This window comes from Leptotrichia shahii (genome assembly GCF_008327825.1).
Classification (GTDB): Bacteria; Fusobacteriota; Fusobacteriia; order Fusobacteriales; family Leptotrichiaceae; genus Leptotrichia; species Leptotrichia shahii.
Genome location: NZ_AP019827.1, coordinates 1268772 through 1384114, shown reverse-complemented (window position 1 = coordinate 1384114; position 115343 = coordinate 1268772). Strand labels below are relative to the sequence as shown.

General features: G+C 29.9%; 104 protein-coding genes, 1 tRNA gene and 2 pseudogenes (2 of these 107 cut by a window edge). 87 read left to right on the top strand and 20 right to left on the bottom strand.

Annotated elements, in window-relative coordinates:
* From purH to F1564_RS06390, 8 genes are all read left to right on the top strand, one after another.
* Positions 1-1093, top strand: the 3' portion of a protein-coding gene (gene purH / locus F1564_RS06420; RefSeq protein ID WP_018449726.1) for a bifunctional phosphoribosylaminoimidazolecarboxamide formyltransferase/IMP cyclohydrolase. Its footprint begins 431 nt before the window's first position; 1093 of the gene's 1524 nt are visible here — the last part of the coding sequence; its start codon lies beyond the left edge, outside the window; its stop codon occupies positions 1091-1093.
* Between the two features lie 279 nt (positions 1094-1372).
* Positions 1373-1449, top strand: a tRNA-Lys gene (locus F1564_RS06415).
* A 146-nt stretch (positions 1450-1595) separates the two neighbouring features.
* Positions 1596-3245, top strand: coding sequence for a DKNYY domain-containing protein (locus F1564_RS06410; RefSeq protein ID WP_018449727.1), 1650 nt, complete (start codon positions 1596-1598; stop codon positions 3243-3245).
* Positions 3246-3334: 89 nt separating this feature from the next.
* On the top strand, positions 3335-4519 hold the full coding sequence (locus tag F1564_RS06405; RefSeq protein ID WP_026231175.1) for a YARHG domain-containing protein: 1185 nt from the start codon (positions 3335-3337) through the stop codon (positions 4517-4519).
* 95 nt (positions 4520-4614) lie between these two features.
* Complete coding sequence (locus F1564_RS06400) at positions 4615-5775, top strand: tetratricopeptide repeat protein (protein WP_149201921.1); 1161 nt, start codon at positions 4615-4617, stop codon at positions 5773-5775.
* Between the two features lie 5 nt (positions 5776-5780).
* A complete protein-coding gene (locus F1564_RS10330) occupies positions 5781-6377 on the top strand; it encodes a hypothetical protein (RefSeq protein ID WP_232053356.1) in 597 nt (198 codons plus the stop codon).
* On the top strand, positions 6347-6856 hold the full coding sequence (locus tag F1564_RS10325) for a hypothetical protein (protein ID WP_232053355.1): 510 nt from the start codon (positions 6347-6349) through the stop codon (positions 6854-6856). Before F1564_RS10330 ends, F1564_RS10325 begins: the two co-directional genes overlap by 31 nt.
* 8 nt (positions 6857-6864) lie before the next feature.
* Entirely contained in the window at positions 6865-7986 is a 1122-nt protein-coding gene (locus F1564_RS06390; protein WP_018449731.1) for a tetratricopeptide repeat protein, read from the top strand.
* Positions 7987-8100: 114 nt separating this feature from the next.
* On the opposite strand, the gene sfsA is transcribed toward F1564_RS06390, so the two are convergent.
* Positions 8101-8838 (bottom strand): DNA/RNA nuclease SfsA, encoded by a 738-nt coding sequence (sfsA, locus tag F1564_RS06385; RefSeq protein ID WP_018449732.1) that lies wholly within the window; start codon positions 8836-8838, stop codon positions 8101-8103.
* Positions 8839-9048: 210 nt separating this feature from the next.
* On the opposite strand from sfsA, the gene purD reads away from it, so the two are divergent.
* From purD to F1564_RS06220, 34 genes are all read left to right on the top strand, one after another.
* Positions 9049-10311 carry a phosphoribosylamine--glycine ligase gene (gene purD / locus F1564_RS06380; RefSeq protein WP_018449733.1) on the top strand — a complete coding sequence of 421 codons (1263 nt, stop codon included), beginning with the start codon at positions 9049-9051 and terminating at the stop codon, positions 10309-10311.
* A gap of 327 nt (positions 10312-10638) precedes the next feature.
* Entirely contained in the window at positions 10639-11706 is a 1068-nt protein-coding gene (locus F1564_RS06375; protein ID WP_018449734.1) for a hypothetical protein, read from the top strand.
* A gap of 108 nt (positions 11707-11814) precedes the next feature.
* Complete coding sequence (gene mltG / locus F1564_RS06370) at positions 11815-12765, top strand: endolytic transglycosylase MltG (RefSeq protein WP_018449735.1); 951 nt, start codon at positions 11815-11817, stop codon at positions 12763-12765.
* A gap of 144 nt (positions 12766-12909) precedes the next feature.
* Positions 12910-14454, top strand: coding sequence for a tRNA lysidine(34) synthetase TilS (gene tilS / locus F1564_RS06365; RefSeq protein WP_018449736.1), 1545 nt, complete (start codon positions 12910-12912; stop codon positions 14452-14454).
* A complete protein-coding gene (ftsH, locus tag F1564_RS06360) occupies positions 14438-16837 on the top strand; it encodes an ATP-dependent zinc metalloprotease FtsH (RefSeq protein WP_018449737.1) in 2400 nt (799 codons plus the stop codon). Before tilS ends, ftsH begins: the two co-directional genes overlap by 17 nt.
* Before the next feature lie 305 nt (positions 16838-17142).
* Entirely contained in the window at positions 17143-17559 is a 417-nt protein-coding gene (locus F1564_RS06355) for a lysozyme inhibitor LprI family protein (protein ID WP_018449738.1), read from the top strand.
* Between the two features lie 102 nt (positions 17560-17661).
* Positions 17662-18138: a hypothetical protein gene (locus tag F1564_RS06350; protein WP_018449740.1), complete on the top strand. Its 477-nt coding sequence runs from the start codon at positions 17662-17664 to the stop codon at positions 18136-18138.
* 60 nt (positions 18139-18198) lie between these two features.
* Positions 18199-18627 carry a lysozyme inhibitor LprI family protein gene (locus F1564_RS06345; RefSeq protein ID WP_018449741.1) on the top strand — a complete coding sequence of 143 codons (429 nt, stop codon included), beginning with the start codon at positions 18199-18201 and terminating at the stop codon, positions 18625-18627.
* Positions 18628-19186: 559 nt separating this feature from the next.
* Entirely contained in the window at positions 19187-26095 is a 6909-nt protein-coding gene (locus F1564_RS06340; protein ID WP_018449742.1) for an autotransporter-associated N-terminal domain-containing protein, read from the top strand.
* A gap of 230 nt (positions 26096-26325) precedes the next feature.
* On the top strand, positions 26326-26571 hold the full coding sequence (locus F1564_RS10510) for a PD-(D/E)XK nuclease domain-containing protein (RefSeq protein WP_018449743.1): 246 nt from the start codon (positions 26326-26328) through the stop codon (positions 26569-26571).
* Complete coding sequence (locus tag F1564_RS10505) at positions 26552-26725, top strand: PD-(D/E)XK nuclease domain-containing protein (RefSeq protein ID WP_018449744.1); 174 nt, start codon at positions 26552-26554, stop codon at positions 26723-26725. Before F1564_RS10510 ends, F1564_RS10505 begins: the two co-directional genes overlap by 20 nt.
* An 88-nt stretch (positions 26726-26813) precedes the next feature.
* On the top strand, positions 26814-27068 hold the full coding sequence (locus tag F1564_RS06330) for a hypothetical protein (protein ID WP_018449745.1): 255 nt from the start codon (positions 26814-26816) through the stop codon (positions 27066-27068).
* A 113-nt stretch (positions 27069-27181) separates the two neighbouring features.
* Positions 27182-28522 carry an exodeoxyribonuclease VII large subunit gene (xseA, locus tag F1564_RS06325; RefSeq protein ID WP_018449746.1) on the top strand — a complete coding sequence of 447 codons (1341 nt, stop codon included), beginning with the start codon at positions 27182-27184 and terminating at the stop codon, positions 28520-28522.
* 40 nt (positions 28523-28562) lie between these two features.
* Positions 28563-29048 carry a deoxycytidylate deaminase gene (locus F1564_RS06320; protein WP_026231177.1) on the top strand — a complete coding sequence of 162 codons (486 nt, stop codon included), beginning with the start codon at positions 28563-28565 and terminating at the stop codon, positions 29046-29048.
* 111 nt (positions 29049-29159) lie between these two features.
* Positions 29160-29702: an ECF-type riboflavin transporter substrate-binding protein gene (locus F1564_RS06315; protein WP_018449748.1), complete on the top strand. Its 543-nt coding sequence runs from the start codon at positions 29160-29162 to the stop codon at positions 29700-29702.
* A gap of 152 nt (positions 29703-29854) precedes the next feature.
* Positions 29855-31567, top strand: a complete 1713-nt coding sequence (locus F1564_RS06310; protein WP_018449749.1) for an ABC transporter ATP-binding protein — start codon at positions 29855-29857, stop codon at positions 31565-31567.
* The gene (locus F1564_RS06305; protein WP_018449750.1) at positions 31568-32404 is read left to right on the top strand and encodes an energy-coupling factor transporter transmembrane component T family protein; all 837 of its coding nucleotides are present in this window, start codon (positions 31568-31570) and stop codon (positions 32402-32404) included.
* Positions 32405-32458: 54 nt separating this feature from the next.
* Positions 32459-33130, top strand: a complete 672-nt coding sequence (locus F1564_RS06300; RefSeq protein ID WP_018449751.1) for a uracil-DNA glycosylase — start codon at positions 32459-32461, stop codon at positions 33128-33130.
* A 143-nt stretch (positions 33131-33273) separates the two neighbouring features.
* Positions 33274-33843, top strand: coding sequence for a GNAT family N-acetyltransferase (locus F1564_RS06295; RefSeq protein ID WP_018449752.1), 570 nt, complete (start codon positions 33274-33276; stop codon positions 33841-33843).
* A 49-nt stretch (positions 33844-33892) separates the two neighbouring features.
* Entirely contained in the window at positions 33893-35026 is a 1134-nt protein-coding gene (locus F1564_RS06290) for a trans-sulfuration enzyme family protein (RefSeq protein ID WP_018449753.1), read from the top strand.
* Positions 35027-35044: 18 nt separating this feature from the next.
* A complete protein-coding gene (locus F1564_RS06285; protein ID WP_018449754.1) occupies positions 35045-35719 on the top strand; it encodes a thermonuclease family protein in 675 nt (224 codons plus the stop codon).
* Between the two features lie 69 nt (positions 35720-35788).
* Positions 35789-37072, top strand: coding sequence for a GTPase ObgE (gene obgE / locus F1564_RS06280; RefSeq protein WP_018449755.1), 1284 nt, complete (start codon positions 35789-35791; stop codon positions 37070-37072).
* 70 nt (positions 37073-37142) lie between these two features.
* The gene (gene miaA, locus F1564_RS06275) at positions 37143-38054 is read left to right on the top strand and encodes a tRNA (adenosine(37)-N6)-dimethylallyltransferase MiaA (RefSeq protein WP_018449756.1); all 912 of its coding nucleotides are present in this window, start codon (positions 37143-37145) and stop codon (positions 38052-38054) included.
* 61 nt (positions 38055-38115) lie between these two features.
* Positions 38116-38571, top strand: coding sequence for a PTS sugar transporter subunit IIA (locus F1564_RS06270; RefSeq protein ID WP_018449757.1), 456 nt, complete (start codon positions 38116-38118; stop codon positions 38569-38571).
* Between the two features lie 365 nt (positions 38572-38936).
* Positions 38937-39323, top strand: a complete 387-nt coding sequence (locus tag F1564_RS06265; RefSeq protein WP_018449758.1) for an adhesion protein FadA — start codon at positions 38937-38939, stop codon at positions 39321-39323.
* Between the two features lie 22 nt (positions 39324-39345).
* A complete protein-coding gene (locus F1564_RS06260) occupies positions 39346-39729 on the top strand; it encodes a hypothetical protein (protein ID WP_018449759.1) in 384 nt (127 codons plus the stop codon).
* Between the two features lie 61 nt (positions 39730-39790).
* Positions 39791-40279: a hypothetical protein gene (locus tag F1564_RS06255; RefSeq protein ID WP_018449760.1), complete on the top strand. Its 489-nt coding sequence runs from the start codon at positions 39791-39793 to the stop codon at positions 40277-40279.
* Positions 40280-40357: 78 nt separating this feature from the next.
* Positions 40358-40558, top strand: a complete 201-nt coding sequence (locus F1564_RS06250; RefSeq protein ID WP_018449761.1) for a hypothetical protein — start codon at positions 40358-40360, stop codon at positions 40556-40558.
* Positions 40528-41055, top strand: coding sequence for an OmpA family protein (locus F1564_RS06245; protein ID WP_018449762.1), 528 nt, complete (start codon positions 40528-40530; stop codon positions 41053-41055). Before F1564_RS06250 ends, F1564_RS06245 begins: the two co-directional genes overlap by 31 nt.
* Positions 41056-41202: 147 nt before the next feature.
* Positions 41203-43878, top strand: a complete 2676-nt coding sequence (locus F1564_RS06240; RefSeq protein ID WP_018449763.1) for a cation-translocating P-type ATPase — start codon at positions 41203-41205, stop codon at positions 43876-43878.
* Positions 43879-43980: 102 nt separating this feature from the next.
* Positions 43981-44262, top strand: a complete 282-nt coding sequence (locus F1564_RS06235) for an HU family DNA-binding protein (RefSeq protein ID WP_018449764.1) — start codon at positions 43981-43983, stop codon at positions 44260-44262.
* Between the two features lie 166 nt (positions 44263-44428).
* Positions 44429-45520, top strand: a complete 1092-nt coding sequence (gene dinB / locus F1564_RS06230) for a DNA polymerase IV (protein WP_018449765.1) — start codon at positions 44429-44431, stop codon at positions 45518-45520.
* 38 nt (positions 45521-45558) lie between these two features.
* On the top strand, positions 45559-45981 hold the full coding sequence (cdd, locus tag F1564_RS06225; RefSeq protein ID WP_018449766.1) for a cytidine deaminase: 423 nt from the start codon (positions 45559-45561) through the stop codon (positions 45979-45981).
* A gap of 180 nt (positions 45982-46161) precedes the next feature.
* Positions 46162-46629, top strand: coding sequence for an SH3 domain-containing protein (locus F1564_RS06220; RefSeq protein ID WP_018449767.1), 468 nt, complete (start codon positions 46162-46164; stop codon positions 46627-46629).
* Positions 46630-46913: 284 nt separating this feature from the next.
* On the opposite strand, the gene F1564_RS06215 is transcribed toward F1564_RS06220, so the two are convergent.
* Positions 46914-48533, bottom strand: a complete 1620-nt coding sequence (locus F1564_RS06215) for an ABC-F family ATP-binding cassette domain-containing protein (protein WP_018449768.1) — start codon at positions 48531-48533, stop codon at positions 46914-46916.
* A 155-nt stretch (positions 48534-48688) separates the two neighbouring features.
* Between F1564_RS06215 and F1564_RS06210 the strand changes: the two genes are divergently transcribed.
* The 7 genes from F1564_RS06210 to recR all read left to right on the top strand — a co-directional run bounded on the left by F1564_RS06210 (position 48689) and on the right by recR (position 55933).
* Positions 48689-49465 carry a histidinol-phosphatase gene (locus tag F1564_RS06210; RefSeq protein ID WP_018449769.1) on the top strand — a complete coding sequence of 259 codons (777 nt, stop codon included), beginning with the start codon at positions 48689-48691 and terminating at the stop codon, positions 49463-49465.
* A gap of 190 nt (positions 49466-49655) precedes the next feature.
* A complete protein-coding gene (locus tag F1564_RS06205; protein ID WP_018449771.1) occupies positions 49656-50156 on the top strand; it encodes an NUDIX hydrolase in 501 nt (166 codons plus the stop codon).
* A 55-nt stretch (positions 50157-50211) separates the two neighbouring features.
* Complete coding sequence (gene mgtE / locus F1564_RS06200) at positions 50212-51726, top strand: magnesium transporter (RefSeq protein ID WP_018449772.1); 1515 nt, start codon at positions 50212-50214, stop codon at positions 51724-51726.
* A 124-nt stretch (positions 51727-51850) separates the two neighbouring features.
* Positions 51851-52285 carry a hypothetical protein gene (locus F1564_RS06195; protein ID WP_018449773.1) on the top strand — a complete coding sequence of 145 codons (435 nt, stop codon included), beginning with the start codon at positions 51851-51853 and terminating at the stop codon, positions 52283-52285.
* 423 nt (positions 52286-52708) lie between these two features.
* Entirely contained in the window at positions 52709-53671 is a 963-nt protein-coding gene (pfkA, locus tag F1564_RS06190; RefSeq protein ID WP_018449775.1) for a 6-phosphofructokinase, read from the top strand.
* A gap of 133 nt (positions 53672-53804) precedes the next feature.
* Entirely contained in the window at positions 53805-55232 is a 1428-nt protein-coding gene (gene pykF, locus F1564_RS06185) for a pyruvate kinase PykF (protein WP_018449776.1), read from the top strand.
* Between the two features lie 104 nt (positions 55233-55336).
* Entirely contained in the window at positions 55337-55933 is a 597-nt protein-coding gene (recR, locus tag F1564_RS06180; protein ID WP_018449778.1) for a recombination mediator RecR, read from the top strand.
* Positions 55934-56105: 172 nt separating this feature from the next.
* On the opposite strand, the gene F1564_RS06175 is transcribed toward recR, so the two are convergent.
* The 9 genes from F1564_RS06175 to F1564_RS06135 form a co-directional block, all read right to left on the bottom strand.
* Entirely contained in the window at positions 56106-57134 is a 1029-nt protein-coding gene (locus tag F1564_RS06175) for a UbiA family prenyltransferase (RefSeq protein ID WP_018449779.1), read from the bottom strand.
* A 27-nt stretch (positions 57135-57161) separates the two neighbouring features.
* Positions 57162-58724, bottom strand: coding sequence for an AMP-binding protein (locus tag F1564_RS06170; RefSeq protein WP_018449780.1), 1563 nt, complete (start codon positions 58722-58724; stop codon positions 57162-57164).
* An 18-nt stretch (positions 58725-58742) separates the two neighbouring features.
* Positions 58743-59777 carry a GNAT family N-acetyltransferase gene (locus tag F1564_RS06165; RefSeq protein WP_018449781.1) on the bottom strand — a complete coding sequence of 345 codons (1035 nt, stop codon included), beginning with the start codon at positions 59775-59777 and terminating at the stop codon, positions 58743-58745.
* A 25-nt stretch (positions 59778-59802) separates the two neighbouring features.
* Positions 59803-61134 (bottom strand): diacylglycerol/polyprenol kinase family protein, encoded by a 1332-nt coding sequence (locus F1564_RS06160; protein WP_018449782.1) that lies wholly within the window; start codon positions 61132-61134, stop codon positions 59803-59805.
* Positions 61121-62287 carry a DUF3419 family protein gene (locus tag F1564_RS06155; protein ID WP_018449783.1) on the bottom strand — a complete coding sequence of 389 codons (1167 nt, stop codon included), beginning with the start codon at positions 62285-62287 and terminating at the stop codon, positions 61121-61123. Before F1564_RS06155 ends, F1564_RS06160 begins: the two co-directional genes overlap by 14 nt.
* Positions 62288-62333: 46 nt before the next feature.
* Positions 62334-65051 carry a PEP/pyruvate-binding domain-containing protein gene (locus tag F1564_RS06150; protein ID WP_018449784.1) on the bottom strand — a complete coding sequence of 906 codons (2718 nt, stop codon included), beginning with the start codon at positions 65049-65051 and terminating at the stop codon, positions 62334-62336.
* A 206-nt stretch (positions 65052-65257) separates the two neighbouring features.
* Positions 65258-66052 carry a MetQ/NlpA family ABC transporter substrate-binding protein gene (locus tag F1564_RS06145; protein ID WP_018449785.1) on the bottom strand — a complete coding sequence of 265 codons (795 nt, stop codon included), beginning with the start codon at positions 66050-66052 and terminating at the stop codon, positions 65258-65260.
* A complete protein-coding gene (locus tag F1564_RS06140; protein ID WP_018449786.1) occupies positions 66052-66708 on the bottom strand; it encodes a methionine ABC transporter permease in 657 nt (218 codons plus the stop codon). Before F1564_RS06140 ends, F1564_RS06145 begins: the two co-directional genes overlap by 1 nt.
* Positions 66705-67376: an ATP-binding cassette domain-containing protein gene (locus tag F1564_RS06135; RefSeq protein ID WP_018449787.1), complete on the bottom strand. Its 672-nt coding sequence runs from the start codon at positions 67374-67376 to the stop codon at positions 66705-66707. The genes F1564_RS06140 and F1564_RS06135 overlap by 4 nt, the downstream gene beginning before the upstream one ends.
* Before the next feature lie 327 nt (positions 67377-67703).
* Between F1564_RS06135 and F1564_RS06130 the strand changes: the two are divergent.
* The 14 genes and pseudogenes from F1564_RS06130 (at position 67704) to F1564_RS06065 (ending at position 82593) form a co-directional block, all read left to right on the top strand.
* Positions 67704-68550 (top strand): annotated as a pseudogene (locus tag F1564_RS06130) (WYL domain-containing protein).
* The gene (locus F1564_RS06125) at positions 68543-70279 is read left to right on the top strand and encodes a hypothetical protein (RefSeq protein ID WP_018449788.1); all 1737 of its coding nucleotides are present in this window, start codon (positions 68543-68545) and stop codon (positions 70277-70279) included. The pseudogene F1564_RS06130 and the gene F1564_RS06125 overlap by 8 nt, the downstream one beginning before the upstream one ends.
* A gap of 147 nt (positions 70280-70426) precedes the next feature.
* Positions 70427-72766 (top strand): AAA family ATPase, encoded by a 2340-nt coding sequence (locus F1564_RS06120; protein ID WP_018449789.1) that lies wholly within the window; start codon positions 70427-70429, stop codon positions 72764-72766.
* Between the two features lie 279 nt (positions 72767-73045).
* Positions 73046-73417 (top strand): type II toxin-antitoxin system PemK/MazF family toxin, encoded by a 372-nt coding sequence (locus F1564_RS06115; RefSeq protein WP_018449790.1) that lies wholly within the window; start codon positions 73046-73048, stop codon positions 73415-73417.
* 441 nt (positions 73418-73858) lie between these two features.
* Positions 73859-74392 (top strand): translation initiation factor IF-3, encoded by a 534-nt coding sequence (gene infC / locus F1564_RS06110; RefSeq protein ID WP_018449791.1) that lies wholly within the window; start codon positions 73859-73861, stop codon positions 74390-74392.
* Positions 74393-74436: 44 nt separating this feature from the next.
* Positions 74437-74643: a 50S ribosomal protein L35 gene (gene rpmI, locus F1564_RS06105; protein WP_018449792.1), complete on the top strand. Its 207-nt coding sequence runs from the start codon at positions 74437-74439 to the stop codon at positions 74641-74643.
* Between the two features lie 200 nt (positions 74644-74843).
* Positions 74844-75188 (top strand): 50S ribosomal protein L20, encoded by a 345-nt coding sequence (rplT, locus tag F1564_RS06100; RefSeq protein WP_015769536.1) that lies wholly within the window; start codon positions 74844-74846, stop codon positions 75186-75188.
* A 636-nt stretch (positions 75189-75824) separates the two neighbouring features.
* Positions 75825-76379, top strand: coding sequence for a hypoxanthine phosphoribosyltransferase (hpt, locus tag F1564_RS06095; protein ID WP_018449793.1), 555 nt, complete (start codon positions 75825-75827; stop codon positions 76377-76379).
* Between the two features lie 225 nt (positions 76380-76604).
* The gene (gene rsmA, locus F1564_RS06090; RefSeq protein ID WP_018449794.1) at positions 76605-77453 is read left to right on the top strand and encodes a 16S rRNA (adenine(1518)-N(6)/adenine(1519)-N(6))-dimethyltransferase RsmA; all 849 of its coding nucleotides are present in this window, start codon (positions 76605-76607) and stop codon (positions 77451-77453) included.
* A gap of 171 nt (positions 77454-77624) precedes the next feature.
* A complete protein-coding gene (gene efeO, locus F1564_RS06085; RefSeq protein WP_018449795.1) occupies positions 77625-78506 on the top strand; it encodes an iron uptake system protein EfeO in 882 nt (293 codons plus the stop codon).
* Between the two features lie 207 nt (positions 78507-78713).
* Positions 78714-79952, top strand: a complete 1239-nt coding sequence (gene efeB, locus F1564_RS06080; RefSeq protein ID WP_018449796.1) for an iron uptake transporter deferrochelatase/peroxidase subunit — start codon at positions 78714-78716, stop codon at positions 79950-79952.
* Positions 79930-81630, top strand: coding sequence for an FTR1 family iron permease (locus F1564_RS06075; RefSeq protein WP_018449797.1), 1701 nt, complete (start codon positions 79930-79932; stop codon positions 81628-81630). The genes efeB and F1564_RS06075 overlap by 23 nt, the downstream gene beginning before the upstream one ends.
* A gap of 43 nt (positions 81631-81673) precedes the next feature.
* Entirely contained in the window at positions 81674-82387 is a 714-nt protein-coding gene (tatC, locus tag F1564_RS06070) for a twin-arginine translocase subunit TatC (protein WP_018449798.1), read from the top strand.
* A 2-nt stretch (positions 82388-82389) separates the two neighbouring features.
* Entirely contained in the window at positions 82390-82593 is a 204-nt protein-coding gene (locus F1564_RS06065; RefSeq protein ID WP_018449799.1) for a twin-arginine translocase TatA/TatE family subunit, read from the top strand.
* Between the two features lie 61 nt (positions 82594-82654).
* On the opposite strand, the gene F1564_RS06060 is transcribed toward F1564_RS06065, so the two are convergent.
* Positions 82655-82915, bottom strand: coding sequence for a DUF4911 domain-containing protein (locus tag F1564_RS06060; RefSeq protein ID WP_018449800.1), 261 nt, complete (start codon positions 82913-82915; stop codon positions 82655-82657).
* A gap of 18 nt (positions 82916-82933) precedes the next feature.
* Complete coding sequence (locus F1564_RS06055; protein ID WP_018449801.1) at positions 82934-83857, bottom strand: tRNA 2-thiocytidine biosynthesis protein TtcA; 924 nt, start codon at positions 83855-83857, stop codon at positions 82934-82936.
* Positions 83858-84346: 489 nt separating this feature from the next.
* Between F1564_RS06055 and F1564_RS06050 the strand changes: the two genes are divergently transcribed.
* The 11 genes from F1564_RS06050 to F1564_RS06000 all read left to right on the top strand — a co-directional run bounded on the left by F1564_RS06050 (position 84347) and on the right by F1564_RS06000 (position 94826).
* Entirely contained in the window at positions 84347-84589 is a 243-nt protein-coding gene (locus F1564_RS06050) for a KH domain-containing protein (protein WP_018449802.1), read from the top strand.
* A gap of 55 nt (positions 84590-84644) precedes the next feature.
* Complete coding sequence (locus F1564_RS06045) at positions 84645-85052, top strand: acyl-CoA thioesterase (protein ID WP_018449803.1); 408 nt, start codon at positions 84645-84647, stop codon at positions 85050-85052.
* 445 nt (positions 85053-85497) lie between these two features.
* Positions 85498-85926, top strand: a complete 429-nt coding sequence (rpiB, locus tag F1564_RS06040) for a ribose 5-phosphate isomerase B (protein ID WP_018449804.1) — start codon at positions 85498-85500, stop codon at positions 85924-85926.
* Positions 85927-86120: 194 nt separating this feature from the next.
* Positions 86121-86462 carry a histidine triad nucleotide-binding protein gene (locus F1564_RS06035; RefSeq protein WP_018449805.1) on the top strand — a complete coding sequence of 114 codons (342 nt, stop codon included), beginning with the start codon at positions 86121-86123 and terminating at the stop codon, positions 86460-86462.
* A gap of 32 nt (positions 86463-86494) precedes the next feature.
* Positions 86495-88690, top strand: coding sequence for a DKNYY domain-containing protein (locus F1564_RS06030; protein ID WP_018449806.1), 2196 nt, complete (start codon positions 86495-86497; stop codon positions 88688-88690).
* Positions 88691-88969: 279 nt separating this feature from the next.
* On the top strand, positions 88970-90910 hold the full coding sequence (locus F1564_RS06025; RefSeq protein ID WP_018449808.1) for a DKNYY domain-containing protein: 1941 nt from the start codon (positions 88970-88972) through the stop codon (positions 90908-90910).
* Positions 90911-91146: 236 nt separating this feature from the next.
* A complete protein-coding gene (locus tag F1564_RS06020; RefSeq protein WP_018449809.1) occupies positions 91147-91917 on the top strand; it encodes a TrmH family RNA methyltransferase in 771 nt (256 codons plus the stop codon).
* 1 nt (position 91918) lies between these two features.
* Complete coding sequence (locus F1564_RS06015; RefSeq protein ID WP_026231180.1) at positions 91919-92554, top strand: hypothetical protein; 636 nt, start codon at positions 91919-91921, stop codon at positions 92552-92554.
* A 52-nt stretch (positions 92555-92606) separates the two neighbouring features.
* On the top strand, positions 92607-93530 hold the full coding sequence (locus F1564_RS06010; RefSeq protein ID WP_018449811.1) for a deoxyribonuclease IV: 924 nt from the start codon (positions 92607-92609) through the stop codon (positions 93528-93530).
* A 37-nt stretch (positions 93531-93567) separates the two neighbouring features.
* The gene (locus tag F1564_RS06005; protein WP_018449812.1) at positions 93568-94068 is read left to right on the top strand and encodes a hypothetical protein; all 501 of its coding nucleotides are present in this window, start codon (positions 93568-93570) and stop codon (positions 94066-94068) included.
* An 83-nt stretch (positions 94069-94151) separates the two neighbouring features.
* Positions 94152-94826: an NAD(P)H-dependent oxidoreductase gene (locus tag F1564_RS06000; protein ID WP_018449813.1), complete on the top strand. Its 675-nt coding sequence runs from the start codon at positions 94152-94154 to the stop codon at positions 94824-94826.
* A gap of 524 nt (positions 94827-95350) precedes the next feature.
* Here the strand turns inward: F1564_RS06000 and F1564_RS10500 are convergent.
* The gene (locus F1564_RS10500; RefSeq protein WP_018449814.1) at positions 95351-95476 is read right to left on the bottom strand and encodes a hypothetical protein; all 126 of its coding nucleotides are present in this window, start codon (positions 95474-95476) and stop codon (positions 95351-95353) included.
* Positions 95477-95846: 370 nt separating this feature from the next.
* On the opposite strand from F1564_RS10500, the gene carA reads away from it, so the two are divergent.
* Together carA and carB are read left to right on the top strand one after the other, a co-directional pair.
* Complete coding sequence (carA, locus tag F1564_RS05990; protein WP_018449815.1) at positions 95847-96929, top strand: glutamine-hydrolyzing carbamoyl-phosphate synthase small subunit; 1083 nt, start codon at positions 95847-95849, stop codon at positions 96927-96929.
* Between the two features lie 76 nt (positions 96930-97005).
* A complete protein-coding gene (gene carB / locus F1564_RS05985) occupies positions 97006-100191 on the top strand; it encodes a carbamoyl-phosphate synthase large subunit (RefSeq protein WP_018449816.1) in 3186 nt (1061 codons plus the stop codon).
* A gap of 200 nt (positions 100192-100391) precedes the next feature.
* On the opposite strand, the gene F1564_RS05980 is transcribed toward carB, so the two are convergent.
* Both F1564_RS05980 and argH read right to left on the bottom strand, forming a co-directional pair.
* Positions 100392-100865: a GNAT family N-acetyltransferase gene (locus F1564_RS05980; RefSeq protein ID WP_018449817.1), complete on the bottom strand. Its 474-nt coding sequence runs from the start codon at positions 100863-100865 to the stop codon at positions 100392-100394.
* 205 nt (positions 100866-101070) lie between these two features.
* A complete protein-coding gene (gene argH, locus F1564_RS05975; protein WP_018449818.1) occupies positions 101071-102450 on the bottom strand; it encodes an argininosuccinate lyase in 1380 nt (459 codons plus the stop codon).
* Between the two features lie 168 nt (positions 102451-102618).
* On the opposite strand from argH, the pseudogene F1564_RS05970 reads away from it, so the two are divergent.
* From F1564_RS05970 to F1564_RS05930, 9 genes and pseudogenes are all read left to right on the top strand, one after another.
* Positions 102619-102714 (top strand): annotated as a pseudogene (locus F1564_RS05970) (AAA family ATPase); the annotation flags it as partial.
* Between the two features lie 206 nt (positions 102715-102920).
* Positions 102921-104750 (top strand): oligoendopeptidase F, encoded by a 1830-nt coding sequence (pepF, locus tag F1564_RS05965; protein ID WP_018449821.1) that lies wholly within the window; start codon positions 102921-102923, stop codon positions 104748-104750.
* A gap of 179 nt (positions 104751-104929) precedes the next feature.
* Complete coding sequence (locus F1564_RS05960) at positions 104930-105325, top strand: YbgA family protein (RefSeq protein WP_018449822.1); 396 nt, start codon at positions 104930-104932, stop codon at positions 105323-105325.
* Entirely contained in the window at positions 105309-105677 is a 369-nt protein-coding gene (locus tag F1564_RS05955; RefSeq protein ID WP_018449823.1) for a TIGR02328 family protein, read from the top strand. Before F1564_RS05960 ends, F1564_RS05955 begins: the two co-directional genes overlap by 17 nt.
* A complete protein-coding gene (locus F1564_RS05950) occupies positions 105665-106078 on the top strand; it encodes an ISAs1 family transposase (RefSeq protein ID WP_149201917.1) in 414 nt (137 codons plus the stop codon). Before F1564_RS05955 ends, F1564_RS05950 begins: the two co-directional genes overlap by 13 nt.
* Positions 106075-106263, top strand: coding sequence for a hypothetical protein (locus tag F1564_RS05945; RefSeq protein ID WP_026231185.1), 189 nt, complete (start codon positions 106075-106077; stop codon positions 106261-106263). The genes F1564_RS05950 and F1564_RS05945 overlap by 4 nt, the downstream gene beginning before the upstream one ends.
* Before the next feature lie 876 nt (positions 106264-107139).
* Positions 107140-107415 (top strand): type II toxin-antitoxin system RelB/DinJ family antitoxin, encoded by a 276-nt coding sequence (locus F1564_RS05940; RefSeq protein WP_018449825.1) that lies wholly within the window; start codon positions 107140-107142, stop codon positions 107413-107415.
* Positions 107416-107472: 57 nt separating this feature from the next.
* The gene (locus F1564_RS05935) at positions 107473-108204 is read left to right on the top strand and encodes an OmpA family protein (RefSeq protein WP_018449826.1); all 732 of its coding nucleotides are present in this window, start codon (positions 107473-107475) and stop codon (positions 108202-108204) included.
* A 79-nt stretch (positions 108205-108283) separates the two neighbouring features.
* Positions 108284-108652: a hypothetical protein gene (locus F1564_RS05930; protein WP_018449827.1), complete on the top strand. Its 369-nt coding sequence runs from the start codon at positions 108284-108286 to the stop codon at positions 108650-108652.
* A gap of 235 nt (positions 108653-108887) precedes the next feature.
* Here F1564_RS05930 and F1564_RS05925 read toward each other — a convergent pair whose 3' ends face one another.
* The 4 genes from F1564_RS05925 to F1564_RS05910 are packed head-to-tail and all read right to left on the bottom strand — an operon-like array spanning position 108888 to position 113102.
* Positions 108888-109715, bottom strand: coding sequence for a phospholipase D-like domain-containing protein (locus F1564_RS05925; RefSeq protein ID WP_018449828.1), 828 nt, complete (start codon positions 109713-109715; stop codon positions 108888-108890).
* Positions 109715-110596, bottom strand: coding sequence for an esterase/lipase family protein (locus F1564_RS05920; protein WP_018449829.1), 882 nt, complete (start codon positions 110594-110596; stop codon positions 109715-109717). The genes F1564_RS05925 and F1564_RS05920 overlap by 1 nt, the downstream gene beginning before the upstream one ends.
* A gap of 22 nt (positions 110597-110618) precedes the next feature.
* Positions 110619-111419, bottom strand: coding sequence for a type III pantothenate kinase (locus F1564_RS05915; RefSeq protein ID WP_018449830.1), 801 nt, complete (start codon positions 111417-111419; stop codon positions 110619-110621).
* Positions 111420-111449: 30 nt separating this feature from the next.
* On the bottom strand, positions 111450-113102 hold the full coding sequence (locus F1564_RS05910; RefSeq protein ID WP_018449831.1) for an OPT/YSL family transporter: 1653 nt from the start codon (positions 113100-113102) through the stop codon (positions 111450-111452).
* Positions 113103-113484: 382 nt separating this feature from the next.
* On the opposite strand from F1564_RS05910, the gene asnS reads away from it, so the two are divergent.
* Together asnS and F1564_RS05900 are read left to right on the top strand one after the other, a co-directional pair.
* Positions 113485-114873: an asparagine--tRNA ligase gene (gene asnS, locus F1564_RS05905; protein WP_018449832.1), complete on the top strand. Its 1389-nt coding sequence runs from the start codon at positions 113485-113487 to the stop codon at positions 114871-114873.
* 18 nt (positions 114874-114891) lie between these two features.
* Positions 114892-115343: the 5' portion of a tetratricopeptide repeat protein gene (locus F1564_RS05900; RefSeq protein WP_018449833.1), read on the top strand. Its footprint extends 229 nt past the window's final position; 452 of the gene's 681 nt are visible here — the first part of the coding sequence; the start codon lies at positions 114892-114894; the stop codon falls past the right edge of the window.

Sequence of the window (115343 nt, the reverse complement as noted above, 5' to 3'; positions counted from 1 at the left end):
TGAAACTGAAGATTATTCAGTAGTTATGGAAGAAATGGAAAAAGATGGAAAAGTTTCTTATGAAACTAAGAAAAGATTGGCTGGGAAAGTATTTAACTTGACATCGGCTTATGATGCGGCAATTTCTGCATTCTTGTTAGAAGAAGATTATCCAAAATATTTGAATGTTTCTTATGAGAAAAAATTTGACTTGAGATATGGGGAAAATCCTCATCAATCTTCAGCTTATTATGTTTCAACTACTGAAAATGGAAGCATGAAAGATATTGAGCAATTGAACGGAAAAGAATTATCATTTAACAATATTAGAGATATGGATATTGCTTGGAAAGTGGTTGGAGAATTTGACGGTCCAGCAGCTTGTGCAATAAAACACTCAACTCCTTGTGGTGTGGCTGTTGCAGATGATATTTTCACAGCATATAAAAAAGCTCACGATTGCGACCCAGTATCAATTTTTGGTGGAATTGTTGCACTAAACAGAGAAGTTAATAAAGAAACTGCTGAAGAATTGAAAAAAATCTTCTTGGAAATCGTAATTGCACCTTCATTTACAGATGAAGCGTTGGAAATCTTGAAAACAAAGAAAAACTTGAGAGTTATCGAATGTAAAACTCCAAAACCTCAAGACAAATTCGACTATGTAAAAGTTGACGGCGGAATTTTGGTTCAAGGAACAAACAGCAAAATGATTGATGAAATGAATGTTGTTACTGAAAAGAAGCCTACTGAAAAAGAAAAAGCTGATATGGAATTAGGAATGAAAGTTGTAAAATATGTAAAATCAAATGCGATTGTAGTTGTTAAAGATGGAATGGCAGTCGGTGTAGGAACTGGTCAAACTAACAGAATTTGGTCAACAGAACACGCATTGCAACATGCTCAAGAAAAAGTTGGAAAAGACTTGACAGGAGCAGTATTAGCATCAGACGCCTTCTTCCCATTCAGAGATTGCGTAGATACAGCTGCAAAAATAGGAATTAAAGCGATTGTACAACCTGGTGGATCAATGAGAGATAAAGAATCAATTGAGGCTTGTAATGAACATGGGATTACAATGGTATTTACTGGGATTAGACACTTTAAACATTAATTTTAAGAGAGAATTGTGAAAAACAGGGCAGGATTAATAGTAGTCCTGCTTATGTTTTTAATATTTTCCATTTGAATCTTTGAATTTTTAATAAAAGTTAGTAAATAAATAAGATATTTAAAGAAAGATGCAAAATAGTTCCAATTTTAAAGTGAGATTTACTGCAGTTGTTGTTTAGCTAACAATATTTCCTTTAAAAATTTATGAAATTAAAGTCTTGACAAATATATAAGATTATGATATTATAATTGTGTTGTTTAAAAGAGTTATAAATGATTTGGGACCGTAGCTCAACTGGTCAGAGCAACCGACTCTTAATCGGTAGGTTGTGGGTTCGATCCCCACTGGTCCCACCATAAAGGACTTATAATAAATGTATTTACCTAGGTTGTGTAAACCCTGAAAGGTAATTATTATAATACAAATATATGATTAAAATTGAGGCTGTTTTTTCAGTCTTTTTTTATTTATTAAATGATTTTCAATGAAGGAGAATGGATTTATGAAAAAATTTTTTAGAATGTTAGGATTAATTATTTTAATTGGAAATATTGGATTTGCAGAATATACGATTAAAGATGGCAAAGTTTATTGGGATGATGAACTTGTCGTGAAATATGTAAATGGGGTAGTCGGTCAGTACAATAAATTTTTACCTGATGTGGAAAGTTTTAAAATATTAAAAGATGGGTATGCAAGAGATAAAGGAACTATTTATTATGATGGAGAAACAGTGAAAAAACAAAATGGGGATAATGAAGTAGATATAAAAACATTTGAAATTTTGGAAAAGAATGTGGCAAGAGATAAAAATACGGTTTATATTAATGGAATTGATTATCCCAATGTGGATGTAAATACAGTAAAAATTGTAAAATCTAAATATGATTTTATTAATTATGTGAAGGATAAAAACGGTATATATTGGATTGGAAGTCCTGATGTAGAAGTAAATCGGCACTATGATAAGGAAACTTTTGAAGATTTAGGAGATTTTTTTGCAAGAGATAAGAATTATATTTATTATTTTGAAAAGCCTTTAAAGTTTATTGATAAAGCAAGTTTTAAAAAATTGTCAGATAGCTACATATCTGATAAAAATGGGATTTATTATCTTGATAAGATAATTAAAGGAGCTGATAAAAATAGTTTTGAAATAATGGAATGGGATTATGCGAAAGATAGAAATAATGTTTATTATGAGGATAAAAAAGTGTCAGGGGCAGATATTAGCACATTTGAGGTAAAAGTGGATATTGTGAAAGATAAAAATAGCATTTATTCTAATGGGAAAAAGTTAGAGGGAGCAGATATCCAAACTTTTAGAAAGTTAAATGAATATTATGATATTGATAAAAATAATATATATTATAATTTAAATTCAAATTCGGATATAAAAAGAATAAAAAATACTGATGGAAATTTTAAAATAATTGAAGAAAAACTTGTAAAAAATAAAGATGGCATGTATTATTTAGGTGAAAAAATAGAAGAAATTGATCCAAATAGTTTTAAAATTATAAGAAAAAATAATTTAAAAAAAGATAATTCGTATTATGCAAAAGATAGTAAAAATGTGTATTATATTCAATTAGATCCATCATATATTTTAGATACAGATAATACTTTAAAAAATGTTGTTAAAGTTTTGAAAGGTGCAAATCCTAATACATTTGAAGTAATAAATGATTATTACAGTAAAGATGATAAAAATATATTTTATATAAGTTGGATTGTTGAAAAAGATCCTTTGATAAAAGGGGCTGATATAAAAACATTTGAAGTGTTGAATAATGATTTTTCAAAAGATAAGGATAATGTATATTTTGGAACTGATAGAGAAGAAGATTTAGATTCTAAAAGTTTTAAAATTTTGAATTTAAATAGTCAAAATAGGAATGGTTATTATGTAGAAGATAAAAATGGAATTTATTTTCTAAAAATAAATGATTTTGGTAATTATTTCAATAAAATTACTGATAAGGGTAAATTTTTGAATGATTTCTATATCAAGGATAATGATTATGTATATTGTAATGAAGATGTATTGAATGATGCGGATCCAAATACATTTAAAGTGGTGGACGAGCATAGTTCACGAGCTGGGGATAAAAATCATAAATATGAGTATTGTAAGACTATGAAACAATGAAAAATAAAATTGAATTATATTGAAAAAAAATAAAAATAAGGTATAATTCTAATGAGAAATAAAAAATAAAAGAAAGTGAGATGATAGTTATGAAAAAAGTCAAAATACTGCTATTATTTGCTCTAGTTATTATTTTTGGTGTAAATTTGTTGGCGAATGACTGGGAATTTGGATCGGAAGGTGGGCATATTGTGCCTATGAATGTTTCAAATATTTCAATAAAGAGTGAAAGACTTCATTTTAAATTGGAAAAATTTAAGTCAGAGTATGGGACGCTAGATAATGAAATGGTAGTAACTGTTAGATTTGTGTTTGATAGTCCTGAAGCTGGGGAGAAATATATTGGATTTATCACGCCTGAAGGTGGAAATGAAGAATGGGATGAAGTTAATCATTTTAAAAATTTTAGAACTGTTGTAAATGGGAAAAGTGTAAATACAGTTTCTTATAGATTGACTGATTTTGTTCCAAAGGACGTAAAGAAACTTGAAGAAGTGAAAAAATATTTTAAGGAATATGACGAAGAAAAGGCAAAAGAGGAAGCCGACTATTATAAAAGAAGCTATGTTTATTATTTTAAAGCAAACTTTAAAAAGGGAGAAAATGTAATTGAGCATAGCTATCGTTACGATGGAAGTGGCGGTGTTGGAATTGTTGATTTTAACTATGTCTGGTCGACTATTTCAAAATGGAAAAATCAGAAAGTGGATGATTTTGAAGTGATTGTTGAGCCAGGAGATGCTCTTATTGCGATGCCTGTGATAAAAACAAAAGATGGGAAAGAGATAAAATGGCAATTGGCTGGAGAAGGAAATGTTGATTATGCTTACAAAGAAAATTATGAAACAAATGAGCCATATAAAATTCTTTATGCCAGATTGAAAAAAGGTTATTTATATTTTAAAACAAATAATTTTAAACCTGAAGAAGAATTTGAATTGAGAGAAATAAAAGGTTTGAGAGTTAATTATGTATTTCCTGATAAAACGGAAAAAGGTTTTAAATTTAAAGATGATTTAACAGATAATGCCTATTCGATAAAATATTTAGATAAAGATGAAATAAAAAATATTTCAGATGAAGAATTGCAAATAATGAGAAATTATCCTTATGCTTTGGCAGGTTATGATTTTTCAGACAAAAAATTAAAAGACTATTTTTCAAAATTTTTGTGGTATGTGCCGACTGGAAAAGATGTGAAATTGGGAGAATATGATTATGAGTCTGTTAAAGATGTGGATAAAGTTATAAATGATAGGAAGAATGGGAAATAGATAATTTGAAGATAGAAAAAGGTTACGGAATTTTATTGTAGCCTTTTTTGTTTTGGGAAAAGATGTTATAATAAGTGTAAAATAAAAATTGGGAGATGAAATTGGATATTGAAGTTAAATTGAATGAAGGTATGAAAAAATATATTTATAAAATATGGGAAAAATTGGAAAATGAAGACAGAACAGAATATGATGTTGCACTTGAAAATTATAGGAAATACTTGTTAAAGGAAACTGTAAAAAATCCTGAGGATGTTTCAGTCGTTTGTCAGTTGGCGGGAGTTTACTATTTGAGCAGGAAATGCGACGGTATAGAAATTTTAGAAACATTTTTGAAAAGGAATTTTGATATTTTAACAGAAGATGAAAAGTTTAGAATGTATGCTGATTTGGCTTATTTGTGTGAAGATAGGGGATGTATGGAAGAAAAGGCTATTGATTATCTTGAAAAAGCAATAAAAATTAATTCAAATAATGCAGACATTTATTACAGACTTGCAGGTATTTGTTTTCATGTTAAAATGTATCAAAAATCTCTTGAAAATATAGAAATTGCCTGCAAAATGAGTGATGAAGCGAAATATAGTTATGGATATGCACTGATTTTAATTCAAAATAAAGAATATAAAAAAGCTGAAAAAATTTTAGATAATTTGTTAATGGGAGACTCAAACAACATTAAATATCATTTTTATAGGGTTCTTTGTAAAATTTATTTAGGAAATAAAGATACTGAAAATATAGAAAAACTTTTGGAAAAAATAAAAGAGTTTGAAATGCTGGAGAAAACAGATTATGAAAAATATTTGAATTGGTTGACGTATGAAGGTTTTCACACGTTTGATGAAGATGTAATAAAAGATTTATTTTATTTATGCGATAATTATGAAAAATATTGTAAATATGCAGAGAATGTTAATTTTAATTTAGAAGCAAATTATATGGCACCGTATCTTTATTCTTTGAAACAATTGAATAAATTTGAGAAAATAGATAGAATATTGAAAGAAGCTGAAAAAGAGATTTTTCAAAACATTGAAGAAATAAAGACTGACGAAGAATATCAGAAAGATACAACAGAAGAAGAACTTTTGGAAATGATAGAAGATGAAAAGCAGAAATTGAAAAACATTAATTTAGTGCTGGAAAAAATATTGAATACGGATTTTAAGCCTAAGATGGAAATATTCCTGTATTTAAAATATGAATGTTGGTTACTGGATTGTCCACAACATTTGATAATTGATGAGAATTGAAAAATATGAAAGGAATAAAATTATGGAACGAACACAAAAAGAATGGGCAAGATATATTCAAGATGAAATCAAAAAAAAATGATAATTACGATAATTATAGGTATGCATTTGTTGAATATAAGGATTATTTGGAGGAATGTCTTTTGGAAAACCCACGAGATGTGGAAAAGGTTTGTCAATTAGCGATAGCCTATTTTACGGTATATCAAGATGGAAAAAAGAGTGTGAATGTATTAGAGGAGTTTTTGAAAAAATATTCAAAAGATTTAAATGATGATGAGAAGGCTATTATTTATCAGGATTTGGCTGATTTATATGAAAAAGATGCTTATGATGATAAAATGTGTAAGTATTATTTGACAAAATTAATTAAAATGGGGAAACAATCAGTGGTTGTATGGGAAGTATTGGGAGAATATTATTTAAAAAGAAAAAAATACAAAAAGGCACTTGAATGTTTTCAGGAAATGGAAAAATTTTCAGATGAGAAGGAAATAGAAGATGATTATAATTATGGGATAACGTTGTTTTATTGTGGTTACTGTGCTTACATTATACCAATGATAAAAAATTGGCTGAGCCAATTCTGGATAAATTGTTAGAGAAAGTGTCGTTAGAGAAATATTATTATGATGAGCAAATTTTATTTGAAGAACTTATAGACTTATATTATTTATTTGAAGAATACGATAGGTGTGTCTTGGTTTTTGAAAAAGAGATAGATGAACTTGACTGGGAAGAACGTTTTTATTATAATATGGGTTTTTCATTTTATTTTTACAGTTTAAAAAAATTAGGAAATTTTAAGAAAGCAGAAAACAAATTGTCAGAATTGATTCAAAAACATAATAAGTATATTGAAAAAATTGAAGTTGGAGAAATTTATGACAAAAAATACTGGAATGAAGAAGAGATTGATGAATTTATTGAAGAAGAAAAGAATGAAATAAAAAAGATTTTGGAGATATATAAAAAGATAATGAATAGTAATTATAAGCCTCAAAATACAAAAATAAATTTAGAAAAAATGTATAAAACTTGCTATTTAGTTGATTGTCCAATGCATCAGAAATTAGATTAGGAGGAAAATTGGAAAAACAAAAAAATTTAGAAAGAAAAACGATAAAAGAATGGATAAAATATATTCAAGAAAAAATTAGAAATAATAGTGATTATGATTCTGTTTATGAAGAGTATAAAATATTTTTGGAAAATAAATTGAAAGAAAAGCCCAAAAATGTGGAAGTTGTTTGTCAACTAGCGGCAGTTTACAATGAATTAACTTATCAATGGGATGATATTTATAAATTATTGAATGAATTTATTAAAAAATATGAAAATGAATTGACTGATGAGGAAAAATCACGGATTTATACAAATTTAGGATATTATTATGATGATCAGAGAGATGGCAGTAAAAGAGCGATTAGAACTTTGAGAAAGGCTGTGATGTTTAATCCGAATAATTCAAAGGCTTATTATGGACTTGGGGCGAATTATTATGGTGCTGGGAAATATGATAAGTCGGAAGAAATGTATAAAAGAGCTTGTGAATTGGAGAATAATCCAATTTATAAGTTTGAATATGCGAATTTGCTGATGATTAATGGAAAATATAAAGAGGCGAAAATAATTTTGGAAGAATTAATAAAAAAAGATTTTGAATTTGAAAAAGAAGATTTTGCTAAGATAAAATATAGTTATATTGCAAATAAAATTCAATTAAGGAAATTTGAAAATATTGAGGATGAAATTAATGAATTAATGCTAGAAACGGTTAATAAAGATGATTTTTTTGAGGAAGAGTTTGCAGAGCTATATTATTTGGCAGGAAGTTATGAGAAAAGCCGAAAAATTTATTCAAAGTTTAAAATACAAGATTATCAATTTCCAGCTTGGTGGCTGAGATTCTATTTTTATTCTCTAAAGCAGTTAAATGAAATAGAAAAATTACAAGAAAATTTTAAAATAGTTTTGAAGATTAAAGATGAAGAAATAGAGAGCATTAAAAATGGAGAATTTTTAACAGAATGTACGAAATCGTATAAAAAAGAAGAAATTAGGGAGATAAAAAGGCAAATAAAGAATTTGAAGGCAGAATATGAAAAAATATTGAAAACAGATTATAAACCAGAAGTAAAAATTTATCCTAAATTTTTATATGACTGTTTTTTGATAGATTGTCCACGACATCAAAAATTAGATAAATAAAGTTTATAATTTTTGTAAATTAAGTTAAAGTAATATTAAATTTCTTTATAATTAAACAAAAAATTAAATATTTCAGATTAAGAAATAAGAGGGAAAAGAGATTCTAGAAAATTACTAAAATCTCTTCTTCATTATCCCAATTTTCTTAACAAAATAAACATTCTCATCTTCCCTATATTCCAAAAGCATCGGATAAATTTCAACACCATTTTCCATCGCTTCATAAAAAGTTTCAGAAAACTCTCTGTCGATAATATGTTCGGGTGCGAAAATTTCAGATTTTCTGAATATCAAAATAAAAACTGCTGTCCTAAAGCCTTCTTTTTTAAGTTCCATAAGTTCTTTCAAATGTTTTAAGGCACGAATTGAAGGAGAACCAGGAAATTGAGCAATTTTTCTGTTTACCAAAGTGCAACCTTTTACTTCAATGTAAATTTTTTCTTTTTCAGTTTCTAAATAAAAATCAAGTTTGCTATTATTATGCTTAATTTCAGGTTTTATATACGAAGGTTTTCCAAATGGAGAAATTTCATTATCGTGAAATATGGTTTCTGTAATATAGCGATGAAAAGCCGTATTTATAAGAATAACTTCCCCATGAACTTTCACTGCAATAATATCCCATTTAGTTTTACGATTTTTATTATTTGCCTTTTTTATCAACAATTCTGCACCATCAATCAATAATTCCGTCAATCTTCCAGTATCATGCAAATGAGCAAAGTCTTCTCCTGAATATTCTTCATTTTCAGAATCTTTAAATTCAAATCTAACAGTAAAACGAGTTACTCTTTCTTTAAAATTCACAATTTTGTCATAGTTTATCGTATAAAGAATTTTGTTTTTTTTCATATATTTTTCCTTTTTTTAGTGTTTTTAATTTTAGGATAACATATTTGAAGTTAAGGAGCAAGAAAATTTTATAAAATTGTAAATATTGATTCAAAAATAGGAAAAAATTATTTTTTAGATTTAATATTGCAAGAAAATATGATAGAATATATTTATAAGAAAGATATAAAGTAAATCAGAAATATAAATATTCAAGGAGGAGATAAGAAAATGAGAGTGTTAATAGTAGGAGCAGGTGGAAGAGAACATGCAATTGCTTGGAAAATATCTCAAAATGAAAAGGTAGAGAAAATATTTATAGCACCAGGAAATGCAGGAGCTGAGTTGTTGCCAAAAGTTGAAAATGTAAATTTATCGAATAATATAGACGAGTATGTTAAATTTGCGAAGGAAAATAATATTGATTTGACATTTGTTGGAAGTGAAGAATTATTGGTAGCTGGGATTGTTGATGAATTTCATAAAAATGGGTTGAAAATTTTTGGGCCTAATAAACAAGCGGCGATTCTTGAAGGAAGCAAGGCTTATTCTAAAGATTTTATGAAAAAATATGGGATAAAAACTGCTGTTTATGAAATTTTTGATAATGCTGAAAAAGCAAAAGAATTTTTGAATAATTGGAAAGATTTCCCTGTAGTTGTAAAAGCTAGTGGTCTTGCGGCTGGGAAAGGTGTAATTATTGCTCAAAATCTTGATGAGGCGATAAAAGCGATTGATGATATAATGATTGACGAGAAATTTGGAAACGCTGGAAGCCAAGTTGTAATTGAAGAATTTCTGGATGGTGTAGAAGCGTCGATACTTTCATTTACAGATAGTAAAATTATTGTACCATTATTGTCAGCAAAAGATCACAAAAAAATTGGAGAAAATGAAACTGGACTAAATACAGGTGGAATGGGAGTTATAAGTCCTAATCCTTATGTTACAGATGAAGTTTTTGAAAGTTTTAAAAATGATATTATGAATCCAACTTTAAAAGGAATAAAAGCTGAAGGAATGGACTTTGAAGGTGTAATCTTCTTTGGGTTAATGATTACAGAAAAAGGTGTTTACTTGCTTGAATACAATATGAGATTGGGAGATCCTGAAACTCAAGCAGTTTTACCGTTGTTGGAAAATGATTTGTTAGAATTGGTAGAATATTCGTTTGACAAAAAATTATCGGAATTAAATGTTATATGGAAACCACTTCATGCTTGTTGTGTTGTAGGAGCTGCAAAAGGATATCCAGAAACTTACAGAAAAGGCGATATTATAACTGGAATTGAAAATGCTTCAGATAATGAATTAGTATTTATTGCAGGAGCTAAATTTGAAAATGGAAAATTCAAGACTAATGGCGGAAGGGTGTTGAATGCTGTTGCATTTGGAGAAACTTTGGATGAAGCTAAGAAAAATGCTTATAAATTGTTGGATAAAATTAAATTTGATGGAATGTACTTTAGAAAAGATATAGGTAGAATTAAGTAAAATAATTGGGAAGAAAAAACTGTTTTAATTTTAGGACAGTTTTTTTGTTTTATAAAATTTTCTATTTAATACTAAACCTCGTTTTAAAAATAGAAATATATAATATAAAATATTTGATTTGAAATTTGAAAAATGTGTGATATAATTAGAAAAAACTGGAATAATAAAACTAAAGTTTGAAAAAATTATTGTAATTTTAGGGTTTGGAATTTACGCTTTTTCTATCTGAATTTTAGTAAAGGATTTCAATGACCTAATGTAAAGATATTTGTTTCAAACAGGATTTAGTATAAAGAGGTTTTATTATAATAAAAAAATGAAAAAAAGGTGAATACTTTGGATAAGCAGAAATTTAATCAATATGGGAAAATAAAATTTTACATTGCAGTCTGTTTCTGGATATTTTCATTGTCAATGTTTGCTAGTGGGGGTAAAAAATCTGTTAAGGAAAATAAAAGTAGTGAAAAGAAAATTAATGGAAATAGAGTTGAGGATGAGGCAGTAAAAATTGATATTATTATCAATAAAAATAGTAATACTGATTTTGAAAATGAAGATAGAGATTTAGGCAAAACCGATGAGGAAGATGGAGATTTGATTTATTTGGATCGGATTCAAGATGAGGAAGAGGAAAAAAGGCAGAAAAAATTGGAAAAAACTAATAGGATTGAGCGTTTCATAAAAAAAATAGATGAAAAGGTTAATCCAGTTAAAAAATTTCAGACGTCGAAAAGTTATGGAACTTGGTATTTGATAAAGACAGATGATAATTTAGAAAAAAATTTGAAAAATGTAAGATATGATTTTTTGCAAGAAGAAAATGGGTATCATATTATTAAAAGTTATTTTGATCCACAGACTGATAAATGGAATGAAGAAATGCAGAGAGGATGGATTGAGGAGAGAAAGGGGAATGTGTATCTAGATATTGAGAAGAAATATTTTAAAAATAATAGGAATGAAATTATATTTTTTGATAAAAATTATCGTTATATGATTATAAGGTATTATAATGGAGTTACAAGAGTTCTTTCACGTTATCCGAATAATAATAAAATTTCCCTTGAAGATGAGGAATTGGATGAATTTGAAAAAATTGCAGATAATAAATCTAATCTTAAAAATCTTGATTATGATATAAATATGAAAAGTATTAGGGAAATTGAAAATGAAAGGAAAAAAGCTGAATTAAAGAGTAAAACTGATGATTTGGAAAGAAGACTGAGTGAAAATCCTGAAAGCGTGTTTCAAATTGATACAATTGGTGCAAGAAAAGAATTTATGAGAAGAAAGAGAAAAGAAGGAATGACAAGGTTTGAAACGAAGAATGGAGTTCAAAATGTAGAGGTAATTGAGCTTAATGATAAGGATTTAAAAAATGAAAATAAAAAATAATGGTAAAGATATGAAACACTAAAAAAATTAATTGAAAGAGATCGCATTACATTAATTCAAATTTGTTGACTTTTACAAATAAAAATACTAAATATTTGGGAGAAAAAAATGAAAAATACACTAAAAATTGTTTATGTTACAATATTTTTAATATTGTTTATATGTTTATCACTTTTTTTTAACTTCTTTTTTACAAAAAGAGAGTACAAGAATGTTAATATAAATGTAAAAAAAGGGACAAATTTTATACAGATTTATAAGGATTTAAAATTAAATTATGGAATTATGGATAGAATATATCTAAAATTAAATGGTGGAAATATAAAGTTAAAAGTGGGAACTTATAAATTTAATGGAAAATTTTCAAAATATGAAATTATAAAAAAAATTAAGAATAGCGAAACTAATGGAATAAGACTTACAATTCCTGAAGGCTTTACGTCGAAGCAAGTGTTTGCTCGTATGGAGGCGCTTGAATTGGGAAATGCGGAAGAAATAAATAAAGTTTTGAGTGAAGTTGACTTTCCGTATCCGCACGAAAATAATAATTTCGAAGGATATTTTTATCCCGAAACTTACATTTTTTCTGAAAATGTTACAACAAAGCAAGTCATTAGAACTATTCTTGATGAATTTTTGAAGAAATTTCCGCCTGAAAAGTATCCAGATAAGCAAAAATTTTATGATAATTTGAAATTGGCTTCTATTGTGGAAGCAGAGGTGCCTGATGCGGAGGATAAACCTAAAGTTGCTGGAATATTTTTGAAAAGATTGGAAGTTGGGATGAAGCTGGAATCAGATGCTACGTTAAAATATGAATTGGGGAGACAGGCTACGAGAAATGATTTAAAATCTCAAAATACAGCGTATAATTCGTATAAAGTCAAAGGATTGCCTCCGACACCAATTGGAAATCCTCCAATTGAAACTTTTAAGGCTGTGTTAAATGCTGAGAAAACAGATGATTTATTTTTCTTTACGTATAAGGGAAAAACATATTATTCAAAGACACATGAAGAACATTTGAAAAAACGTCGTGAAAGTGGGCAATTAAAGTAAATAAAATTTTTAACTATATTTAAAATTATAATAAAATAAGTATTATGAAACAAGGAGGATGGACTCCTTTTGAAGTAAAAATTATTTTAATTTATTGAGCATATAAATTAATAAAAAGAAATAAAAAATTGGGAATTAAATTTAATGGAAAAATTAAAAAAAATAGAAAAAAAAATATTGAAGAGATCAATCGAAATTATTGAAAAAAAATTGATTTCTGAAGGAGATAAAATTCTTATTGCATTTTCTGGAGGGCCTGATTCGGTTTTTCTTTATAATTTTTTAAAGTTTTTAAAAAGTCGAATTTTGATAGAAATTTCACTTGTTTATGTTAATCATAATTTGCGGGTTGATGTTGGGAATGACTTGGAATTTGTAAAAAAGTTTGCAGATGAAAATAATGTTGATTATTATATCCAAAGCGTAGATGTGAAAAAATATGCAATAGAAAATAAGAAATCCGTGGAACTGGCGGCTAGGGAATTACGATATAAAGCGATTGAAGATATTAGAAAAAAAATTGGGTATAATAAAATTGCAACGGGACACAATATGGATGATAATGTGGAAACTTTTATTTTTCGGATTTTGCGTGGAACGTCGATGACTGGATTAAAGGGTATTCCAGAAATGCGAAAGAATATATTAAGACCAATCTTAGGATTTGAAAAACGTGAAATTTTGTATTTTTTGAAAAATAAAAATCAAGAATATTTGGTTGATTATACAAATAATGAAAATAACTATACAAGGAATTTTATTAGAAATGAAATTTTCCCCTATTTTGAAAAGATTAATCCAGATTTTAGAAAAAAAGTGGAATCTTTGATTATGGAAATTAATGAAAGAAATTTTGCTGAGGTAGAAAAATTTGAAAATGAGAAAAATTTAGAAAAGGAAAATTTTAAAATTTTAAAGGAAAATAGTATTAATAAAAAGGATAAATTGAGTTTTCTTTTAAAAAAAAATAATGTGCAAATTTCAAGGGAAAAAATTAATCAAATTTTTGAGAGTTTCTTTACTAAGAATGGAAAATTGAAAAGTTCAGGGACAAAGGAATTTTATCTGGGAGAAAATAAAATTTTACAAAATATGTATGGTGAATTGAAAATTGTAGAGATTACAAATAAAAATGAGATAAGAAATTTAAAAAGTGATAAAAATGGAATATTACATGATAAAGCTACAATTTTAAAGGAAAATCAAAGTATCAAATGGTATAATTATAAAATAACTCTATATAAAAATATTAAAGATTTTAAAAAGAATTTTGTGAATGATGAAAATATAAGTTATACTTTTTTTAAGATTGATGATAGAGTGGAAAATGGGGAATTTTTTGTCAGAAGCAGAAAAGATGGAGATAGGATTTCTCTCAAAAATTTGGGACATAAAAAGGTAAAAAAAGTTTTAATTGATGAAAAAGTTCCAAAAGGGGAAAGAGATTTTGTTCCAATTGTGGGAGTTAAGGTTTTTAGAGTTCAAAATGATTTGGAGTCTTCAGATAACGGAGTAAAATTGGGAAATGATAATGGAAATAATAGTGAAATAACAGAAATTTTAGCAATTTCAAATATAAAATTTTCAAAATTTTTGGAAAAAATTCGAAAAAAAGAAATAAAAAAATTAAGAAATGAGAGTAAAAGTAAATTATTAATAATTGGGAGGAAAAATGGAAGAGAAAGATAAAAATGACATTAGAAAGCGATTGGAAGAATTACGGAAGGATAACAACAGAAAAAATAATAGACAGGATAATAAGAATAAATCTCCATTTTCAGGTTTTCTGTTCTTTATTTTTGTAGTGTTGCTATTCACTTTTACAGCAATATTTCATCAAGATATACAAACTTATTTTCAAGCTAAAAAGGAAATTTCTTATACAGAATTTGTTAATAGAACACAAGCTGGAGAATTTGCAGAAATAAATGAAAAAGATGATAAATTAATTGCGCAGTCTCGTGAAAATGGAAAAGATACTCTTTATTTCACGAAGAAAATAACAGACAGAGTCGGAAATGAGCCGATTATCATCAATGCAATTGAGCGTAAGAAAGTAAAATTAAATTCATTGCAACCATCAGGAGGAAGTTTCTTTTTGTTACTTCTAGGACAATTTTTACCAATGATTATAATGATTGCACTTATGGTTTATTTGGCTAAGAAAATGGTTGGAGGTTCGCAAGGTGGAGGACCTGGAAATATTTTTGGGTTTGGAAAATCGAGAGTTAATAAAATTGATAAAAAGCCTGATGTAAAATTTGATGATGTTGCAGGGGTTGACGGAGCGAAAGAGGAATTACGGGAAGTTGTTGACTTTTTGAAAAATCCTGAAAAATATACAAAAGCTGGAGCAAGAGTGCCTAAAGGTGTACTTCTATTAGGAAGACCTGGAACTGGGAAGACATTACTTGCAAAAGCTGTAGCTGGTGAATCAGGAGCTTCATTCTTCAGCATTTCAGGTTCGGAATTTGTGGAAATGTTTGTTGGGGTTGGTGCTTCACGTGTAAGGGATTTGTTTGAAAAAGCTAAGGAATCTAGTCCGTCAATTATATTTATTGATGAAATTGATGCTATTGGTAGAAGAAGAAGTGTTGGCAAAAATAGTGGAAGTAATGATGAAAGGGAACAAACATTAAATCAATTACTTGTTGAAATGGATGGATTTGAAACTGATACAAAAGTTATTGTACTTGCAGCAACAAATAGAGAAGATGTACTTGATCCTGCATTGCTGCGTGCTGGACGTTTTGACAGACGTGTGACAGTTGATGCACCTGATTTGCAAGGGCGTATTGCTATATTGGAAGTTCATTCAAGAAATAAAAAACTTGCTAAAGATGTAAGGCTTGAGGATATTGCTAAAATAACTCCAGGGTTTGTTGGGGCTGATTTAGCTAACTTGTTAAATGAAGCGGCTATTTTGGCGGCAAGAAGAGCTAGTGATACAATAAAAATGGCTGATTTAGATGAGGCTGTAGATAAAATTGGAATGGGACTTGGACAAAAAGGTAAAATTATTAAACCTGAAGAGAAAAAATTGTTGGCTTATCACGAAGCTGGACATGCTATTATGACTGAATTAACGCCAGGAGCTGATCCAGTTCATAAGGTTACAATAATTCCTAGGGGTGAAGCTGGAGGATTTATGATGCCGCTTCCTGAAGAAAAATTAGTGACTACAAGTAAGCAGATGTTAGCTGAAATAAAAGTGCTGTTTGGTGGTCGTGCCGCTGAAGAAATTGGATTGGAAGATATAAGTACAGGAGCTTATTCTGATATAAAACGTGCTACAAAAGTTGCAAGAGCTTATGTTGAAAGTGTTGGAATGAGTAAAAAATTAGGACCAATTAACTTTGAGAATTCAGACGATGAATATTCATTTGCTCCGAATAAAAGTGATGAAACAGTCAGGGAAATTGATCTTGAAATAAGAAAAATATTAACTGAAGAATATTTTAATACTTTGAATACTTTGCAGGATAATTGGGATAAGCTGGAAGAAGTAGTGGCGTTATTGCTGAGAAAAGAAACTATTACTGGAGATGAAGTTAGACGAATTATTAAAGGTGAAACAGCTGAACAAATTTTAAAAGAATCTGAAAATTCTGATAAAAAAGATGAAAAACCTCAAAGCTTTGAAGCAGAAGAATCTAAAAATAAAGATTTTGAAAAAAAAGATAAAGAAAGTGAAAAAGCGTCAGAAAATGTTAAGCAGAAATTAGAACTTGAAAATGAAATAGAAAATCAAGTGGAAGAAGATGCTAAAAAGCTGGAAGAAAAGAATAAAACTAAAAAATTAGCTGAAGTTGTAAGAGAAATTACTGGAAAATCAGACTGGACATTGGAAGAAGATTTTGATTCAGAAGAAACAGAAAAAAATAAAAATGATAATGAAAATAAAGACAAAGATAAAAAAAATAAAGATGATAACAATTCTGATGATTCTTCTAATAATAATGGCGGTTCTGAAAATGACGAAAATAAAGATGAAAATAACGATTCTTCAAATCAAGCGGGTAATAATAAAAAGAAAAAAAATAATTTTAAATTGCCTAGTTTTATGGAGTAAAATATAAAAATTTAGAATATTGAGAAATAACATTGATAAACGTTGTTGTTTCTCTTTTTTTTATTAGAAATATATAGTATAATAGGATAGACTTGTTCAAAAACTTTCTGGATTTATGCTAGTACCTAACTAAAAAATATAATAGTAAAACAATGAGGCTGTCATAATTCCATTTAGCAAGAGGTCAAGGCCTCTTGTCAGAGAGTGGAGAAAAATAAAAAATTAAGCTAAAAAACTGAATTTATTGGATTTTTAGACTTTTATAAATGACTAAAGTTAGATAATTATATAAGGAGGTAGATTAAATGAAAAAAATAATTGTAATGATAGTAATTTTGGCAGTGGGAATTATGAGCTGTTCAAAAACTGGAAAAGTAAATAAAAAAAGTAAAAAGCGAAATATAGAAGCAGTTTCAAAAAAGCCAGATATTTTAAAGATTAGCTATGAGGATTACATGAAGCAGAGAATGGAAGATGCAAAAAAAGATGTTTTGCCAGAGGATGTTACTGGTCAAATGCTGGAAGTTTGGAAATCAGAGATTGCAAAACTTTATAATTTGCTTTTAGTGGAGTTATCTGATAAAGAGAGAGAGAAATTGCGAGTGGAGCAAAAGGAATGGGAAAAAAAAGTAAATACTGAGCCTAAAGAAAAAAAGCTAGAAAAAACAGAGAAGAAAGCAATAGAAATGGCAAAAAGGTATGATAAGATACGTAAAAAATAGAAATAAAAAAATTGTAAAAATTAAGATATTCTCATTTTTCTTTAATAAAAATATGATAAATTATTGTCAGGGAATAAAAAATAGAAAGTGGAGGAAACAAAAATGAAAAAAATTATTATGGCATTATTGCTGCTAATTGGAGCTATTGGATTTTCAGAAGAGGAATTCGGCTATAAAGGTTATGACTTGCCTTTTACAAGTGATGGGAAATTGCATGAGGAAGCGTTATTGAAAAGAGCGATAAATGCTGATGATGTCTCGATAGAAATCAAGAAATTAAAAGATGGGAAGTATCAATTTTGGGATTATGCCTCAGATAGTGGAGATGAAAATGAATCACCACAAATTACAAATGCAACTGTAGAAAAAAATGTGCTTTGTGATGAATATATCTGTGTGGGATATGACACAAAATTAAATACACCAGTAATTTTAAACAGAAAAACCAAAAGAATAATTGTTACTGTACGTCCAGAAGGTTATGATAAAATAGATGATCCTGAACATTTAGCAAAATTTCCAGAAGATAATCCTGAAATGTATAAATTATATAGAGATTATTATAAATTGTATAAATAAATTTTATAATTGACTAAAAAATCAGATGAATAAAAAATATAAAAAGAGGAGCTGAGAAAAATGAAAAAATTGTTGTTAATAGCAGGATTACTGCTTTTAGGAGTTAGTGCATTTGCAGGGAAATATGAAGATGAATTGACAGAAAGAATGAAAGTGGAGGAAGAAAAAGCTCAGTCTGCTTGGGATAGCGGAGTAAGAGCGGATATGATTAATGCTTCAGTCAATTTAGATGATGAATGGGAAAAGGAATTAAATAAAGTTTACGACTTGATTTTGAAAAAACTGCCAGCAAAAGAAAAAACAAAATTTAAAGCTGAACAGCAAAAATGGAAACAAGATACAAAAATTAAATTGAAAAAAGCATACGATAAATATGTTGTGGAAGAAGGAGAAAGAATGGCAGGGGAATTGGCTGCTAGTGACAGTTTGGAAGAAACAAAGGATAGAGCTTTGAAATTAGCAAAGATGTATGATAAACTTTCAAAATAATTTATGTGATTGCTTTACAGTCAATTTATAATTAAAAAAAAATTTTACAAAATCTTAAAAATATGATACTATAATTATACAGAATAGAAATACACAAACATTAGTTTGTGGTTTGTAGGAAGTTCTTGCTTTTATAAGCAAGAGTAAATTTACAAGAAATATGATGAATGTTTGGAAAATCATATTCGATTTCTTTTTTTAAAGATATATTCAAATAAGGATATATCTTTATTTATTGCTATTGAGAATACAATTATCAGTATTCTTTTAACAGCTATCTGAAAAATTTACTGCTTCTATAAATGAAAGCAGTTCATTATTCATAGGAAGAATTAAATAGACTGAAAGAGCAGGATTCATAAAAATTAAAATTAGGCAGTTGTAAAAGTAAAAGATATAAAGATTGAATAACAGCAGTATTTGTAATCACAAGAGAAGAAGACTCCTTGTCAGTGAATAGAGAAAATAAGGAAATTAAACATTAAAAAAATACAGTATTTATTGCAATTTTTAGACTTTTACAAATGACTAAAAAACTAAAATTAAAAGGAGAAATTTAATGACAAATAATCTTAGAAAGATTTCACAGGATCTGCGTACATTTGCGAAAAGAACAAAAGGATTTAAGTATACAGATTCTTCACTGATTACATTTTTAATGACTGGTCTAGTCTTTATTACAGGTAATGGTCTAGCTGCAAGTGAAGATTCAGGTATTAAGAATCAGGTGAGCGAGATAAACACTTCAATTGCTCAAATTCGTACAAATTTTAAAAGGGCTAGAAAGGAAAACAATAAATTAATTAAAGATACGAATTTAGAACTGACTCAGTTAATGGAACAAGGAGATCATGTAACAAAATCACCTTGGAGCAGCTGGCAATATGGAATGAATTATTTTTATAATGACTGGCATGGAACTTTCAAAGGTAAAGGAAATAAAATTGACAACATCATTTACAAAAGAGATCAGACTTTAAACAAATATATCGCAAAACCAATAAACGAAAAAAATGCGAATAACACAACAACATTAGGATTTGCCTACGAGCCAAATGCAGCAATTCCTATAAGTGCTTCAATCACACCAAAATCAATAACAAAAACTAATCCAAATATTCAAAAAAATGTGGCGATTGCAAGTTTACCGTCGTTTGAGCCTAGAACGGTGAATGATCCATTAGCTCCGAGTGCTCCAAAAGCTCCAAGTATTGGTTCATTTAGTTTCAATTTAACAGGAGAATCAAATGGAAATAGTTCTTCACGTACAGCTTTTCAAAAAAATAGAAGTAACGGTGCAATTGAAAGTGTTGCTTCAGGAAAGGGTAATTTTAATATTATTAGAAAATCTAATGGTACAATGGACTATGAGTACAATCAATACAGTGGGACATCGCCATGGGGATCTCTTAGTAGTGGTGGTGATATAACATCAGCACCTTGGAATGGAGAAACAGGAAATGGCACAACAGGAAGTTATTTGGGATTTCAAAAACTTGTTTCTGGAACAGGTTTGACAAATACAAAAAACCTTCTTACAAATACTAATAGTTTTACATATTCAGGAAATCCAGCTGTTAGAGAATTTGTACATATGGATCACCATGTACATACTGCAAACGGAACAGCTGCAGTGGCAGGTTTAACTTCAGCAACTTCAGATGCAACTTGGGATTCAACAGTAACTAACGGTTCAACTCAAGCGGCAGTTTTAGGTGCTTATAATGATGTGGTGAATAATGTAAATGGAACAGTTATTCAAAATAATAAACAAACTACTTCTGGTTCAGGATTATTTGCTTGGATAAATAGTGGTAGAATAGTTATGGAAGGAAGAAATAATGCGGTTACTAATAATTATGATCATAATAATGCAGAAGATTCAAAATCAGTTGCAATAAATACTGGTGAAATATTAATCCAACCACATTTTGATGGGACAAACTATACGGAAACTCAAAATGCTGTTTTTAGTTTATCAAATGATAGTAACGACAGAGATAAAGAAAGACATCATGCTATTTCTTATAACGGAAGTACAGGAAAAATAGATGTATGGACTAATAAATCTGCATATTTTTTAAATGCCGCAGGAAATGGTGGAACTTGGATAATGAACGGTGATAGAGTTGGAAATAATCTGCCTGTTAGTTTAGTCAATAGAGGATCTATTAATTTATATGCTGAAGGTAGTGTAGGAACATTTTTCCTATATCCTACAAGAACAGATTTACAATTTGTAGAAGAAGGATTTACTTTTAATGTAGCAGATAATAAGCCAAATGATAAAACGCCGGGAACTCCATATCAATATAAACCATTAACTATTTATGGTGATTCAAGTGTTGGTTATTATGAAAGCAGTGCAAGTGGACAAAATCAATATTCAAAAACAGAAGGAAATCTTGCAATTAATATAGGAGCAGCAGGGGTAGGAAATCAAAATTTTGTAACAAATAAAACAACTACTATACCTACAGCAACTGGTGCAGAAACGAACGGTGTAGTGATTACTGCTGCTATGAATCATGATGTAAACCCTACAGATTCATTACTTAATCCTTATAATTCAGATCCTGAGTTAAATAAACATCCTGAATATATTAGAAATAGTTTTGGTATTCTTTCAAATTCTGCAATTAATTTGACAAGCCATCAAATCGAAATCTTTGATAAAACAGAATCTAATGTTGGGGTAATGCCAAATGCAAATGTTTTACTTGATTTAGGTGGAGGAAATATAGAACTTAAAGGTGGAAATAGCAATATAGGAATTTATGTTGTAGACAAATATACGACATCTGGTGGAGTGACAGTTAATCCAGCGGGAGCTGTAAAATCAACAGGGGATGTTAAGTTAGAGGGTGGAAAAGGAAACTTGGCAATTTATGCTAAAGGTTCAACTCGTCCTTCAGGAGTTAATGAAACTGTAATAGTAAGAAAAATAGAATCAAATAATACTCAAAATTCGGTTGCTATTTATGCAGCGGATGACGGGGTTTCAGGAAATTCAGTGGTAGGTTCTGTAGTAAAAGTAACAGATGGTATTACTATTAAAGGAGCAACAGTTTCAGCAAATCCAACAATAGCAGGTGGAGAAAGTGCAGGAGCTGTTTATGCAACTGGAGAACAAACATCAGTAAATATTGATATGCCGACCATTGCACCAGCGACAACACCTGTCACTCCAGCAAATCCTAATATTACAATAACAGGAACAGAAATTGTAACTATTGATCCTACAACAAAAGCAGCAACTGGAACGGGTAGTTATACAGGATTTGGATTATATGCTGGAAAAGGAGCACAAATTAGTGCTAAAAATAACAATATTAAAGTTGTAAATGGTGGGACTGCGATTGCCTCAGTAGGAAAATCTGGAGCAACACCTGCTGTAAATTCTAGAATTGATTTATCAGGAACTGCTACTAATGCAGGAGGTACAGTAGAATACGATGGTAAAGGATACGCATTATTTTCATCTGAAGGTGGAGAAATTGATTTATCTTACGGAACTTTAACATTAAGAGGAAGTTCAACTGGATATTCAAGAGATGTAACAGCAGCAACACAGCCAATTACTTTGACAGACACAAAAATTAATGTATTTTCAAATGATGTAATTGTAGCAAATTTAACAGGAGTAACTAAATTTAATACAAATGGTTCATACATTAATGGTAATGCAGCTAATACAATAGGAACATATATACCAATAACAAAAATTACTAATGTAGAAGGTACAACAACTTATGATGGATATAAATATACTGTATTTGATGGAATAACAGTAGATGTTGACAGTAATATTGATAAAGGAGATACTACAGGAGGAGCTACACCATCAGATAGTTATATTTTCACAAGAAGAATTCAATTGCAAAATTCAAATATAAACGTACTTTCAGGAAATACTGTAAAAGCTCATTTAAATACAACAGAACTTAATTCAATAAATCCTGACTTAAACGTGCCAGTTGGGCTTGATATAAGTGCGAGTGGAAAATCTACAAGCAGAGCTACAACAGGAGTAAATGTTGCAAATGGTGCTACAATTACTGTAGATAGAACAGATAGCGGAAATGGTGGAGTAGGTGCGTATGTAAACTATGGAACTATTTCTAATGATGGAAAAATTGAAGTTGAAAAGACAACACCAAATGATTTTGCAGTAGGACTTTATGCTACAAATGGAACACAAGTGGATAATAAAACTAATGGAACTATTGAAGTTGGTGGTAAAGACAGTATTGGTATTCTTGGGCTTTCTTATAGAATAGACAGTGCTGGTAATGTTGTCTATGAGAAGTTTGGAACAGCAGGTCCAGCAGTGTTTGCAACTAAACTTGGTTATGTAGATGTTACAAATAATGGTAAAATTACACTTGATGGAGAAAATGCTTTAGGAATTTATACTAAAAATAATAGTTTGAATGCCACTGGAACAAATACAGATTATGCTAGAATAGGGAATGGTTACACTCTATCTTCAAATAAAGGTGAAATTACAATGTCAGGTAAAAATGCTATTGGTATGATTACCGAAGGTGGAGAAATTACAAATGACACAACAGGTAAAATTACAATAAGCGGGCAAGAAGGTGTGGCAATGTATGGAACTTATGCCACAGGTGCGGCAATGACAGCGCCGACAGATAGATTAAGTTCCACTCTTATAAATAAAGGAACACTTGAACTTGCTGATACAACAGGAGTTACACCAATAATTGGTATGTTTACAAATGATGCTGATACAACAATAGAAACATCTGGAACTTTAAATATTGGTAAGAAATCTTATGGTATTTATGGAGCCTCAAATGATGTAACTATGTCAAATGGAACGATTAATGTTGGAGAAGATGGGGTAGGTATTTTTGCAACTGGTTCATCTGATAATAGAACAATTACAGCTTCAACAGTAGATTTACGAGGTGGAACAATTAATGTTGGTAATAACCAGGCAGTAGGGGTATTTATTGCAGATGATGCTACAAATCCTTTGAAAACAACAGTTAAAAATACAGGAACTAATATGACTGTTGGAACAAATGCGTTTGGTTATGTTGTAGATTCTACGACAGGAACTGATTTATTGCTTGGTACAGCAACAAATAAATTAACAGCTTCACTTGGACCAGATTCAGTTTATGCTTATTCAAATGATAAAAACGGATATGTTTACAGTAATACTGATATTACAACTACTGGTGGAAAATCATACGGACTGTATACTGCTGGAAAAACAGAAAATTATGGAAATATTGATTTAACTGGTGGAAATGGGAATGTTGGTATTTATTCGACAGGAAGAAGCTTAGCTGGATTAGGTGCAACTAACTATGGAACAATAACAGTTGGTGGAACTGACTTGGTTGCTAAAGAATATGGTATTGGTATGGCAACAGGATACTACAATGAAACAACTGGAGCGATTTCAAACGAAGGGCTTATTGAAAATAGAGGAACTATTAATGTAGGTAAAGATAATTCAATAGGTATGTACGCTGTAGGAGCAGGTTCAAAAGCTATCAATCACGGTACAATTGATATTTCTGGTAAAAATGCAACTGGTATGTATATTGACCAAGGAGCTGAAGGGGTAAACTATGGAACTATTAAATCTACTGGAACAGCTTCAGGAATTAAAGGAGTTGCGACAGTAAATGGTGGATATATTAAGAACTACGGTACTATCTCGATTACTTCTCCTGGAGGAATAGGAATATACCAAGATGCATTGTCAGCATTAAGTCAAAAGAATGAGCCAACAGCTGGTACAGGAACAGTAAGTGGAACAAAAGCGGCTGTGTATTCTGCGACTTCTACCGATCAGAAGTATATTGTAACGCCAAAAGGGAAACTATTAATTCAAAATCCTCCAAAAGCACCAAGATTAACAATTAATGATAGAGAAGTAACACTTACAGGAGTAGATACAAATATAGCAAGTCCAACACCTGCATATGTAACAGCAGGTTCGACAACACTTGATTTATCATTGCCATTGTATGCAAATACAGTTTCAAACGCTCAAGTAACGGAAGTTGGAATGTATGTTGATACTTCAGGAGTAAACTATACAAATCCTATTCAAGGATTAAGTAACTTAGTTGGACTTGAAAATATTAATCTTATTATTGGTACAGAAGCAGCTAAATATACTGACGCAAAAGCAATTGAAATTGGTGAAAATATTTTGAAACCATATAATGATGCTATATCTTCATTGACTACAACAGGAACAACATTAAATATTAATTCAGCAGGACTTACTTGGCTTGCACAGCCTTTACAAGGAACAAGTAAACCAATTGAAACATTGTATATGATAAAGATACCTTATACATTCTTTGCAAGTGTAAAAGATGAAAATACATACAATTTCCTTGATGGATTGGAACAAAGATACGGTGTTGAACCTCTAGGATCAAGAGAAAGATTAATCTTTGACAAACTTAATGGACTTGGTAAAGGTGAAACTCATATCTTCACACAGGCTGTGGATGAAATGAAAGGACACCAATATGCAAATACTCAGCAAAGAATCAATGCAACTGGAAATACATTGGATAAAGAATTTAGATATTTAAGAGACGAATGGAGAAATCCTTCTAAACAAAATAACAAGATTAAAGCATTTGGTACGAGAGATGAGTACAGCACTGATACAGCAGGAATTATTGATTATAGAAGCAATGCCTACGGTGTAGCTTATGTTCATGAAGATGAAAAAGTTAGAATGGGTAATTCAATTGGATGGTATGCAGGAGCTGTAACAAATAGATTCAAGTTTAAAGATATTGGACATTCAACAGAAGATCAAACAATGGTAAAACTTGGAGTATTTAAAACATTGTCACCTAAAGGGGATTATAATGGTGCATTGCAATGGACAATTTCAGGAGATGTATTTGCTGGAGTTAATAATATGAAACGTAGATTCTGGGTAGTTGACGATACTTTTGAGGCTAAATCAACTTACCATTCTTATGGAGCGGCTATTAAAAATGAGATAGGCTATGACATAAGAATGAGTGAAAGAACACATTTACGTCCATACGGAGCATTAAAAATGGAATATGGCAAATTTAATGAGATAAAAGAGAAAACAGGACAAATGAGATTAGAAGTTAAAGGAAACGACTACTTCTCAGTAAAACCTGAAGTTGGAATGGAATTTAAATACGTTCAGCCACTTGCAGTAAAAACAAACTTGACAGTAGGGTTAACAGCAGCTTACGAAAACGAAATTGGAAAACTTCAAGAAGGAAATCAAGCAAGAGTAGGATATACAACTGCTGGATGGTATAACTTGGAGAAAGAAAAAGAAGACAGACGTGGAAACGGTAAGTTTGATTTAAATATCGGAGTAGATAACACAAGATTTGGTGTTACGGTAAATGCTGGATACGATACTAAAGGTAACAATGTAAGAGGTGGAATTGGATTTAGAGCTATTTACTAATATTCTTCTAGTTTAAGAAAGAAAAATTTGAAAAAAGAGAGCAGTAATGAAATTTTACTGTTCTTTTTTATTCTTTTAATTTTTTTCATTTGAACTCCGTTGATAAAAAAGTAGTTAAAAATGTGTATGATTTAAAAATTCCAAATGAGGAACTGTTTGATTTTTTCAGAATCAGATTTTTGTATAGGACTTATCGGGGACATTAGAAATTTTATGGACTTTGAGAGTATTTGATTAATGGAAATTATGAAAAATTTAGATTGGAAATAAGGGAACTTTTAAAAAATACGATAAGTTTTAGGAACTTGAAGGAGGAAAATTCTTATCATCTGTTTGTAATTGGGCTAGTTTCGATAATATCAGAAAATTATTTTGTAAGATCAAATGTAGAAAGTGGAGATGGAATCCCTGATTTGGTATTGAAGCCAAAAGATAAAAATAAAAAAGCATTTATATTTGAATTTAAGAAAAGATAGAAAAAATTTGAAAAGAACTGCAAAAAGCGCCTTGAAGCAAATAGATGACAGGAATTATTTTGAAGGGTTAAAATATGAAGGTTATAAAGAAATTGTGAAAATTGGGATGGGATTTAGGAAAAAGGATGTGGAGGTTGTAGTAGAGGAAGAATGACATTAAACTATTTAAAAACGGAACTCAAAAGCTATGACTATTTTACTCAAACACTGAGCTTATATAATTTTTAATAGTTTAATTTTAAATGAGTTCAGGTATATATAGAAAAACAAGGATAAAAATAATTTTATATCCAAATGCTGCTGCTGCTGTATTATTCTGGTATAAACAGATATGGGAATATAAAAATTCAAATATGAAGGAATTTGAAAACTTTATGATGGATAGAGCTGGAGTAGAAAGCTTTAAAGCTCAAATAAGATTGTTTGTAGGAGATGTAAAAGGAGAACCTACACCAGGTGAATTGGGATTATATCCTGAAAAACCATTATCTAAATAAATTGTTAATAATAAAAATTGTCTTTGAAAATAAGGCAATTTTTTTGTAGTTGAGAAAAGAGATGAAATATGTTATTATTAAAGAACAAAAAAATGTAAGAAATGGGTGAAATTATGGAACAGACAGTATTTTCCGTAAGTGATATAAATAGGGAAGTTAAAATGTTTTTGGAGGGGACAAATACTTTTAAGAACATTTTTATTGAAGGGGAACTTTCTAATATTACATATTATCGTTCGGGACATTTGTATTTTACGTTAAAAGATGCAAGTGCAAGTGTAAAATGTGCTATTTTTCGTTATAAATATAGAGGAGTGCCTGAGGACTTAAAAGAAGGGGATTTAGTAAAAATTCGGGGTAGCGTCACGCTTTATGAAGCAAATGGAAGTTATCAGATTGTAGCGGATTTTCTTGAAAAAAGTAATTCTCTTGGGCTGCTTTATGAGAAAATGGAAATGCTTAAAAAGTTGTACTTTGAAAAGGGATATTTTTCTGATGAAATAAAAAAACAGTTACCCAAATTACCTATAAATATTGGTGTTGTAACGGCTGATACAGGAGCAGCAATCAGAGATATTATAAATACGACACACAAAAGATTTCCAAATGTAAATATTTACCTTTATCCAGCAAAAGTTCAAGGAGAGGGGGCAGCACGTGAAGTTTCAGCAGGGATTGAGTTTTTTAATAGAATGAATGGAGAGAAACAGCTTGAAATAGACACGCTTATTGTTGGACGTGGTGGAGGAAGCATTGAGGATTTGTGGGCATTTAATGAGGAAGCTGTGATAGAAGCCATTTATAAGTCTGAGATTCCTGTAATTTCAGCGGTAGGACATGAAATAGACAATCTTCTTTCGGACTTAGTCGCTGATAAACGGGCGGCTACACCAACTCAGGCAGCAGAAATCTTGATTCCTGAAAAAGAAAAATTGACAGATAAACTGGAAAGTAAAAAGAATCTTTTGAGCAAATTACTTTTAAATAGAGTCACAATGATGAAAAAAGAGCTGGAATACAGAAAAAATAACTATTATATAAAGAATTTTGGAAATATTCTGGATAATAAAAAATTTGACTTGATGGAAAAAGAACAGAAATTATCAAGAGAACTTAGAAGGATTGTACAAAAATCAAGAGAACAGCTGGATTACCGAAAACAGAGATTTGATAGAATTAATTTACAAAAAATAATTTTAAGTGAAAAAGAAAATTTGAAGAAAAAATCCGCTGAATTAAATCAGATAATGCTGGAATTTTTTGAGAATCGAAAAAATGAACTGAAATACAAAAAAGCTCGACTTTCAAAATATTCAGTAAGTGATATTTTGAAACAGGGATATACAATAACTAGAAAAAATGGGAAGATTGTTAAGAGAGGGATTGAACTTAGTAAGGAAGATAAGCTGGAGATAGAGTTTTTGGATGTTAAGAAGAAAGTGGTTGTTAAGTAATTGAGAAACATTGCATATTTTAGAAAGTGAGGTATGAAGAATGTCTAAAAGAGATAACTATTTATCATGGGATGAATATTTTATGGGAATTGCATTTTTGTCTGGAATGAGAAGCAAAGACCCGTCTACACAAGTTGGAGCTTGTATTACTGATGAGGATAAAAAGATTATTGGAATTGGTTATAACGGATTTCCGCACGGGAGTTCAGATGATGAGATGCCTTGGGAACGGGAAGGGGATTTTTTGGAAACGAAGTATCCTTATGTTGTCCATGCTGAGTTAAATGCAATTTTAAATAGTATAAAATCTCTTAAAAACTGCACTATTTACGTGACACATTTTCCTTGCAATGAATGTGCAAAGGCGATTGTTCAGGCGGGGATAAAGAAGGTGATATATTTTTCAGATAAACACAAGTCGCTTGATTCGACAAAAGCTTCAAAAAGGATTTTTGAAAATGCACGGGTAGAAACGAAACATCTTGAAATTGAGAAAGAAGCGATAAATATCCAGTTTAGAGATTAGATATAATTTAATAAAATTTATGAAAAAGTATTGTTATTTTTAGTTGAGAAAAAAGTGATATTAGTATATAATGTATTTAAACTTTTGAAAATTTTAAAAGAGGTGAGACTAATGGAAGCAACAACAATTAAAAAAGTGGTAGCAATGGGAATCGGTGCAGCGATTTATATTGTATTATCAAGATTTGTAGCAATTCCGACACCAATTCCTAATACGACACTGCAAGTGACATTTGCTTTTGTAGCGTTGATGGCATTTATATATGGCCCTGCAGTTGGTCTGGGGATTGGATTTATTGGGCATACGCTTAATGATATTTCGGGATATGGAAGTGTGTGGTTCAGTTGGGTTGCAGCAGCGGCATTTTTTGGACTGGCAACTGGATTTTTAGGAAAAATTGTTAAAATCGAGAATTTTAATGGAGCAAAAATTGTAAAATTTATAGTGGGAGAAGTAATTATAAGTTTGATAAGCTGGGTAGTTCTAGCTCCAATTATTGATATTGCAATATATAAGGAACCCCAAGCAAAAGCATTTGCACAAGGAGTTACAGCGGCACTTGGAAATATGATAGTTGTAGCAATTTTAGGTACAATTTTAATATTCGCATTTTCAAAAACAATAGTAAGCAAAGGAAGCTTGAAACAGGAATAATTCAAATAACCCGCATTTTTCAAGTAGCTTTAGGTAGCTATGAGAAGATTAGGCGGGTATTTTGTTTAATCTTTATAAAATAAAGAATTTACAATTTAGATTACTGAATAAATTTAAATAAAAATATATTCTTAACTCGAAAGGAGGAGAATTTGGACGAAAATAGAAAAGTTGCTATAAATTTTGAAAATTTTACATTTAGGTATGAAAGTCAGTCGGAACCGACATTACATAATATAAATTTGAAAATTTACGAAGGGGAGAAAGTCGTTATAATAGGTCCGTCAGGCTCGGGGAAAAGTACTTTGGGACATTGTATAAATGGACTTGTTCCTTATTTTTACAAGGGAGAAATAACAGGAAAGTTTGAGATTTATGGGAAAAAGTGTAAGGAAGTGTTTGAACATTCTAAATATGTGGGAACTGTTCTTCAGGATTCGGATGCACAGTTTGTGGGACTTACTGTTGCAGAGGATATAGCGTTTGCTCTGGAAAATGATGAAGTTGAAACGCAAGTTATGAAAGAGAAGGTAAAGGAAATTGCAAAATTTGTAAAAATTGAAACATTGCTTGACTTGAAGCCACATGATTTATCTGGTGGACAAAAGCAGAAAGTTTCACTCGCTGGAATAATGGTGGACAATACCAACATTGTTCTTTATGATGAACCGCTTGCAAATCTTGATCCTTTGAGCGGAAAATACGCTATTGAACTGATAGATGAACTTCATAATAATAAAAAACTAACTACAATAATTATAGAGCATAGGCTTGAAGATGTACTGCATAGGAGAATTGACAGGATTATTGTTGTGAATGAAGGCAGAATTGTTGCTGATGATATGCCAGACAATATTTTAACTGGAAATTTGCTAAGCAGTATGAACATAAGAGAGCCTTTGTATATTTCCTTGCTAAAATACAGTAATGCCAACCTTGAGAAATATAGCAGTATTTCTAATATTGAGAAGATTGATTTTTCTGAAACAAGAGACAGTATTTTAAACTGGATAAAATATAATTCCCCGAAAGCAAGGGAAAAATCTGAAGAAATATTATTAAAATTGGAAAATATTTCATTTTCATACAATGAGAAAAGAAAAATATTAAAAAACATAGATATAGATGTAAAAAAAGGTGAAATGATAAGCATAGTTGGTTCAAATGGAGCGGGAAAATCTACGCTGTCAAAGGTTATTGCAGGATTTGAAAAGCAGGACGAAGGAAAGATTTATTATAAAAATTTGGATATAAGTGATGAAAATATAACAAAAAGAGCTGAGAAAATAGGTTTTGTACTGCAAAATCCGAATGCAATGATTTCAAAAGTTACAGTTTTTGATGAAGTTGCATTAGGACTAAAAACTAGAGGAGTTTCAGAAGATGAAATAGAAAAAAGAGTTATTGAGATTTTAGAAATATGTAAATTAAAGCCGTTTAGGAAATGGCCTATAAAAGCACTTAGCTATGGACAGAAAAAAAGGGTTACAATAGCGTCTGTCCTTGTGTTACAGCCTGAGATGATAATAGTAGATGAGCCGACAGCAGGGCAGGATTTATTTCATTACAGGGAAATAATGGAATTTTTGAAACAGCTGAATGAATTAGGGATTACAATTTTATTTATAACGCATGATATGCATTTGATGCTAGAGTATACTGACAAGGCATACGTTTTTAATGAAGGAAAAATTATAAAATCAGGAAATCCAGCACAGATTTTGGCAGATAGGAATGTGTTGGAACAGGCAAATTTGAAGGAAACTTCACTTCATTATGTGGCAGAAAAGGCTGGGATAAATTCCGAAGAGCTTATAAAAACATTTGTGCATTATGAAAAAGAGCAAAAAAGGGCAGGTGATTAGATGGCAGGTACATTTTTACTGGAGTATATTGAAAAGGATTCTGTGATTCATAGACTAAATGGAGCGGCAAAACTGATTTGTTTTATACTATGGACTGTTGCAATTATGTTTACTTATGATACGAGGCTTCTTTTAGCTTTGACATTTTTAGGATTTGTACTTTTCAGAATTTCCAAAATAAAGTTTAATGAAATAAAAATTGTATTTTATCTAATTACTATTTTTCTTATGTTAAATTTAATTATGATTTTTTTATTCTCTCCTCTTGAAGGAACGAAAATTTATGGAACAAGGCATGATATTTTCAAAATTTTTGGAAATTATGTAATAACGAAGGAACAGCTGTTTTATGAATTTAATATATTTATCAAGTATTTTTCAGTTATTCCTGTCGCTTTGCTGTTTATAATTACAACAAATCCAAGCGAGTTTGCATCTTCATTAAACAGGATAGGCGTACCGTATAAATTTTCTTATGCAGTTTCGATTGCACTTAGATATATTCCAACGGTGCAGGAGGATTTTATTACCATTAGCAAGGCACAGCAGGCAAAAGGAATAGATATTTCCAAAAATGTAAAATTAATAACAAGAATAAAAAACATATCCTATACATTAATGCCTTTAATATTTTCAAGCATTGAAAAAATAGATATCATAAGCAATGCAATGATTTTAAGAGGATTTGGAAAAGGAAAAAAGCGAACATGGTATCAGGCAAGAAAAATGAAAATGCCAGATGTTATAGCAATTTTTGTAACAGCAATATTCGTAATTGCTTCAATTGTACTTATAAAAATAAATAATGGAAGATTTTATAATCCTTTTGTAAATTAAAAAAGTTCGATTATGAAATAGAATTTAAATTTCAAGGAAAGGAATAATTGGAAAATGGTTAATATTGGAAATGACTGGGATGAAATTTTTGAAAAAGAAAAGGAATTTGAAAAGGATTATTATTTAAACTTGAGAAAATTTTTGATAAAAGAATACAAGACAAAAACAATTTATCCAGATAAATATGAAATTTTTTCTGCATTCAAACTGACAAGCTATAAGGACTGCAAAGTTGTAATTTTGGGGCAGGATCCATATCATGGCGAAAATCAGGCACATGGACTGGCATTTTCTGTAAAGCAGGGAGTTTCCTTGCCACCTTCCCTAAAAAATATTTATAAGGAAATTGAAAATGAATTTGGCTATAAAATGAGTAAAAATGGATTTCTTGAAAAATGGGCAGAACAGGGAGTCCTGCTTTTAAATACAGCACTTACTGTAGTTGCTGGAAATGCCAACTCACATTCAAAAATAGGATGGGAAATTTTTACAGATAATGTAATAAAATATTTGAATGAACGTGAAGAGCCAATAATTTTCATACTTTGGGGAAATAATGCCAAAAGTAAGAAAGCCTTTATTGACACAAATAGACACTATATTCTGGAAAGTGTTCATCCAAGCCCATTATCTGCAAACCGTGGATTTTTTGGCTGTGGACACTTTAAGAAAGCTAATGGTATTTTGAAAGAACTAGGGAAAGAGGAAATTGACTGGCAAATATAAGAATAAAAAATTATAAAATTTGAGTACCATTGCTATCTAGGGGTTAAGTTCTCTTGCCCCAAAATAGAAGGTTACTGTGTTAATAAAATTCTAAAGAATTTTTTTAAATGATTATTTAAATTTTATGAAAGGGAGGAATTTTTGTGAATTTTAGAAAATCAACTTTTGATGATGTAGACAGAATTTTAGAAATCATCGAAAAAGCAAAAGTCGAACTAAGGAAACTTGGGTTAGATCAATGGCAAAAAGGATATCCTGATAGAAAATCTATTGAAAGTGATGTAAAATTGGGAATTAGTTATGTCCTTGAAGATATTGAAGGAAATAGAAATGATTTAAAATCAGAAAACTTTACAAAAATTTTAGGAACGGTTGTTTTATCACCTGAAAAGGAAGAGCCGTATTCTAAGATTGAAGGAAAATGGATAACAGATGATGATTATATGGTAATTCATAGGCTGGCAGTTGATTTTGATATGAAAAATAAGGGGATTGCAACAAAAATACTGGAATTTTCTGAAGAAGTTTGTGTTGAGAATAGGATACTTAGTCTGAAGGCGGATACACATGAAAATAATGAGCCAATGAAAAGGCTTCTTGAAAAAAATGGATTTAGTTTTTGTGGATTAATTTATTTGGATAGAGAGCCTGATTTAGGGGCAAAGCGTGTTGCTTATGAGAAGATAATAAAAATTCCGCATGAACTATTGTAAAATTTAAAGTTTAAAAAATAAATAAAAAAAGAAAGTGAGCTGATAAATTATGAAATTTGAAACAAAAACAATACATGGGGTAAGAAAAGGGAAAAAGAAGGAATTATGGGGAACAAATGTTAATTTTGCTTCTACTTTTCCTGTTGCAGAATTTGGAGTGATACAGGAATTTGAATATTCTAGAGTTTCAGCACCTACAAGAAATGAACTGGAGGAAATTCTTGCGGCTCTTGAAAACGGAAAATATGCCTATGCCTTTTCATCTGGAATGGCAACTACAACATCTGTATTTACAATGTTTTCGGCTGGAGATCACATTATTTTGGGACAAGATATTTATGGCGGGACTTATAGAATTTTACATGACATTTACTCAAGATTTGGAATAGAATCTACATTTGTTGATACAACTGATTTAGAAAATATAAGAAAAGCTTTAAAACCTAATACAAAAGCAATTTTTATTGAAACACCGTCAAATCCGCTACTTGATGTAACTGACATAAAAGGAGTTGTAAAACTGGCGAAGGAGCATAATCTTATAACTATTGCAGATAATACGTTTATGACACCATATTTGCAAAAGCCGCTTGATTTTGGAATTGACATTGTAGTTCATAGTGCGACTAAGTTTTTATCTGGACATCATGACTTACTGGCTGGAGTTGCTATTACGAATAATGAGGAGCTTGCAGAAAAGATTAAATTTTCGCAAGTTGCGGCTGGTGCTTTGATTTCGCCGTTTGACAGCTGGCTTCTGATGAGAAGTTTGAAAACATTAAAATTAAGGGTGGAAGCGGCACAGGAAAATGCAAAAAAACTTATAGAATTTTTCCAAAAGCACGATGCAGTTGATAAAATTTACTATCCGACTTTAGATACAAATAAAGGTAAAAAAATTCATGAAAGTCAGGCAACAGGTGGAGGTTCAGTATTTTCATTTACTTTAAAAGATGATTCAAAAGTAAAAACATTTTTTGAAAGTTTAAATGTGGCATTATTTGCGGCAAGCCTTGGCGGAGCTGAAACATTGGTAACCCATCCAAGTACAATAACTCACGCTGAAATGCCTGAAGAAGAAAAGGAAGCTAGAGGATTTACACATTCATTGATTAGAGTTGCAGCTGGATTTGAAAATATTGATGACTTGATTGAAGATTTTAAACAAGCACTTGAAAAATAGTAAAAAAGTAGGAGAAAAATGGCAAAAAAAATTGATGAAGGGAAATCTCAAATAGTTTTAATTGTTGCAATAATTATAATTGCTGCGGTTATGCTTTTTGGAATGTTTAACAAAGGCAGAAAAGATGCTGAAAAAATTACTAAAAAATCCAAGAATGTAAAAACTTCCCAAAATAGTGACAAAAAAAGTTCTAAAACTAGAAAATCTAAAGAAAAAAGAGAGGTTGAACCCGAAATTTTAGATGGCTATCAAGTGTTGAAAGTTAGTGATGGAGATACGATTAATATTCAAAAGGTTGAGAACGGGAAATTTGTTGGAGAAATATTGAGAATTAGGATGTATGGAATGGATGCACCTGAAAAGACTCAGGATTATGGATCTGAAAGTAGACAGGCACTTGAAAAATTAGTGACTGGAAAAAATTTGAGCGTGGAAGTGAAGAATAAGGATAGATATGGCAGAACAGTTGCTATTATTTATGCGGATGGTAAAAATGTCAATGAAGAAATGGTAAAAACGGGAAATGCCTGGTGGTATCAAGAATATGCCAAAAAAGATGCACAATTTGAAGAATATCAAGAAAATGCGAAACAGAAAAAATTGGGACTTTTTTCTAGAAAAGGATATACAGAACCTTGGAATTATAGGAAAGAGAAGAAGGCGGCAGCATCAAGCAGAACTAAAAGTAAATAGCTTGTTTTGAGTTAATGTTTAGCATTAAACAAATAAAAAAAGAAGTTTAAAAAAGAAAAGGATGATGAGATGTTTATAGATGAAAGTGTAATTACAGTAATTTCTGGAAAAGGTGGAGATGGAGCTGCTACATTCAGGAGAGAAAAATTTGTCCAGTTTGGAGGGCCTGACGGTGGAGATGGCGGAAAAGGTGGAGATATTGTGTTTATCGCCGATCCAAATATTAATACGCTTGTGGATTTTAAAAGCAGTAAAAAATTTAAGGCACAGGATGGGACAAAAGGTGCTGCGGCACGTTCTACTGGGAAATCTGGAGAAGATTTAATTATAAAAGTTCCAGTTGGGACAATGGTTAGGGATTTTGAAACAAATAAACTGTTACTTGATTTGGATAATCCAAATGAAAAAGTTATATTTTTAAAGGGAGGAGATGGCGGACGTGGAAACATCCATTTTAAGTCATCTGTAAAAAAAGCTCCAAGAATAGCAGAAAGTGGACGTGAAGGTGCAGAATTAAAAATAAAGTTAGAATTAAAACTGCTTGCTGATGTGGCACTTGTTGGTTATCCAAGTGTTGGAAAATCCAGTTTTATTAATAAAGTTTCAGCTGCCAGATCAAAAGTCGCAAGTTATCATTTTACAACATTAAAGCCTAAATTGGGAGTTGTCAGAATGGGAGATGAGGAAAGTTTTGTGATTGCAGATGTACCTGGACTTATTGAAGGAGCTCACGAAGGAGTGGGACTTGGAGATAGATTTTTAAAACATATTGAAAGATGTAAATTAATTGTTCATATTGTAGATATTTCAGGGCTTGATGGACGTGATCCTAAGGAAGATTTTCTGAAAATAAATCATGAATTAAAGAATTATAGTGAAAAATTGTCTAAAAAACGTCAAATTGTAGTGGCAAATAAAATTGATATGCTCTATGAAGATGAAAAATATGATGAATTTGAAAAATTTGTGAAGGAAAATGGAGCAGAATTTGTTTATCCAGTTTCTGTAATTGCAAATGATGGATTGAAGCCTGTTTTATCAAAGGCTTGGGAACTAATTCAGGAAATACCTAGGGAAGAATTAGAAGAAGTTCATTCTGTTGAAGAACTAATTCGAGAAAATAATAAAAAGGAAGACTGGATTATAAAAAAAGTTTCAGACAATGTATTTGAAGTTGATGGAAGAATTGTGGATGATGTATTGAGAAAATATGTATTTATTGGAGAAGAGGGAATTATAAATTTCTTGCAAAAAATGAGAAGCCTTGGTATGGAAACAGAACTTGAAAATGCTGGTGTTGAGCAAGGGGATGTAATAATCATTGCAGGTTATGAATTTGAATATATAATTTAAATTTTAATATTGAAAAAATTAAAAAAATGTGGTCTACTTATAGCAGGAGGTAAATAAAATAGCAGGAAAAGTGAAAGGAATTGTAATTGCGGGTGCTACTGGAGTTGGGAAAACTGATTTGTCAATAAAAATTGCAAAAAAAATTGATGCGGAAATTATCTCGGCGGATGCATCTCAAATTTATAAAGAATTGAATATTGGAACTGCAAAAATAACTGATGAAGAAATGCAGGGTGTAAAGCATTATATGATTGATGTTGTAGATCCTGGTGAAGATTATTCTGTGGGAGATTTTGAGAGAGATGTAAATAATATTCTGAATGAAAATTCTCAAAAAAGTGAAAACAGGAAGAATATCATTATTACAGGAGGAACGGGACTTTATATAAGGTCGATTACAAATGGATTTGCAAAATTGCCTTCAAAAGATGAAAAAATTAGAAAAAATTTGGAAGACAAAAACCTTGATGAATTACAGGAAATTTTGAAAAAATTAGATAAAGAATCCTATGAGGAAATTGATTTATCCAATAAGTTGCGGCTAGTTCGGGCTATTGAAGTGTGCATTTTAACTGGTGGTAAATTTAGCGAGCTAAGGACTAGAAATATAAAAAATAATGATTATGAATTTTTGAAGGTATTTTTGACACGAAATAGAGAAGAACTTTATGATAGGATTAATAGGCGAGTTGAAATTATGATTGCAAAAGGACTTGTCGCAGAGGCAAAAAAAGTATATAATAAATACAAAGAAAAACTTTATAAGATATCCTCGATTGGATATAAGGAATTGTTTATGTACTTTGATGGTAAAATTAAATTGGATGAGGCAATTGAAGAAATAAAAAAAGAAAGTAGAAGATATGCAAAAAGACAGATGACATGGTTTAGAAAAGAAAAAGACTATATTATTTGTAATCTATCAGAGATGTCTGAAAATGAAGTTTTGGATGAGATTTTGAAAAGATGGGAAAATTTTTAGGAAAAAATAAATTAAAGAAAAAATTTTGAAAGGAGATTGCGGGATTATCCTGCATAAGAATATGAAAATACTAGAATATTTAGTGTCTGAAAGAGTAAATTTGGATTTAAAGGGAACAACAAAAGCCGAAACTATTAAGGAAATGGCACAATTGTTTGTGAAAAGTGGAATTATTGATTCAGAAGATCTTGAAGAATTTGTGAGAGAAATAAATGAAAGGGAAAAATTGACACCAACAGGAATGCAAGATGGGATCGCAATTCCACATGCAAGAACTCCGCTAGTAAAGTCTCTTTCACTTGCAATGGGGATTTCTAGCAAAGGAGTTGACTTTGAAAGTATGGATGGAGAACTTTCAAAATTAATTTTTATGATTGCTGCTCCAGAAGGAACTAAAAAAGAACATTTAGATCTGTTAGCTGAAATTTCAAAATTGTCATTTGAAGAAGAATTAGTTGAACAGCTTGAAAAAGTTAAAACAGTTGAAGAAATTTTTGAAAAGTTAAAAAATCTTTAAATTTATTGGAATAAAAAATAATTTTTTTGTTAAATTTAAATAATTTTTTATATAGAGTTATAATTTTTATATTTTATTTAAAAATTTAATTGTATTTTTTTATATAATTTGGTATAATAAAAGCAAGTGATGATTAAGTAAGTGATTTGATAGTAGTTCCATATTGGTTTGATAACTAAAAATTACATTTATACATTTAGAGTTTTATATGTATACATAATACATTTTTAAGTATATACAAACCTAAGGAACTACTGGGAAAACTGGTAAGTTCAATTAGCTAATAAAAATAGCTATTGCTCAGTAACCCTGTAACTTTTATATTACGGGAGTTTTACGCAAATAAAAAATAGGAGGAAAATAAAATGAAAAAAACAATATTCTTATTAGTTGGAATAATGATGGTTTCATCAATAGGTTTCTCTGCTGAAAAAAAGAGTTTAGAAGGCAGTTTAAATTCAATTGAAAGCCAATTCAATGAATTGATGAAAAAAGAAGAAGCGCAAAAGCAAAGTTACATTCAGCAAAAAGCTCAATTAGAAGCTGAATTGGAAGATTTGAAAGAAAAACAAACAAGTAGGGAAAAATTAGCAGAAAAATTAAAAGTAGATTCAGAAGTAAGATGGCACAGAGATAAATATAAAAAAATACTAAAAAATTCTGAAACTATCTATAAAAATATAAATAAAAGCATAGCACAAAAAGAGAAAAAAATTGCTGAATTGGATGCATTATTATCAGTAATGAATTAATGAAAGGAATGGTAATTAAAGGATGAAAGCAAAAAAAATATTATTGTGTGGGATAGTAGCTGCATTATCTGTTCCAATGATGGCAGATTCTGCACAGCAAGCGTTAAAACAAGCTAGAGAAGATTACTATAAAAGTTTAAAAGCTCCAAAAGAGCGTGAAATGACAACAGAAAAATTAGTAACAATAGATGAAGATGGAGTAGTTGAAGAAAAAGAAAGAGTTAAGCCAAAATCATCAATTGAAAAACTTGAATACAATGCAGCTAAAGCAGCAGCTAGAGTGGATTTTTACGAAAGAGTAGTAAGAAGTGTGCAGAGAGAAGAAAAAGAATTAGGAGAATTTGATAGTGTTCTTGGAAGAGACGGTGTTAAAAATAGTCCTAAAAAAACAAGAAAAGTTAAATAATTAAGCCAATTCAATTATTTAAACCAAAATAACATTTAATGATATTTAGAAAGGAAAATCAATGAAAAAAATATTAGGATTAGCAGCGGTAATGGTTTTGGCAATAAGTCAATTATCATTCTCAGCTCAAAAAGATACTGATGCCGCAGTGCAAAGACTAGTCAAAGTGGCTAAGCAAAGACAAGCTCAACAAGCTAAAGAAGCAGCAAAAGGCGTTGTAGAAGAAGAAGTTATAGTAGTTCCAGTTGAAGAAACTGTAACACCAGCTACAAGTGAAGATGCACGTCAAAAGGCTGAAGCTGCTAGGGCACAGGCACAAGAAAGAGCAGAAAAAGCTAAAGAAGCAGCTCAACAAAGAAAAACAAAAACAAGAGAAATAAGAGCTCAAAGAAAAAATATGTCTGAAAGTAAAATGATGGATGTAGAAATTCAAAGAATTAGAAAAAGAGTAGATCAAATTAATAGCAATATTGAAAAATTCCATAAAACAAATGAAATGTTGGATCAAATGGAACAAAGATTGGATGCTATCCAAGAGAAAATGAACTAGAAAGTTATACTGTAATATAGTAATTGATTAAAAAATTTCAAAAATAAATTTGGATGAATTAGAAAGGAAATTAGAAATATGAAAAAGTTAGCATTAATATTAGTAGGATTAGGAGCTTTGTCTTGTACAAATGCAAAATTAGTAGATTATAATACAACTAGATTGAATCATATTGAAGATTATTTAGATGAAAATAAACCAAATCCAGGTAGCCAAAAATATAGATCATTAGAAAGAGAGGCTGAAAAATGGGTAGACGATCAACAACAACAACAATAATTGCATTAGGGTTGTTAGTTGCTTCACCATTGATGGCAAGAAGGCTGACAACTACTCAAATGAGAGAGAATACAATTAGAATTAATGCTCTTGAGTTAGAAGAACCAGCTCCAGAACCGATTCCAGAGCCAGTTCCAGAACCTAAGAAAGATGATGTTTGGGTATTTGATTCTGGAAGATTGAACTTTGATTTTGATAAATCAGTAGTTAAACCTCAATACTTTGAATTATTAAGAAATGTTAAAGACTATGCTGAACAAAATGATTTCAAATTAACAATTATAGGACATACAGATTCTAAAGGTTCTGATGCATATAATATGGCTTTAGGTATGAGAAGGGCAATAGCAGTTAGAGATAAATTGTTAGAATTTGGATTAGACCCTGCAAGAATTTTAGGTGTAGAATCAAGAGGGGAATCTGAACCAATCGCTCCGAATGATACTGAACAAGGAAGATTTGAAAACAGAAGAATTGAATTTAAAGCTACAAAATAGTAATAATTATAAATTGTCTAGTTATTTCTTTGCTGAAACGATTAGACAATTTTTTTTATGGAAAAATTTTAAAATTATAGTGAAATAAATCGAATTTTAGTGTATAATATTTACAAAGATTTTAAGAAAGAAGAGGTAGGATAAAATATGTGGTTTACTAAATCATCAAAAGATGTTTTGAAAGAGTTGAATGTTTCTTCAGAAACGGGACTTTCAACGGAAGAAGTAAAAAATCGCCTGGACAAATATGGACCTAATAAATTAAAAGGAAAGCCGAAAAAAAGTTTGCTGCAATTGTTTTTAGCACAGCTTCAGGATATGCTTATTTATGTGCTAATTGGTGCGGCTGTGATTAATATTGTTGCACATGGAAAGGATGGGATAGCTGATGCTTTGATAATTTTAGCAGTAGTCCTTATAAACGCGATAGTTGGAGTTGTGCAGGAATCTAAAGCGGAAAAGGCGCTGGAAGCGTTACAGCAAATGACTACACCTAAGAGCTTGGTTAGAAGAAATGGGGAAGTTATTGAAGTTAATTCCGAAGAACTGGTACCGGGAGATATTTTAATAATTGATGCGGGGAGATTTATTCCAGCAGATGTTAGACTTATTGAAAGTGCCAATTTACAAATTGAAGAGTCGGCACTTACTGGAGAATCTGTTCCAAGTGAAAAAGATGCCAACTTTATAACAGCTGATGCAAAAATACCTATTGGAGATAAGGAAAATATGGCTTTTATGTCAACTATGGCAACTTATGGAAGAGGAGAAGGCGTTGTAGTTGAAACTGGAATGAATACAGAAATTGGTAAAATTGCACAAATTTTGGATGAAGATAACAATACATTGACTCCACTTCAGATAAAACTGGAAGAATTAGGAAAAATTCTAGGTTATGGAGCAATGGTAATTTGCGGAATCATTTTTGTTATAGGATTGATTCAAGGAAGAGGAGTGGTCGATATGTTTATGACGGCGATAAGTTTGGCTGTGGCGGCAATTCCTGAAGGGCTTGTTGCGATTGTTGCAATCGTACTCTCACTTGGAGTAAAGACTATGTCGAAAAAAAATGCAATTGTGAGAAAATTACCTGCTGTTGAAACGTTAGGAGCAGTAAATATCGTTTGTTCTGATAAAACTGGGACACTTACTCAAAATAAGATGACAGTTTTGAAAACATATACTCTGGATAATTTAAGGGATATTTCCAGTCAGAATGGACAAAAGGCGAATGCTGATGAAACTGAGTTAATCCGTTCGTTTGTGCTTTGCTCGGATGCATCTGTTGAAAATGGACAGGATATTGGAGATCCAACAGAAGTGGCTCTGATTGTATTGGGAAATAAATTTGATCTGGAAAAAAATGCGTTGAATGCTAAATATAAAAGGGTTTCTGAAAATCCATTTGATTCAGACAGAAAATTGATGTCGACACTTAATGAAGAAGGTGGGAAATATAGAGTTCATACAAAAGGTGCGATTGACAACATTCTTACAAGAGCAAATAAAATTCTTGTAAATGGAGAAATTTTACCATTGACTGAAGAAGAAAAAAATAAAATATTGAAAGTTGCTGAAGAAATGTCTGATGACGCTTTAAGAGTGCTTGGAGTGGCATTTAAAGATGTTGACAGCCAAATTTCGCCTGAAGAGATGGAAAAAGATCTGGTTGTAGTTGGAATTGTTGGAATGATTGATCCGCCTAGAACTGAAGTGAAAGATTCGATTGTAGAAGCTAAAAAGGCTGGAATTACTCCGATTATGATAACTGGGGATCATAAGAATACGGCGGTTGCAATTGCAAAAGAGTTAGGAATTGCGACAGATATTAGTCAAAGTTTGACTGGAGCTGAAATTGATGAGATTCCAGATGATAAATTTGCTAAGGAAGTGAATAAATATAGGGTGTTTGCAAGAGTTTCGCCTGAGCATAAAGTTAAGATTGTAAAAGCGTTTAAAGAGCAAGGAAATATCGTTTCGATGACTGGAGATGGAGTAAATGATGCACCGTCGCTTAAATTTGCCGATATAGGAGTGGCAATGGGAATTACAGGGACTGATGTTTCTAAAGGTGCTAGTGACATGATTTTGACTGATGACAATTTTACTACGATAATTCATGCGATTGAAGAAGGAAGAAATATTTTTAATAATATTAAAAAAACAATTATATTTTTACTTTCTTGTAATTTGGGAGAAGTTTTGTGTGTATTTATTGCAACATTATTCGGCTGGGCAATACCATTAGTTGCAACTCAGCTTTTATGGGTAAACTTGATAACTGACACATTGCCTGCGATTTCACTTGGAATGGATCCTGGAGATAAGGAAGTTATGGCTAGAAAACCTAGAAATCCGAAGGAAAGTTTCTTTTCTGAAGGTGCAGGAATGAGATCAATTGTCGGTGGAGTGTTGATTGGAATACTTACACTTGTCGCATTTTATTTGGGAATTATTCATAGCGGAAATATATCTATTTCGCTTGTAAAAGAAAATAATTCAGCAACACGAGAGATTCTGACTTATGGAAGAACAATGGCATTTATCGTTCTTACATTCTCACAATTGTTTTATTCATTGTCAATGAGAAATAGTAAAAAAACTATTTTTGAAGTGGGATTTTTTGGGAATAAATTTTTAATTGGGTCAATTGTTATTGGAATAGTTTTACAAATTGGCTTGACTTCGATTCCAAGTATTGCACAAATGTTTAAAGTGACTGCGATTGATTCAAGTCATTGGGGAATGGTAATCGGCTTGTCATTAGTTCCGTTTGTTGTTAATGAAATTATAAAAGTGATTTCAAGAAGAAGAAATGATTAAAAAAACATAAAAAGATATTTTTTTTATTTTAAGAAATCCTTGACAAATACTGAAAATGTGATAACATATAATAAACAATGAAAAAAGTTTGGAGGAGATAAAATGTCAAAAAAAGAATTTGTAGATGCTTATGCAAAAGCAACTGGAGAAACTAAAAAAAGAGCTGAAGAATTGGTAAATGCTTTTTTAGAAACAACAGAAGAATCTTTAGTAAAAGGTGAAAATATCCAATTTGTAGGTTGGGGAACTTTTGAAGTAAAAGAAAGAGCAGCTAGAGAAGGAAGAAATCCATCAACTGGTGCTCCAATCAAAATTGAAGCTAAAAAAGTAGTTAAATTCAAAGTTGGGAAAAAATTAGCTGATAAAATTGCAGAAGCTAAATAATATAACTTTTTGTAATAGCTATCCTGAAGATTTTTCATTCTCAGGATAGTTTTTTATTTATTTTGTAAAATTGTTTGCTGCTAAAAATTTTATATAGAAGGATAAACTAGGAGTTAGTATTAAAGTCAGACGTGAAAATAAATTAAAAAAATAGGAAATTTAAATTATGAAAAAAGAAAAGATTTATTTGCATTATGATATGGATGCCTTTTTTGCCTCAATAGAGCAACGGGATAATAGTGAACTTCGAGGAAGACCTATCGCAATAGGATATGGAGTTGTTACGACTGCCAGTTATGAAGCTAGAAAATACGGTATAAGATCTGCTATGCCTACAATTCAGGCTAAACGGTTATGTCCAAATCTTATTGTTGTGAATCTTAGAAAAGGTGTTTATTTTGAAGAAGGCAGAAGAATACAGAAATTAATAAAAAAAGTTCTAAAAAAAAGTGAGTTTACTTCAGTTGATGAGGGATATATTGATATTACAGAATTTATAAGAAATAAAGATGTAGAACTTAGTAAGAAGGAAGAGATTTTAAAAATTGAAAGATTTATAAAAAGATTTAAAAGGTATATTTATGATAATTCTCGTTTAACTTGTTCAGTTGGGATTGGTTTTAGCAAGATAAGTGCCAAAATTGCAAGTGATATTGATAAACCTGATGGTTATTTTATTTTTAAAAATCGTGATCATTTTTTGGATTATATTTATGACAAGGATTTGGGAATAATTCCAGGGATTGGAAAAAAAACTAGAGAAATGTTAGAATTGTTTAATATAACAAAAGTTTTTCAATTATATGAAATTGAAAGAAATGAATTAATTAGAAGATTTGGGGAAAGTAAGGGAGATTACTTGTATAATTCTGTTCGTGGACTGCATATTTCTGAGATAAACATAGATAGGAAAAGACAGTCTTATGGTCATGAAATTACTTTTCATCGTGAAGAAAATGATATTTTGGTACTACACGCTGAATTAAAGAGACAGTCTAAAAGACTAAGTGATAAACTTATTGAGAAAAATGAATTTGCCAAAACAGTCACAATAAAAATTAGATATTCTAATTTTTCAACACATACCCGCTCAAAAACTTTGAAAAGTGCGACAAATAATGTAAATACAATATATGAGGCAACTCTTGAAAATTTAGAATTTTTTGAAAAAAAGGACGAAGTACGGCTTATTGGAGTTCAGCTGAGTTCGATTCTAAAAAGTAATGTGGTTCAACTTTCGTTCAATGATCTAAAATAAAAATATATAAAAAATTTATACAATAGGAAGTGAAATAGATGAATTTAATAAATTTTGATGAAGAGAAAAAAGAAATATTAAATTATATTGATGAAGCGAATCTCTTATTGGAAAGAGCATACGTTCCTTATTCTAAATTTCCTGTCGCAGCATTGCTAATTGACAATAATGGGAAAAAATATAAGGGGATTAACGTTGAAAATGCCTCTTATGGATTGACGCTTTGTGCAGAGCGTAATGCGATTACAACAGCAGTTACAGAAGGTATGAAAAAAATAAAACTGCTTGTCGTAACAGGAAATACTCCTGAGCCAATTAGCCCTTGCGGAGCGTGCAGGCAAGTAATGAAAGAGTTTTCGGATAAAGATACAGTTATCATTTTAGCAAATAAAGATGGAAAATATAAAATAACTTCATTGGAGAAATTGTTGCCGTATTCTTTTGCTTTAGAAAATTTTTAAAAAACAAAATTTATAGTTATTTGTAAATTTTATATTATATTATTTTTTGAAATTAATTTAAAAAATATTATATTTTTTATAGTTTTTATTTGCAAAATCAAAAAAATAGGTTATAATATTATTGAGAACAACAAGTATTATATATAAATAAAAATTTTAACCTTTAAGGAGTGATTTTTTATGAAAAAGATATTTTTAGTTTCAATTTTATCTGTAATTTTTAGTGCTATTTCAATGGGTGCGACTTTCATAACATCATCAAAAGACAATGCAATTAATATACGACAAGCCGCAGGTACTGATTCAAAAGTTATTGAAACTATTAAAAATGGAAATATACTAGAAAGTAATGAAAAATCAGGTGAATGGCATAAAGTGACATATTACAACAGTGATATAAAAAAAACATTTACTGGTTATATTCATAATAGTCAGTTAAAGGAAATAGTTGGAAAACTTATTATAACTTCAAGCGAAGGTTACAGCAACATAAGAGAAAAGCCAACAACAAAATCTACAATAAAATCTAGATTAAAAACTGGACAAATAGTTTATGCAATAAGCAAGACAGATGATGACTGGTATTACATAAAATATAATGGAAATGAATACGGTTATATTTATAGCAATCAAGTAGCTAAAAAGTAAGATATTTTTGATTAACTATCAAAAGTTGATAAATGGAAAAAAATTTAATTCTTAGAGTTATATAATTTATCAAAGCAAGTAAAAAATTAAGAAAGAAATAAGAGAATAAAAAAATGGCAGGAAAAATTAAAAATCCTGCTATTTTTAGATATTTGCTTTTTTATTAAATTAAAGAGAAGTTATATTTTATATTATTTAACAGCAAGGGTTCTTACCCTTTGCAAAGAAATTTATAACCAGTCTGCTGTTTAAATGGGAAATAATATAGGTACAATAAAAAGTTACTAACTATACAATTCTTTAAGTCTTGCTTCAACAGTTTCATCGTTCAAATAATCATCATATTCCATTTCTTTTTCCAAAATTCCTTTTGGTGTAATTTCAATGATTTTATTTGCAATTGTCTGAATAAATTCGTGGTCGTGTGTTGTAAATAAAATTGTTCCGTCAAATCTTTCCAGCGATTTATTAAGCGATGTAATTGCTTCAAGATCCAAGTGATCTGTTGGGTTGTCTAATAATAGGACATTTGCATTGGATAGCATCATTTTTGAAAGCATACAACGGACTTTTTCCCCTCCAGAAAGCACTTTTGCCTTTTTTCTTGCCTCTTCTCCTGAGAATAACATTCTTCCTAAAAATCCACGTACATATTCTTCATGTTGATCTTCTGAAAATTGTCTTAGCCAGTCAATTAGTGACAAGTCGACATTCTCAAAATATTCTGAGTTATCTTTTGGAAAATAGCTTTGTGAAGTTGTAACTCCCCATTCAACCTTTCCAGAATCAGGTTCTAGCTCGTCAGCTAAAATTTGGAAAAGAGTAGTTTTGGCTATATCGTTTTTTGACAAAATTACAACTTTATCTCCAGTATTTATCGTAAATGAAATATTGTCAAGGATTTTTTCGCCATCAACAGTTTTTGTTAAGTTCTCAACTTTTAACATATTGTTTCCAGCTTCCCTCTCAGGCTTGAACTCAATATATGGATATTTTCTGTTGGAAACCTGCATATCTTCAAATTGTAATTTTTCCAGTTGCTTTTTACGGCTAGTAGCCTGTTTTGATTTTGAGGCGTTGGCAGAGAAACGTGCAATAAAGTCTTGCAGTTCCTTTTTCTTTTGCTCCATTTTTTTATTTTGGTTTCTAATTAATTCTTGCATTAATTGATTTGATTCATACCAGAAATCATAGTTCCCAACGAACATTTTAATTTTTCCGTAATCAATGTCGGCAATGTGAGTACAAACTTTGTTTAAAAAATGTCTATCGTGTGAAACGACAAGTACAGTAGTATTTTCCAGTTCCATTAGAAAATCTTCTAACCATTTTACTGCATGCAAGTCAAGTCCGTTTGTAGGCTCATCTAGCAACAGAATATCAGGATTTCCAAAAATAGCCTGTGCAAGCAGCACTTTTACCTTTTCAGGCTCTGTTAATTCTTTCATCAGCTTGTGGTGCATTTCAGCGGGAATTCCTAATCCAATTAGAAATTTTTCAGCATTTGTTTCAGCTTCCCAGCCGTCCAGCTCTGCAAATTCTCCTTCAAGTTCAGCCGCCAAATTTCCATCTTCTTCTGTAAATTCAGTTTTTGCGTATAAAGCATTTTTTTGCAGCATAATATCATATAATTTTGCGTGTCCCATCATTACTACATTTAGCACTTCCTCATCTTCATAGGCAAAGTGGTCCTGTTTTAAAAATGACAGTCTTTTATTTTTTTCTACAATAACTTCTCCCGAAGTAGAGTCAAGTTCTCCAGTTAGAACTTTTAAAAATGTGGATTTTCCAGCTCCGTTCGGTCCAATAATACCGTAACAGTTCCCCTCTGTAAATTTAATATTCACTTCATCAAAAAGTTTTCGTCCACCAAACTGGACAGATAAATTACTTGTTGAAATCAAAAAATTTCCTCCTTAAATATTTATAATTTATTTATATTATATCAAAAATTTTCACTAAAAACAAAATAAATTTATTTAAAACCTTTATTTTTTCCCAAATAATTGGTAAAATATATGAAAGGAAAAATTTTGAAAATACAGAATGGGGAAAACGTATGAATAAGACAAATTTTCACACTCACAATTATCGATGTGAACATGCCGTTGGAAATGTGGAAGATTATGTAAAGGTGGCAATTAGGGAAGGCTACACCGAGCTTGGAATATCAGATCACGCTCCAATGCCTGAATATTATGAAGATAACCGAATGAAAGAAGAGGACTTTAGTGGATATTTAAAGGAAATTGAAGATGCGCAGAAAAAATATGGAGATAAAATTAAAATTTATAAATCACTGGAAATAGAATATTTTCCAGAGCTTCTTGAAAAATATGATAAATATAGGGAAAAACTGGATTATCTTGTTTTAGGACTGCATATTTTTAGAAAATCTGGAGATAATAAAAATTATAGTTCCTGGAAAATAAAAACAGGTGAAGATGTCATAAGTTATGCCAAATATATGATAGAAGCAATAGAAAGCCGAAAATTTGACTATATTGCACATCCAGACTTGTACATGGTAAATTATCGAACTTGGGATGAAAGTTGTGAAAAAGCTGCACACATTATTTCTAAAGCCGCAGAAAAAATAGATGTACCGCTTGAAGTAAATGCAAATGGGATAAGAAAATCGTTTGAAAGACATCCTGACTGGGACAGATATATGTATCCGTACAAGGAATTTTGGGAAATTGTGAAACAGTATAATGTTAGAACGATAATTGGATCGGATACGCACAATTTTAACAGGATGGAAGATAGGGAAATGGAAATTGCAAGAAAATTTGCAAAGGAAATTGGATTAAATGTGATTGAGAGTATTTTTTGAAATTAAACTTGTTCTAAAATTTATGTATTTAGAATCTAATAAAATAAATGTTCTAAAGCAAGGGGCCTTGCCCCTTATAAGAATAAAAAGATTTAAGTTATCGAACAGGTCTATTATGAATTTTAAAAGTAAGGAAAATAAAAAATTGCAGGAAAGGAGTGTATGATATTTTATCATACAATAAATAAAAATGGATAATAGTTTTAAATTTTTAAAAGGGGCAAAAATGATACACCCAACAACTGGGATAACTTTGGAATATCTAGATAAGTCTAATGCGGTTTGTTTTGTTTTATTTAATGAAACTAGAGAAAAAGCAATATTGGTAAAACAATTCCGTCCAGGTCCGAAAGATTATACTTTGGAAGTTTGTGCTGGGCTGATTGACGGGGATGAAGATCCTAAGACAGCAGCTTTTAGGGAATTACGGGAAGAAACTGGATATTTGGAAAGGGATATTGTGGATGTAAAAGAATTGCCGCAAGGGCTTTATGTGTCGCCTGGGTATACTACTGAAAATCTATATTTTTTTAGTGGGAGATTGAGATCGGATGATATTAAGCCGCTTGAGCAGTCGCTAGATAATGGGGAAGATGTGAAAGTGGTTTGGATTGATGTGAAGGATATTGTAAAACTTTCAAATGATATGAAAACAATACTTGCAGTAACTTATTTTTCAGGGAAAAATTAAGAAATAACTGATTATATTTAAATAAAAATATAAAAATGATGGAAAGGGGGAATTAATGAATCAAAATAATAAAGTAAATTTAGACAAACAAGATATTGACATTAATAATAACACTAACATAAAAGAATCAGTTCAAGAGGAAGTAACTCAGCAGGATGTGGAGAAATTAAAGGATGAAATTAGAAACCGTATGTCTGAAGAGGATGTTAAGGATTTTGAAGAAAATGAAGAAGTATCGCCTGAAGAAATGGCTGAGGAAATTCAAAAAATTGAAACAGAGAAAGAGCTGAAAGAATACTTTGAAGATAATCATTCGATTGATATTGCAGAAAGTTTTGAAGAGTTGGATGATGATGAACTTTTAAGAGTGTTTGAGCTTATGAGCAATGAGAATAAGGCTAGTGTTTTAGAGCAGGCAGATGAAGAATTGCAAACGAGAATTATAGATTTGCTTTCAGATGAAGAAGACATAGATATTTTGGGATATATGTCGCCAGATGACGTAGTCGATATTTTAGGATATATTGACATTCAAAAGAGTAAATCAATTCTTGATAAGATGAAACGTTCACAGGCGAATAAATTTCGAGAATTACTAGGCTATGAGGAAGACACGGCTGGAGGAATAATGACAACCCAGTATATTGCATTTAAGCAAAATCTGGAAATAAAAGATGTAATGGCTAAGTTGAAAATTATTGCTCCAAAGACAGAAGTGATTGAAACTATTTTTGTTACAAATGAAAAAAAAGAACTGGTTGGAGAGGCAGACTTACGGGATATATTAATTTCTTCAGAAGATACAAAACTTGAGAATATAATGGATGAAAATGTAAAATATGTCTATGTTGAGGAAGATCAGGAAGAAGTGGCTAGAATTGTGTCAAAATACGATTTACGTGTAGTGCCTGTTATTAATCATAAAAAGAATATATTGGGAATTATAACAGTAGATGACATTATTGATGTAATTCAGGAGGAAAATACTGAGGATATTTTAAAATTAGGGGGAGTTTCAGAAGAAGAAGAGATTGATTCACCATTTTTATTTTCTGTTAAGCAAAGATTACCTTGGTTAGTTATAAATCTCGCAACAGCTTTTCTGGCTTCATTTGTAATTGGGCTATTTTCCAATACAGTTGAAAAAGTAGTCATTTTATCTTCAATAATGACAATAATCAGCGGAATGGGAGGAAATGCAGGGACTCAAGCCTTATCTGTAACAATTCGTGCATTAGCGTTAGGAGAAGTTGATTTAAAGGATACAATTGGAATAATTGGAAAGACACTTTTAGTTGGAGCAATAAATGGAGCGATCTTAGGATTGCTGTGCGGAGGAATCTTATGGGTACTTTACGGAAATTTTTATATGGGATTAATTGTATTTTTGGCAATGATCGGAAATCTTGTGATTGCCTGTATGATCGGATTTTTGATACCAATAACATTAAAAGCGTTAAAAATTGATCCTGCGATGGCTTCGGCTGTGGTACTGACAACAGCGACAGATTGTTTTGGATTTTTAATATTTTTAAGTTTGGCAACAGTATTTTTAAATAAATTAACTTAATATTTGATAGAATAAATTTAGGCAATTTTAAAAGTAAAAGCTATAAAAATTTAAAAATGCTGTAGTTATTGAAGTTTTTAGACTTTTATAAATGACTGAAGTGTAAGTTTGAAAGGAGGAAATTATGCAAATCAATTTGCCGTTACCTACAATAATACTGATTTTATATATAGTTTATGTGATTTTTTCCCTAATTATGAAAAAGATTAAATTTAATGCAGAAAATTTGGAAGAACTGGATGGAGAATTTATATTTACTTTTATACCAAAAATAAAAAAACAGGAAATATATTTTAATATTAATGAAGTAAAACTTTGTGTTTTAACAAGAATTTTTATTCGTCAGGGAACTTTTAAGACAATAAATTTTAATATTCTTTTAAATGATGGATACAGCTTGAGATTAAAGAAAAAGAGGGATTGCCTGCTATTTTTAAAAGTATGTCGTGAAAAAAAAGCAGAACTGTACCAAAAAATTTTGAGTATGATACCTGCAGATATGACAGTTATTTTAATTTTAGAAAAGGAATTGGATAATTTTGAACAGAAAAAAATATAAAGGAAAACAAACTGATGGACTGGAGCGTGATAATTTAAAGTCCTTTGCTATAAAATGTGAAATTTATTTACAAAATAAGATTTTAGATTAAACTGGACAAACGTTGAAGATAGAATTATAAACAAAAGTATTTTGTATTTTACCTGGCTTGTATTGGAATGGGTTGTTCAATATGGAAAAAGTATTGAAGAAATTATTGTTCGTACATAAAGTATATATTAAAAATTAAATAAAATAAATCAAAATTCATTTAAAAAATAATTTTACTGTGAAAAAATCTAAAAAATAGTGAAAAATAAGGCTTTAATTAAAATAATTTCAAAAATTAATTGACAATGGATTTCAAAAATGCTAATATAAAAATGTAAAGATTGAAATTAAATTTTTAAATATTATAAATGTCATAGAAGGAGAAAAAGTACGATGAAAAAAATCGCAATTTTAACAAGTGGAGGAGATTCACAAGGTATGAATACAGCGATAAGAGCTGTGACGAAAGCTGCCATTAACAAAGGAATGGAAGTTTATGGCATAAAAAGAGGATACAAAGGGATGCTTGAGGATCAAATTGCTCCATTAACATTACTAGATGTAAGTGGAATTGCTGACAAAGGAGGAACAATTTTATTATCAGCAAGATTACCTGAATTTAAAGATCCTGAAGTTAGGGCAAAAGCGGCGGCTAATCTGAAAAAATATGGAATTGACGGATTAGTTGTAATCGGTGGAGATGGATCGTTCCATGGGGCACATTACTTATATGAAGAACACGGAATCAAAACAATTGGAATTCCAGGAACTATTGATAATGATGTAGCTGGAACTGACTATACAGTCGGTTATGATACAGCATTAAATATTATATTAGATGCAATCTCAAAATTAAAAGATACTGCTACTTCACACGAAAGAACATATTTAGTTGAAGTAATGGGAAGAAACTGTGGAGATTTAGCTCTTTATTCTGCAATAGCAGGAGGAGCAAGCGGAGTTATGATTCCAGAAACTGAAAGCTCAATTGATGACTTGGCAGAAGTAATAAAAAAAAGACGTGCAGATGGTAAATTGTACGATATAATTGTTGTTGCTGAAGGCGTTGGAAATGTTGTTCAACTTAAAGAAGAGCTGTCAACAAGAGTTAACACAAGTATAAGAGTTACTATTTTAGGGCATATTCAAAGAGGTGGAGCACCTACTGCATTTGATAGAATTTTAGCAACAAGATTGGCTGTTAAGGCAGTTGAATTAATTGCTGAAGGAAAAGGTGGATTAATGGTTGGAATCCAAAGTGAAGAAGTTACAACTCATAAATTATCTTATGCTTGGGAAAATTATTCAAAAGCATCTGCAGCTGATTATGCAATTGCAAATATGTTATCATTATAATTTAATAAAAAGTTATGTTAGTTTAGTAATTTTTTAATTTTGATAAACTGTAAATGAACTTTCTTGCTCTTTAGCAAGAATTCATTGATAATTTAAGGCAATGAAAATTTTAAATTAAATTTTAGGAGGAAAAATGAAAATTAAAATGACTAAAGTTGTTTGTACCATCGGTCCAAAAACTGAAAGTGTTGAAATGTTGACAAAATTAGTAGAAAGTGGAATGAACGTAATGAGATTGAACTTTTCTCATGGTGATTTTGAAGAACATGGACAAAGAATTAAAAATATTAGAGAAGTAATGAAAAAAACAGGTAAAGAAATAGGGATTTTATTAGATACTAAAGGGCCTGAAATTAGAACTGGAAAATTAGAAGGCGGGAAAGATGTATTGTTAGAAACAGGTAAGAAGGTAACAATTACTACTGATTACTCTTTCGTTGGAAATGCTGACAAATTTGCAGTTTCTTATCCTGGAATTGTTGATGACTTATATGAAGGAACAACAGTTTTATTAGATGATGGTTTAGTTGGATTAAAAGTTGAGAGCGTAGACAAAGCAGCTGGAGAAGTTCACTGTGTTATCACAAATACTGGAGAATTAGGAGAAACTAAAGGTGTAAACTTGCCAGATGTTTCAGTTGGATTGCCTGCATTAGCTGAAAAAGATATTGCTGACTTGAAATTTGGTTGCAAACAAGGTGTTGACTTTGTAGCAGCTTCATTCATAAGAAAAGCATCTGACGTTGCTGAAGTAAGAAAAGTACTAGATGATAATGGTGGAAAAAATATTCAAATTATTCCTAAAATTGAAAGCCAAGAAGGTGTTGACAACTTCGATGAAATCTTGGAATTAAGTGATGGAATCATGGTAGCAAGAGGAGATTTAGGAGTAGAAGTTCCTGCTGAAGAAGTTCCTTTCATGCAAAAAATGATGATTAGAAAATGTAACAAAGCTGGAAAACCAGTTATTACAGCTACACAAATGTTAGATTCAATGATTAGAAACCCAAGACCTACAAGAGCAGAAGCAGGAGACGTTGCTAATGCTATTTTAGATGGAACAGATGCAGTTATGTTATCAGGAGAATCAGCAAAAGGTAAATATCCAGTAGAAGCTGTTAAGATGATGGCTACTATTTCAAAAAGAACAGATGAATTTAAAAAATTCAAAACAGTTGAAACTCCAGGAGGATCAGATATTTCTGTTACAGAAGCAATTTCAAGCGGTGCAGTAAGTACTACACAATCATTGGATGCTAAATTAATCGTATGTTGGACAAAAACAGGAAGATCTCCTAAAATGATTAGAAAATATGGACCAACTGTACCTATAATTGCATTAACTGATAATGAACAAACTGCTAGACAATTGGCATTAGTAAGAGGAGTTAGAGCTTACGTAGAAAAAGGATTAGATAAAACTGATGACTTTTTTGCAAAAGCAAGAGAAATTGCAGCTAATCACGAAGAAGCTAAAAAAGGTGACTTAGTAGTATTAGTAACTGGAATTTCTAAAGAAGGAACAACTAATACATTTAGAGTGGAAAGAGTTGGAGAATAGTTAAATTTAATTGTTTGACATTTTAATCATAAATATTTTTATAAGGGAAACGGTTTTTATGCCTTTCCCTTTTTTAAAATTAAAAAGGAGAGAAAATAAAAAATATGAAGAAATTAGATGATTTAATTGATGTTTTTGCAAAATTGCCTGGAATTGGGAGAAAAAGTGCGGCAAGAATTGCATTTGATGTACTAGACAGGAGTGAAGCAGAAGTTGATAGAATGTTAGAAATAATAAAAGATTCACATACAAATATTAAACATTGTAAAATTTGTGGAAATTTATCGGAAAATGAAATTTGTGAAATTTGTGAGAATGAAAAAAGAGATAAGGGAGTAATTTGTGTTGTAGAAGGTGTAAGAGATGTGATTGCCTTTGAGAAGTCAGAAACATATAATGGGCTTTATCATGTTTTAGGCGGCAAAATTGATCCGTTAAATGGAATTACTATTGAAGATTTGAATTTGAAAAAGTTGCTGGATAGGATAGATGGAAGTGTTAGGGAAGTTATTTTAGCTTTAAATCCTGATTTGGAAGGAGAAACTACAAGTCTTTACTTAACAAAATTTTTAAAGGTAAGAGATGTAAAAATCTCTAAAATTGCTAGTGGTATTCCAATGGGTGGAAATATTGAATACACTGATATGGCAACTCTTGGAAGATCATTGGAAGGTAGAGTTAATGTAGATGATGAAAATTAGATTTATTTTAACAGATTTCAGGAGTTAATATAAATACTCAAGCAATAATATAGTAAAACTGAACTTAAAAACTATGACTATTTTATTCAAATTCTAAGTTTTATATAGTTTTTAATAGTCTAATTTTAAATGGTTTCGAGTATTTAAATAAAATATTGCCTGAGTATATTTTTTATCTTATTAAACTAAATATAAAATAAGGAAGAAGCCCCATCCCCATACTAGAAAAAATAATCCAAAGTCCCGACACACTTTCCACAATTTTTCCTGATAAATCCTTTTTCAAAAATTTTATCATAAAATATATTGAAACTACTAATATTACAAGCAATGTTAATCCACCAAAGAAAAAATATTTTTCGTAAGTATGGGCAAGCCCAAGAATGACAAGAAAATATTCAATAACAAAAAGTAAACTTAAAATTACTACAGCCTTTTTCTTTCCCCAAAGTTTGCTATACGTCTGCACTCCATGTTCTTCTTCGTCAGCTCTTCTCGTTTTTCTTCCAATTTCTAGAACAATTCCGTTTAGATAATTTAATGCAAAAAGAGGAATTAGGGCAATATCAATATTATGTTTATACCGTTGTAATATAAAAACGTCAAAAATATTTTTTGGTACAATGTATCGTGTAGATTCTACAATAACGAGAGTAATGAATACCATTATTACAACGTGGGAGAGAGCATAAATCAAAATTCTTTTTGTAAGCCATTTTTTTATAAAAAATTCCTTTGCCATTAAGAACATATAAATCCATACAAATATCATAAAATAGATAATTTCAGGATCTATAACGTGTGCAAGTATTATTTGTGTTATAACAGTAGCAATTCCTATTTTTCCTAATGTTTTTAATGAAATTATACCTCTCTGAACAGGACGGTAAGCCCTGTATTTTAAGTCTTCCTCATAATCCTTAAATTCGTCTGTTATTCTTAATTGCAGGAAAAACATAAAAATTATTATGAATAGTGGAACTATTCTATAAAAGGACATAGGTACTCTAATTCCTTTTACATAAAATGGATGCATAATTTTTGAATTGTATAATAAACTTGTATAAATGTATCCTGACAAAGTAAAAATTAGTACAAAAAAAGAGTTTTTTCCTAATGGAAACCGTTCATTCAAATATATTTTGAAGTTTTTTATATTTTGAATCATTGATTTTTTTGAATTTGTATCATTTCTATTCATTTTATTTTTCCCTTCGTATATCTATTTCTAAAGTTCTTTTTTCAATTCTTCCAGCCTTTTATAATCCGTTTTGCTGTTATGCCTCTTATCCATTGGAATTTCAGTTTCAATTATTTTAAATATTCCAAATTTTTCTTTTAGTCTTTTAATTTCACTATCTTTAGATAAGTCTTCTTTAAATCCAGAATTTCTTTCAGCAAAGAGGTATAATTTATCATTTTTTGAAGTAAGGACTGATTTTTTCAAGTTTTTACAAAATGAAAAGGCTGTTTCCACAGTAAAAGGATAATAAACATTTTCATCAATCTGTATTCTCCCTTTAACTCTTCCAAGCAGTACAAGTTGCCCTTTTTTGTTAATATATCCCATATCTCCTGTCCTATGCCATTTTTCATTGGGGTTTTTCTCAACATTTAAATATTCGTTTACTACATTTTCACCTTTTACAAGTATTTCACCTTTTAATGCTGAAAAATCTTCAGCATTGTTATCTTTTAGGATTTTATTTCTTTCAGGAGTTTTTTCTAATTCTTCTATTTTAAGTTCTATTTCATTAACTATTTTTCCAGCCAACAGCCCTTCTCCATTTTTCATATTTTCAATATCTTCTTTTGTTATATCTTCAAAATTTAATACTGATATTGGCTCAGCTTCTGATGCTCCATACAAAGCTGTAATTTTTGCATTTGTAAAAACTTCTTTAATTTTTTTCATAAGGCTGTAAAAAACAGGAGCACCACCTGTATATACCTTTTGAACATTTTCAAGCGTTATTTTTTCATCTTTGCAAAATTTTACGATATTTTCAAATATTACAGGAGGGAGGATGACGTTTTGAATATTATTTTCTATTATCTGTTTAACAATATTTTTAAAATTTGATTCTGCAGGTTTTTTCCAGTTTAAATCAGGAATAAAAGTAGTTGTTCCTGTGGCAATGTGCGAAAAAAGAAATATTGGGAATGAAGAATAAACCGATGTTTCCTTTTCAAATTTTATATTTTTCTCAAGTACATTATGCTGCCCTAGCAAAAATTTATGAGTTCTCATAATAATTTTAGGAAATCCAGTACTTCCACTTGTAAAACTGATAAGAGCTGGTGTATCTTCTTCAATTTTTTCATAATTTTCAATTTTTTTATTTTCTTTCACTTGACAATTTTCATTTATTGAAAATTTTTCAGAGTATTCCATCACTTTAATATAATTAATTTTTTTCCCAATTTTTCTGATTCCTTTTAGAAAAAATCCCTTCAAAAGTGTTTTTCTGCTTCCAATTATCCCATCAGGTGAAATCATCTCACAGCATTTATTAATATGCTCAATCCCAGCATAAGGATCAATAAATACAGCCTGTATTCCCATTTTGAATATTGCTGTCAAAATCAAGTAAAATTCCACTCCAATTGGAATAAAAACTACAATTTTATCTCCTTTTTTAAAATTTTTTTTCCTTAAATAATCACATACATAATTTGATTTTTCATCTATTTGGGTAAAAGTAGCTTTTTTGCCTGTATTTAAGTCAAATAAAGCTGTCTTATCTGGATACAGACTTCTTAATTCTTTTATTTTGTCAACTATTGTCATTTTTATACCACCTTTTATTTAAAGTTCCTTTATAAACAAAGTATATCTTCTCAATTCATCTCCCAATAGCGATCCTATATTTTTAGATATATTTTTTTCATACATCAAAGCATAAATCACATTTTTATAACCTGATTTTTCCGCTTCCTTTACAAGTTCATCAATTAAGATATATCCCATTCCTTTTCCGTTATATTTTGGAGAAATTGCAATCGTCTTAAGTATCATTGTTTCTATTTTTCCTTTATATTCAAGCTCCGCATAATCAGGTACTCCAAACACATAGCCAATTAATTCATCCTTGAGATAAAGCGTTTTAAAGAATTTTTTTACAATTTTATCCTCATATTTCATATACATTTTTATAAAAATTTCTCTTTCCAGTTCAGAATATAAAAAATTATTTTTAAATGCCTGAATTGTCAAGTCATAGACTTTATTTAACATTGTTATTATATCTTCATTTTCTGAAGATTTTACTTTTACATCCTTATAGTAATTCAATTTTTTTATTTTTTCAATTTTCTTAGATAGATTTTCCCTTTTAACAGGATTCATATTTTCCATTATTGTAGAAATATAATTGGCAAGAGGTTTAAATCCAATTTTTTGAAATAATTCCACATAATAGCCTTCATTCCAAGGTTCCATCAAGAATGGCTTTCTGTTTCCAGTTTTTGTCACATACCGATACGTATTCCAAGTAGTTCCATTCAAAGGTCCAATTATCACTTCAATCTCATTTTTTCTTATTTCTTCAAAAAGTGTATCAAATATTTCTTTTTCAAATTTTTCTTTTCTATATTTTTCAAATATCATTATGTTTCCAATATAAGATGTTTTTTTTCCATTATAATTTGGTCGATTATGCCACAAATTTAGGTTTCCTGCCATTTTTTCCGCTTCATCTTGAAAAACTATAATTTCTGAGGGGCGTTCTATCTGAATTCTTGCTATTTCATTTTGAGAAATATCATTTTCTTTAATATATTTTTCTAAATAATTATTATTTATTTTTTTATTTTCTGTTATCGCATATCTTTTTATTTTCATATCTATATTTTCTCCTGTTTTAATCTTATAACATTCCTATTCCCAGTAATAACATTGAGCAAGTAAAAACAATTCCTGAAGTTAAAAATACTTTGCTTTCTCCGCTAAGTTCGTTTTCCTTTTCAAAAATATAGAAAATTTTCATACTTGTTTCATAAATAAATATTCCGCCTGATATAAGAACTGCTATTCCAGCTAACATTTTAAAATCCAGAATTCTTGACAAAATAAAATAATTTACCAAAAAGAAAACAGCTGCCTTAAATATGCTTCCCATCAAAAAGCTCATTCTAAATGTTTCCCTGTAGATATTTCCAGCATTATCCCTTATTAAATTTATAATTCCAAAAAATAGTGAAAATGAAAAAATATAAATAAGAAACATTTTATCTTTGTTCATTATTATGCTTAATGCAAGCCACATTGATGTGGTAAATGCTATTGTTAAAAGCCCTTTTAGCGAATCTTTAACTTGCCCTTTGACTTTTGGCGTAAAATGATAATATCCAAGATACATTATTAATGGAGGAACTCCCCATTTTATTCCACCTATAATCATAACGATGTAAAGGAAAAATAAACTTGCAGTTTGTGCAACTTTTGTAAGAGTAGTTTTTTTTCTATTTAATATTATAATTGTAAGAAGTATGATTATTACCCCAAATTTATACGTAAGTTCGCCTGCAGCCAAATATAAGTTTAATTTTAAAAATAAATATACGAAAAATGGGACAAAAAGATTATCCAGCCCGTTCCACGAAATCATTTCAAGAATCATTGCAAGAACGCTTAAAAGTAATGAAACAAGCACAATATTTATACTTTTAATGTTGCTAAAAAATAAAAAGAAGTTTATACAAATAAAATATGTTGTAAGAAAAAATGTCACAGATCCTTCTACTGACTTTGTTCCAAATCCCGTGTCAAACTTATATTTACTATAAAATTCTCCAATAAGGGCCGCAAAGGCATCAGAAAACATAAGTATTATAAGCGGAAGGGAATACATTATTTTATTTTCACTTGACACAATCCATAATCCTAAAATACTTATAATAAAATATATATCTCCAAATGTTTTTCTATTTTTTGTTTCCAAAACTTTTCTAAATCCAGCTATTCTATTTTTTATCAGCCTAATGGAAATAAGTACCATAAGAAAAATCACTCCGAGTATTATAACCGAATTCTTTTTCTCGAATATAAACGGAAGAGCCAGTCCTCCAAATCCCGAACCTATATGTAAAATTTTTCGTATAAGTTCTGAATTTAACGTTTCACTTTTTTCAAGTTTATTCAGCAAAAGAAAAAACATTATAAAACCAATAAAAACAAGTATCATCTTAGTTATTTCCATACTTTATCACCTTTTCAACTACAAAATCAGTATAAAAAAACGTTTTGTCCTTTTTATGAAGTTTTTTATCAAATTCTTCCATTCTTTGAAAATTTTTTTCAATATTATTTTTTTTGTTTTCTATATTTTCCTTCATTTCATTCTCTGTATAATTTAATTTTGCGGAATTTCTTTCCACTATCAAGTTCCAGTATGCCAATATCGCATTATTATCAGCATTATCATAAATTTTTTTCATCAAATTTCTATAATTTTCCAAAGACATATATTCAAATATATCACTTAAATTAAATTTATTTATTTTAAAATCTATTTCATCAAGATATTCTTCCACAGAATTTTGAACAATCTCTAATTTATGAAGATTTTTCCTAATATTTTCAAAATTTTCCCTTCTTAAAAAGTAAGGTAAGCAGTCTAAACGGTAATTTCCCATCATAATATAATGAATATAAGGATTTTCATAGCTGTCCAGCTCGCAAAGGGCATACTTGCTTCTTTTATTCATCTCTTCAGAAATATCTTTTTCCGCATACCTGAAAAATTCCTTATCCCTTCCAAATTTTCCAACTATAGATTTAGAAAGAAACAGCTTAAACATCAGTTTCCATCTAAAATTATTCCAATGTTTATTATAATATTCCTCTCTTTCCTGCCTCGACTTTTTCTCAAAAAGTCCTTCCACTCTTTTTTTATTATGTATCAAAGGAAGTATCTTTTCCCTAAAAATTTTAAAGAATTTTTCAAATTTTCCAATATGAATCACTCCAGTTTCAATTGCTTCCCTATTAAGATCCCAATAATCTCTCACATCTTTCTCAAGTTTTTCACGTATTTTCTCATACATCCCAATTCTTTTAGAAGAATTTTTAATTCCCATAAATTCTAGCATTTCTTCATAATCAAAATTTTTAAAAATTTCCCTTTTAAGCTTAGCAAGAGCAATTTGGGGAAAACTTATATCGAGAGCTATCACTTTTTCAGGATTTTCAGTAAGCATCGAAAACACATTATCCCCTGCCGACAAAATCCCAAAGCATACATCTTTTTCACTAATATCAAGGCTTTCAAGCAATATTTCAGTATCTTCCCAGCATTGGGAGTATCTTATTAAAGAAAAATCAACTTTATTTTCTTTTACTTCACTTTTCAATTATGTTCCTCCTAATTTGTTTGTAATTTTAAATTTTTAATAAAAATCAGTCATTCAATTTTTTTATAATTCCCGTACTTCCGTCAAATTGAACCATATCTCCTGTTTTCAGAATACTTGTTGCCCCTTGTACTCCTACTATGGCAGGGATGTTCATTTCCCGTGAAATAATTGCACTGTGGGATAAAAGGCTTCCCTTTTCTACTATAAGTCCCTTCAATAAAGGAAAAACCATAACCCAGCTTGGATCTGTAGATTTTGTAACAACGATATCTCCCTCTTCAACTTGAGTATCCATAGGATTTAAGACAATTTTTACTTTTCCTTTTACAATTCCTTTGCTACATCCAGTCCCTTGCAAAGTATTTTCGTCGAGTTGAGAATTTCCAGTCAAATCTTCATAATAAAAGTTTTCTCCTAGGAATCCTCTTGTTAAAAATCTATCAGGAAGAATTGCCTCTGTTTCGTATTTTTTATATTCCTCTTTTCGTAGTTCTATAAGTTTTTTTAAGTCAATATCAATTATTGAGCCGTCAACAAGTCCAAAAATTTCATCGACAGTAAGATAGAATACATCTTTTTCATTATTTATAAGGTTGTTATTTTTAAGATGTACTCCCATTTTTTTCATAATCTTTCTGACTGTTCCAAAAACCTTTGTCCGTTCATATCTCAAATTTTCCCTTAACCGTATAAATTTTTTCGCATAAAATAAAGTTTTTTTCAATAAATATTTTTTTATAGGATTTATTTTCAGGCTGTCATATATTTTTTTCTGTTCTTCCAATATGTTTCTTTTAGCATGTTCCTGAACATTTTCTGTTATTGAAAGCGAATATATCATTTTTATTAAAAATAAAGGCTCTTCCCTTAATGTTGGTGCTTCCAGTTTCAGTTCGTGGACTGTCCTGTCACCAAATTTTTCCATATACTCATTCAAAGTAGAACTAAATTCTGCATTTTGGGTTAATTTAAATATTTCAATAAGTGATTTTTCGTTTTTGTTTATTATATTTTTTATTTCATCTTTTAAAGATTTGTCATTTTTTATCATAAGGCTCATTTTTTTTATATATTTCGATGGTTCAACACTAATCATGCTGTTTCCTTCTTGAGCAATAAGCGTGTTGTGTGTCTTTTCAAAATCATCTTTTATATATTTTTCAGCCATTTTTTTTGAAAGTCCAAACCAAACCATTACAAGAAAGTCATTTATAATAGGTATTTCCCAATTTTTTAAAAATTTATTTTCAAGAAACTTGTAATATTTTTTCAGTTCTTTTATATTTTTATTACTTAAATCGCTATTTTTACCATTAAGATTTTCATCAATAATCTTATAAAATTTTTCAGCCTTTTTTTCAATAAGAAACATATTCATAAATAATGTAAATCCAGCCTTATATTTTTCCAGTTTATTTCTAAATTTTTCAAAGCCTGTCATTTTTCCTTCAGCTTCCAGCAAATTCTCATTCAGATTTTCTTCGGATAATTCCTTTTTTACCCCCATCATCTGTTCCATAAATTTACTATTGCCTTTAGAATTTGGAAACAGCATCAAAAGTTTATACCAGTTTATCAAGTTATAGTAAACCCGCCCTTTTAGCAATCCAAGCATATTATCATAAATATCCTGATAACTTTCCACAACTTTGGCAGGCACTCCTGTTATTTCTGAGAATCTTTTATAGACGTCGGAATATGCCTTTCTTATAAAGCTGAATGTGAGTGGCAATGTAATTTCAGGATAGCTTTCTACAATATTGCTGTTATCCCATATTATTGTGTTATATGTTTTTTTGTCTGTTTTTTCCAATGTAGTTATAGGTCTTGACTGCAATATATATAGCTTTTCCTTTTCAAATGCCCATTCCATATCCTGAGGCTTTCCATAATATTTTTCAATATTTATGATATTTTCACCTAGTTCACATATTTCACTGTCATTTAATATTTCCTCTTCAATATTTATTTCTTCTGTTTTTATTTTCTTATTTTCAAAATCTAAAACCTGTCTTATTTTTTTGGTTCTTATCTCCTTTTTAATTTCCTTCGTTTTTTTATTATATATAAACAGATCTCCATTTTCATCTCCGTCAACTATGCTTGTTCCCAGTCCATAAGTTCCAGAAATAACGACTTCGTCATAATTATTATTTACAGGGTTTACACTAAATCCAACTCCCGCCTTTTCAGAATTAACCATTTCCTGAATTATTACTGCTGGAACATTTATTTCATTATTTATTTTCCCTTCTTTTCTGTATTTCATAACATGATTTGAAAATGAAGAAATCCAAACTTCCTTTATTTTTTCCAACATATTTTCTTTTTTCACATAAAGGTACGTTTCAAACTGTCCAGCAAATGAAAAATTGCTGCTATCTTCTTCAATTGAAGACGATCTCACAGCATAATAACTTTCTTCATTTAGTGCATTTTCTATTTCCTTTTCAAATTCTTCCTTAATTTTATGATTTTTTATAATTCTAATTATATTTTCAATTTTTCTTTCGGTATTTCCGCTGAATACAGCATTCCAATCCTTAATTTCATCATTGTTTCCTGTTTCCTGATTATACATTTCAATTTCTTTTAGTATAATTTCCTTAAAATATCTGTTAGTAATGACTGAAAAATGCGGGACATTAAATCCATTGGCAGCAAGTTCAAGCAAATTTTGAGCCTTTTTACCAATTTTTTCCTCAAATACTGTATTTTCATTATGATTTTTTAGTTTATCAATATTATAAATATATTTCATAATTTTATTTTCCTTTGCTAAAAAATATGTTTATTTTATATTATACCTCATTATGATTAATTTTAAAACTTTTTTCATAAAAAAAGTTGCTCTTAGTAGAGCAACCTGTATTCAAAAGTTTGTAAATTTAAATTCATAAAAACTCAATAAATTTTAAGTTTTGAGCAGAATGTCAATTTGAAATGGCTATAAAATATTTTTATTTTTTAAAACACAGGAAATCCTTGTCCGGCATATTTTTCTTCAATAAACTTTTTAACTTTTTCAGAAGTCATAGCTTTTGTCAAATCCTGTATTTTCTTACTGTTTTTGTTATCTTCTCTTGCTACAAGACTTACAGCGTATTTACCATTTGTATTTTTTTCAATGAATAAGGCATCTTTTACGTGAACTCCAATTTTTAGCATGTGTGATGGCCAATTAAATGCTAAGTCAGCTTCTTGGTATGCCTGCACTAGCGATGGAATAGGAACTGCCATAAATTTGAAATTTTTCTTTGTGTTAATAACGTCATTCAAATTATAAAGTCCATCTTTTGGCTTCAACTCAATTAAACCTTCATTTGCAAGTATTCTCAAAGCTCTATCCTGATTTGTCACATCGTTTGGAATGGCAACTTTTGCCCCGTTTGGAATTTCTGACTTATTCTTATATTTTTTTGAATAAAAACCTACATAAACATCATAAATCCCTTTAACTTTTACAAGTTTTCCATTATTTTTCTTATTAAAAACCTGCATAAACGGCTCATGCTGATGAAAGTTTGCGTCAAAATCTTTAGCATTTAAACCAACATTTGCAGTAACATAATCTGTTAACACAGTAACTTTTACATTATAACCTTCTTTTTTTAAATCCTCAGCTGCTATTTTCACAATTTCATCCATCGGATATCCAGCCGCAGCAATTCTGATGACATTATCCTTTTTTAAATTTATTCCAACAAATGCTAAAATTAGCACACATATTACAGCTAATGAAATTAATAATTTTTTTGACATTAGTAAATTCTCCTTTTCTTATCTAAATTTTTTGATATTCTGTTTCCAATAATCTGTATCGAAAATACAATGACTATCATTATCGCCACAACCCTGTATACAAGGGCATAGTTGTATTCGTTGTATCCATATCGCATTGCATAGTCGCCAATTCCGCCTCCACCAACGACTCCCATTACAGTAGAGTACGAAATAAAACTGATAATTGCCGAAGTTAAGCCAAGCACAAGGCTGCTTCTCGCTTCAACAAGCAAAAAATGCCACACAATCTGAAATACACTTGCCTTCATTGATAAAGCCGCATCAATTATTCCGCTATTCACATCATAAAAGGACTGTTCTGTAAATCTCGCATACAGTGCCACAGCTACAAAGCAAATTGGAAAACTTGCAGGAAATAGTCCAAAGGCAGTACCAAAAATTAATCGTGTGAGAGGTATCAATATAACTACAAATATTAAAAACGGAAAACTTCTGACTACATTTATATAAATGTTGCATGGGATATTTATAAACTTATTTTCCCTAATGCCGCCTTTATCAGTCAAAAATACAACGGCTCCTAAAGGAACTCCCAAAAATACTGCACATATCGTAGGAATAAGAACCATTATAAAAGTGTCCTTTATTGCAATTAATAATTCAGTATCTATCATTTCAGAACCTCCCTCACATAATCGGCATAACTTTTGTTTGATTTTTCATAATCCTTCTGATTAACATTGAAAATATCTGTAATTTTACCTTTTTCAATAACCGCCACCCTGCTGCATAGCCTTTTTACAACTTCCAGTTCGTGAGTAACAACTAAAATAGTCGTTCCATACTTTTTATTTATTTCCTCAAATAAGTCAAGTATTTCATCTTTTACAGATTTATCCAAAGAAGCTGTAACTTCATCACAAAGCAGTAATTGCGGATTTGACACTAACGCACGGGCAATCGCCACTCTCTGCCTTTCGCCGCCGCTAAGGGAAGCAATAAATGATTCTTTCCTGTCAGACAGCCCCACAAATTTCAAAACTTCCTTAACTTTTTCAGCTGAAAATTTTTTCTTTAAAATTAAGGGAAGAGCAACATTATCAAAGACATTTTTGTTATACAAAAGATTAAATTCCTGAAAAATATAAGCAGTTTCAGTATTCTTTGCAATATTAATTTCTCCTTTATCAGCTTTCAAAATTCTTTGAATAATTCTTAAAATTGTCGATTTTCCGCTTCCTGACTGTCCAATTAATCCAAAGATTTCTCCTTTGTTAATCTTTAAATTTATTTTTAAATCAAAACCGATATAATTTTTTTCAATGTTTTTAAGTTCTACCATTTCACCTCCAATTATTTTTGTATTTAATTTTAAAATGTAATAACTTCAAAATTATATCATATTTTTTAAAATAAGGGAATACTATTTGAAAAAAAGTAAATTCTATTTTAAGGAACAGAAATAATAAAAATTTAGTAATTTTTTTCGATAATTTCACGGTTTTCTATTTTTTAGGGGAACAAAAATTGAAAACAAATATTTCCTTGTATTTCACTTTGATATTAGATATAATTTGTGTAGAAAAAATAATCGGGGATTAAATTTAAGGAAAATGGCTTAAAATTAGATTTAGAAGTTAAAAAATATTGTTATTTTAGGAGATTGGCTATGAAGAAGGTTAGAGTTACAATTTCGGATTTTATGAATGAAATTATAAAAAGTGATTCGGAGTATTTTAAAATGCCTGTGGGAAGGATAGGGAACATAATTTTTAAATATTATATGGACAAAAATTTGAATAAAGTTGAATTGGGGAACTTTTCAGGAGAAGTGCTGCAGTTTAACTTGAATAAAAATAATGATGAAATTTTTATGGATACTTTTGTTAGAAGTGGAGTTGAAACTGAGGCTGAATATTGGAGAAATATAATTTTTACATATATCAATAATTTACGATATAAACGTGAAGAAATATTATTTGAAAAGATTTTTAGGAAAATTAAGGAAGGAATGGAGAGTAAGAGAAAGATAAAAATAAAATATCATAAATATATAAGGCTAGTAAGTCCATATTTTGTAAAAGTGGCAGATGACGAAAACAGATCTTATTTATTCTGCTACTGTGAAAAATAATGATTATAGGAATTACAGAATTTCAGAAATAGAAGAAGTATGGTTTACAAATGAAAATATTGAAAAAAAAGATAAAAAATATATTGATGATGTGTATAAAAATTTTGATCCGTTTTTGTCTTATAAAAACACGGTTAAAGTTGAATTTACAGAAAAAGGGGTGGAATTATATGAGAAAGTTTTAACAAACAGACCAAAACTTTTGAATAAAAAAGATGGAATTTACACTTTTGAGTGTGATAATAAACTTGCGATGGTGTATTTTGCACAATTTTTTTCCAATGTGAAAATTTTGGAGCCAAGTGAATTGAAAGAAAGATTAAAAAATGAACTTAAAAAAACAATAAAAATATATGAAAACGAGGAGGAAAAAGATGTTTAGACTAAGAGGGAGCAGAAGGAAAAAAACTGAGGAAATTATCAAAAAATTTTTAAAAAGTTATGCTCAAAATGAGAAAAGTGAAAATAAAAAGGATTTGAGAAGCTGGTTAATTTTTGAATTGCAAAATGAACTTGCTGATAAAAATATACAGGAAATAGAAAAAATGGCTGATGAACTTATGGCAGGAGTTGAAATTTATTTTTACAAGAAAAAGGAAGTGGAAAAATATCAGAAAGTTGGAATAAGCAGCAGTGATTATGTGGGAGATGTGATACTGGATAAAATTTCGGAAGATGTAATAAATGCGGAAGTTATGGATAGACAGCAAATTATCAGGGATATGAAGGAAAGCAGTGAAATTTTAGTAAATTACAACGAGGCAATGATATATGAAGCAGCTGCAATAAACGATCCGCAAATAGTAGCAGATACATTGAGTGCAAATAGAGCAAATACCTATGTTGACAATGTAAATTCAGCTATAGGCAAGTCAAATGAGGAAATTTTGTCAGCACTTACAACTAAAACTGGAGAAATAAGCCAAAATCCTAATTTAGATGGATTTATATTTGAAGAACGTCATGCTGGAACGTTCAATATAGATGCGGCAGTTAAAGAAAAAAACTACTATGCAAAGGCACTAAAGCCAGAAATAGGCGAAACTTATGGAAAAAATTCGATTGACATGACAATAGAAGATTCTGGCAAGATTGTAAGAAAATATCAGGCAAAAGCCTATAAAAATGCCAATGAAACTGCAAAATCATTTTACGACAGACAGCAAGGCTATAAATATAAATTTCAGTCAAAATTAGTTCCGTCAAATCAGACTGGAGATATCCCAAATTCAGTAGATAAGCTGAAATTTGGAGAAGTGGAAAGTAAAAATATAAGCAAGGAAGAAATAAAAAATATTCAGGAAAAATACCAGTCTGGCTACAAAGAAGCAGTGAAATTCAGTTTTGAAAAAGACGTAGACGCTCTTGCAATAAGCAAACAACTAGGAAAACAGGCTGTAATCAATGGAACTATGGGAGTTGGTATTGGAATGGCTTTGGATGTTGGAACAAAACTTGTTTCTGGTGAAGAAGTGGAAGTTGCTGAAGTAATCGAGGCTGGAGTGAAGACTGGGACTTCAATGGGACTTTCAACAGCAGTTGCTGGGGGAATAAGAGTTGCAGTCGAAAAGAATGTTGTGCCGAAAGTCTTTGCTGGAGTTTTAGCAAATAATAATGCAGTTGGAGCAGTTGCGGCATCTTCAATGGATATTATAGGAACGGCGTTTAAATTAGGTTCAGGTGAAATAAGTCTAGGAGAAGCTACAAAAAGGGTAGGAACATCAGTAGGTTCTGCTTATGGAGCGATAGTTGCATCAAATGCTGGTTTTATAGGTGGATTGGCAATGGCTGGAGCAATTGGGCTGGGAGCGTTGGGAGTTGCTGGAGCAGTTGTTGGTGGAGCGGTAGCACTTGCGGCAGGAGCAGTATGTGGAATAGTTGGAAGTAAAGTTGGCGGAGCGATAGCCAAAGGAGTGGGAACTATTGCAAAACCTGTAATTGATGGATCAACTGAAATAGTAAAAAAAGGGACAGAGGCAGTAAAAAGCGTTGCAAAAGGAGCATGGGAAGGAGTGAAAGCAGTAGCCTCAGGTGTAAAAGCGGTAGGAAGTACCTTAAGTTCAGCAGTTGGAGCAGTGGGAAGTTTTATTGGAGGTTTATTTGGATGGTAAAAATAATAATATCATTTTAAAATTGAAGTTAAAAAATTCTAATTAAATTCTATAATATTTGGTTTATTTAATTTTTATCAGTTTAATTTTAGATTAATTCAAGCATATTTATAAAGAAATGAAATAAATAAAAAATCAGGAGGAAAAATGGAAACAAATTTATCAAAGTATTTAAGGGCAAGAAGACCTATAATTTGGGTACACAGTGGAGATTACAAGGAAGTTGACACAATTGTAACAGAAGCGACTAAAGAATATAAAAATAAGGCGATTTTTGAATATAGGGCCTTTGGAGCTGTAAATTTTGAAACCAAGGTTAAAAGTGATGAAGTTGCAGATTTGTATAGCTTTTTAAATATTCTTTTTTCGGTTGGTTTTAAAACAAATGTATTTTTATTGATAAAAAATACGGAAGAAGAAATGAAAGAGGCACGAAATATTGCTTTTATTAAAAAAATAGCTGAAAAAATGTATAATGATATAAATTATAATTTTAATATAATAATTGTTGATGAAGATGTAAATGTACCAAAAGGATTAGAAAAATTTACAAGTATAATTGATATTGAAACTATGGATGAAACAACAATTAATCAATATATTCAAGATTTTGCTCAAAAAAATAATGCTCGAATTTATTGGGATGATTTGGGAGATTTGTCAATTTCTTTAAAAGGTTTAACCAAGTTAGATTTGGATCATATTTTAAATATGATATTAGAAGAAAATTATGGAGCTATTTCAAAAGGTGCTAATCAAATAATCATTCGTGAAAAAGGGCAAATAATTAAAAAATCTTCAATTTTGGAAATTATTGACTTTAAGGAAAAAATAGAAGAAATTGGTGGGCTTGAAGGGCTGAAAGAATGGTTAAGTTCTAAAGCACAAGTATTTAGAAGACTGGATGAAGCTAAGAAATTTGGAGTGGATACACCAAAAGGAGTACTGCTTGTGGGAATGCCAGGCTGTGGTAAAAGTTTGGCAGCAAAAGCAAGTGCAAGATTGTTTAATGTTCCATTATTAAGGCTGGATATAGGAAGACTTTTGGGAAAATACGTTGGTGAATCGGAGCATAATATGAGAGTCGCACTAAAAACAGCCGAATCAATAAGTCCGTGCATTTTATGGATAGATGAAATAGAAAAAGCCTTTGCAGGAATAGATCAAAACGGTGGAGCAAGCGACATAACAAAACGTCTATTTGGACAATTTTTGACTTGGTTACAGGAAAAAGAAAACACAGTATTCGTAGTAGCAACAGCCAACGATATAACAGCCTTCCCGCCAGAATTTCTAAGAAAAGGGCGATTTGATGAAGTATTTTTCATAGACTTCCCAAATGAGGAAGAAAGAGAAAGAATATTTGAAATTCACCTTGAAAAAAGAAGAAAAATGTCAGACGACATAAACTTGAAAGAACTGGCAGAAGAAACGGAAGGCTACTGCGGTGCTGATATAGAAGAAATCGTCAAAAACGCAGTTGAAAATAAATTTATATTAGAAACTGAAAATGAAGAAGAAAAGAAAATTACAACAAATAATTTATTAGAAGCAACTAAAAGTATAGATTCTTTATCGAATATTTTATCTGATAAAATAGATGTTTTGAAAAAGAGTTATAAAAAATTCAAAATAAAATCAGCTTCTCAAAAAATAAAAAATGGTAAAAGAATAGCTGGAAGACCGACATTCAAAGATATGGTTATAGTAAATGGAGGAAAATACACACCATCATTCTTTAATGAAGAAAGAGAAGTTTGCAATTTAGAAGTTTGTAAATATCAGACAACACAAGATATGTGGATGGAAGTAATGGGGAATAATCCATCAGAATTTAAAGGTGGAAGACGTCCAGTTGAAAAAGTGTCTTGGTGGGATTCTTTGGAGTTTTGTAATAAATTAAGTGAAAAGTATGGATTAAAACCAGTATATGATTTAAGTCGAAAAGAAGAAGGAATATTAAGAATACATCAATTAAATGGTAAGACAGAATACCCAAATGTAGCAGATTTTAGAAAAACTGAAGGATTTAGATTGCCAACAGAAGTAGAATGGGAATGGTTTGCAAGAGGTGGCGAAATTGCAATGCAAGATGGAACATTTGATTATAAATATTCAGGCAGTAATAATATAGATGAAGTTGCTTGGCACAAAGGAAATTCAGGAGACCAAACTCACGATGTAGGAATAAAAAAACCAAATCAATTAGGACTTTATGATTGTAGTGGAAATATATGTGAATGGTGTTATGACACTACTAATTCAGGATATATATCAGAAAAAATACCATATATATATGATGAAACTGAAAATGACAGAAGATTAAGAGGAGGTTGTTGGGATATTGATGATTATAAAGATAATATAAGTATATCTAAGAGATATAGCAATAGTGCTAATAGTACTATAACGAGTGTGACTTTACTTTCAAATTATTTTAAAACTGTACAAATTTCTTGTGGTTTTCGTATAGTTAGAACAATTTAATTTTTATAATTTTTACTTTTAAATAGGGGGTTGGTTTCTTTTAATTGGAAGAGAAAGAAAATAAAGGAAGTGGGGGATTGAGGAGGTTTTGGAGTTTATTAAAAAAAGTTTAAAAATATAGTTGACAAAATATTTGATATGTATTATAATTTATTTACATTAAAACCTTATTTATTTAAGGAAAGAATGGTAATAAAAGATTAAGAACCTTATTCGTTAAGGACTACTGAAGGTATATCCAAAAGATATACCTAATTTTTTTAAGAGGGGGAATGCAATATGACAAAATGTGAGGTTTTTGGTGTTTACTTGATAGACTTTAAAATAAATAAGGGTGGAGAATTATCAAATAAGCATTATGGTTTAGTATTAACAAAAATGTCAAGTTCTGATAAAACATTTCTTGTTGCACCGATGACGAGTAAAAAAAGAAATAAAAAATATAGAGGTGGGATTACTATTATTTGTGAAAAATATCAAAATAATCCAAGTGCTAAAAAAGCATTCATACAACTTAGGAAAATTCGAGAAGTAAGTATAAAAAGATTACTAAGTAATAAAAAATATAGTTTAGATGAAGAGGATACTAATAAATTAAAAGTGACTTTTCATAAATTTTTTAAACATTTAGAATTAGATATGGAAAACTAAAAAAAGACAACCTCAGGGGCAAAGGAATTCTAAGATTTTAATCCTACTCCTATCCAGGAACCCAGCACTAATCCTTCACAAGTTATCTTGTTAAATTAATTATATCATAATTTCATAAAATGTCAAGGACAAGAAGTGAAAAAATTTTCAAAATTTCCTTGCAAAATAAAATAAAATATGATAAACTGTTTTAGTAATTAAATTAGAAGTAGAAACATTGTTTCTCACCTTTCCATCAATATATTTAGGTTTTGGATTGACTTTCCAAATAAAAATAGAATGGTTAGTTCTATTTTAGGATGAGTTGGGTATTAGTTATTTGATATTTTGTAATGAAATGGGTATTCTTATTGTACTGATTTTATTGTGAGATTTATTTATATGATAACTATTGAGCAAGGTTTCTTATATCTTGTTTTTTTATTGTAAAAAAATTAGGAGGTGTTTTTTATAAGAGGAAATAACCGATCTGATGAGCCAAGAATAAATGAGCGAATTAGAGTAAGAGAAATTAGAGTTGTTGGTGATGACGGAGAGCAGTTTGGAGTAATGTCTACACGAGATGCATTAGCACTTGCGGCAGAAAAAGAATTGGACTTAGTTGAGATTTCGCCAAATGCTACACCGCCTGTATGCAAAATTATGAACTATGGAAAATTCAAGTATGAGAAAACGAAGAAAGACAAGGAAAATAAGAAAAAACAAAAAAATGTTGTCGTTAAAGAGATTAGAATTAAACCTCATATTGATGAACATGATAAAGATACAAAAATTTCTCAAATTGAAAAATTTATAGCCAAGGAGCATAAGGTAAAAGTCAGCCTAAGACTTACAGGTAGAGAAAGATTGCACGCAGAATCTGCTATTAAAGTATTAGACGAGTTTGCAAGCCATTTTGAAGAAATTGCAACAGTTGAAAAAAAATATGGAAAAGAACAGGTTCAAAAATTTATTTTATTATCGCCTAAAAAATAAAGGCAAAATTTAAAAAAGTGAAAAGTGATTTAGGAGGAAAGAAAATGCCAAAAATGAAAACACATAAAGGAACAAAAAAAAGAGTTAAAGTTATAGGAAGTGGAAAAATTTCTATAAGACATTCAGGAAAGAGCCATATCTTGACTAAAAAGACTCATAAAAGAAAAAAACGTCTAGGACAAGACGCAATCGCTCCAAAAGGTGCTGAAAGAAAAATCAAAAAAGTATTGGCTGGACAAGAAGGAAGATAGTTCCAACAATTGTTTTAAAAATATGTTGAAAAAAGCAATTTAATTAAAATTTACGGCTTTTATTCAAAAATGAGACCAAAAAAGCAGTTTAAAATACAAATTAACAGCTTTTATATAAAACAAAATTAAAAATTGACAAAAAGTTAGTTCTAAATATATAAAAGAACAGAAAACGGCTAAAATATCAAGGAGGAAAGAATATGCCAAGAGTAAAAACAGGAATAGTTAGAAGAAAAAGACATAAAAAAGTTTTAAAAGAAGCAAAAGGTTATAGAGGAGCCATAAAAACAAATTATAAAAAAGCTAATGAAGCAGTTAAAAAAGCTATGGCTTACGCAACTGAACATAGAAAATTGAAAAAAAGAAAAATGCGTGAATTATGGATTATCAGAATTAACGCTGCTGCAAGATTAAACGGAATTTCTTACTCAAGATTAATGAATGGACTTAAAAAAGCTGGAATTGAACTTGATAGAAAAGTTTTAGCAGACTTAGCATTAAACAATCCTGCTGAATTTGCAAAATTAGTAGAAAAAGTTAAATAGTGATTCAAATATAAATAAATCAATACTCAAATGGTGATTTTTAAATTAAAAGCAACTGTTTGAGTATTACTTTTTTTAAGTTATAAAGTATAGATTTAGAATTATAATTAAAAAAAGGATTTTGATTTTTTATTTAAATAAGAGATTGAGCAATATTTAATAAAAAGTTTAAAATAAAAAAAATCTAAATGAATTAGATTTAATCAAAAGGACTATACTTGTAAATCTTACAAAATAGATTAACTTTAGGTTATGAGATAGCCCTTTTTATATAGGGAAATTAAATAAATAATGTTTTTTTGGGCTATCTCATAAAATGGTCTTTTATTCAAAAAAACAATTTCCCTATACAGCCGAGAGATTGTTAAACATCGCTTAACATTTCCTCAACATTAATATTATAACACAAAAATTAAAAAAGTCAATAGTGTAAATTAAAATAAACTAAATATGGAAAATTATAAAAGAAAAATCATATAAAATTAAGCAGTAATAGCGTCTATGGCAGTAAAAAGTTAAGATCACTTGTCAAAAAGTAGTAAAAAACATTAAGAATTAAACTTAAAAAATGCTATATTAATGGAATTTTATAAATTTTTATAAATAATAAAAAATATAAACAATAAGGAGAAAATCATGAACAAAGATTTTGAATTTGGAATAAAAAAACAGCTAATTACAAAGGAAGAGCTTCATAAAAAAGTGAAGGAGTTGGGAGAAAAAATTACTGAAGATTTTAAAAATGAGAATGAGCCGCTAATAATAGTAGGGCTTTTGAAGGGATCTATTGTGTTTATGGCTGATTTGATTAGGGAAATAAAATTGCCGCTTGAGATTGATTTTATAGAGGCTTCTAGTTATGGAGAAGGAACTCAGAGTTCTAGGGAAGTTAAAATTTTGAAGGATCTGAGAAGTACAATTAACGGGAAAAATGTTTTGGTAGTTGAAGATATTATTGATTCAGGATTTACGTTAAAAAAAGTATTGCAAATTTTGGGAAGCAGAAATCCTAAGAAAATATCGCTTTGCACACTTTTAGATAAGCCTGAAAGAAGAGAAGTTGAAGTTAATGTGCAATATGTTGGATTTGAAATTCCAAATGAATTTGTTGTAGGATATGGGCTTGATTTTAATGAAAATTATAGAAACCTTGAGTATGTGGGAATAGCGGAACCATCAGTTTTTGAATAAATTTGTAATTTAGTTTTAAAATAGCTCTGAGAATATTATATGTGATTGTAAAAGTGAAAGACTAATTATCAAATAGAAGCAGTATCTTTTTATACAACAAGGGGGTCAAGGCCCATTGTCAAAGAGTGGAGAAAAATTATAAAATCAAAAATTTAAGTGCTGTGCTTATCATAATTTTTATACTTTTACAAATGGATAAAAGGGAACATTAAATAAGGAGAAAGATTGAAAAGAAAAAAAGAGAAATACCAAAAGAAAAATAAACATTTTGAGAATGAAAATCATAAGGCTAAGAAAAAATATGGTCAGAATTTTCTAAATGATAGCAGTTTGTTGGACGAGATTTTGAATGTGGCGAATATTGATGAAGAAACAGAAGTGCTGGAGATTGGACCAGGTTTGGGATTTTTGACAGAAAAATTAATTGAAAATTCTAAATTTTTGACTGCTTTTGAAATAGATGATGATTTAATCCCATTTTTGAGTAAAAAATTTGAAAAAAAAGAAAATTTTAAGTTAGTTCATCAAGATTTTATGGAAGCAGATTTAAAAACTTTTTTTGAGAATAAAAAAGATGTGAAAGTTGTAGCAAATATTCCGTATTACATAACTTCGCCAATTATTAATAAATTGCTTGAATACCGTGAAAATATTGATGAAATCTATTTGATGGTGCAAAAGGAAGTGGCAGAGCGGATTGCCTCAAAGCCACACAGTAAAAGTATGAGCCTGCTTACTCACGCTGTTCAATTTTATGCTGAAGCAGAATATTTATTTACTGTTCCAAAAGAAAAATTTGATCCTGTTCCAAAAGTTGATTCAGCATTTTTAGGAATAAAAATTTTGAAAAATAAAAAATATGAAAGTCAAATTTCAGAAGAAAAATATTTTAAATATTTGAGAGAAGCGTTTTCAAATAAGAGAAAAAGTATTTCTAATAATTTATCGAATTTAGGATTTTCAAAAGATTTTGTAAAAGAATGCTTGAAAAAAGTTGGCAAAACAGAATTGGCTAGAGCAGAAGAATTTTCTGTGCAAGGATTTATTGATTTTATTGGGATTTTGGAAGGTTAAACTGTCTATATTTTATTGAATAAAAAATAAAAAGTTCTCTAGATTGTGGAGGACTTTTTTAGTTACATAATAATTTTTTTAGTAAAAAATTTTGTAAATCAAATATTTTTACTTTACAAATAATAAAATAATGAGTATAATATAGCAAATATAAATTGGGAGGAATTTTTTATGAAAAAAATGGGAATTTTATTGCTTATTGGAGCATTAATGGCGATAAGCTGTGGCAAAGATACTGGAGCAAAGGAAGGTGGAAAGGCTGGTACAACAGCTGGAAAGACAGCTGAACAAGGGAAAACTGATTTAAGCAAGGAAACTTCTGAATATAAAAAGTATGTTGAAGGTCAGATTGATATGCTTTTAAAGGATACAGAAAATTTTGCACAATTATTAAAGACTGGGAAATTAGACGAAGCTAAAAAAGTTTATCCCTTAATCCGTATGGCTTATGAAAGATCTGAGCCTATCGCTGAAAGTTTTGGAGAATCGGATATTAAGATAGATTACCGTCTTGTAGACTTCAAGGAAGAATTTAAAAATGAAGAAGGATGGAAAGGTTTTCATAGAATTGAAAAAATATTGTGGGAACAAAACACTACAAAAGGAACTGAAAAATATGCAGAAGATCTTGTAAACGACATTAAGGAACTAAAGGCAAAAATTGCCACAATTGAAGTAACACCTGATTTAATGGTTACAGGAGCGATTGATTTGTTAAATGAAGTTTCGACTCAAAAAATTACTGGAGAAGAAGAAGTGTTCTCGCATACTGATTTATACGACTTTAGAGCGAATATCGAAGGGGCTCAGAAAATTTTTGAACTGTTCAGACCTAAATTAGAACAAAAAGATGCTAAGCTCGTAACAACTTTAGATACTGAATTTAAAGCTGTAAATGCACTTCTTGACAAATATATGACAGATGATAAAAATTATAAATTGTACACAGAGTTGAAGCCAGAAGATACAAAAGCTCTAGCTGAAGCAGTTACTAAACTTGGAGAACCTTTATCGCAAATGGGAATCGTAATAGACGCAACTCCTAAGAAATAATACACTTATTCGATAAAAATTTAATAAAATAAATATCTTGAAGCAAGGGGTCTTGACCCCTTGTATAGATAAAAAAACTTAGGTTATCAAACATATCTAATATGTTTAACTATTATTAAATAGGGAATTAATTCCCTTTGTTAAAATTAACATTTAGATTATTGAACACATCTAAATAAAACTTACAGTATAAAAAGAGGTAAAATAATGAGTGATGAAAATGATAAAAAATGGTTTGATAAAAAAATATCACGTCGTGATTTTTTGAAAAAAGCAGGAATGGTTGGAGCAGGTGCTGCAATTGGAGCGAGCGGAGCGGGTGCAATTTTTGCAAATATGTTTAGCGGCAAGGCAAATCAAGTTGTTGGAAATGAAGAAATTTCATTTTATGGAGAACATCAGTCAGGAATTGCTACTCCTGTTCAGAAAAATGTTTATTTTGCGGTATTAGATTTACATTCTACAGACAAGGAAGAAATAAAACAGATGTTCAAGGACTGGACAGATTATTCTGAAAAACTTATGAAGGGTGAACTTGTAGCACCAGAACTTGCAAATCATCTAGTTCCTCCACTAGATACAGGAGAAACAGTGGGATTAAATCCGTACCGTCTGACAATAACTTTTGGAATAAGTCCGTCTTTTCTGGATAAATTGAAGCTGGATAATAAGAAAATGGAAGAATTTAAGGATTTGCCACATTTTCCGAGAGATCAGATAAAGGACAAGTATAAAGGCGGTGATATTTGTATTCAGGCTTGTGCGGATGATGCACAGGTAGCATTTCATGCTGTGAGAAATCTTGTTCGTAAAGGACGTGCCTTAATTACTTTAAAATGGACTCAAGCTGGCTTTTTGCCTATTGGAAATGGAAAAGAAACTCCAAGAAATCTTTTTGGATTTAAAGATGGAACGGAAAATCCAAAAAATAATAATGATTTTAAAAATGTTGTCTGGTATGATAAGAATAATTGGCTGAAAAATGGGACTTTTCTTATTGTAAGGCGTATTCAAATGCATCTTGAAACATGGGATAGAACTAATTTGCAGGAGCAGGAAAATACGTTTGGAAGGTATAAGGAAAGCGGGGCTCCATTCGGAGAAACAGATGAATTTGCAACAATTGACATAAATAAAAAAGGACCAGACGGAAAACCAGTTCTACCAATTGATTCACACGTTTATCTTGCCAAAAAAGCTGACGTTAAAATAGCACGCCGTGCCTTTTCTTATTCTAATGGAATAGATGAAGTGAGCGGACAGTTTGATGCGGGACTGCTATTTATATGTTTTCAAAAACATCCTGATCAATTTATAAAGATTCAGAACAGCCTAGGAAACGATGACAAGTTGAATGAATACATTACTCATGTCGGAACAGGAATTTTTGCGTGTTTTGGAGGGATAAAGAAGGGAGAGTACATTGGGCAGAAATTATTTGAATAAAAAAATAAGTACAATGCTATTTTTGTGCTTTATGCTATTCTTCGTGAATATTATTGCAGAAGAAAGTTATAGTGGACTTTACATAAAAATTACAGACACAACAACGGCAATAAAAAATAATAACCAAAATGAAGCAAAAAAACTTTTTTCCGAAGTAAGAGATGAATTTAAAAAGGTTAAAAATGCTGATTCTACGAAAGGGAAAAAGGTACAGGAACTTTTAAATAAAGAAAAAGCTGTATTGTCAGAAGATGACCTGAGAGAAGTTACAACAGCATTACTAGCTTTTGAAAAAGAGCAGAATCCTGTTGACGATAATGCAGAAAAGAAAAAGTTCCAGTCAAGAATGAATCCTGCTTTAGATATGCTGGAAAAAGCAATTCAATCTAAAGATGTGGAACTTATGAAAAAAGAATATCTGAAATTTAATGGTGTCTGGACAAGAAATGAAAGTTTTATAAGAAGCAGAAGTATTCCTTACTATGGGAAAGTAGAAACTGCGATGTCATTTTTGAGAAGTTCTATGGAAGTGGAGCCATTTGATTATGACAGCACAATCAATTCTTTTAATGACTTGAAATCAACAATACAAGACTATTTAGATGGCAAGAAGATAGAAAATAATATTTCAAGCACAATTACACTAAAAGAAGCTGTAGATATGTTGAAAGATGCGTTGGAAGCCTTTAAAAATGGAAATAAATCTAAAGGTCAGTCAAAAGTGAAAGAGTTTATTCAGGTATGGCCTACGGTTGAAGGCGATGTAAGTACGAGAAATTCAGCTTTATATACAAAAGTGGAAACACAGACTCCAATAATCATGGTAAAAGGTAGCGAAAAAGAGTATCAGGAACAATTACAAGGATTAATTACAGAATTATCACAAATTGATACAAAAGCACAATATACGTTTATTGATGCAATGTTTATACTTCTTCGTGAAGGTGTGGAGGCGCTTCTAATAGTTCTGGCATTGGTAAGCAGCTTGAAAGCTGCAAATCAGAAAAAAGGATTACGTTGGGTGTATGCAGGAGCTGCTGCTGGAATTTTGGCAAGTGTGGTAATAGCATTTGCTCTTCAGGCGTTATTTCCTGCGGTATCTTCAGGAACAAATCGTGAAATTCTGGAAGGATTTGTAGGAATTTTTGCAGTTATAATGATGATTGGGATTGGATTCTGGCTGCATAGTAAATCATCCTTGAAATCTTGGCAAGATTATATTGACAGAAAAATGGATATTGTATTAAGTACAGGAAGTTTTGTGTCAATGTTTGTACTTAGTTTTCTTGCGGTATTTAGAGAAGGGGCAGAAACAATATTGTTTTATGTAGGAATTTTACCATTAATTTCATTGCAGAATTTGATTATCGGTATTGTAAGTGCGATATTGATACTAATTGTAATTGCACTTGTTTTAATATATGCTTCTTCAAAAATAAAAATACATCAAGTGTTTTTTGTACTTACATGGACAATTTATTTCCTTGCATTTAAAATGCTTGGAACAAGTATTCACATGTTGCAAGTTGTAGGGATTTTACCGTTACACGTAGTTCATTTTATACCTACAATGGAAATTTTGGGAATTTATGCAAATATGGAAGTATTTATTAGTCAATTAATTTTAATTGTGATTATCGTGATTGCTACATTGATAAAAAAGAGAAAAGATAAATAAAAAAATAAAAATTTTAAAAGATAAAATATCGGAAAGGAATAGAATGACTAAAATTGATGAACAGACGCTTGTAGAACATTTGAGCGAATTTAGGAAAAGACTCATTATCACAATTATATTTTTTATTGTGGCTTTTTTAGTAAGTTTGATATTTTGCTCCGATATTTACAAATTACTGACGGCTTCATTCAAGCAGAAGCTCACAGTTCTTGGGCCTAATGATATTTTGAGCATTTATTTAATGCTGGCTGGAATATGTGCTTTTAGTTTGACATTGCCTTTTACAAGTTATCAGCTATGGGCTTTTATTCGTCCTGCTCTTAAGGAAAAGGAAGCTAAGGCAATTTTATCTTATGTACCTGCAACTTTTATATTATTTGTTACAGGACTTTCTTTTGGATTTTTTATAGTAACACCTGCTTTACTAAATGTTTTACTATCTTTTGGCAAAGATTTGTTTAATATTCAACTTACAGCAAATAATTATTTAACATTTGTATTACATACATCATTACCGCTTGGTGTAATATTTGAATTGCCCGTTATTGTGGCATTTCTAACCTCGCTGCATATCTTGACACCGCAATATTTAATAAAAAACAGGCGATATGGCTACTTTATTTTGCTGGTAGTTGCAGTCGTTCTGACGCCAGCTGATTTTATAAGCGATTTAACAATGGCAGCACCATTAATCTTACTTTATGAAGTGAGTATTTCTGTTTGTAAATATGTCTACAAAAGAAGGAGGGATGATTAAAAATGGGAATTTTTCGAGATATAGGAGCACCAGGACTAATAGTTCTGATACTTGGTGCATTACTTATTTTTGGACCTAAAAGACTGCCTGAACTGGGAGAAGCCATAGGAAAAATGATTCGGGAATTTAAAAAGTCAGTTTCTGGAATTGAATCAGAGGCTGATAATAAAAATGTAGAAGATAAAAAGGAAAAAAAGTGTAAATAAATTAATCTTAGTTCATAAGCTATTTTTTGTTTATTATATTTAAATTATAAAAGGCTTGGAATTATAATACTCCAAGCCATTCTCTTTTTTCTAATACTTCCATTTCGATATTTTTTTGTTTTAACGTTTCAATCGCTTTATCCATATCATCTAAAAGATATGAATTTGTAAGAATTTTTATTAAACCATTCTGGTTATCAAGTGTTCTCACATTTCCTAAGCCATCGTATGCTTCTATGATTTTATTAATAAAGTCAATATGTTCTTTTTTTGTTTGAATGATGTATTCCCAGCTTTTCATTTCTTTTTCATTATTTTCCATATTTTTCAGCCTTTCTCTTTAAAATTTGTCCAAATACGAGTATTTTCCGTTTGAATCTTTCCAGCCTAATATTTTTTCCAAATTCACATTCTGTGTTGATTGAATTATTCGTTTTTTTATATCTGGATTGTTTTTTACAAGCTGTGTAATTAAATCTTTGGTTTCACGGCGTTTGCTTGAAGTCTTTTCAGCAGCTACTGTACAGCCGCAGTTCATCGGCAAGATTCCATTATTTCGAACCCATTTTATAATTGCTTTTTCTTCGACATAGAACAATGGACGGATTAATTCTATGTCATAATTATCGGACTTTAATTTTGGAAGCATTGTTTCAAATTTTCCCATATAAAATATACTCATTAGAGTAGTTTCGATAACATCGTCAAAATGATGCCCAAGAGCGAGTTTATTGCAGCCAAGTGAAGTTGCTTTTGTGTAAAGGCTGCCACGTCGCATTTTAGCACACATGTAGCAGGGGTAGTCTTTTGCAATTTTTTCGGCAACTTCAAAAATGTTATCATCATAAATTTCACATGGAATATTCAGATGTTCCAAATTTTTTTTTAAATTATTCAAATTTGCAGCATTAAAGCCTGGATTCATTGAAATAAATACAACTTCAAAATTAGTTCTGCTGGCTCTTTTCAATTCCTGAAATAATTTTGACAGTAAAAGGCTGTCTTTTCCTCCAGAAATAGCCACTGCGATTCTATCTCCATCCTTTACCATCTCAAATTCCTTTAAAGCTCGTACAAATGGTGTCCAAAGTGCTGAACGGTATTTTTTCTGAATACTTTTTTCAATAGTTTCTAACGGCTGGAGTGGAACAGATGGTAGAATTGTTTCACAAACTGCACTTCCAAGGGAAGTAGAGGCAATTCTGTCAGTATTTATTTTATTATTTATTGTATTTTTATCATCGAGATTATTTTCTGAATTCATTATTTGCAACTCCTTTTAAAGTTCATATTATCCTTGATTTAGGTAATCAAAAAATATTATAACATAAAAAAATACTCCAATCAACTATAGTAAAATTATATTTTTTTGTTTTACCATTGTTAAAATATTGAATTGATAAATAGATATGTTCGATAACCTAAGTTTTTTTATCTATACAAGGGGTCAAGACCCCTTGCTTCAGGATATTTATTTTATTAGATTCTGAGTTCGTATAGCTAACGAAAAGGTAAAAGGTCTAATAAATTTTTTCCGTATTTATGCTATTTTCTATTTTTAAATAGCAGACTAATTATAAATTTCTTTGTAAGAGATCAAGCCCACTTGTTAGCAAATAATATAAAATATAATTTCTATTTTTAAAATGGTGTTTAGTGTTAAATTAAAAACAAAATTTGATAAGAATATTGAAAATATGGTATAATAACTGTAAGAAAATAAAATTGGGATAAAAATGGAGGGAAAAAATAAATGAGTAAATATTTTGAAACTGTAGATTTTTGGATTGAGAATTTATTAGATTCGACTGAAAGTTATACAATTGAAAGCAATGAAAAAGGGAAATTTGTAGATATTACGATTAATGTGACAAAGGACGATATGGGGAAAGTGATTGGGAAAAATGGAAGGATTATTACAGCACTTAGAGTTCTTATGTCTTCGGTTGCAAAAAAAGATAGAAAAAGTGTAAAAATTGAAGTTAAAGAAATGTAGATAAAATAGAATTATGGTATTTTACTAGATTTTATGTTAATCAAGGAGCGGATTTATGAAAACTTCTGATTTGAAAAGGAAGATCTTTAAACTTAGAGTTTATTATTATGATACTGATAAAATGGGAGTTGTGTATCATTCAAATTATTTAAAATGGATGGAAATGGCACGAACTGAGTATTTTAGGGATATTTTTCCGTATAAGAATATGGAGGATATGGGATTTATTTTGCCAGTAAAGACACTGAATATTGAATATATTAATTCGGCAAAGTATGATGAGGAAATTGAAATTTCTGTAAAAATTGAGGAAATAAACAATATTAAAATCAGATTTTCTTATGAAATTCACAATTCAGATGGAATTTTAAAGGCAAAGGCTGAAACTGTAAATGTTTTTGTTGATGAAAATGGTAAATTGAAAAGAATTTCAAATGAATTGCTGGAAAAACTTATTAAATAATTATTTTAAATATTTATATTACTGTCGTAATTAAAGTTTTGTAAAATAGAATTTGCTGTTAAAAATTTACAGTAAAGGAAATTTATTTTTATTATTTTTATCAAAAAAATTAGTTTATAGAATAATCATAGTTTATACAGTGAGAATTTATTTTATAAAATTTAGGGAAAAAATGCTAAATATTTGGAAATGAATTTGCTAAAAGTAGACTTGTTCATAAACTATATATAGTAAAATTAATTTAAAACCAAACTCAAAAACTATGACTATTTTACTTAGACCCTAAATTTATATAATTTTTAATAGTTCAGTTTTAAATGAGTTCGAGTACATTTAGAATTTAATAAAATAAATGTTCTGAAGCGAGGGTTTTGCCCCGTTGTCAAATAAAAAATAGATAAAATTATTAAATAATTTATTATTAAGAAGAAAAGAGGCTTTATAAATGAAGATAGCAATTGGAAATGATCATGCAGGAGTGGAATTTAAGAATAAAATTATGCAGGAACTTAGAAGCAAGGGATATGAAATTGTGAATGTGGGAACTAATACGCTGGATTCGGTTGATTATCCTGATATTGCTAAGGAAGTTAGCCAGAAAATTCTAGACGGGGAAGTGAATTTTGGAATCTTAATTTGCGGAACTGGAATTGGAATTTCTATTGCTGCAAATAAAATAAAAGGAATTCGTGCCGCTCTTTGTCACAACGAATACACGGCAAAACTTGCAAGGCTTCATAATGATGCAAATATTATAGCATTAGGAGCAAGAGTCCTAGGTGAAAATTTAGGGATGGCTTGTGTTGAAGCATTTGTAAATACAGAGTTTGAAGGTGGCAGACATGCTAAAAGAGTTGGAAAAATAGAATTGTAATAAAAAAAATATCTTAAAAAATTCTAATTAAAATTGATTACTAAATATTTATTAGGCTTATTCAGAAATTATTAGAAGTTAATAAAACAAAACAAATATTATTATAAAGCAAGGGGTATTGACCCCTTGTTAAAATAAAAAAATGAGTTTTTGAATATATCTATATTGAAAAATAAAATAAGGGAGTGATTTTTATGTCAACAATTTTTAAAAAGATAATAGATAAGGAAATACCTGCAAATATTGTATATGAAGATGAAGAATTCTTAGCTTTTCATGATATAAATCCAGCGGCAAAAGTTCACGTGCTTGTAATTCCAAAAAAAGAAATTAAAAATTTGGATGCGGCAACTGAGGAAGATGCTTTACTGCTTGGTAAGTTACAGCTGACTGTGGCAAAAGTGGCTAGAATTTTGGAATTAGATAAAGATGGATATAGGGTTATAACTAACATCGGGGATAATGGGGGGCAGGAAGTTTACCATATTCATTATCACATTTTAGGTGGGGAAAAATTGCCAGTCAAATTAAAATAGAAGAAGTAAAATTTTTATTCTGGAGGGAATTTATGGTAAATAAGTTTTCTAAAATTGTTGTGCTTGTCTTTCTTTTGGCAAATTTGGGAATGGCTGAGTATATAAAAAAAGATGATGCTGTTTACTATATGGATAAAATATCGCAGACTGATGAAAGAAAAGTGGAAGACGCAGATTTTAAGACATTTGTGAAATTAAATGAGATTTATGGGAAAGATAGTAAAAATGTTTTTTGTATTGACAAGAAGCTAGAAGATGCTGATGTTAAGACTTTTCAGGTAATTGGGGAAGTCAATGGGAAAGATAAAAAATATATTTATAATTATGATGAAAAAATGGAGATAAATCCAAAGGATTTCAAACTTTACAAAAATAAAAATAAACTTTTGTATTTTAGAAATAATGGTAAACTGTATATTGGAGGAAGTTTTTTTGAAGTTGAATATGTTCAGGATTTAGACAGTTTTGAAGCAATTGATGAAAGTTATTCAAAGGACAGGTATAATATTTATTATGCTGGAACACCGATATACGATGTTGATAAAAGTACATTTCAGATAATAATGCCTGATTATTACGCAAAAGACAAGAATAATGTGTACAGTGGCTCTGATAAAATAAAGGATGCGAATCCTGATACGATAAAAATATTAGATCAGGTTTATTTGAAGGATGATAAAAATGTATTTTTGAATTTTGGACAAAAGATGGAAAATGTCGATGTAGCTACTTTTGAAGCCATAGAGGGAAACGTAGCTTATGGAAAAGATAAAAATAATGTTTACTTTCTTGGTGAAAAAATAAAAGGAGCTGATGCAAAATCTTTTGAAGTTATTTTAGAGCCTAGTGATCTTGTTCAGATGTATTCAAAAGATAAAAATAGTGTCTTTATTGGAGGACGCAAAATAAAAGAGGCAGATTCAAAAACTTTTGAAAGGCTTCCTAAAACAACGTATTATTCAAAGGATAAAAATAATCTTTATTATCGGGAAGTAAAAATTGATAAAATTGACAATAAAACTCTTAAAATTTTATATTTTGATGGAATTGACGTGGTAAAAAATAGAAATAGAATTTTTGCAGAAGGGAAAAAATTGAATATAAAAAGTCCAGAAACTTTTGAAATAATTTTGAGTAAATATTATAACTTTCCAAATTTTATTTATGGAAAAGATGATAAAAATGTATATGCAATTTCAAAATTTGATGAAACTTATTCAAGTAAAATAATAAAAAATGCAGATGTAAATTCTTTTGAAGTAATGAAAAACAGTATGTATACAAAAGATAAAAACAATATTTATTTTACACATTCTGATGTTGTACAAATGAAAAATGTAGATAAAGACAGTTTTACTATTGGAGAAAATGGCTTTTCGCATGATAAGAACAGTATTTATTTTTATGGAAAAAAGTTAGACAGAATAAGTCCACAAGGATTTAAAATTATTGATTTAACTGTTAATTCTGGAGATTCTGAAAAAATTGCTTTTTTGACAGACAGCAGGAATTTGTATAAATTTACTTATGGATTTGATGATGAAAGATATAATTTGAAAAATATAAAATTGTCTAATGTAACAAATGTGAAAGTCGATGCTCCGAGCTTTGAACTTGTTAAGGAATACACGGGGAGTTATTACAGAGATAAGAACAACGTTTTTTATTATGATATGAATAAGAAGGAACTGAAAAAGGTCGAAGGTAGTGATAGGAACAGCTTTGTCGAAATGGATAATTTTTTTGCAAAGGATAATAAAAATGTCTATTATCTTGGAAAACAAATTGAGAATATTAGTTCAGAAGGATTTAAATTTGTCGGTTCAGATATTGTAAAAAATAAAAATGGTGTATATTTTTGGAAAGATGAAACTGGAGAAGGAGATTATGAGATAGTACCTTTAAATTTTGACAGTGCTTCATTTGATATAGCAAATAAAAATACGAGTAATTATTTTAAAGATAAAAATGGGATTTATTATCTTGATTATGGAAAATTATTAAATTTGGAAGCAAAGGATGTGCAGAATGCCTTTATTAAACTAGAAGGGGCTGATATCCCAACATTTAAAGCATTTGGATATGGATATTCCAAAGATAAGAATAGAGCTTATTGTAAATATAAGGAATTTAAAGGGGTGGATGTGCCAAGTTTTACTGTCATACTGGAAGATGAGGGAGTTGTAGTTAAGGATAAAAATAGAGTTTATAAAAATGATTGTGAGTGACAAGTAAAAATTATTTTATTTATATTTTAGTAAAACTGCTTTAAAAAAGAATTTAGAAAATCATAATTATCCTGCTAAAATTCTTTTTAATTATCTAATTCAATTTTGAAGGGTTTTAAATGTTTTTAAGCGTTTATTTAGATTTGTTTGAAAACTTAGAATTTAATAAAACAAATGTTCTGAAGCAAGGGTTTTTGCCCTCTCGTGAAATAAAAAAATTAAGTTATCAAATAGGTCTGTTGAATAAATTATTTAAAAAAGGATTTGGAGGGATTTTTTATGAAAAGTAAATTTTTTAAAATTATTGCTGGAGTATTTATTTTAGTTAATTTAGGAATGGCAGAATATGTGAAAAAGGATAATGCAGTTTATTACAAATACAGTGAAGAAGATGATTCAGAATTTAAAGTTGAAAATGTGGATTTAGGAACGTTTAAAATACTGAATGATAAATATGCAAAGGATAGGAAAAATGTTTATTTTTCAGGAAATAAATCGTTTGAAGATGTGGACAGTAAAACTTTTGAAGTGCTGCCACAGTATTATTCAAGAGATAAGAATAATGTTTATAGACCAATTAATGAATGGATTCACAAAATAAATGGAGCAAATCCAAAAACAATAAAAGTTTTGAATGAATTTTATTCAAAGGATGATAAAAATGTATATTATGATTCAGACAAAATTTCAAATGCAGATGTAAATTCATTTGTAGTTCTGGAAGCAGACCATAGTTATGCAAAAGACAAAAATGCGGTCTATTATTCAGGAGAAAAAATTAAAGGTGCGAATCCAAAAACATTTAAAATAATTGGGGATGGAATGTATTCAAAGGATGATAAAAATGTGTATGCTGCAGTAGACATTATAAAAGATGCAGATCCTCAAACTTTTAGAAGAATTCCTGAAACAAATTATGCCAGAGATAAGAATAACCTGTATTATTACTTTGGAGATGTTAAAAATCTTGGGAAAATAAATGAAAAAGATTTTAAAGTTTTGGATAGTAATTTGGTTAAAAATGGAAATGAAGTCTACTATTTGGGAGAAAAAGTGAATATAAAAAATCCTGAAAAGTTTGAAATAATAGAAAATTATTTAAGCAGTCCAAGTATGGTTGTTTATGGAAAAGATGATAAAAATGTATACGTGATGACACCGTATAAGGAAGCTGGTTATCTTAAAATAATAAAAAATGCTGATAAAGATACTTTTGAAGTAATGGAAAATAGTGATTATTCTAAAGACAAAAATAATGTTTATTATGCAGGATATAATGTTGTGCAGTTACAGGATGTGGATAAAAGCAGTTTTACTATTGGAGAAGAAAATGGTTTTTCGTATGACAAGAAAAATGTTTATTACGCAGGAAGAAAATTAAATGATATAAGTTCAGCTGGATTTAAAGTTACAAGACTTGTTAATAGACCAAATTTACCAATCAATTTTTTAAATGATAATAAGAATATATATAAACTTATTGCAGTATTTGATGAAGAAACTGGTGAGCTAAAAAGTGTAAAAACAGCTGTTGTAAAAAATCCTAAAGTAGATTCTAAAACTTTTGAAACGTTTAGTTATTCGGGAAATTATTTTCGTGATAAAAATAACGTGTATTACGAAAATGAATTGTATAAAATGGGCTTGAAAAAAATAGCAGGTGCAGATAGAAATAGTTTTGAGGTTTTGAATGATGAATTTTCAAGAGATAAAAACAATGTTTATTATTATGGAAATAAAATGAAAGGTATAAATCCAGATGGATTTGAATTTGTGGGTCGTGACTTTAAAAATAATGAAGATATTATTTTTTTCTTAAAAACTAAAGATAAAGTTTATGTGTTAAAAAATAAAGCTGGTAAAGAAGTATATGAAATAGTTGCTTTAAATTTTGATGCAAATTCTTTTAAATATTCTAATGCTGATAATTCGTATGAATCTGAGTCTATGGGTTATTTTCAAGATAAAAATGGGGTTTATTATTTTGACGCATTTAGATTAGATGAATTGAATCCAAATAAAGTTTTCGCCAAAGTAAAAGGGGCTGATACTTCATCATTTGTACAATTAATGTTTGGTTATGCAAAAGATAAGAATAAAGTGTATATTGAAGATCGGGAAATTAAAGGTGCAGACCCAGAAAGTTTTAAGATAATTGAGACAAGTAATGGAGTTACAGTAAGAGATAAAAATAAAATTTATAAAGAATTTAAAAAATAATTTTGAATTATTTAAAATCAAACTAGGATATAAGCAAACTAAATAGTTATTTTAGCAAGGGGTCTTGACCCCTTGTTATAGTAAAATAGATTTAAAACCAAACTCAAAAGTTAGGGCTATTTTACTTAAACCCTAAATTTATATGATTTTTAATAGTTCAATTTTGAATATGTTTGAGTATATTAATAAAAAATATTATTTTTAAATTTAGAAAATAGAAAGTGAAAGAATAAAAAATGAGAGATGTAATAGCGAGTCCAGATAACAAATTTTATAAATTATTAAAAAAACTGGATAAAAAGAAGTATCGTGATGAAAACAGCATTTTTAAGGCTGAAGGGGAAAAGTTTCTAAACGAGAATATCAATTTTAATAAAATTATTGTGAAGGAATCGAAATTTGACTATTTTGATGAGAAATATGAGATTTCTAAACACGATAATCTGACAATTTTGAAGGATAATCTATTTGATGAAGTTTCAACTCAGGAAAATAGTCAAGGGATAATATTTTTGTATTCTAAAAATTTGAATACGATTGAGGATATACAGGGAGATGTGGTAATTCTGGATGATATTCAGGATCCAGGAAATGCTGGAACTATCATTAGGACAATGATTGCTGCAAACTTTCAGAATTTAATTCTGACAAAGGGTTCAGTAGATGTTTATAATCCGAAGACAGTACGTGCTACAATGAGCGGGATTTTCAAGCTAAACATAATTTATGAAACACCTGAAAATATTGTAAAATTTTTGAATAACAAAAATTATTTAAAAATAGCAACTGCTTTACACGAAGATTCAATTTCTTATGAAAAGATTGAATTGCAAGAAAATAATGCGTTTATTTTTGGACATGAAGGTGGCGGAGTGTCTGAATATCTGATAAAAAATTCTGATATAAAGGCAATTATTCCAATTTATGGGAATATTGAGTCACTGAATGTGAGTGTGGCGACAGGGATATTTTTGTATAAGATGAGAGAGAAATTGGGGAGTTTATAGAATGGAGAAGTTTATGTTTGATAATACAAAAAAATTAACAAAAAATCAAAAATATACTCAAGATGAATTGTTTAAAATGGTTTTAGAAAATAAAGATTTGAAAGAAAAAACAGAAGCATTATTTGCATTGGACTTTAAAGAATTGACATCGGTAAAAGAGGAATATCCAGATTATGAATTTAATATTGATGGAAAAGTTTTTGCGGAAGATGGTGGAGCTGGGGCATATATTTTACTGGAAGACGGTAGTATTAGCTATGTTTGTTTTGATTTTCCTCTTGAATGTGGGAGAATTGCTGAAAATTTAGTGGAATGGTTTGAATTATTACTGAATTGTGCAAATTTCTGGTTAAATTATGCAGACAGGGAATATTTGGAAAATCTTGAAGCACTTGAAAAAAAGGTGGAAGAATCAGAACCTAAAGGACAAGATCAATTTGAAGATGCTTATGGGGACGATATGCCATCTTATCTTGAATTACAAAAGGAACTATCAGAAAAACTGGATATAAAAATATACAATAATATTGCAAAAGATGTTTTACAGAGATTTTTTAAAACGGCAGAAAGAGGGCCTAAATTTATGACAAAATATATTCCAGATAATGAAATTGCAGCAGACTTAATAGAAAAATAAAATTTAGATATTATTTTAATAAAAAAAATAAATAGAGAGGTAAAAATAAGAAATGTCAAAAAAAGAAATTTTTAAAATCGGATCACACGTGGGAATGAGTGGGAAAGATATGCTTTTGGGATCGGTTAAGGAAGCTGTTTCTTATGGATCGAATACTTTTATGATTTATACTGGAGCACCGCAGAATACACGGAGAAAGCCGATTGAAGAACTGAATATTGAAACTGGGCTTAAACTTATGAAGGAGAATAATATTGATATTGATGATATTGTTGTGCATGCTCCTTATATAATTAATCTTGGGAATGCTGTAAAGCCTGAAACTTTTGAGATTGCGGTACAGTTTTTGAGAACAGAGATTGAAAGGACAGATGCTATTGGGGCAAAAAGAATTGTGCTTCATCCAGGTGCTCACGTTGGAGAAGGTGCAGAAGTTGGAATTAATAAAATTATTGAAGGATTGAATGAAGTTTTGACAAAAGATCAGAAAACGACTGTGGCACTTGAAACGATGGCTGGAAAAGGTACAGAGTGCGGAAGAAGTTTTGAGGAAATTGCCAAAATTATTGATGGTGTGAAATTGAAGGATAAATTGACTGTTTGTTTCGATACTTGCCATGTTCACGACGCTGGATATGATATTGTGAATGATTTTGAGGGAGTTATTGAGCAGTTTGATAAAATTGTTGGAATTGACAGAATTTCAGTAATTCACTTGAATGATAGTAAGAATGTATGTGGTGCACATAAAGATAGACACGAAAATTTGGGATTTGGAAAAATCGGATTTGAAGTGTTAAATAAAATTGCACATTTTGAAAAATTTTCTCATTTGCCAAAAATTCTGGAAACGCCTTATGTGGCTTTGAGTGATGATAAAAAAGCTAAGAAAGTTCCGCCGTATAAATTTGAGATTGAGATGTTGAGAGCCGGGAAGTTTGATGAAAATGTGATGGAAAAAATCAAAAATCAGTAAAATTTATTATTGTTTGAAATATGAAAGGAATTGATGTATGGTAAAAAAAGGATTATTTTTATTGTTTTTATTGCTTTTAGTTTCGTGTGATAATAAAGAAGAAAAAATATATGAAAAAGAATTAATGAATATTGAAGTTAGCGGATATGATAATTCTAAACAATTTAGCGGGAGTGATGTGAAAGAGATAAAAAATATACTTCGGAAAAAATTTGACAATTTAGAATTAATAGCTGTAACAAAAGATGGACGATTTTTTATAAGAAAAAACGTAACCGACGGTAAAAATAAAGAATTAACAGGAAAAGAAGTTACAATTGATAGAGTAGATATTATTGATACCATTGGAGAATGGTGTGAGGAAAAGGGTATAGAGTTTAAGTTTATAATTAATCAATTTTATGATAAAAAACAGAATAAAGAAATTAGTCGTTCGATTTATTATTCTCATATTTTACAAATCAAATACGAAGATGAAGATTATAAAAAAGCACTTAAAGAAGGATTTTCTCAATATTCAAGAGCTACAAGATTTTAGAATAGAAAATAATTTTTTAAATAAATAAAAAAATAGTAAAGTTTATATAAAATATGATAAATATACAGAAAGAAGTGATAAAAATGCAAAAAGATAAAGAATTAACAAAAAAGGAAATGTTTGAAATATTTAACAGAAGATATGCGTGCAAAAAATATGATAAGACAAAAGTTGTTTCAGATGAAGATTTTATGGCAATTATTGAGGCAGGTAGAATTTCTCCCAGTTCATTTGGGCTTGAGCCTTGGAAATTTATTCTTGTGAAAAATGAGGAAATGCTGAATGATATGAGAGAGTTTGCTTGGGGAGCAATTAACAGCTTGAATGGGGCGAGCCATATTGTTATGGTATTGGCTAGAAAAGGTGTTACTGGTGATAGCAAGTATTTTGAAAAAATTGGGAAAGAAATAAAAAATATTTCTGATGAAAATTTGAAGATTAGAAAAGAATTTTTTACAAAATTTCAAGAAAATCATTTTAAGTTGCTGGAAAGTGAAAGAGCATTGTTTGACTGGGCTTCAAAACAGACTTACATTGCAATGGTAAATATGATGAATATGGCTGCGGCTCTTGGGATTGACAGCTGTGCAATTGAAGGATTTAATAAAGAAATGGCTGAAAAATACTTCTCTGAAAAAGGTATCTTTGATTTGAAAGAATATGGAATTTCATATTTTGTAAGTTTTGGATATAGAGATGAAGATATTACTCCAAAAACTAGAAGAGAACTTTCGGAAGTTTATGAGGTTGTTGAGTAGTTAGTGAATACTTGGATTTATGATATACTTACTCATCTTTTGGAAATCTAGTATGAAGATAAAGAATATAAAGATGCACTGAGAGAAGCATTTTCTAAATATAAGAAAGCTACAAGGTTTTAAAATAGAAAATATTTTTCTGAAAAAGGAGTATTTGATTTGAAGGAATATGGAATTTCATATTTTGTAAGTTTTGGGTATAGAGTCGAAGAGAAGTCTAAAAAGATAAGATAGCCGCTTACAAAAGTCTTGGAAATAATTGAATAATTTTAAATCAAAAATTCTTATTATTAAATAAATTTTTATATGAAATAGTAAAAATAGAATAATATTAAAAAATTGTATAAATTCAAAATATAGTAATGACGGGACTGTCTTAATAAGGTAAAAAATATATTCTAATCATAAGTTATATATATTTTATTATTTTTATAAAGTCAATAGAAATAGTATTCTTTGATTCTTTAAAATATATAATATTTATGTTAGTAAAATTACTTTTAACTTAATAAGACGCCCTTTTTTTACTTTCTTATAAGGTTATCATACATTTCTGCAAGTTTAATAGTTCGTTCTTCTGTCAATTTTACACTAATCTTCATTATTTTTTGGTAAATAATATTCAATTCCTTGTTCCATTCTTCTTCCATTTTTCCTAAGGCTTCTTTTAAACATTAAGGAAAGATGAGAAGTTACAAATTTTTAATTTAATCGAATTTTTATTATAAATAGTATTCTGTATTTTAAAAAAAGGCAAAATTTTCTTTATAAAAAATTAAAAATATTTAAAATAAATTATTTTCTCAAGAATTAAAAAAATAATCTTTTATTATTATTGATAAAACTTGAAAAATATAGTATAATTATGAGATTGGAGATATTAGCATAACTTTTGAGCTTGACTTTAAAGTAATTTTATATCACAAGTCGGACATATTAATGACAATTAAACAAATAAAAAATATATAATATATAATATATAATATTGAATCATTATAAAATTTTAGGGAGGTAGTATTTATGTATGCATTGGATAAGCAGCTTGTCTTGGAAGATGGTAGTGTGTATAAGGGATATGGATTTGGAGCAGATGTGGAAATGGCAGGAGAAGTTGTTTTTAATACTGCAATGACCGGGTATCAGGAGACTATTTCAGATCCATCGTATAATGGGCAGATTATTACATTTACTTATCCGTTAATTGGAAATTATGGGATAAATAGGGATGATTATGAAACTATCAATCCAAGTATTAAAGGAATTATAACTCGTGAAATATGTAGAAAGCCTTCTAATTTTAGAAATGAATTTACATTGGATGAAGTTTTGAAAGATTTGAATATTCCAGGAATTTCAGGAATTGATACACGTAGCTTGACAAAAAAAATTAGAGAACATGGAACAATTAAGGGAATTATTGTAAGTGCAGACAAAAACCCGCAAGAAGTTGTAGAAAATTTGAAAAGTAATTCGTTGCCGACTAATCAAATTGAACAAGTGTCAACAAAAAAAGCATTTCTTTCATCTGGAAGGGGTATGAGGGTTGTATTGCTTGATTTAGGAATGAAATCAGGAATTATGAGAGAACTTAATTCAAGGGATTGTGATATTGTTGTAATGCCCCATAATGCAACTGCTAAAGAAATTTTGAGACAAAAGCCTGATGGAATAATGTTGAGTAATGGGCCTGGAGATCCGACAGATGTTCCAGAAACAATTGCTGCACTTAGAGAATTGATGGATAAAGTTCCGATTTTTGGAATTTGTATGGGACACCAGCTAATTTCACTTGCTTGTGGAGCAAAAACATATAAATTATTATTTGGGCATCGTGGAGCAAATCAGCCAGTATTAAACTTGCAAACTGGAAGAGTTGACATTACAGCCCAAAATCATGGATTTGCAGTAGACATTGATTCGTTGAAGGACACAGATTTGGAACTGACACATATTGCAGTAAATGATAGAACTTGTGAAGGTGTAAGACATAAAAAATATCCAGTATTTTCAGTGCAATATCACCCAGAAGCTTCACCAGGACCACACGATCCAAATTATTTATTTGACATATTTATTGAAAATATGAAAAAAAATCGAGATTAGTAGTTTTGAAAAACATTTTTAACATTAATTAAAAGCAAACAAAAAGAATAAAAATAATCGAAGGAGATGTAGAAAAATGCCTAAACGAAAAGATATAGAAACGATTTTAGTAATAGGATCAGGTCCAATAATTATAGGACAGGCTGCTGAATTTGACTATGCGGGGACACAGGCTTGTCTTTCATTGCGTGAAGAAGGATATAAAGTTATCCTTGTAAATTCCAATCCTGCAACTATTATGACAGATAAGGAAATTGCAGATAAAGTTTATATTGAGCCGTTGACTGTTGAATTTGTGTCAAAAATTATAAGAAAAGAACGGCCAGATGCATTGCTTCCGACTCTTGGAGGGCAAGTTGGGCTGAATTTGGCTGTGGAATTGCATGAGTCTGGTGTTTTAAGAGAATGTGGAGTAGAACTTCTAGGGACTAAACTTGAATCTATAAAGCAAGCTGAAGACAGGGAATTATTTAGAGATTTGATGAATGAGCTGGGAGAACCTGTGCCTGAATCTGATATTATTCATAATTTGGAAGAAGCACGTAGATTTGTGGAAAAAATTGGTTATCCAGTAATTGTAAGGCCTGCATTTACAATGGGTGGAACTGGTGGTGGAATTTGCCATAATGATGAAGAATTGGAAGACATTGTTACAAATGGACTTAGATATTCGCCAGTAACTCAATGTTTATTGGAAAAATCAATTGCAGGATATAAGGAAATTGAATATGAAGTAATGCGTGACAGCAATGATACGGCAATTGTTGTCTGCAACATGGAAAATATTGATCCAGTTGGAATTCATACTGGAGATTCGATTGTAGTTGCACCGTCGCAAACATTGACAGACAGGGAATATCACATGTTGAGAGATGTTTCACTAAAAATAATAAGAGCATTGAAGATTGAAGGTGGATGTAACGTTCAATTGGCATTAGACCCATATTCATTCAATTATTATATTATTGAGGTAAATCCGAGAGTATCACGTTCATCGGCTCTTGCTTCAAAGGCGACAGGTTATCCGATTGCAAAAATCGCTGCAAAAATTGCGGTCGGACTTACGCTTGACGAAATTATAAATCCTGTTACGAAAAATTCTTATGCCTGCTTTGAGCCTGCACTTGATTATGTTGTAAGTAAAATACCAAGATTCCCATTTGATAAATTTGAAAAGGCGGATAGACATTTAGGAACACAGATGAAGGCTACTGGGGAAGTAATGGCAATTGGTAGAACTTATGAGGAAAGTTTGTTAAAGGCTATTCGTTCACTTGAGTATGGAGTTCATCATTTAGGGCTTCCAAATGGGGATGAATTTAATTCGGAATATATTTTAAAGAGAATCCATAAGGCTGGAGATGAAAGACTGTTCTTTATTGGAGAAGCGTTAAGACGTGGAGTTACTCCGCAGCAGATACATGAAATGACAAAAATTGATATGTTTTTCCTTGATAAAATGAAAAATATTATTGATATTGAAGTGGAATTAAAGGCAAATGTGAATAATCCAGATGTACTTCTTTTTGCTAAGAGATATGGATTTTCAGATAAAGTTATTGCACATCGTTGGAATACGACAGAAGATGAAGTTTATAAACTTCGTGAAAAATACAATATTAAGCCTGTATTTAAGATGGTTGATACCTGTGCGGCTGAATTTAAGTCAGAAACACCTTATTTTTACTCAACTTATGAGCAGGAAAATGAAAGCGTCATAGGAGACAAGAAAAAAATTGTCGTGCTTGGTTCAGGACCTATTAGAATTGGACAAGGAGTTGAATTTGACTATGCGACAGTTCATGCGGTAAAGGCTATAAAAGAGTCTGGTTACGAGGCAATTATTATAAATAACAATCCAGAAACTGTTTCTACAGATTTTTCGATTTCAGATAAGCTTTACTTTGAGCCGCTTACAGAAGAAGATGTTATGGCGATAATCGAACTTGAACATCCAGAAGGGGTTGTCGTTCAATTCGGTGGACAAACTGCGATTAACTTGGCTGAAAAATTGTCAAAACACGGTGTAAAAATATTGGGAACATCACTTGAGGAAATTGATAATGCGGAAAACCGTGATAAATTTGAAGCATTATTACATAAGTTAAATATTCCTCAACCATTAGGAAAAACTGCGTTTGATACAGAAACAGCTGTAAAAAATGCGGCAGAAATTGGCTATCCAGTTTTAGTCCGTCCATCTTATGTATTAGGTGGAAGAGCAATGGAAATCGTATATCGTGAAGAAGAACTTAGACAATACATGGAAAATGCAGTAAAAGTATCACCTGATCATCCAGTATTGACTGACAGATATTTAGTTGGAAAGGAAATCGAAGTGGATGCGATTTGCGATGGGGAAACAGTTGTAATTCCAGGAATTATGGAGCATATTGAAAGAGCAGGAGTTCATTCTGGGGATTCCATTGCCGTTTATCCTCCACAAAATGTTTCTGAAGCACATAAGCGTACATTGATTGACTACACAGTTAGACTTGCAAAAGGGCTTAATATTATTGGTCTTTTAAATATTCAATATGTAATTAGTGACGGAGAAGTTTATGTACTGGAAGTAAATCCGAGAAGTTCGAGAACAGTTCCATTTTTGAGTAAAATCACAGGAGTTCCAATGGCAAATCTCGCAATGAAGGGAATTCTTGGAGAATCATTGAAGAGCAAAGGATATGAAACTGGATTAATTGAAGAAAGTAAAAATGTATATACAAAAGTTCCTGTATTCAGTTTCCAAAAATTAAAAGACGTTGATACAACATTAGGGCCTGAAATGAAATCGACTGGAGAAGTTATGGGAAGTGATGAAAACCTTGAAAAATCACTTTACAAAGGACTTGTTTCAGCTGGAATAAAAGTTAAGGATCAAGGAAGCGTCTTATTTACAATTAGTGGAACTGCCAAAGAGGAGGCTTATGGATTAGCCAAGAGATTTTCTGATTTAGGATACCATATAATGGCTACTAAAGGAACTGCCAAATATTTTGAAGATAAAGGTCTACGTGTGGAAACTGTTGGAAAAATCGAAGAGGAAGGAATATATGAACATGATGTGCTAGGACTGATTTATAAAGGACTTGTTGATATGGTAATAAATACAGCGGCTAAAAAGAAAACTGCCAGAAATGACGGATTTAAGATTAGACGTGCTGCAAGTGAACAGGAAATCGCTTGTCTTACTTCACTTGATACAACAGATGCTTTACTAAAAGTTCTGGAGTCTATTTCATTTAATGTAAGTTCAATATAGATTTAGTTCTAGTAAAAATTATAAAAAATAAGAAAATTAATAATTTTAAAATTATTAATTTTCTTAGATTTGTTTTAAATTATTATCTAGCAAGAGGTTAAGTCCTCTTGTTATTTTTTTTGTTTATAAATTTATCATAAATTTAAGACATTCTGATATTGAAGAAATAAAGTACTGTCTAAATTTTCTCAATAACAAAATTATAAAATCTCTTCAAAAACATATTTCTGAACTTTCATTCCCAATCTTTCATAAAATTTTACCGCTCCAGCATTATCAGCCCAAGCATCCAATGTCAAGTTATAACATCCTTCCATTTTTGCAAAGTTCAATGCAAAGTTATAAAGTTTTTTCCCAATATTTTGACCACGTGTACCCTCATCAACACAAAGGTCGTCTATAAATAATGTTTTTATGTCAGTTAATACACTGTGATTTATTTTCTGTTTAAAAACACAGAAAACATAGCCAATTACACTATCATTTTCATCTGTTGCTACGAATATCGGTTTGCTAGGATCATTTAACATTTGTGTAAGTTCCTGTACATTATATTTTTTACCAGTTGCCTTGAAAATATCTGGGCGGTTTTTGTGATGAACTAATAAAATTTGTTCTAGCAGATTTTCTATTTTTGGAATGTCTTTTTCTTGGGCTGGTCTAATTTCCTTCATTGTATAAATTTTCCTTTCAATGTATTGTTAAATAAGTTTTTCGCTATAAATGAATAATTTTCTAAAATTTTTATTTAATACTAAATCCCATTTGAAAAATAGAAATTATATTTTATTTATTTTTTTGTGGCAAGGGATCAAGACCTCATGTTAAATAGAATTTATAATAAATCTATTGCTTTAATGGGAAATAGTATAAAATTAACTAAAGAGCTTGTAAAAATTTCTTTCCATTTTCAATTTGCATTTCCACATTTTTTATTGAAGTTCCACCAAAGGAATTTCTTTTATTTACACAATTTTCAATTGTGATTTCAGAAAGAATGTCATCTTTGAAAATATCTGAAAACTTGTGGAATTCTTCAAGTTTCATATCGTCAATTGCAATTTTTTTATCTTCGCAGTAAGATACAATTTCTCCGACAATTTTATGGGCTTGTCTAAATGGGACGTCATACTTTGCCAAATAATCGGCTACATCTGTTGCATTTAGAAAACCAGATTTCATTGAAGCGTAAATCTTTTCATTATTTACTGTAAGTGTGTTAAGCATTGAGTAAAAAATTTCAATTGATAATTTAATATTGTCAATCGAGTCAAAAATTCCTTCTTTATCTTCTTGCATATCTTTATTGTAGGCTAACGGAAGTGCCTTCATTGTAGTTAAGATTCCCATAAGATTTCCATAAATTCTACCTGTTTTTCCTCTTACAAGCTCTGCAATGTCAGGATTTTTTTTCTGTGGCATAATTGAAGATCCAGTTGCAAAGGCATCATCTAGATTTATAAAGGAAAATTCGGATGTGCACCAGATAATAATTTCTTCTGAAAATCTTGACAAATGCATTGAGATTACAGAAATAATCATCGCAAGTTCAATTATAAAATCTCTGTCGCTTACAGAATCTAAGCTATTTTCAGTTGGTTTTGAAAATCCAAGCTCCTTTGCAACAAAATGTCTGTCTAAGTCAAAAGTAGTTCCAGCCAAAGCTCCTGCTCCAAGCGGCATTTCATCACTTCTTTCTAAAAAGTCTTTAATTCGAGAAATATCTCTTTTAAACATTTGAAAATAAGCCATCAAATGATGAGAGAACAAAATAGGCTGAGCTCTTTGTAAATGCGTGTATCCTGGAATAATAACATTTTTATATTTTTCAGAAAGTTCTAACAGAACATTTTCCATTTTTACAAGCAATTTTGAAATTTCATGAGCTTCTTTTCGCACATACATACGCACGTCAAGAGCCACTTGATCGTTACGGCTTCTAGCAGTATGCAGTTTTCCAGCCACAGACCCAATAATTTGAGTCAATCTTTTTTCAATCGACATGTGAATATCTTCATCTTCAATTTTAAATTCAAATTTTCCATTTTGAATCTCTTCTTTTATTTGAAGCAGCCCATTTTCAATTTCCTTTTGCTCGTTTTCTGAAATAATCCCTTGCTTAGCAAGCATTCTGCTATGTGCAATACTCCCAGTAATATCCTCTTCATACATTCTTTTATCAAAAGTTATAGACGCATTAAATTTTTCTAATAATTTATTAGTTTCCTTATGAAACCGTCCTTCCCACATTTTTTTCATATTTTATTTTTTCCTTTCCAAAGTTGTTATTTTTACTAATATTATAACAAAAAAGAAGAATATTTAAAAGCATAAAAAATAAATTTGAATAATTAAAAAACATAAATTTTTGTTTTATTATACAGATATGATATAATTGTATAAAGAAAAAAAGGGAGGAAATCAAATATGAGAAGTAATAAGAAAGTAAAATTACCAGTTGGAATATCTGATTTCAAGGATGTTATTGAAAATAATTACTATTATTTTGATAAGACAAAATTTACAAGAGAATGAATCTATTAGAATTGTTCGTTAGAATTTGATAAAACAAATATTCTGAAGCTTAAATAAAAAAAATTAGGTTATCAGACAGGGGTTAATATATAAATAAAAAAATAAAAAAGAATAAATTTGGGAAAATATCTTTTAAAATTTTTGGAAAAAGGGTATACTATATTTGTATTTAATTTTTTGAAAGGAAGAATAAAATGGGAAAAAACAAGATAGAAAAAAAAGAATTGAAAAGAGATAATGTAGGACAAGAATACAAATGGAATTTATCTGATATTTATGAAAATTATTCAGCTTGGGAGAAGGATTTTGAGAAAGTTAGTGAGCTGAAAAAAGAATTGGCTGGATTTAAAGGGCAATTTGGGAACGAAGGGAAGTTATTGGAGTTTTTTCAGAAGCAGGAGGAAATGGATAAGATTTCTTATAAATTGTATCGGTATCCTCAGCTTGCGAGGGATTTGAACTCATCGGATAAGGAGGCTGTGGAGCATTTGCAGAAGGTACAGTTTTTGTTTGCAGAGATTTCTACTGAATTGTCCTGGGTAAATTCGGAACTTGTTGAAAATCGTGAGAATATTGAAAAATGGATTGAAAAAAAAGAATTTGATGATTATAGATTTGGACTGAAAAATTTATTTAGACTGCAAAAGCATATTCTGGAAGAAAAGGAAAGCAAACTGCTGTCGTACTACAGTTCATTCTTTTCATCACCGAGAAGCATTTATTCGGAAGTTACGGTTACGGATGTGGAATGGCCTCAAGTTACGCTTAATTCTGGAGAAAAAGTGGATGTAACGCCTGCCAATTATTCTAAAATTTTGTCTAAAAATAGAAATCAGGAAGACAGAAAACTGATGTTTCAGACGTTTTATACAATTTATGAAAAGAAAAAAAATACGATCGCTGCAATTTATAACTCAATTTTGCAAAAAGGGATTGCTTCAAAGAAAGCCTACAATTACGATTCATTTTTGTTAAGCCATCTGGAAAGTGACAATATTCCAGAAGAAATTTACTTAAATCTTGTCAATACGGCAAAAAATAATACAAAACCATTGCAAAGATATTTAAAATTGAGAAAGAAAATTTTGGGACTTAAAAAATATTATAATTTTGACGGCTCAATTAACCTAATAGAATTTGATAAGGAATATGAGTATGATGATGCGAAGGAAATGGTGTTAAATTCAGTTGCTCCGCTTGGAAAAGATTACGTAGAAAAAATGAAAAAAGCGATTTCAGAAGGCTGGCTGGATGTATTTGAGGCGAAAGGGAAAAGAACAGGAGCATATTCTGCAGGAGTTTACGGAGTTCACCCATATATGCTTTTAAATTACAACAAGACTTTAGATAGCGTATTCACATTGGCACATGAATTGGGACATACTTTGCACACTCTTTATTCAGACGAAAATCAGCCTTTCTCGATGGCAGACTACACAATTTTCGTAGCGGAAGTGGCTTCCACATTTAACGAAAGATTACTGCTTGACTATATGCTAGAAAATACCAATGATCCAAAAGAAAGAATCGCACTATTGGAGCAGGAAATTGGAAATATTGTTGGGACATTCTATTTTCAGGCATTATTAGCAGATTATGAATATCAGGCACACAAGCTGGCAGAAGCTGGAGAGCCGATTACAGCGGAGGTTTTGAGCAAAATTATGGAAGACTTGTTTGACAAATATTACGGCGACATAATTGAAAAAGATGATTTAATCTATATTTTCTGGGCAAGAGTTCCACACTTTTTCAACTCGCCATTTTACGTGTATCAATACGCAACTTGCTTTGCCTCATCAGCGATTTTATATGAAAAAATGATAAATTCAAGTGATGAAAGCGAGAAAAAACAAACATTAGACAAATACATTCAATTATTAAGCTCAGGAGGAAATGACTTCCCGATGGAACAGCTTAAAAAAGCAGGAGTTGACTTGTCAAAAATTGAAACAATCGAGGCTGTAGCAAAACAGTTTGATTTGCTGTTAGATAAATTGGAAGTGGAGATTGGGAAGTTGTAGAAAGATATTGAAATATCACGACAAACGCATGAAGATAAGATTAAATTTTTAATACTCGCAAACATAGAAAAAATAGCTATAAAAAAAATTAACTAACAAAAAACTCAAAGGAGAACATAGATGAAGTTAATGCTCATATATGATTTGAATATCTTGAAAGAAAGGCTGATGTGAACCACATGAATAAAAAAAAAGAATGTGAAGAGCTATGGGCAAAAAATAAATATTATGTGTTAAGCAAATCGCATAAAATGTACTTAGAAATAAGAAAGTATTTGAAAGAAAAAGAAATTGATATTGTATTTATTAGTGAAAGAATACAAAAAGTAAGGGATATAAAAGAAAGTAAAAAAGATTTTAGTAATGCAATTCTTCATTTATGGGGATATTTCAAAAAAAAGGCAACGAAGATTGAAAAACAAGGATTATTTAACATTCTGGAAGAATATATGGGAGGGAGAAATAATCAGAAATCAGTAATTGAATATATCAATACTTTACTAAAGAAATATCCAAATAAATATTTACAAGAATCTACTTTATTAACAGGAGAAAAAGATGAGACTATGGCATGAACAAATTATTCATCTGTTGCCTAAAAACCAGCTTCTTGGTCAACATAGAGAATGTTGTGCACTTAGGGGAAATGGATGGAAAAAGAAACATAAAACAGTAGATTATGTATTCTTATATTCTCCATATTATTTATTTGTTTATCATTCATTGGTTATGGATGAAATGGAAAAAAGAGGGTATAAAGTTTCTAAAGAATGGAGAGATAAGAATTATAGGGGAAAGAAAGCAGAAAATTATAATAATCTTGAAGAAAAAATTATAGATAGCCCAATTTACAAAGAACATGATAATGAATATTTAGTTGAGTGTATCGAAAACTTGCGAAAAAAAGGGATTAAATTGGAATTATAGATGCGATAGGAACCCAGAAAGAAATCATAAAAAAGATAGGAAAGAAGAAGGGCTATTTCTGTCTCCAGGTAAAAGGTAACCAGAAGACTTTAAAAGAAGATATAGAAGATTACTTTGCTGACAAGGGATTCAGAAAAAAATTAAAGGAAGAAGGAATGTACAGCAGGAAAACAGAAAAGCAAAGGGGATGGCTGGAAACGAGGGAATATTACTATACTGAAGAAACAGAATGGCTTATTAAAAGAAAAGAAGTAAAAGGGATAGGTGCATCAATTTTAACAATAGAAGAAAATGGAAAAAACCAGGAACAGAAAAGATATTACATAACGAATATAGCAGGGAGAGTAGAAGAATTTGTAAGAGCGGTAAGAGGACAAGCTATAACTGGATACTGGATATGACATTCAGAGAAGATGCAAGTAGGACATTGAACAAAAATGTGGCAAGAAATTTAAATATTCTAAGGAAATTAGCAATCTCAATACTGGAAGAACTGCCGTTCAGAAAGAAATTTAGCAGAAGGATAAAGAGATATATCATATCATTAGATGTAAGAAGATATTTAAAATTATTTTTTGATATATAGAAATGCTGTTGTTAAAAAAATGGATAGATGTAAAGAAATAGTTTAAAATATTCATGCGTTTGTTGTGTGGAAATATAAAATAACTTGCACCCAAACTCAAAATATTGTATAATAAAAAAAATACACATAAATAGTTAATACATGAAATGGAATGATAATTTGATATGGAAAAGAGCAATACAAAAGGAGATGGTGTATTTATGAAAAAAAATAATTATGCTGGTTATACTTGCCATGACTGTTGTTGGATGTGAACTTTTCAGTCCTACTGAATGGAGCGAATATAATAAAAGAAGAGATGAAAGAGGAGTGGAATGTTATAGGCAGTATGGGAATGTACATTGTGAAGACAAAGAAGGAAATAGGTACTAATTAGAATGTGAAAGTTGAAATATCATATAACGTAAAGGAAATTAGGAATTTATATAGGAAGGGCAGAGGATTCTTGTTTGGGGAGGATGTATCTTGCCCTTTTTATTTTGGTTAAATAATTAATGTTTTAAAGCAAGGGAAATCATTCGCCATTTCCCTTCATTTCGCAATAATAGTTATTTTAACATATTTAACTAATGACATATTAAAGATAATGGCGAAAGTGCTACGCACTAACCCTGGCTCGTCTAAGAATTTTTTTGAAATATTCCCAAATTTTATTTGGGAAAGTAGTCAAAACATTTATTATTTGGATAAACCTGAATTACTACGAAAAAGAAACACATAAATGTGTTTAGTCGTTTTCATTCCAAAAAAATCACGACATTCTACATAAATTATAAAGATCATATATTTAAGTTCTCAAATTAGGAAAACATTGGTTTATTGTATTGACAATGTAATTATAAATTGATACAATGAAGAAAAAAAGAGGTATTTGTTATGGCAAATGCAAATTTAAGTATTAGAGTTGATAAAAAAACAAAAGAAAAAGCGAACGAATTATTTAACAAATTTGGCTTGACAATGACAACCGCAGTAAATATGTTCTTAAAAACTGCAATTAGAGAAAATAGAATCCCTTTTGAATTGAAATTGGAAGAAGAGCCAAATGAAATAACTTTAGAAGCAATGAGAGAAGCTGATAGAATTGCAAGAGATGATAGTGTAAAAGGATATGATAGCATAGAGGAGTTGAGAGAGGCACTTGGTGTATAAAGTAAATTGTTTGAATATAGTTTTGAGTTTTTAGTATTATGAAGGAGTGGATTTTTTATGAAGAAAATGATTTTATTTTTCACATTGGTTTTGACAATTAATTTGTTTTCAAATACATCGTATGATGAGTTTTCTCAAAAAGTAGAGATATTGGAAGAAAAAATAAAAAATGGAGATAAAAAAGCAATTAATAATTTAGGAAATTTGTATGCAAAAAATGAAAATTCCCGCAATATTCCTAAAGCGAAAGAATATTATAGATTGGCAATAAAAAATGGTTCTGAAATTGCTAGTAAAAATCTTGAAATAGCAAATAAACTTCCGAAATTATGTCCTGAAAGAGCGATATGTGAAAATTGGACAACGATTAGATTTGTAGAAGAAGATGGAAAAATAGAAAAAATGGTAATAAGAGGATTTCCCGTTGATAAAGAAGAAGTGACTGAAACAGAAAAACAGGAAATTAGAGAAGAAATAGAATATTTGTTAAATATCTTTTTTGAAAATGAAGAATTTGAAATTGTTGGATATACTGATGAAACTGAAAAGAATAAAAAGAAATTATCTTTATCAAGAGCTGAAAAAATGGCAGAATTTCTGAAACAAAATGGATTGAGAAAAGATATAAAAATTACTAAAATGATTGGAAAAGGATCTGAAGATCCAATTGATACGAATGATACAGTAGAGGGAAGATACAATAATCGTCGTGTTGAAATTTTGTTAAAAAATGGGAAAGTTAAGAAAATTGATATTAGTAACTTGCTGAATCAATTGAAAGATGAATAAATTTTGAAAAAGTTTCGATTTTACAAAAAGATATGGTATAATCAATATTGAAAAAAGGTTGAAGGAGAAGGTGATTTTGATGAGAAAAATTTTTAATAAAAAGATTGGTATTTTAGTTTTTTCTTTGGTATGTGCTGGATTTTTGAATGCTAAACCTGTGAGAAGTGAGGACGAGGCTTTAAGACTTGTGCAAAATTCAATAATTAAGCATAGATTTGGTGGTAATCAAGGAACGAAATGTATGAGATTTTATGTTGATGAAACAGCTGAAGAATTTGAAATTGATGTACGAAGTAATAATGCGAAATGTGGTGGAGATCCAAGTGTTGAGCCACGTTTGTTTAGTTATACTGTGAATAAAATAACTGGAGAACTTGCGACAGATAATTTTAGTTATGCAGAAGATCAGGGAATAGACTGGGAAGGAGATTTTCTTCCGATAGATTAATTTTTAATATTTTGAAGATATTAAGAAGTAGAGTCTAAATTATGAAAAAATTTATTTTAATATTAATATTTATTTTAGGAAATTTTGTTTTTGGAGAAGCAATGGATTAGTATACAGAGAGTTTTTTTACCCAAAACACGGATTTATAGGGTTTAGTATTAGAATAAATTTAAAACAAACATCATAGAATAGATAAAAAGAGTTATCTAAATTCAATTACGAGTATAGATAGCTCTTATTTTTGATTTATTCTTTTTTTCAATTCTCCTGATGGAATAGGCTTTGAACTTTTTATTAAATCTTTATAGACGTTATTTAAATGTCTGATTACAGATTTATCAGTTGTTCTTATACAAGTTTCGTGATTAAAAAGAAAACCTGTAGTAGTAAAATTTAAAGAGCCTAAAAAGGCAATTTTGTTGTCTATTATATAGATTTTACTATGAAGATTATAGCTTTTTTCAAGAATATGTACATTGAAATTATCTCGTTTTGAATAGTAAAATTCGTGGTTTATTGTCAATTTTCTCAAAAAGAAGGTCAGTATTCCCAAAATAATGGTAAGCACTAAAAAATTATTTTTAGAAATTGGGAGTACATTTTTTGTAAAAGAAACATCAAAAATAAAGGATGTAAAAATTTCTAATGCTGCAATAGATAAAATAATATAAAAAAATATTAATATGTATTTTCCCAAAAGAAACAACCATTTTTCAGAACCTAAAATAGGATTTTGGCTATATAAATTCTTTTTTAAAAAAGGATAAATTCTTTCATTGTCTTTTGAAATAATGTTTACTTGAACATCTTTATTTAATACTTCAAAAACATCTTCAGTTATCATATTTCCGCTTAAGAATGGAGAAATTACCGTAATTGATTTTTTAGCTTTCCGTATTGCATTTCTAACACTAATTCCAGCCTTTTTTCCAACATAAATGTCACAGGAAATCCCTTCTAAAAAAGATTGTTCAAATTTTGGGATGCTTTTTTTTCTTTCAGTTTTTGTTTTTACAGTTTTTTTTGTTGAATTATTTGTTCGCTTTGTTGTAGTTTTTTTCATTATTTTTCCTTCTCTTTATTTAGATCTGAATTTTTTAAAAATTCAGAAATTTCCTTCATTGTTCGTCTGTCCTTTAGAATACTGGTGTGAGTTGTATTTTCAATAATTTTGAAATTATCAGATTTCATTTTTGCAGTTTTTAGAGGCACCATTCCATCGTCTTTTCCACGAATTATCATTGAATACAGCAAATTATTTGTCTTATTTCCAATTAAAATCATATAGTTGTAATCAGGCTCGCCAAGCTGATTTACAAAACTGTCTTTTTTTGTGCTAAATTGTGGAACGACTTTTCCAAGCATAGACGGGAGTTTGTCGACAAAAGGTACGTCTGCTAGATGGCTTCCGTGCGATGGCGGAGAAATAAATACGACTTTTCCTAGATTTTCAAGTGAATTTTCCTTTAAATAATACCGAAGGATTCCAGTTCCCATCGAATGTGCCACAAAATTAATTTTTACATTTTGATTAAAATTTTTGTTTATTTTATTATTATTTTCATCTGTTTGAGAATATTGACTTTCTATTTTTTTATGAAAATTTTCTGAGAAAATCTGCTCTTTAATATTTTCAATATTTGGTTTTATATAAAGATCAGAAATTTCCTCAGCAGTTTCTTTCGTTGTAGGATATTGAATATTGATAATCCTGTAATTGCTCTTAAAATTTTGAGCAATACTTTCCATATCTGAACTTTTTCCATAAATACCGTGAAGAAGTACCAAAAAATCCTGATTTTTCCGAGATTCATCATTTTTTTCATAATAGATTTTAACTTCATAATTGTGATAGAGAAGTTTAGTTATAACATTTTTTGCTACAACAATTTCAGCTACTTTGACTGTTGAACCAATTAATATGTCTTTTATTATTTCATTCATTTTTTATGGTTATTCCTTTTCATTATATTTCATCACTATTTTTTCTCAAAAAATTAAGTCTATAAAACTCAAAAATCCCGATTTCTCCAAGTTTTGGAACGTATTCATCAATTTCTTCAATGTATTCTGAAATTTTTTGCCCTTGTCCGCCAGTTGTGATAACGTAAGCATTGGGGAAAAATTTTTTATATTGCAAAATTAATTCTTTTATTGATCCAACATTTCCGTAAAAGATGCCAGCATTAATTTGAGAAACTGTATTTATTCCCAGAACAGTTTCAGGTTCTGTAAATTCGATTTTAGGCAAAGCGGCAGTATTGCTAAATAGGGCGTTTATTGAAAGTGCAATTCCTGGCATAATGCATCCGCCCATATAAGTGGAATCCTTTATCATATCAAAGGTTGTGGCTGTTCCAAAGTCAATTATTAAAAGTTCTTTTTCTGGATAAAGTTTTTTTGCTGCTAAAATATCGACAATTCTGTCTGCTCCAAGCCCACGTTCCATATTTGGCAAAATTTTTATTTCTTTTATTTTATTTTCCACATTTTCAAGTGTTACAAAAGTTGGATCAATGTCAAAATATTTTTTCCCAAGTCTTGTAAAATTTTCATTAATATTTGAAACAACCGATGAAACTATAATATTTTTTATATTTGAAATTTCCAAATTTTTGCTTTTTGCAAATTCATTTAACATTATAAAAAAAGTATCTTCGGTAAATTCCAGATGTGTCGGTATTCTGAATGTTGCCAAAATATTTCCATTTTTATTAAAAAAGATTGGTATAATATGTGTATTTCCAATGTCAAATCCTAAAATCATTATTTTCACCTTTTTTACCTTTCATATTTTTTATTTTATAAATAATCCAATATAAGCCATAACTGATAAAATAACTCCAACAATTGCTTCTCCGCTCATTAGTCCATTTGATATTAAAAGCAGTTTTGAATTGGATTTTTTTGAAATTCTGTTACCAAAAAAACTTGCAAGACCACCTAAGAATACAGTTGAAGTCAAATAAAACGGTACATAAATTCCAATTCCAAAAGTTAGAACTGGTAAATTTAAAAGGCTTAGAATTAGTCCAGCTGCAAGTCCAATAAAGAAGATGCCTAAAAACGGTATTCCGTTTATGACTGTTGCTACGATGGAAGCCTGCAATGCTATTAATTCAGTATTTTCAACAGGTCCGATTGTTTTGTAGACTTTGAAAAAAACAAAAAATAAAAATGTTATTACGAAAGAGCTTACGATTGCACCAATTAATTCTCCAAAAAGTTGTTCGGATGGTTTTACTTTCATTTTGTATCCTGATTTAAAGTCATTTAAAATATCGCCTGCAAGTCCGCAAGCAACTGTTATAATGCAGGCTAGCATAAATAATATTAAGGTATTTAAATTTGTATAAAATTTTATTCCGCCAATATTTAAGCCATTTAGCATTTTATTTAAGAATGAAATTAATAAAATTGTAATTATAGCGTAAATTTCCATTGGATTGACTCCAGTTTTTCCAGTCGAATATCCAGCGATGATTGTACATAAAATTGAAATTAGCACTAAAACTAATGAAAGAAAAATTGGTAATTTATAAATAAAAGTTATAACAATTATGGAAATAACCAATAAAATGAGCAATTTCGCTACAATGCTTTTATTTTCTGTATCCTTTTTCATTTTATTTGAAAAAATAATTTTTAAAACTATAGCAATTCCAATCCCAATCATAAATCCCATTCCAAAACTATTTTTCATAATGGGAAAATCAGCAATTTTAAACATTTTTGCAAATGGTTCTCCGATAAAAAGGACAATCGCTCCACCTAAAAACCAGACAAATGTATTTACAAATCCAAGTACATATCCCATTCCAACTAAAAGTGGCGATACATAAAAACTGAAAAGACCATTTTTTAATGAAAGTAGTGATGGAATAATGGGTGCCTTACCTTTTGTAAAGCTAAAATCACGAAAAAAAGCAACGATTGAGCTAAATAATGTTCCAAAAGCAACATATCTGATATTTTCTGCACTTTTTCCTGAATTTACAAGGTTATAGGCAGCTTCTCCAATTGGAAATTCCAGTTTTTCTTCTTCAATTAACTTTGTACGAAAAATGTACGATAAAAATGCTCCTGCAATACTTCCGCCCAAAATAGTTAAAAGCAGCTGATACTGATTAATATCCATTAATTTTCCACCTAGAATAATGTAAGCAGGCATTGTAAAGGCAACTCCTCCAGCTACCATTGACCCAGCACTCATAATAGTATGAGAAATTGTAATTTCCTTGTTATTTGCCTTTTTAAATAAATTTAACGTCATCATAGATAAGAGCGTAACCATTATAGTCGGCCACGGTAATGCTCCAAATTTTAGTGCGATGTAAAAAGAGCTGGAAGATACTAGAACCGCTCCAATAGTTCCTGTTAAAATCACTGGAAAAGTTATATTTGTTTCATTCCTTCCAATCTTTGATACTATTTTTTTTGTTTCTGCCATTTAAGTTTCCTCCTAATTTTATTTTTGTATGAAACTATATTTATACTATTTCCCATAAAATAATAGATTTGTTATAACTTTTACTACACAAGAGTTCAAGACTCCTTGTCAAAAAAATAAATAAACTATAATTACTATCTTTGCAAAAGGGACTTAGTATTATTATTAAAATTTTACTTCATTTAGAGGGTGTTTGTCAATGAAATTTTAGAAATATAATTAATTTATAATATGATTTAGTATTAGATTTATTGGAAATTACAATAAATTTTTGAATTTATTATTAAAATATATAAAAAATTGTGGTATAATGTGAAAATATAAGTATAAATAAAAAATTGAATAAAAATAAAATAATTTTTGGAAGAGGAGAAGAAAATATATGTTATTAGAATTAAGAGAACTTCAGACAAATACAAAAGAGTATTTAGGGAAAGAAATCGAAATTAACGGATGGGTAAAAAAAATTAGAAGTCAAAAGAACTTTGGATTTATTGAGTTAAATGATGGGACTTTTTTTACTGGGATTCAAGTTGTGTTTGATGAAGCGTTGGAAAATTTTGAAGAAATTTCTAAACTTACAATTTCAACTTCTGTTAAAGTTACAGGAACTGTGGTAGAATCATTGGGGAAAGGACAGGATTATGAAATTAAGGCAACAAAAATTTCTGTTTATCAAAAAGCTGATTCAGATTATCCATTGCAAAATAAAAGACATACATTTGAGTTTTTGAGAACAATTGCACATTTACGTCCAAGAACTAATGCTTTTTTTGCAACATTCAGAGTGCGTTCAATCTTGTCTTATGCAATTCATAAATTCTTTCAGGAAAAAAACTTTGTATATGTGCAAACACCAATAATTACTGGAAGTGATGCGGAAGGTGCTGGAGAAATGTTCAGACTTACAACGCTTGATATAAATAATGTTCCAAAAACTGAAAATGGAAGCATTGACTTTAAACAGGATTTCTTTGGAAAAGAAGCGAATCTTACAGTAAGTGGACAGTTAAATGTTGAAACATTTGCAACAGCATTTAAAAATACTTATACTTTTGGACCTACATTCAGGGCTGAAAAATCTAATACTCCAAAACATGCTGCAGAATTTTGGATGATGGAGCCTGAAATTGCATTTGCTGATTTGGATGTAAATATGGATATTATTGAAGAAATGATAAAATATATTGTAAATTATGTGAGAGAAAATGCTAAGGAAGAAATGGAATTTTTCAATAAATTTGTAGATAAGGATTTATTTAATAGGCTTGATACATTAGTAAACAATAAATTTGATAGAATTACTTATACTGAAGCTATTGAAATTTTGAAAAATTCAAAACAGAAATTTGAATATGAAGTGGAATGGGGAATTGACTTACAAACTGAACACGAAAGATATCTGGCAGAAAAACATTTTAAAAAGCCAGTATTTGTAACTGATTATCCTAAAGATATAAAGGCATTTTATATGAAATTAAATGAAGATGGGAAAACTGTAAGAGCAGTTGACTTATTGGCACCAGGAATTGGGGAAATTGTAGGTGGAAGTCAAAGAGAAGATGACTATGAAGTCCTTTTAGGAAAAATTCAGGAAATGGGATTAAAAGAGGAAGACTACTGGTGGTACTTAGACTTAAGAAAATATGGAAGCGTGCCACATTCAGGATTTGGGCTTGGATTTGACAGAATGCTTATGTATATTACAGGAATGACAAATATTAGAGATGTAATTCCGTTCCCAAGAACAACTAAAAATTTGGAGTTCTAATTATTTAGGAGGAACAAGATGGGAAAAGCAAAAAGAGTAATGATGATGGTGGCAATCCTTCTCACTTTTGCAACAGTTGTAAAAGGAAATTATTATATTGCTGAAAATACAGAAACCGAAGGTGGAGATGCAACAACTGTAAATAATGATGAAGAAAGTGTTTTGCCGCCAACAGCTAAAGCTGATGAAACTACAAAAAAAGCATTTAAACCGCCAAAAGATGAGTCATTGAAGCCAAAAGAAAAAGATACTGGGACAATGCCAGCGACACAGACGGAAGACATATCTACAGAGGCAAAGTATAATTCCTATACAAATTATGAAAATGCTACACTTGCTAAAAAAAGTTCATCGGCGACATTTAGAATGGCTCAGCTGTATTTTCGTGATGGACTTTATGAAAAAGCGGTAAATTTGGCATTGAAGGATGAAAATCCTGATATTTCTGTGATGTACGTAATTGCGATTGG

Excerpts from the sequence above, each read along its gene's own strand:
- F1564_RS06410 (WP_018449727.1), top strand. The coding sequence starts at position 1,596 with ATGAAAAAATTTTTTAGAATGTTAGGATTAATTATTTTAATTGGAAAT.
- F1564_RS06405 (WP_026231175.1), top strand. The coding sequence starts at position 3,335 with ATGAAAAAAGTCAAAATACTGCTATTATTTGCTCTAGTTATTATTTTT.
- F1564_RS06400 (WP_149201921.1), top strand. The coding sequence starts at position 4,615 with ATGAAATTGGATATTGAAGTTAAATTGAATGAAGGTATGAAAAAATAT.
- F1564_RS10330 (WP_232053356.1), top strand. The coding sequence starts at position 5,781 with ATGAAAGGAATAAAATTATGGAACGAACACAAAAAGAATGGGCAAGAT.
- sfsA (WP_018449732.1), bottom strand. The coding sequence starts at position 8,838 with ATGAAAAAAAACAAAATTCTTTATACGATAAACTATGACAAAATTGTG.
- purD (WP_018449733.1), top strand. The coding sequence starts at position 9,049 with ATGAGAGTGTTAATAGTAGGAGCAGGTGGAAGAGAACATGCAATTGCT.
- mltG (WP_018449735.1), top strand. The coding sequence starts at position 11,815 with ATGAAAAATACACTAAAAATTGTTTATGTTACAATATTTTTAATATTG.
- tilS (WP_018449736.1), top strand. The coding sequence starts at position 12,910 with ATGGAAAAATTAAAAAAAATAGAAAAAAAAATATTGAAGAGATCAATC.
- ftsH (WP_018449737.1), top strand. The coding sequence starts at position 14,438 with ATGGAAGAGAAAGATAAAAATGACATTAGAAAGCGATTGGAAGAATTA.
- F1564_RS06355 (WP_018449738.1), top strand. The coding sequence starts at position 17,143 with ATGAAAAAAATAATTGTAATGATAGTAATTTTGGCAGTGGGAATTATG.
- F1564_RS06350 (WP_018449740.1), top strand. The coding sequence starts at position 17,662 with ATGAAAAAAATTATTATGGCATTATTGCTGCTAATTGGAGCTATTGGA.
- F1564_RS06345 (WP_018449741.1), top strand. The coding sequence starts at position 18,199 with ATGAAAAAATTGTTGTTAATAGCAGGATTACTGCTTTTAGGAGTTAGT.
- F1564_RS06340 (WP_018449742.1), top strand. The coding sequence starts at position 19,187 with ATGACAAATAATCTTAGAAAGATTTCACAGGATCTGCGTACATTTGCG.
- F1564_RS06330 (WP_018449745.1), top strand. The coding sequence starts at position 26,814 with ATGAGTTCAGGTATATATAGAAAAACAAGGATAAAAATAATTTTATAT.
- xseA (WP_018449746.1), top strand. The coding sequence starts at position 27,182 with ATGGAACAGACAGTATTTTCCGTAAGTGATATAAATAGGGAAGTTAAA.
- F1564_RS06320 (WP_026231177.1), top strand. The coding sequence starts at position 28,563 with ATGTCTAAAAGAGATAACTATTTATCATGGGATGAATATTTTATGGGA.
- F1564_RS06315 (WP_018449748.1), top strand. The coding sequence starts at position 29,160 with ATGGAAGCAACAACAATTAAAAAAGTGGTAGCAATGGGAATCGGTGCA.
- F1564_RS06305 (WP_018449750.1), top strand. The coding sequence starts at position 31,568 with ATGGCAGGTACATTTTTACTGGAGTATATTGAAAAGGATTCTGTGATT.
- F1564_RS06300 (WP_018449751.1), top strand. The coding sequence starts at position 32,459 with ATGGTTAATATTGGAAATGACTGGGATGAAATTTTTGAAAAAGAAAAG.
- F1564_RS06290 (WP_018449753.1), top strand. The coding sequence starts at position 33,893 with ATGAAATTTGAAACAAAAACAATACATGGGGTAAGAAAAGGGAAAAAG.
- F1564_RS06285 (WP_018449754.1), top strand. The coding sequence starts at position 35,045 with ATGGCAAAAAAAATTGATGAAGGGAAATCTCAAATAGTTTTAATTGTT.
- obgE (WP_018449755.1), top strand. The coding sequence starts at position 35,789 with ATGTTTATAGATGAAAGTGTAATTACAGTAATTTCTGGAAAAGGTGGA.
- F1564_RS06270 (WP_018449757.1), top strand. The coding sequence starts at position 38,116 with ATGAAAATACTAGAATATTTAGTGTCTGAAAGAGTAAATTTGGATTTA.
- F1564_RS06265 (WP_018449758.1), top strand. The coding sequence starts at position 38,937 with ATGAAAAAAACAATATTCTTATTAGTTGGAATAATGATGGTTTCATCA.
- F1564_RS06260 (WP_018449759.1), top strand. The coding sequence starts at position 39,346 with ATGAAAGCAAAAAAAATATTATTGTGTGGGATAGTAGCTGCATTATCT.
- F1564_RS06255 (WP_018449760.1), top strand. The coding sequence starts at position 39,791 with ATGAAAAAAATATTAGGATTAGCAGCGGTAATGGTTTTGGCAATAAGT.
- F1564_RS06250 (WP_018449761.1), top strand. The coding sequence starts at position 40,358 with ATGAAAAAGTTAGCATTAATATTAGTAGGATTAGGAGCTTTGTCTTGT.
- F1564_RS06245 (WP_018449762.1), top strand. The coding sequence starts at position 40,528 with ATGGGTAGACGATCAACAACAACAACAATAATTGCATTAGGGTTGTTA.
- F1564_RS06240 (WP_018449763.1), top strand. The coding sequence starts at position 41,203 with ATGTGGTTTACTAAATCATCAAAAGATGTTTTGAAAGAGTTGAATGTT.
- F1564_RS06235 (WP_018449764.1), top strand. The coding sequence starts at position 43,981 with ATGTCAAAAAAAGAATTTGTAGATGCTTATGCAAAAGCAACTGGAGAA.
- dinB (WP_018449765.1), top strand. The coding sequence starts at position 44,429 with ATGAAAAAAGAAAAGATTTATTTGCATTATGATATGGATGCCTTTTTT.
- cdd (WP_018449766.1), top strand. The coding sequence starts at position 45,559 with ATGAATTTAATAAATTTTGATGAAGAGAAAAAAGAAATATTAAATTAT.
- F1564_RS06220 (WP_018449767.1), top strand. The coding sequence starts at position 46,162 with ATGAAAAAGATATTTTTAGTTTCAATTTTATCTGTAATTTTTAGTGCT.
- F1564_RS06210 (WP_018449769.1), top strand. The coding sequence starts at position 48,689 with ATGAATAAGACAAATTTTCACACTCACAATTATCGATGTGAACATGCC.
- F1564_RS06205 (WP_018449771.1), top strand. The coding sequence starts at position 49,656 with ATGGATAATAGTTTTAAATTTTTAAAAGGGGCAAAAATGATACACCCA.
- mgtE (WP_018449772.1), top strand. The coding sequence starts at position 50,212 with ATGAATCAAAATAATAAAGTAAATTTAGACAAACAAGATATTGACATT.
- F1564_RS06195 (WP_018449773.1), top strand. The coding sequence starts at position 51,851 with ATGCAAATCAATTTGCCGTTACCTACAATAATACTGATTTTATATATA.
- pfkA (WP_018449775.1), top strand. The coding sequence starts at position 52,709 with ATGAAAAAAATCGCAATTTTAACAAGTGGAGGAGATTCACAAGGTATG.
- pykF (WP_018449776.1), top strand. The coding sequence starts at position 53,805 with ATGAAAATTAAAATGACTAAAGTTGTTTGTACCATCGGTCCAAAAACT.
- recR (WP_018449778.1), top strand. The coding sequence starts at position 55,337 with ATGAAGAAATTAGATGATTTAATTGATGTTTTTGCAAAATTGCCTGGA.
- F1564_RS06175 (WP_018449779.1), bottom strand. The coding sequence starts at position 57,134 with ATGAATAGAAATGATACAAATTCAAAAAAATCAATGATTCAAAATATA.
- F1564_RS06170 (WP_018449780.1), bottom strand. The coding sequence starts at position 58,724 with ATGACAATAGTTGACAAAATAAAAGAATTAAGAAGTCTGTATCCAGAT.
- F1564_RS06165 (WP_018449781.1), bottom strand. The coding sequence starts at position 59,777 with ATGAAAATAAAAAGATATGCGATAACAGAAAATAAAAAAATAAATAAT.
- F1564_RS06160 (WP_018449782.1), bottom strand. The coding sequence starts at position 61,134 with ATGGAAATAACTAAGATGATACTTGTTTTTATTGGTTTTATAATGTTT.
- F1564_RS06150 (WP_018449784.1), bottom strand. The coding sequence starts at position 65,051 with ATGAAATATATTTATAATATTGATAAACTAAAAAATCATAATGAAAAT.
- F1564_RS06145 (WP_018449785.1), bottom strand. The coding sequence starts at position 66,052 with ATGTCAAAAAAATTATTAATTTCATTAGCTGTAATATGTGTGCTAATT.
- F1564_RS06140 (WP_018449786.1), bottom strand. The coding sequence starts at position 66,708 with ATGATAGATACTGAATTATTAATTGCAATAAAGGACACTTTTATAATG.
- F1564_RS06135 (WP_018449787.1), bottom strand. The coding sequence starts at position 67,376 with ATGGTAGAACTTAAAAACATTGAAAAAAATTATATCGGTTTTGATTTA.
- F1564_RS06125 (WP_018449788.1), top strand. The coding sequence starts at position 68,543 with ATGTTTAGACTAAGAGGGAGCAGAAGGAAAAAAACTGAGGAAATTATC.
- F1564_RS06120 (WP_018449789.1), top strand. The coding sequence starts at position 70,427 with ATGGAAACAAATTTATCAAAGTATTTAAGGGCAAGAAGACCTATAATT.
- F1564_RS06115 (WP_018449790.1), top strand. The coding sequence starts at position 73,046 with ATGACAAAATGTGAGGTTTTTGGTGTTTACTTGATAGACTTTAAAATA.
- rpmI (WP_018449792.1), top strand. The coding sequence starts at position 74,437 with ATGCCAAAAATGAAAACACATAAAGGAACAAAAAAAAGAGTTAAAGTT.
- rplT (WP_015769536.1), top strand. The coding sequence starts at position 74,844 with ATGCCAAGAGTAAAAACAGGAATAGTTAGAAGAAAAAGACATAAAAAA.
- hpt (WP_018449793.1), top strand. The coding sequence starts at position 75,825 with ATGAACAAAGATTTTGAATTTGGAATAAAAAAACAGCTAATTACAAAG.
- efeO (WP_018449795.1), top strand. The coding sequence starts at position 77,625 with ATGAAAAAAATGGGAATTTTATTGCTTATTGGAGCATTAATGGCGATA.
- efeB (WP_018449796.1), top strand. The coding sequence starts at position 78,714 with ATGAGTGATGAAAATGATAAAAAATGGTTTGATAAAAAAATATCACGT.
- tatC (WP_018449798.1), top strand. The coding sequence starts at position 81,674 with ATGACTAAAATTGATGAACAGACGCTTGTAGAACATTTGAGCGAATTT.
- F1564_RS06065 (WP_018449799.1), top strand. The coding sequence starts at position 82,390 with ATGGGAATTTTTCGAGATATAGGAGCACCAGGACTAATAGTTCTGATA.
- F1564_RS06060 (WP_018449800.1), bottom strand. The coding sequence starts at position 82,915 with ATGGAAAATAATGAAAAAGAAATGAAAAGCTGGGAATACATCATTCAA.
- F1564_RS06055 (WP_018449801.1), bottom strand. The coding sequence starts at position 83,857 with ATGAATTCAGAAAATAATCTCGATGATAAAAATACAATAAATAATAAA.
- F1564_RS06050 (WP_018449802.1), top strand. The coding sequence starts at position 84,347 with ATGAGTAAATATTTTGAAACTGTAGATTTTTGGATTGAGAATTTATTA.
- F1564_RS06045 (WP_018449803.1), top strand. The coding sequence starts at position 84,645 with ATGAAAACTTCTGATTTGAAAAGGAAGATCTTTAAACTTAGAGTTTAT.
- rpiB (WP_018449804.1), top strand. The coding sequence starts at position 85,498 with ATGAAGATAGCAATTGGAAATGATCATGCAGGAGTGGAATTTAAGAAT.
- F1564_RS06035 (WP_018449805.1), top strand. The coding sequence starts at position 86,121 with ATGTCAACAATTTTTAAAAAGATAATAGATAAGGAAATACCTGCAAAT.
- F1564_RS06030 (WP_018449806.1), top strand. The coding sequence starts at position 86,495 with ATGGTAAATAAGTTTTCTAAAATTGTTGTGCTTGTCTTTCTTTTGGCA.
- F1564_RS06025 (WP_018449808.1), top strand. The coding sequence starts at position 88,970 with ATGAAAAGTAAATTTTTTAAAATTATTGCTGGAGTATTTATTTTAGTT.
- F1564_RS06020 (WP_018449809.1), top strand. The coding sequence starts at position 91,147 with ATGAGAGATGTAATAGCGAGTCCAGATAACAAATTTTATAAATTATTA.
- F1564_RS06015 (WP_026231180.1), top strand. The coding sequence starts at position 91,919 with ATGGAGAAGTTTATGTTTGATAATACAAAAAAATTAACAAAAAATCAA.
- F1564_RS06010 (WP_018449811.1), top strand. The coding sequence starts at position 92,607 with ATGTCAAAAAAAGAAATTTTTAAAATCGGATCACACGTGGGAATGAGT.
- F1564_RS06005 (WP_018449812.1), top strand. The coding sequence starts at position 93,568 with ATGGTAAAAAAAGGATTATTTTTATTGTTTTTATTGCTTTTAGTTTCG.
- F1564_RS06000 (WP_018449813.1), top strand. The coding sequence starts at position 94,152 with ATGCAAAAAGATAAAGAATTAACAAAAAAGGAAATGTTTGAAATATTT.
- F1564_RS10500 (WP_018449814.1), bottom strand. The coding sequence starts at position 95,476 with ATGGAAGAAGAATGGAACAAGGAATTGAATATTATTTACCAAAAAATA.
- carA (WP_018449815.1), top strand. The coding sequence starts at position 95,847 with ATGTATGCATTGGATAAGCAGCTTGTCTTGGAAGATGGTAGTGTGTAT.
- carB (WP_018449816.1), top strand. The coding sequence starts at position 97,006 with ATGCCTAAACGAAAAGATATAGAAACGATTTTAGTAATAGGATCAGGT.
- F1564_RS05980 (WP_018449817.1), bottom strand. The coding sequence starts at position 100,865 with ATGAAGGAAATTAGACCAGCCCAAGAAAAAGACATTCCAAAAATAGAA.
- argH (WP_018449818.1), bottom strand. The coding sequence starts at position 102,450 with ATGAAAAAAATGTGGGAAGGACGGTTTCATAAGGAAACTAATAAATTA.
- pepF (WP_018449821.1), top strand. The coding sequence starts at position 102,921 with ATGGGAAAAAACAAGATAGAAAAAAAAGAATTGAAAAGAGATAATGTA.
- F1564_RS05960 (WP_018449822.1), top strand. The coding sequence starts at position 104,930 with ATGAATAAAAAAAAAGAATGTGAAGAGCTATGGGCAAAAAATAAATAT.
- F1564_RS05955 (WP_018449823.1), top strand. The coding sequence starts at position 105,309 with ATGAGACTATGGCATGAACAAATTATTCATCTGTTGCCTAAAAACCAG.
- F1564_RS05945 (WP_026231185.1), top strand. The coding sequence starts at position 106,075 with ATGACATTCAGAGAAGATGCAAGTAGGACATTGAACAAAAATGTGGCA.
- F1564_RS05940 (WP_018449825.1), top strand. The coding sequence starts at position 107,140 with ATGGCAAATGCAAATTTAAGTATTAGAGTTGATAAAAAAACAAAAGAA.
- F1564_RS05935 (WP_018449826.1), top strand. The coding sequence starts at position 107,473 with ATGAAGAAAATGATTTTATTTTTCACATTGGTTTTGACAATTAATTTG.
- F1564_RS05930 (WP_018449827.1), top strand. The coding sequence starts at position 108,284 with ATGAGAAAAATTTTTAATAAAAAGATTGGTATTTTAGTTTTTTCTTTG.
- F1564_RS05925 (WP_018449828.1), bottom strand. The coding sequence starts at position 109,715 with ATGAAAAAAACTACAACAAAGCGAACAAATAATTCAACAAAAAAAACT.
- F1564_RS05920 (WP_018449829.1), bottom strand. The coding sequence starts at position 110,596 with ATGAATGAAATAATAAAAGACATATTAATTGGTTCAACAGTCAAAGTA.
- F1564_RS05915 (WP_018449830.1), bottom strand. The coding sequence starts at position 111,419 with ATGATTTTAGGATTTGACATTGGAAATACACATATTATACCAATCTTT.
- F1564_RS05910 (WP_018449831.1), bottom strand. The coding sequence starts at position 113,102 with ATGGCAGAAACAAAAAAAATAGTATCAAAGATTGGAAGGAATGAAACA.
- asnS (WP_018449832.1), top strand. The coding sequence starts at position 113,485 with ATGTTATTAGAATTAAGAGAACTTCAGACAAATACAAAAGAGTATTTA.